We start from the raw sequence: 115,343 nt of genomic DNA, 5'->3' as shown, positions 1-115,343 counted from the left end.
TAATAAGAGGAAGAGTAAACTGTAATACATCCTGCCCGCCTTTTTGTTTTTGAAAGACAGATAACTTCCCAGATGGTTCTAAAATAGCGTATTCTACATCCCGGATATCTCCAACTCCTTGTTCCCTTAATTGCATCATTAAATCATCTATATTATAACGTTGCTTTCTCATCTTCTTTTCATCAATCTTTCCCGCATTTACAAGAATAGCCGGCTCACCTTCTATTAAATGCCGAAATCGTTGATACTTTAACGAAATAACTGACAAAATAATTTGTATACACATAAGAAAAGTCATCGGAACTAATTGGTGCCAAAGTGATTTATCGGTATTTTCAATTGCGACTACTGCCATTTCACCAAGCATAATGAATACGACTAAATCTAATACACTTAGCTCTCCAATTTCGCGTTTACCCATAAGACGAAAAATAATTAAGATGATGATATACAAAAGCATCGTCCGGCCAATGATTGATACCCATTCCATTTCTACATCTCCTTTTTACGTATAGACTCCCCTATAAAAAAGAAAATAGTCTAACTTAGGCAAAAGGAAAATATGCTTGTATTAAAAAGGGGGAATGTATAAATGGATGGAACGAAAAAATTATCAACTGCAATCGGCTTCGGTATCGTTATCCTATTAATTCTCGCAACAGTTACTAGCATGATTATGGCTCTTTTATTAAAATTTACAGATATGAATGAAGGAACATTAGCTGTTACTATTTTTATACTAGCACTTTTATCTATGCTTATATCCGGGTTTACTGCCGGCAAAAAAGCACAAGGGAAAGGTTGGCTAGTAGGCTTCACAACAGGACTTACATTCACTATACTTGTTTTTCTAGTTAACTATTTAGGTTTCTCTCAAACTTTATCGAACTCACAGTTACTTTACCAATTAGCATTAATGGGTGCGAGTACACTTGGTGGCATTTTCGGTGTAAATATGTCCAAACAAAATAACTAAAAAAAGCCCTGCACATTTCATGCAGGGCCTTCCTCATTAGTTTTTCACAACTTCACGAATCGCATTACGATCGAAAGTTAAGTGTGAACCACCAGATTTAATAACGATTTTCGTCTCATCTACTGATTCGATTGTACCGTGTAAGCCACCGATTGTTACGATAGCATCACCTTTTTTTAACTCACTTTGCATTTGAGCAACTGCTTTTTGACGTTTTTGTTGCGGGCGAATTAATAAGAAATAGAAAATCGCAAACATCGCAACGATCATAACGATATTCATCATACCTGGATTCATCTTTTGTTCCTCCTTTTAAATTATGTATTAGAAGTTTTTAGCATTCGGTTTATTAAAGCCATACTGTTCAAAGAATTCTTCGCGGAAATCGCCAAGACGGTCTTCACGAATAGCTTGTCTCACCTGCTCCATTAAGTTTAACAGAAAATGAAGGTTGTGATAAGACGTTAAACGAATTCCGAACGTTTCATCACATTTCATTAAGTGACGAATGTACGCACGAGAGTAATTTTTACATGTATAGCAATCACAGTTTGGATCAAGCGGACCGAAGTCTCTTGCGAATTTCGCATTTTTGACAACTAGACGGCCTTCACTTGTCATACATGTACCATTTCGAGCGATACGAGTTGGAAGTACGCAGTCAAACATATCGATACCACGAATTGCACCATCGATTAATGAGTCAGGAGAACCTACTCCCATTAAGTAACGTGGCTTATTGTCTGGAAGAAGTGGTGTTGTAAACTCAAGTACACGGTTCATAATATCTTTCGGCTCACCTACAGATAAACCACCTACCGCGTAACCAGGGAAGTCCATTGAAACAAGGTCTTTTGCACTTTGACGGCGAAGCTCTTCGAACTCCCCACCCTGTACAATACCGAATAAACCTTGATCTTGTGGACGTTCATGCGCTTTTAAACAACGCTCTGCCCAGCGGCTTGTACGCTCTACAGACTTCTTCATATATTCAAAAGTAGCTGGGAATGGAGGACATTCATCAAATGCCATCATAATATCTGATCCTAATGCATTTTGAATTTCCATTGCTTTTTCTGGTGATAAGAATAATTTATCTCCATTTAAGTGATTACGGAAGTGAACGCCTTCCTCTTCAATACGACGGAAGTCACTTAAACTGAATACTTGGAAACCACCAGAGTCCGTTAAGATTGCACGATCCCAGTTCATAAATTTATGCAAACCGCCTGCTTCACGAATGATTTCGTGACCTGGACGTAACCATAAATGATACGTATTACTTAAAATAATGCCAGAATCCATTGCTTTTAATTCTTCTGGTGACATTGTCTTAACTGTTGCAAGTGTACCAACTGGCATAAATGTTGGTGTATCAAATGAACCGTGCGGCGTATGTACACGTCCTAAACGGGCACCTGTTTGTTTACAAGTTTTAATAAATTCATAACGAATTGCTGTCATAATTTACTCCTTTTATTTGTTTCCCATTTTAGCGTGAGAGGCAACGAACATTGCATCACCAAAGCTAAAGAAACGATATTTTTCTTTTACTGCTTCATTATAAGCATGAAGTACATTATCTCTGTTTGCAAATGCACTTACAAGCATAATTAATGTTGATTTTGGTAAATGGAAGTTTGTAATTAAACCATCAATTGCTTTAAATTCATAACCTGGGTACATGAAAATGTCTGTCCAACCAGAAGCAGCACAAAGCTTGCCGTCATGATCTGTCGCAATTGTTTCTAACGTACGAGTTGAAGTCGTACCTACCGTAATAATACGTCCACCATTCTCTTTTACACGGTTTAATAATGCCGCCGTCTCTTCAGACATATGGTAATATTCTGCGTGCATATGGTGTTCTTCAATCGTATCAGCAGAAACTGGTCTAAATGTTCCAAGCCCTACGTGAAGTGTAATGAAAGCTAACTCAACGCCTTTTTGTTTTAACTTCTCCAGTAACTCTTCTGTAAAGTGAAGTCCTGCTGTCGGCGCTGCTGCTGAACCGATTTCTTTCGCATATACTGTTTGATAGCGATCGCGATCTTCCAGCGTTTCCTTAATATATGGAGGAAGTGGCATTTCTCCAAGTTCATCTAAAATTTCATAGAAGATGCCGTCATATGAAAATTCAAGCTGACGTCCACCTTGATCTGCAGTTCCTGTGCAAGTTGCTTTTAATTTTCCTTCGCCAAAAGAGATAACAGTTCCTTCTTTTACACGTTTCGCTGGCTTAACAAGCGTCTCCCACTTATCGCCTTCTTCTTGTTTTAAAAGAAGTACTTCAATGTGTGCGCCTGTATCTTCTTTCACACCGTGCAGACGAGCAGGCATTACTTTCGTTTCATTTAAAACTAAGCAATCCCCCTCATGTAAGTAAGAAAGAATGTCCGTAAAATGTTTATGCTCAATATCGCCTGTTTCACGGTCTAACACCATTAATCTTGATGTTTCACGCCCTTCTAATGGGACTTGTGCAATAAGTTCTTCTGGTAAATGAAAATCAAACAGATTAATATCCATAACTATATCCACCTATTTCTTATTTGAATCGATTTATTATATACATAATAAAAGATAATACAATACTTAACACAATACATGTAATGATAGGAAAATAAAAGGTAACGTTTCCTTTTTTCATAAAAATATCGCCTGGAAGTCTTCCAATGAACTTCCAAGCTAAGCCAACAACGATAAGTAAGATCCCTGCTGTAATAAGCAATTTTGGCATCTCCGTCATACTTTTGGCATCTCCATTCCGAAATGCTCATATGCAAGTGGCGTTACAATTCGACCCCTTGGCGTTCGTTGTAAAAAGCCAATTTGTAATAAATACGGCTCATACACATCTTCAATCGTATGAGATTCTTCTCCAATCGTTGCCGAAACCGTTTCTAATCCAACTGGACCACCACGGAACTTCTCAATAATACCAAGCAATAATTTATGGTCAATATGATCTAGACCTAATTTATCTACTTGCAGTAGCTCTAATGCCATTTGTGTAATTTCCATCGTAACCGTTCCGTTACCACGAACTTGTGCAAAATCTCGTACACGTCGTAATAAACGATTCGCAATACGAGGTGTACCACGAGCACGTCTTGCAATTTCTAGTGCGGCTAACGAGTCAATTTCAACTTCGAATACTTCTGCTGTACGTTCAACAATCTCAGAAAGCTGATCTACTGTATAATACTCTAATCTTGAAAGCACACCGAAACGGTCACGAAGCGGCGCTGATAACGCACCTGCACGCGTCGTTGCTCCAACTAATGTAAATGGCGGTAAATCTAAACGTACAGACCTTGCTGACGGTCCTTTTCCAATTACAATATCAAGGCAAAAATCTTCCATCGCAGGATATAGTACTTCTTCAATCGATCTATGCAAACGATGAATTTCATCAATAAATAATACATCCCCTGGTTGAAGCGATGTTAATACAGCTGCTAAATCTCCTGGCCTTTCGATTGCTGGACCTGAAGTTGTTCTAACATTTACGCCCATTTCGTTGGCAATAATATTTGCAAGCGTCGTTTTACCAAGTCCTGGTGGTCCATATAAAAGCACGTGATCTAACGTTTCTTCACGCATTTTCGCCGCTTCAATAAACACTTCTAAATTATGTTTCGCTTTATCTTGGCCAATATACTGACGGAGCGTCTGTGGCCGTAATGAATATTCTAAATCCGCATCTTCATATGCAGATTCCCCTGAAAGGAGACGTTCGTCCATTATACTCACCTCTTACCATTTAGTAAAAGACTAAGTGCCTTTTTAATATACTGATCCGTCGTTAATGATTCTTTTAATAACTCTGGTACAACGCGAGAAACTTCTCGTTCCGCGTATCCAAGTGCGCGCAGAGCTTCCAGCGCCTCATCAAGCTCAGCTGAAGAACCTTTCTTCTCATCAAAACGTTCTTCGTCTGAGAATAAATCAACAAATGCATCTGGTACAACGTCTGCTAGTTTTCCTTTTAAATCTAAAATCATTTGGCGCGCTGTTTTCTTTCCTACGCCCGGGAACTTCACTAAAAACTTCTCGTCCTCATGTTCAATCGCTTGAACGACCTGTCCTGTTTGACCAGAAGCTAATATTGCAAGAGCGCCTTTTGGTCCAATACCAGACACACCTAACAACTTTGTAAATAATAAACGCTCTTCACGTGTTTTAAACCCGTAAAGTGCCATAATATCTTCTCTCACATAATGATATGTATAGACACGGATTTCTTGCTTACTTCTTTGAAATACATACGGATTCGGTGTGAAAATTTGATAACCAATTCCATTATGATCAATTACGACATATTCCGGTCCTACATACTCCACGTAACCTGTAACATATTCAAACAAAATACAATCTCTCCCTCTTAAATCATGTATTCCATTTTAACATATTTAATGATAGAAAAGCGAGACTGCCCCAACAAATGTTCTCTATTTGAAACTTCTGTTATTTTCCTACGAAAGCTTTCAATCCAATCGGAAAAGATATGCTAATTGATGAGATCGCAAAACAAATTTTAGATAAAAATAAATAAGAAAAAAGCAGCTCACCATGAGCTGCTTTCTTTCCTATTCTGTACTGCGTATTGCTTCATTTTTTCGATTGTCTTCACGAATCCTTCTTTTGACTTAATACGAATACCACGCTTCAACTTCGCCCGTTCATAACTCTCTAGCTTTTTCATATCAATTTGAAAAAAGGAATGAATCGCATTATCGCTTTTCGGTACACCTTTGAAAATTTGTAATATCCCTTCCTCTGACACTCCAAAATAACCGCTCGTTTTTAATAACGGAGAAATATCGTCAACTTTCTTTTGTAATACGATTTGTACATCATCACGATCAACGAGCTGCCATTCTTTATACTGCTGTAAAAACTTTTCTAAGTCTGCTACTTTTTCTGTAAAGATTTCCTCACTTACTTCTCCATCAACATACATTCGCTCTAATAAAATTGTAACTTGAGGGTCTTTCTCTGTTACTTCTGGTACTGGCCCTTCCGCCTTCGCATTCGTTCCATAAACGAAACAAAACATCATAACGAAAGCTTGCATCGTAATCAGTATCCATTTCATTTCCGTTCACCTCTTTTAGGCAAGATCATACTTTCATTAGTAGTTTTTCCGGAAATGGGGGTTTTATCCCTAATTCATAGATTACTCTCATTAAGACTTATAGAGTCCAATGATTTCTACCTATTTCGAAACATATTGATTACTTGAAAGCTTTTTATATCTTTATTGGATTGTACCGTCGCTATATAGACTCCAATTAATACGATTGCCATTCCAACTATTTGTTGCCACGTAACAGCTGCTCCATATAGGACAACTGATATACAAGTAGCTACAATAGGAGTTAGATTTAAATACATACTCGCTTTGCTTGCACCTAACTCTTCTACTCCTTTATTAAACACGATATATCCAATTAACGTCCCGCATATGACCATATACAACATTTCTATCCATCCCTGTAAAGAAAACGTCCCAACCTTTCCCCATCCATCTTCATATAGAGAAAGGCCTGCTAAAAACACAGTACCCAATACCGTCATACTCATTGTAGTTAATAAAGGGGAGACACCACTCATAACTTTTTTTCCTGTTAAGCTATATAACACCCCACAGATTAAAGCAGCTATAAATAAAAGATCGCCCTTATTAAATAACAAAGACATAAGTGTATTCATTGAACCGCTCGTAATAACAACTATTACACCGATAAGAGACAACATTAAACTCATTCCGACTTTTATACTCCAAGACTCTTTAAAAAATAATATTGCTCCTAAGGTTACAAAAACGGGCATTGTAGCAATAATAAGCGAGCCATTCAAAGTGGAAGTATAGTTAAGTCCCATAAAGAAAAAAACATTGTAGCCAAAAATACCTGTTAATGATACAAATAACAGCCCTTTCCAATTCTTTAATAACAAACTTGTATTCCACTCAGATTTCATAAAAACTATGCCCATTAAAATACAACCCGCTAAACCAAAACGAATTGTTGCCGCTGTAATCGGTGGAATTTCAGTAATAACATGCTCTGCTGTTGCAAAAGAGCCACCCCAAAATAAAGGAACAAGTAACATAATGACATACATACGATTTATTTTTTTCATTTTTATTACCCCTTTCAAGTAAACAAGTTTAAATGTTTAAACTTGTTTACTTGTTAGTTAAAAAAAATTAATAATTCGATTCTATTGCTTGAAGTAAATCCTTCACCTGTTTTAAAAATTCTCCGGCTATTATAGAATAAAAAATTTCTTTTCCATGTCGATCCGCTACAATTAGTTCTGCTTGCCTTAAAATTTTCAAATGATGCGAAACAGCTGGTCTAGAAATCCCCATTTTATCTGTTATTTGCGTTACATTCATCTGTTTGTTTTCTAATAACAGCATAATAATTTGTTGACGATTCTCATCTCCTAATGCCTGAAATATAGGTGTTACAACCTGAAATTTCTCTAATACAACTTCTGTATTTCTACATTCAAAATTCTCCATATCCTATTCATCCCAACCTTATATATATAAAAAACATGTAATATATTACCATTAAATAGTAACTCTTTCATTCGCAGTTGTAAATAACTTTATTTTCAGACTCTTTTTCGATAAAAAAAGGAAGATTGGATTCCTCCACTCTTCCCATTACATTCATATAAAATGAAAGACGCCTGCAAAGCAGGCGTCTTGATGCGTTTACGGCGAGAGACCAGGCGACCACATTCGCGTGTTTAGCACTTAAGCATATCTCTCGTCTTACGTAAATTAGCTCATCGCTTTGCTAATATAACATTAATAAAAATAAAAAACAAGATATTTTTTATTATCTTTGTTTTGTATTTATTCTATATATATTTTCTATTCAATAAAAATGGTTTTATATGGAATTAAAAGATTTAAAATGCAATAATTGATTAATCGAATTTTAAAATAGAATTGGAGAAAAGTTATTATGAACAAAATACTACAACTAACCTTACTTATTACATCTCTATTCATCTTATCAAGTTGCTCAAATGATTCAATAAAAGATGACATTTACGAAAACGATTCATATCTTAATACCAATCCCATTAATGATGAAGACAACGAAGATGATGATTCCGTTAATAACACCTCTTCTGAATATGATATTGATATTTCCAGTGAAAATAATAATTCAGAATACAATACTAAATCTTCCTCAAGTAACGGTTGTCCAGAGTTTCTAAATAGCGATGAATGTAAAGAGTATAACAAATGGGATTCCTATTATAAAAACAATCCTGATAAAATAAAAGAAGATGGTGAAAAAATGCTAGAAGAAGCACTCTATAGATAAAGTATATAGAGTTCAAATGTATACTATAGTCAAAAGCAATAAAGAGGAAGGGCTACCCTTCCTCTTTTGTTTTGCTATCGCACTGTACCAGTTAAACCGTAACGAATATCTCGGAACATATTCACTATGTCACGATTAAAATCGTTTGTAACTGTACCGTTACGCAAGCGTGTACTCATTGCATCGACACGAGTAAACATGTCATTTCTTACAGAAACATATACGTTTCTGTTTCCAACTTCATTTGCAACAGCTTGACGAATTTCGTTCGCCATCGCCGTTTCATTTGTCACCGTATTACGTGGTTTTACTGCAATCGCTACATCGTTTCCATATACAACTGTAGACACGCGGTCCACGTTATTCATACGTTTCACACGATTCGTAATTCTTTCTGCAGTTTTACCATCATTGTTAATGTATGAATTGTTCATTGTAATATTACGTGTTGGATGCGGATTAGCAATTTGACCGTTGTAATTTACATCACGGTAATAGTTGTATCCTGTATCGTTACGACCATTTCTATATGTTACATAGTCTGTATAACGATCGTTACGCGTCACATTATCACGATACTGGTGAGTATCATTATAAGATGTACGCTCGTAATTGTAGTTACGTCCATCCATTGCATTGTTTTTTGGTGTACCACATGCAGCTAATGCACTAGTAACTAACAAAGAAGCAGCAATCACTTTTACTTTCGTATTCAATAGAAAAACCCCCTCTGTTAGAATGAACTTCTCTTCTGAAAAGCTCCCTCTTATGATGAGTAACAGAGCAGGTTTTTACACTGTTAATATTTCACTGGGAATTTTCTAACATTTGATATAGCTCTTCCGTTTTCAGAACGACTTTACATACAAAAAAGGTGGGAATAATCATCCCACCTTTTTTTAAACTTCTTCTTCATCCTCTTCTTCTGAAACTGGCTCCCCAAATACATTTGGTGGATCTGGTTGATAATACATCGTTCCTGGCTGTGGTGCATATGCTGATTGAGTTGGTTGATAATATAAAGGATTCGCGTATTGCGGCCCTCCAGGTTGTGGACTATATAGCCTACTCTCTCCACCGCATCCACAATCTTCCTCTCCTTGCACAAGCGGCGGCATATTATTATCCATCGGCATCATATTTGGATTTGGCATAGACGTATACTGTGGTCCAAACGGCGCTCCTTGCTGATACGGCATACCATAGTATGGATTTTGTTGTTGATAATACGGATTCGGCGGCATCACATTCGGTGGTTGATTATTATCCATGATCGGCATCATATTTGGCATTTGATTGTTATCCATGATTGGCATCATATTCGGCATTTGATTGTTATCCATGATTGGCATCATATTTGGCATTTGGTTGTTATCCATGATCGGCATCATGTTCGGCATTTGGTTGTTATCCATGATCGGCATTATGTTTGGTATTGGGTTATTATCCATGATTGGCATTATATTTGGTGGTTGATTGTTATCCATGATTGGCATTATATTTGGTGGTTGATTGTTATCCATGATTGGCATTATATTTGGTGGTTGATTATTATCCAACATTGGCATTATGTTTGGCACTTGAATATTTGGCGGTATTACTTGCGGAATAACTACATTTTCTTTCGATACATTTGGTGACACTATATTTCCTACATTTTCTTTCTTCACTTGCGGCGATACTATATTTCCTACATTTTCTTTCTTCACTTGCGGTGACACTATGTTTCCTATATTTTCTTTCTTTACTTGCGGTGATACTATGTTTCCTACATTTTCTTTCTTTACTTGTGGTGATACTATATTTCCTACATTTTCTTTCTTCACTTGCGGTGATACTATATTCCCTACATTTTCTTTCTTTACTTGCGGTGACACTATGTTTCCTACATTTTCTTTCTTTACTTGCGGTGACACTATATTATCTTTTTTCGTTTGCGGAGAAATGATGTTATTAGGTTTCATTTTATTAATTTGAGGAGCAATTAACTCGCTTCCCTTTTTAATTACATCTGAAATTTTATATTCTTTTTTCGTTTTTATTGGTGGTTGCGGCGGTTGCGGTAACACATTTACCGAAAACTTCGTATTTTCTTTTTCCGCTGGTTTTTGTTTTTCTATAACAGGTGGTTTTTGAATAACAGACGGTTTTTCTTTTTGAATTGGCTGTTCTTTTTGCACCTCTTTTTGCGGTTTCACCTGTATTTCTTTTTGCGGCTTCACTTGTATTTCCTTCTGTGGTTTTACCTGTACTTCTTTTTGTGGTTTCACTTGCATTTCCTTCTGTGGTTTTACTTGCACTTCTTTTTGTGTTTGTTGCATGGCAGGCTCTTGTGTAATTGGTGCTGATTGATACGTAACTTCTTCCTCGTCTTCTATTCCAAGCGGCGTTGGCGTTGCTGCAAATTCTTTTTGTTGCACTTCTTTTACGTATTGTTTTGGAGGTGCTGAACCTGCTCCAGCATGCTGTTTTACGTGTACACTGTTTGATGGTACTTTAATTTTCATACCTGGCATAATTAAATCTGGATTGCTAAGTTGTGTATTTGTTTTTTTCAACGTATCAAAATCCACTCCGTACTTTTTCGCAATTTTCCAAAGGGTATCCCCTTTTTGCACGATATGAATTTTCAAATTTTCCCCCTCCTGTATAACTTATCTATAAGTAACAAATCTCATGAAGTAACCCTTTCTAAATAACGTTAACCTCTTTTCACTTGTATCACTTCTTCGATTTTCAATATCATTAGAAGCGGAATAAGTATAAGATAATCGCAATGATTTCTTCAAAACAATGTATGCCCATTTTGTTCTCGTTATGATTATATGTACGAAAAAAAGCAACGGGAATCCGCTGCTTTACACACGCTCTAACATACGATTTAATGCAAGAACTGCCTCTTCAGTCACTTGTTTATCTACGCTAATAACGTTAATTTCTTCTCCTTTTTCTATCGTTTCAAGTGCCCATAATAAGTGCGGTAGGTCAATTCGGTTCATCGTTAAACACGGACACATAAACGGATTAAGTGAAACAATTTCTTTATCTGGATGTTGTTGAATAATTCGGTTCACTAAATTCATTTCTGTACCAATCGCCCATTTACTTCCGGATGGAGCCGCTTCAATCATATCAATAATGTATTTCGTTGAACCTGCATAATCCGAAGCAGCTACAACTTCGTAGCAACATTCTGGATGTACAATAATGTTCATGTCCGGCTGATTTTTCCGTACGTTCTCAATGTTTTTCACTGTAAAATTTTGATGAACAGAACAATGTCCTTTCCATAAAATCACTTGAATTTCTTCTATATCTCCCTCGTACTCTAATGAATCTGTATACGGATCCCATACTGCCATTTTATCTAACGGGATACCTAAGTTGTACGCTGTATTTCTTCCTAAATGTTGGTCCGGTAAAAAGACGAGACGCTCTTTTTGTGTAAACGCCCAAGATACCATTTGTTTTGCATTAGAAGAAGTTACTGTCGCTCCGCCATTACGACCGCAAAACGCTTTAATTGCAGCTGTAGAGTTTACATACGTTAACGGAATCATCGTATCTCCAAATAATTTTGTGAGCTCTTTCCACGCTCTTTCTGTTTGTTCAATATCTGCCATATCTGCCATCGAACAACCTGCACGCATATCTGGTAAGATAACGATTTGATCGTCTGTCGTTAACATATCTGCTGTTTCTGCCATAAAGTGTACACCGCAAAATACAATATATTTCGCCTTTTTATTGCTCGCTGCAACTTGCGCAAGCTGAAGTGAATCTCCTGCTGCATCAGAAAATTGTACCACTTCATCTTTTTGGTAATGATGGCCTGGAATAAATAGTGTTTCCCCCATTTTTTCTTTAATTTCACGAACCAGCTTTTCCATATCTTCTGTTGACATCGTGTAATAACGCTCTGGTAACATCGTTTCAATCGGTTGTACTTTTTCTAAAATACTCATATTCCTTTCTCCCCCTCTAAGCCACTTTCCTTACGCCTCAATATTGAAACTAATATCAAGTGCTTTCACTGAATGTGTTAACGATCCAAGTGAAATATAATCTACCCCTGTTTTTCCGTATTTCGATAAATCTTCAATTGTAATGCCTCCTGATGCTTCCGTAACGATGGCACTTGGTACAATCTTTGAAAACTCCCGAATCTCATCTGGCGTACGGTTATCAAACATAATAATATCTGCACCAGCAGCTACAGCTTCTCTCACTTGCTCCTCTGTTTCTGTTTCCACTTCTACTTTCACCATATGCCCTACTTTTTCTTTCACCGATGTAACAGCTTTCGTAATAGAACCAGCAAAAGCAATATGATTATCTTTGATCATGACACCGTCATATAGGCCGAAGCGGTGATTAAATCCGCCTCCGCACACGACTGCATACTTATCAAACATGCGTAGCCCTGGCATCGTTTTTCGCGTATCACAAATGCGTGTATGGCTGCTATCTAAGGCACGAACAGCCTCGTATGTCATTGTCGCTATCCCGCTCATACGCTGGATAACGTTTAATATAACGCGCTCTGCCGTTAATAACGATGCGATTGGTCCTTGGACAGTTGCAATTATTTCGCCTTTTTCTACAAGATCTCCATCTTTTTTATGAAGCTCCACTTCAATTCTCTCATCAATTAATTTAAACCCTTCTTCAATGACTAAACGTCCCGCAAAGACCCCTGTATCCTTTGCAAGAAACGTTCCTTTTGAAAGTAAATTATCTGGAAAAATAAGCTGAGATGTTACATCTCTTTCTCCTATATCTTCTAGAAAAAATCGATTTAATGCTTCTTTAACCTTTATCGTATTCATAAAGCCCCTCTTCCCCTCATTACACAAGTTGTAGTTTTCTTTTCACTCGAACGATTTCTTTTTTCACGCTATTTCTATGTGGATAATCACTTCGATAATGGCCACCAATGCTTTCTTCTCTTTGCAAAGCTGATACGACGATAAGCTCACAAACTGTTAACATATTCATAATCGTTATCTCTTCATTTGTAAGGGCATCATGTTGCAATATCATATTGCGAACACCGTATTTACTAAGCCATCTCTTTGCATAAGATAAACTTTGTTCTGTTCGCACAATCCCAACGTATTTCATCATACATTCTTGTATTTCTTCTTTCGTCGGCAAATGATTCAGAACGATAAATTTCTTTTCCTTCTCAGCGAAGTTATTCAATCTGTCTTTTGTCGCTTTCGTTAAAATATGTTGTCCTATTCTTTTTCCAAACACAAGACCTTCTAATAATGAATTACTCGCTAATCTATTGGCTCCATGAACACCGTTACAAGCTACTTCACCAACCGCATATAAATGTGGAATGGACGTCTCTCCATCACAGTTTGTTTTCACGCCGCCCATATGGAAATGAGCACCAGGTACGACCGGAATGCGTTTTTCATTTATATGAACACCATTCTTTTTACACAATGATGATACAGTTGGAAAACGTTCTTCAAAATTTTGGATAGACTCAATGTTCAAATACACTTTTTCACCCGACAAAAGCTGTTCATGAATCGCTCTTGCCACTACATCACGCGGAGCGAGATCGTGGTCTGGGTGTATATCCATCATAAAACGCTGCCCTTTTCCATTTATAAGGACAGCCCCTTCACCGCGGACCGCTTCAGAGACGAGGCCACAGCATCGCCCGCCCGCATATAACATTGTTGGATGGAATTGTACAAATTCTAAATCTACAAGCTCCCCACCCGCGCGGTACACCATCGCAAGTCCATCACCCGTAATTGTTTTGTCATTAGAAGTAAAGGCATATAAACCACCAATCCCGCCTGAGGCTAACACCGTATAATCTGCATCGTAACGCTCCAACTTCCCTTCACTATCTCGCGTTAAAACTCCAGCACATTTTTCGTTTTCTATAATAAAATCAAGCACCATTTCCTGTTCCACTACCTTAACGTACGGAACTACTTCTTGAATGAAATGCTCTAATAAATTCTTTCCTGTTGCATCGCCACCTGCATGTAAAATACGACGCTTCCGATGTGCACCTTCTTTTCCAAGGTGAGGGCCCGTTTCATCTCCATCAAATTTCATTCCATTTTCAATGAGATGATTCATTTCTTTCGGCCCTTCTTCAACTAAATAACGAACCGCATCTTCATTGTTATAATGACATCCTGCTACTAACGTATCTTCAAAATGATCATTTGGATTGTCATATGTAGCTATCGCTGCGGCAATTCCACCTTGCGCTAAATATGTATTATTATTACGATTCGTTTCCTTTGTGATAATAATCACATTCTTTTCGTGACAAATCTCTTTTGCAACACGAAGTGCCGCAACGCCACTTCCAATAATTAAGACATCTGCACTTGGCATAATTGTTGCCTCCTACTTTACACTTTTCAACTGTCTTGACACCTATATTTACATAGTTTTAAAATAATGACAAGAGTTTTTTTATAATTCTTATTTTCACTACCATTTAAAAAATAAAAGAAATGTAACTCTTACTAGAGAGAGGAACTTACATGATGATATATCTTGATTATGCAGCTACTACACCTATGAGCGTGGAAGCATTACAAACATATATGAAAGCAGCATCGCAATACTTCGGAAATGAACAAAGTTTACACGATATTGGAGGAACGGCCTCTTCTTTATTACAAGTTTGTAGAAAAACATTTGCCGAAATGATTGGCGGAAAGGAACAAGGAGTATTCTTCACGAGCGGTGGGTCAGAATCGAACTACCTTGCGATTCAGTCCCTTCTCAATGCCCAAAATAAGAAGCATATTATTACTACACCTATGGAACATGCATCCATTCGAAGTTATTTTCAATCCTTACAATCAAAAGGGTATACAATTACTGAAATTCCTGTTGATAAAAATGGACTCATTCATTTAATAGATCTAGAAGCAGCTATTACAGAAGATACTGTTCTAGCAAGTATACAGCACGGAAACTCTGAAATCGGAACCGTTCAAAATATCGCAGAGATTGGGGCACTTTTAAAAAAATATAACGTTTTATTTCATTCAGATTGTGTACAAACCTTTGGTAAACTTCCTATTCATGTTTTTGAGATGGGGATTGATAGTCTTTCTGTTTCAGCACATAAAATATACGGACCAAAAGGTGTCGGCGCTTGCTATATCAATCCGCAAGTTCGCTGGACACAAATATTTCCGGGGACTTCTCACGAAAAAGGATTTCGTCCAGGTACAGTGAACGTTCCTGGCATCGCAGCTTTTTTAACAGCTGCTGAGAATATATTGAAAAATCAACAGGAAGAAAGTTTACGTTTTAAAGAGTTACGATCCTACTTTTTAGAGCGATTACAAGCACTTCCTCTAGAAATTGAAGTAGAAGGTCATTCTACTTCTTGTTTACCACATATTATTGGGGTTACAATAAAAGGAATAGAAGGTCAATATACAATGCTAGAATGTAATCGCCGCGGTATTGCCATTTCTACCGGAAGTGCTTGCCAAGTTGGTAAACAAGAACCTTCGAAAACAATGCTTGCAATTGGAAAAACGTATGAAGAGGCAAAACAATATGTCCGCTTCTCTTTCGGACAACAAACAACGAAAGATCAAATTGATACTACTATTCATGCACTACACACAATTGGAAATCAATTTTATAGAGGTGTTAAATCATAATGAAACAAAATGAACAAAAAAAGATTTTAGGTGAAGAAAGACGACAGCTTATCCTTCAGTGGCTTCTCGCTGCAAATGAACCGTTATCCGGGAATGAGCTATCGAAAAAAACGAATGTAAGTAGACAAGTTATCGTGCAAGATATTTCCTTGCTTAAAGCACGAAACGAACCGATCATTGCAACTGCTCAAGGCTATTTATATTTAAAACCACAAGAGAAACAACAAGCTTTCGAACGCGTAATCGTATGCCAACATAAGCCAGCAGAAGTACGTCAAGAACTTACAATGCTTGTTGACCACGGCGTTACAATTAAAGATGTAAAAGTTGAGCATCCTGTATACGGTGACTTAACAGCATCCATCATGGTAAGCAATCGCTTTGATGTAGAGCAATATTTACAAAAAATCGAAAACACAAATGCGTCCTATCTTTCGCAATTAACAGACGGTATTCACTTACATACTATTGAGGCAGATTCAAAAGAAAAGTTAGATGCAGCTTGCGAGGCACTAGATAAAGCAGGATTTCTCGTTTATTAATGTAAAGCACAGAGTTTTTTTATCATTCTCTGTGCTTTTTTAATGATATAATATTGTAATCAATTGTAAAGGAGATCAAAGATGGGAATTGAACTCGTTCACTTTAGCATTGGCAAACCGAAACAAATGAAATATAGCGAAGATAAAGAAATGATTACCGGTATATGTAAAGAACTTACCGAAGAAGCTTTCCTATCAAAAGATGGCTTCCTTGGTGATGATGTAGCTGATTTAAAACACCATGGTGGACCTGATCGCGCCGTTTGCGTGTATCCACACGAGCATTACGCACTATGGGAAGAGGAATTTCAAACAACACTCCCAGCTTCTGCATTTGGCGAAAACATTACCGTAACAAATATGTTAGAGCGTGATGTATGCATCGGAGATACATACAAATTAGGTGAAGCAATCATTCAGGTGACACAAGCAAGAGTACCTTGTAGTACGATTTCAAAACGCCTCGGCATTCCTGGCATACTGCCGCGCATTGTAGCAACTGGATTTACTGGCTACCTATGCCGCGTTCTTCAGGAAGGTACTGTACGTAAAGATTCAAAAATCACATTACTAGAGCGTCAACCGAGTAATGTTTCTGTCTTGTTCTCTAACGAAATTTATTTTCATAATAGAAAAGATAGAGATGGCATCGAAAAGATTCTTGCTGTTCCAGCACTAGCTGACGTTTGGCGTGGTCAATTAGAAGATCGTCTTGCGAAGTTAAAATAAAGAATCCCACCATTTATAGGTGGGATTTTATTGATCTATCACACGGTATAACCTAACTCCCCCTTATAACCAATAAGAAGAATAACTCCCCAGCACCGTAACAGAAAAACCAAGTGCTTCAAGTTCCATCGTTACGCCTGGCAATAATACGTCATCGTATGCTTTATCGACATCGATTAAGAAAAAGTAATTTCCAAGTCCTGTTTTCATCGGGCGCGATTCGATTTTAGATAAGTTTAATTTTCTCCATGCGAAAGCTGATAACACTTGATATAGTGCCCCTGCATAATCAGCAGGTAACGTTATCATAATCGTCGTTTTCTCTCCTCGGTTTTCTCCATTATTTGAGAGTATTGCTTTCTTTTTCTTATGGAGCACTAGGAAACGTGTATGATTATTTTTATGTGTATGAATACTTCGTCTTACGATCGTTAATCCGTATTTTTCTGCAGCCGCTTCATTTGCAATAGCCGCAATTTTTTCTTCAGGATGTTCTTTCACATATTGCGCTGCAGCACTTGTTGATGTCATATCTCGAGCAGTTATCCCTTTTAATTCTTCATTTAAAAACTTATGACATTGTGCAATAGCGTGTGGATGAGAATGCACTGCGTATACTTCTTCCCACACTTCTGCATACTGCGGATGTACAAGTAAATGTTGCTGAATGGGCACTGTAATTTCTCCTACAATAGAAAGTGGTTGCTCATGTACAAGATAATCAACCGTTATATTCACTGAACCTTCTATGGCATTTTCTAGTGGTACCACTGCATAATCTACATTTCCATTTGCAGCTGCATCCATACAATCTGGAATCGTTCGATACGGTACATGCTCTGCTTCCGGAAAAAAACGACTCACCGCCATATTTGTAAATGTTGCTTCTGGTCCTAAATATCCTACTCGAATCATCGTCTTTTCCCCTCTTTTTCATTTTCTTACTGTTATACCATACTTTTTTATATTCTTCTATGTAAATTTCGAATATTAAAAAAGGACTAGCATTTGCTAGTCTAAATGTTTCCTATATTCTCTTTGGGCGAAGAAGAAATAAATAATGCATGCAGCAATGTAGAACAAAATAAATACGCCTACTTTTCTTAATGATCCGTCCATAAAGACCGTATTATGAAACGTATATAACGCAACTGCACTATGCATACTCCCTACTATAATTGGTGCAAAAAATAGCATACACAATTGCCAACGAGAAATTTCCCACACTTCTTCCTTCGTCATTCCAAGTTTAGAAAGTGCACCATACTGCTTTCGGTCCGATGCAATATTATGGAACCATTTAAAATATACGATACTACATGAAGTAAGAAAGAATAATATACTAATGAATGAGCCTACAAATAGAGTAATATCGCCGAACTCTTTCATATTCACATATAACTCCATATTACTTCGAAATGCGTTATTATCATCTTGTTTTATATGTTTCCGTAAAGCTTCATTTAATTTTTTCGTATTTTCTATATTGGGTAATGTGTAGCCTCGATATATCATTTTTTCAGAATCCGGAACCTTATTTGCTATACTGTCAAAATCTTCATCATTCATAACGAAGAACAGACCATTAATGTGCGAAGGATGATGGTTAAATTGAACCTCTTCTTTCTGACCGTTAAATACGAATTGATATGGTTGATTCATTACTTGCAATTGAATCTCTTTTTGATTATATACATTCGAATTATTGTATTTATTATAATAAACGAGTGTCACTGTACCTTTTTTAGGATGATACGTTTTCTGTTTTTGTTTTCTTGCCTCTCGATTGTATTCACTTTGTTTAATGAGTGGCGCTACTTCTGTTTCCCCCTTATTGGTCTGAAAAGATGCATACACTCCAACAAAACTCATAAATTGAAAATCATCATATCCATATTGGTGCAATAATTGTTCAACCGTTCCCTCCGCAAAGACTTCATGGGTAGAAGCACCTTTTTCTATGTAAGAAAATGAGTGCACGCCCCCGCCACGCCACATATCTTGCATACCAGAAAAATATAAGAACACCGTACCTGTTGCTGTAACTACAAACGTCGTTGCCATAGACATCAGAAAGAAAAAGCGACCATTTTCCCTCATTCGATGTGACAATTGATTCACTATAAATAAGTACGGATATGTATACATAATCTTTTTATTTCGTTTTATTATTTCTAATATTTGAGCAGTGCCGTGTGTAAAAGAAAAATAAGTTCCGAAAAAGACAAGTATAGACACAGGGAAAAAATAGAACGCTATCGTTAGTATCGTCGCTTGTAACGCTAACGCATATCCTATACCTAAACAAATAAAGCCAAATATACAAAGCCACATTGATGTTTTCTTCTCTTTTTTATCTGCTCGAAATCCTTTCAATAACCGAATGATTTTTATATTCCATATACGTAAAGCACTTATAAAAGATAACGAAATAAAAACGACCATATATGTAATAAATGTTACACCAATCGCCCTTACGTCAAATATGACAGGGAGTTCTTTCGGAAGCCCCAGCAACATACTAAACATCATAAAGAAGAGCTTTAAAAAGATCATGCCAAGCCCAATGCCAAAAATATTAGCAAATACTCCGATCAACATTTGCTCGGTCATAATTACGCCAATTACGTTAGATTTCGTCGCTCCCATTAACATATATAATCCTAATTCTTTCTTACGTGCCTCTATGAAAATAGAAGTAGAGTACAAAATAAATATGACGAAAAAAGAAATGATAATAACATTACATATGATAAGTCCCCAGCGTACGTTTTGATACCACATCGTCTCCTGCATATACGGATGTACAATGACAGACATGTATGCAAAAGACGCAAATATCGCAAAACAACTACTTAAGAAAAACACTTTATAATTACGCAAATTTCCTTTTATATTTTGTAGCGCTAGTTGCCGAATGTTCATCTATCGTCCTCCTGTAACTTACTACATAGGCAAAAAGCTAGAGGTTTCTCTAGCTTTGCACGTGTTTTAAATATCCTCTTTGCGCGATCATAAAGTAAATCGCAGAAGCTAAAATGTATGCTCCAATTACAAGCGCACCTGATTTCCATAAATCGAGATAAAGCATTTTTCCTAACGTATGAAGAGCAAATCCACTATGAATGGCACCAATTACAATTGGGATAAAGAAGATAACGCCCATTTGTCGAATTGCAATTTTACGAATTTCTTTATCTGTCATACCGATTCTCTTTAACGATTTAAATTGAATACGATCTTGTTCTTTATCGTTAAACCATTTAAAGTATGTCATACTACAAGCGAAGAAGAAGAAGAGTACAGCTACAAAGAAACCGATAAACATTGTAATTGCCCCTGATTCTCTTATATTTTTATAAGCAAGCACTGAGTTGTTTAGTTCCCCTTGTTTATCTGGTGCAATTTCCTTTTTCAAATCTAACACAAGATCTTCCGTACTTTTCCAATCTTCTATATAATAACCGTAATATTTCTTCTTTTCTTCATCTGGTACGAGCTTTGCGTATTTCTCAAAATCTTGATCATTTACAATGAGATATTCACTATCATTAAAAACAGAAAATGAAGTTGGGGCATTTAATTGAACAGATTGCGTTTGTCCGTTAATTTTAATTTCATGCGGTTTCGTACGATCTATCTTCATCATATCGTTCGCCATATCCGTTATGACCATCGTTGCACTACCAGGTGCATTATGAACTTCTCTAACTTGCTCTCTTTTTTGTTTACGTACTTCAGCGTTATATTCTTTTTCTGAAACAATCGCCATTGGCATTTCATGTTCACTGTTAAACATTGTAATTTTTTGAGTTCCAAGAAGTTTTACGTACGTTACTTCTCGCGCTTCTTCAAATCCGTGTTTTTTTATTAATTCTTTTGCTTTTCCTTCTTTGATGACATTATGCGTATGTATTCCCTTTTCCTCATACGAAATAGCATGAGGGGTACTAGTTACTGCCTTATAGCTCATATCTTCAAAGAATACATACAGTGTACCGACTGCTGAAGATACAACCGCCGTAATGATAGAAATTACAAATAGAAAACGAGCATTATCCTTCATTTTATAAATAAGATTGCTAAGTACGAACATATTTGGATATGTATAAAAAGATTTTTTTCGTTTTTGTAACGCCTTTAATACAACTGTACTACCTTGTGTAAACAGCAAATAAGTTCCGCCTATCGTCAGCCCTACAATCGGTAAAAACAGAATGATAAAATTCATAAATGTTACTTGGAAGCTAAGTACATATGCAACAATAATACATCCTATACCAACTATGCATAACCATGTAAATGCAAAAGGCTCTACTTTTTGCTTTCTTGCTTCTCTTAATAAATCAATAATTTGCAAGCGTCCTACTGTCCAAACACTAAACAATGATAGGATTAAAAAGAGAATAAAGTACACACCAGCTGTAATAAGAACTGCTTTACTATTCCATACGAGCGGTAGTGTTTTATCAATTTTTAGTAATACACTCAGTGCTTGGAAAAATAGTTTTGAGCAAAGCATTCCGCCCCCAATACCAACTACAATTGCAATACTACCTAACATCAGTTGCTCTAATATAATCATTCGGCCGAGCTGCGATTTCGTTCCGCCTATTAATGTTAATAGACCAAACTCTTTTTTCCTTGCTCGTAAAAACGTTGAATTTGCATATAAAATAAAGAGTGCTGAGAAGATGACTACAATATAATTCATCGATTCTAACCCTTTTGAAATCATCTCCCTCATACTAATATTACCGCCTACAACATCTGGATGATAAATGAAGGAAGCATACATGAAAAATACGACTATCGATAAACAACTGCTTATAAGAAACGCTTTATAATTACGCCAATTTCCTTTTACATTATTAAGCGCGAGCTGGCGAAAGTTCATGATATTCCCCTCCTAGCATCGCAAGTACGTCCAGAATTTCTTGGAAAAAGGCTTGTTTCGTTCTTCCCTTATGTATTTCTGAGAAAATCTCTCCATCACGTATGAAAAGAATACGTTCGCAATAACTCGCCGCTACTGGATCATGCGTTACCATTGCAATTGTCACTTTCTTTTGTTCATGTAAGTCTTGCAACGCGCTCATTAATGATTTTGCTGACTTAGAATCTAAGTTTCCAGTTGGCTCATCTGCTAAAATTAACGTCGGTTCATGAATGATCGCTCTCGCAGCTGCTGCACGTTGTTGTTGGCCACCTGATACTTCATATACCTTTTTATTTAAAATGCCCTCGATATTTAAAAACTTTGCAATCTCAAGCACTTTTGCATCGATTTCATTTACAGATTTCTTCGCCATTACAAGTGGTAAAATGATATTTTCTTTAATCGATAACGTATCAAGTAAGTTAAAATCTTGGAAAATGAATCCTAAATGTGTACGGCGAAACTCCGCTAATTTTGCAGCACGCATTTGATTAATTTCTTCCCCATTTACAAGCACATGACCTGAAGTTTGCTTATCAATTGTTGCTAATAAATTTAAAAGCGTTGTTTTCCCGCTCCCTGAAGGACCCATAATCCCTACAAATTCGCCTTCTTCTATTTTAAAATTTATATCGTTTAAAGCAGTCGTCGCTACTGAACCTTTTGATTGGTACACCTTCGTTAATCCTTTTACTTCAAGAACACTCATTTCTAATCCCCCTATGTGTTTTCTTCTTACATTTACTATAAGAAAAATAAGAAAAAGAAACGAGTGATTTCCCTTACAAAACGTTTTGTTATCTTACAGTTTTGTCATTTTTCTCATTAATGTATGATATTCTTCATCTTTTGCAAATTGGAACGTGAATGTTGTCCCTTCCCCTTCAGCCGATTGCACATACATACCGTGATGTAAATTATCACAAATTTCCTTCGTAATATATAAACCCATTCCAGTCGCTTCTCTCGTTTTCCGGCCATTTACCCCTGTAAAGAATGGATCAAATATACGCTTTACATCTTGCTCTGGAATACCGATTCCATTGTCCTTAATATGTAATAACACCTTTTGATCTTTCTCTTCAATTTGAAATTGAATTTCCTTTTTCTCTGCTTCCGAAATTTTTGTATACTTAATTGCATTTACAACAATTTGTCCTATAGCAATACTAAGCCATTTTCTATCAGAGGCAACCATACAAATATCTTCCTCAAACATCACTTTCGGAAATACAGACGATTGAATGAAGGACTTTCTATTTTCATTAATAATACCTCTAATAATATCTATCACATTTACTACTTCTACTTTATAATCTTTCACAAACTGCTCTAACCTTGCCATATGTAACGCTAAATCTAAACCATTTAGTATGCGATTATTTTCTTCACGAATACTTTCAACTGTCGCTCTTGCTTCACGATGCTCTTTACCAAACTTCTGTAATAGTAACTCAATAACAGATACCGGTGTTTTCATTTGATGAATCCATTGGTTCATAAATATCATTTGCTGTTGTTCTTTTGCATGTTGTTTATGAACTTCATTCATATATTGCTGTCTTAATAGCGTAAACGATTCAACGACCATCTCTTGCTCTGCCGTATAAGAAGTATCAATAAGTAAGGAATCATGTAATGTATTTCCGCTAGTAACATATTTTTCGATCCTCCTTAAAAATACACTCCGTTTTCGGTAATCGTAAATAAGGTATACAGTAAACACAACTATCCCTAATAAAAGTCCGTATAACCATGTATTCCAATCAATAGATCGCTTTTCTAAAAGACTTTGCAACTGCAAAACGAGCCCAAATAAACAGAGGCTAACAATGTAAGAAAGAATTAAAGAAAAGCGGTCCATGAGGTAATCTTTAACCTTCATGTCCTTCTCCCCACTCTGTAAGAAGCGCATAACCGTATCCACGTTTCGTTACAATTGCATTTTTAATGCCTAGCTCCTCTAGTTTCTTTCTTACACGTTTTACATTTACGGTTAATGTATTATCATCAACAAAAGCTACCTCATCCCAGAGGGCTTCTAACAATTCTTCGCGCGTTACATATTGATCTGCTTGTTTCATTAAACACTCTAATAAGTAAAATTCATTTTTTGTCAGTTCTGTTTGTTGTCCTTGCCACTCAACAACGTGCTGAGATGGGAATAACAACAGTCCATTTACACCTAAACAATCGCTTTCTGCCGCAGAAGCATACTCACCATACCCACGACGAAGTGCACTTTTCACCTTAGCCATTACAATGTCTAAATGGAATGGCTTCGTAATGTAATCATCTCCGCCATTTTCAATTGCCATTACTTGATCCATTTCCCCCGTTCTTGCAGAAACAAAAATAATTGGTGCATTCGATACAGTGCGGATTTGACGACACCAATAGAAACCATCAAAATACGGTAAATTAATATCAAGTAACACGAGATGTGGATTTACTTTTACAAACTCATCTTTTATATGCCGCAAATCACTCGCTCTAAATGACTGATAGCCATACCTTTCTAAATGTTCCTCTAATATCCCCGCGATTTTCTCATCATCTTCTACGATTAATATTTTATACATGTTCACTTTCTCCCCATAAAAAGTTCTTATAAAACCACTTCTTTTTCTATTATAAATTGAAAATTTAATTAGTGGGGATTTTCCCCTGTATAAATCAGACTTTTACGATATAAAGTGAACCTTTAATCAGTGGGGGGTTTTTCTTCCCTCCACCTAACTTCTTTGCTTTCGCTACATTTTGAGATAGGGGTCTTACTGCCCATTAAAGTGAGATAAAAAAAGACTGCCGTATTTCGGCAGTCTTAGTCGATAAATTCAAATTCATATTCAAGAATTTTTACAATATCTCCGTCTTTTGCGCCACGTGCACGAAGCGCTTCATCAATACCCATTCCGCGCATTTGGCGAGCGAAACGACGTACAGATTCATCACGTGAGAAGTCTGTCATCTTGAATGTTTTCTCGATATCATAACCAGAGATAACAAACGTGCCATCACTTTCACGTGTAATGTCAAATTTAACACCTTCAGTCTCAAGTTTGTACATTACACTTGTATCAGACTCATCCGCTACTTCATGTATTGGGAATTCAGGTGTTGTTTCTAATAAGTTCGCTACTTCAAATAGTAAATCACGAACACCTTGTTTCGTTACAGCTGAGATTGGGAAGATTTTTACTTCGTCTCCCACTTTCTCTTTAAATGCTTGTAAGTTTTCTTCTGCATCTGGCATATCCATTTTGTTTGCAACAACAACTTGTGGACGCTCCGTTAGGCGAAGATTGTATTCTTTTAATTCATTATTAATCGTTACGTAATCTTCATATGGATCACGGCCTTCTAAACCAGACATATCAATTACATGCACGATTACACGTGTACGCTCAATATGACGCAGGAATTGATGACCAAGTCCGACGCCAGCATGTGCGCCTTCAATTAGTCCAGGAAGGTCAGCCATAACGAAGCTGCGGTTATCACCAGTTTCAACAACACCAAGATTTGGAACGATTGTTGTGAAGTGATACTCTGCAATTTTCGGACGTGCTGATGATACGACAGATAATAATGTAGATTTACCTACACTTGGGAATCCAACAAGTCCAACGTCTGCTAGTACTTTAAGTTCTAGAATGACATCACGCTCTTGACCTGGTTCCCCGTTCTCAGCGATTTCTGGCGCTGGGTTCGTTGGAGTAGCAAAACGTGAGTTACCACGACCACCACGGCCACCTCTTGCAATAACAGCTGATTGTCCATGTGTTACTAAATCCGCAAGAATTTGGCCTGTTTTTTCATCTTTTACTACCGTTCCAGGTGGAACTTTAACGATTAAATCTTCAGCTTTACGACCGTGCTGCCCTTTACTCATTCCGTGCTGACCGCGATCAGCTTTGAAATGACGTTGGTAGCGGAAATCCATTAATGTACGTAAGCCTTCTTCAACAACGAAAACAACATCTGCACCTTTACCACCGTCGCCACCTGCTGGACCACCTTTTGGAACATACTTCTCACGACGATACGCAACCATTCCGTTACCACCGTCGCCGCCTTTTACATATATCTTGACCTGATCTACAAACATTATTTCACCACACTTTTTTCAATTGGTTGTAATATAACTGAGACTTCTTCGTCTCTTACTGTATAAGAAATGGAATACCATTTATTGTTTTGGTTCGCAAGCCAATTCTGTAGTTCTTCTACACTCGTTAGCTTACCACGAAAATCAAAAAAGAAACGAGCATTCTCCGCGTCACATTCAATTGTGATACAAACATAATTTTCAACATATACGTCTAAACTATGCTGAAGCATTGAGAAAAATTGATTCGTCCATGTACATACAGTCTCATCTAAGTGAGATAAGTTATGTAAATTCCCTAATACTTCGTACTCCAATAAGCACGGCTGCTGTTTCCAATTATATGTTAAAATCCACTCTGAAAATAAAGGCATTGATAGCCCCATCAGATTGGATTCTTGTCTCGCTTCTTGGACAAAACGATCGATGAGACTATGAATTTCTTCCACTTTTCCAAGGGAAAGGTTTCCTTTCACCATCTGCATACGATTGAGCCAATCATGTCTTGAATGGCGCAATGCATCTATAATTGTCCATTTTTTATTCATTTAGATACTCCTTAATATAGAAAAACTCTAACCTGCACTCAGGTTAGAGTTTTCCGTGAGTTCTTATGCTTCTTGAGCAACAGGATATACGCTCACTTGTTTGCGGTCACGGCCAAGACGCTCGAAGCGTACTACGCCGTCAACTTTCGCGTATAAAGTGTCATCGCCACCACGACCAACGTTAACACCTGGATAAATTTTTGTACCGCGTTGACGGTAAAGAATTGAACCACCTGTAACCGTTTGACCATCTGCGCGTTTAGCACCAAGACGTTTTGACTGAGAGTCACGACCGTTCTTTGTACTACCTACACCTTTCTTAGATGCGAAAAACTGAAGATCTAATCTTAACATACGTTACACCTCCTGCACTTTTTCTATTAAACGGATATACTTTCCGTAATCAAGTTCGATCGTCTTAAGCGAAACAACCAATCCTTCTAAAAGTATCTGTGCTTTTTCTGCTGTATGAACGTCTAAATCATTAGGCAATTCATACGTTAAGAATCCACCATCACTTCCGAGTTCAATAGTTGCCTGCACATTACAAAGTTCTTCCACAGCATTTATGGAACCAAACACAACCGCTGTAGTTCCAGCACAGACAAGATCTTGTCCATGTGGCGCATAATCGGCATGTCCAGTCATTTTAAATGATTGGATACTTCCTAATTTCGTGCGACTTATCGTAATTTTAATCATGTTAACCAGAATTAAGCGTTGATAGCTTCAACAACTAGCTTAGTGTAAGGTTGACGATGACCTTGTTTCTTACGATTGTTCTTTTTCGCTTTGTATTTGAAAACGATGATTTTCTTAGCGCGACCGTGTTTTTCAACTTTCGCAGTAACTGTTGCACCTTCTACAACTGGGCTACCAACTTTCACGTTTTCGCCACCAACGAAAAGAACTTTGTCAAAAGTAACAGTTTCACCAGCTTCAACATCTAATTTTTCAATGTAGATTTCTTGACCAGCTTCAACTTTGATTTGTTTTCCACCTGTTTCGATAATTGCGTACATACTTGCACCTCCTCTTAATTACTAAGACTCGCCAAAAACGAGGTAGACATAAATGCCTTTAAGGAACCTGTCTTGTGCGGTTGTAGCATATAGCCGTTTAGGTGCTATAAACTATAACATAAAGATGTTATCATGAATCATAGACTATTGTCAATGAAAGTTCTAATAACTATTTTTTCCGTTCTATAATTTCTTTTTTACTTCCAAAACGGATAATAGCGTACTTTTCGATCATATCATCTTTGAAATAAATTTCAAATGGAATATTTTTTTGTAATTCTTTTTGCAAAAATTGTTTTTGTAATTCTTTAGGTGCAGAGATTAATACTGCCTCATCTTCTATATTGCCATATGAAATTAGCTCTCTCTCTAGCTCATACGCAATCGTTTCATACGACATGACATAGCCTGTCGCTTTGCACGGTGCACACTCTTCAAGTAATACGTCGCGTAAAGAATGTTTTTTACGTTTACGTGTCATCTCTAAAATCCCTAACTCTGTGAACCCGAGCACTCTTGTATATGTTCGATCATTTTGCATAGCAGCGATGAGACATTCTCTTATCTTTTCTTTATCTTCTCTTCTTTTCATATTAATAAAGTCAATTAATATCATACCACCAATATCACGGAGTCTTAATTGACGCGCTATCTCTTCAGCTGCTACTTCATTTGTACGAAGGACTGTATCTTGTAAATTCTGTTTTCCAGTAAACTTACCCGTATTCACATCAATTACAGTCATCGTCTCCATTTGTTCCACAATTAAATAAGCACCATTTGGGAGCCAAACAATTTTTTGAAGTGCTTTCTCAATCTCACGCTCTATGCCAAAATGGTTAAACATTGAAGACTTTTCATTATAAAAAGATATTTTTTCTTTACCGACTTTTTCTTCTAATTCTTTTACTATACTTCTTGTATCTACAACTACTTTTTCAATCGTTTCAATTGGATTCTCTTGAAATACACGATCTAAAAAGGTTGCTGGTCGATGGACTAGTAACGGTGCCTTTCCTTGGCCCTCTTTTCTTTTTAACTCTTCATATAACTGCTGTAACCTTTGCATTTCAGCTTGTATTTCTTCAATTTCTCCTTTTTCAGAAGCTGAGCGGAAAATATAACCTCCTTTCCCTTCTACTTCAATTTGGAGTAATTGTTGCCTTCTTTTATTGTTTTTTATTTTCCGAGAAACCGCACGCATTTCATCATATGGCATATAAACGACATATTTCCCGGTAAATTCTATATTTGCTGTCAATTTTGGCCCTTTCGTATCAATTGCCTCTTTTACAACTTGTACGAGCACCGCTTGTCCTTCATGTATATGATAAGAAGATGGTACATCATCGTACGAAAGATAAGCATGTTTTTCTAAACCTATATTTACAAAAGCTGCATTCATTCCAGCAATCGTTCTTACGATACGTCCAACATAAATATGCCCAACAATTTCTTGTTCTTCATTTCGTTTCCATAAAAACTCAACAATTTTCTTCTTCTCTTCAATTGCAACGCGTTTTTCCGATCCAGCGTAGTTCATATATAACGTTTTCAAAATACTTTCCTCACTTTATAATCTTCTTTGCTTTTACAATAATAAAAGGTTAGTGCTAACGTCAACACTAACCGATTAATTCTTCAACAGATGAAGTTGTTCGTTTTTCAGTAAAATACGCATAAAGCAATTCATTTTCATCCAATGTGTAATGTTCTTTATATTTTCCGCGGACGATAATAGAATGCTTATAGCCTCTACGAAATTTTGTGAATATCTTATATAAATGATCTTCTGATTGCACCTCAATCGGTGCAATCTTTTCAATTCCTCTTTTGTTCCCATAATAACGTTCTAATAAAAAACGCATAAAGGCATACCGTCTTTGCTTCCATTCTTGATATAACGACACCGCTAAAAATATGAGTAGTACCCACATCATAATATTGTTACTATTCCAAAGTAACTGCCCTCCTAGTATGACACTAAAAAAAACACATGATAATTTCATCATCTTTTCATGTGCTTGTAAATAAGGAAAACGATATGATAGTACGTTAAACAATACTTTTCCACCATCAAGAGGCCAAATAGGTAGTAAATTAAACGCTAAAATAATTATATTATTCCACATAAAGAAATAATATAATTCCGAATGAAGCCAACCAGCTTCAAACAACATATAGCCTACCGCCATCATCCAAAGATGTTGAATAGGTCCTGCAATTACAACAACTAGTTCCTCTTTCAATGATTTATTCCCATGTTCCTCAAGCTCAGCCACACCACCAAACGGCAAAAGTTGAATCTTCTTAATACGCCAATTATAGTGTGCCGCTGCAAAAGCATGCCCAAGTTCATGGATGAGAACGATACAAAATAACAGTAGTAACTCTTTAAAACGTGCCGTGAAAATACCAATGACAATAATAACCCAAAACAACGGATGTACTGAAATCTTTGTTAAAACATCTCTATATTTAATCAAATGAAATCACCTGAATCGGATCAATAAATTTTTCGTCCTTTTTTATTGCGAAATAAAACTTACCATTTTTATTATTCGCATCATTATTCACTGTTCCAATTTTTTGTTTCTTTGAAACATAATCATATAATTTCACTGACATATCATTTAAATTTGCATACCATGACTCCGTACCATCTGCATGCTGAATTTGAACTGTATTACCAAGTTCCTCTTTCTTGCCCGCAAAAACTACTAGCCCTTCATTCACTGACTCAACAGTTGCATTTGTAGCTGTTTGTACAAATACACCTTGGCCATTTTTTTGAAACCCTTGCATCACCTTTCCGGAAGCAGGAATGGCATAATCTTTTTGCTGAATCGTTTCTTCTTTTTTCTCATTAGGCGAATAGAACACGAGCGGTTTTCCAAACTGTTTTTCGTACCATTTCGCTACAGTAGCAAACTGAAACTCTTCTTTCATCACTTTTTCTGTAACAGCTTTAGCACCGTCGAAAGAAGCTGGTGCATTCTTATATAAAATAGCGACAGAAAGAACTAATATTGCTGATAACAATACTTTGAAGAAAAACACTTCTTTTCGAAATAAAGGATGAATTTCCTTTTCTCCATCTTCAATAAAGACTGTTTCACTATCAAAATTCCCTCCAGCAAAATACTGCTCTTCCTCCATCCTTTCTTGCTCTGCCTTCCTCTTCGCAATCCGTTTTTTAATTTCTTCTACACGTCTATTCTTCATACTGTCTCCTTTCTTTCGTTAAGCTAATGTACATAGAAACAGTTGTATACAGTTTGTACATATGTATGAGCTAGGTATGGAAGATATTCGTGTGAAGAAAAAAGAAAGCACTCCGCAAATATGCGAAGTGCTTTTAACGGATTCCAAAGAAGTTTTTCACCTTTGTAAATACCGATACCTTTTCTTGTTCAAATGCTTGTAATGGGACATTCTCACCCAACAAACGTCTTGCAATATTACGATAAGCTAACGCTGCTTTTCCGCTCGGTTGCAACGCTACAGGCTCACCTGTATTTGTAGCACGAATAACTTCATCATCATCTTCGACAACACCAAGAAGCTCGATTGACAATGTACGTACGATTTCATCAACATCTAACATATCCTGTTCATGAAGCATATGACTACGCACACGATTAATAACAAGTTTCGGTGGTTCAATATCCTCTTTTTCTAAAAGCCCGATAATACGATCCGCATCGCGCATTGAGGATACTTCTGGCGTCGTAACAACAATTGCTTTATCCGCACCAGCTACCGCGTTTTTAAATCCCTGCTCAATCCCCGCAGGACAATCAATTAATATGTAATCATAATCTTGACGTAATACTTGTATTAATTCATCCATTTGTTCAGGTGTTACCGCTGATTTATCACTCGTTTGTGCTGCAGGTAATAAATAAAGATCATCAAAACGTTTATCTTTAATAAGAGCCTGAGGTAAACGGCAACGCCCTTCAACGACATCAACAAGATCAAATACAATACGATTTTCCAGCCCCATTACTACGTCTAAGTTTCGAAGACCGATATCTGTGTCAATTAAGCACACTTTCTTTCCAGATAACGCTAGGGCTGTCCCAATGTTCGCAGACGTTGTAGTTTTACCTACACCGCCTTTTCCAGATGTAATTACTATTGCCTCTCCCACAGCTATACAATTCCCCTTTCTAACTTTGTTAAATTAGGTCTAAGATGAGTGAGAAGTTGCAGTCGATCGACAACAATGTGATTGTTCTCATTAATATACGCACATTCTGCCGCCTCCGCTCCGTCTTCTTTCTCTTCCGGAGCCCGCATTGCCACATCACTAATTCGAAGTTGCATCGGGTTCATAACAGATGCAGCGATTACAGCATCTGAATCCCCATAATACCCCGCATGTGCAATTCCTCTTAATGATCCTACGACAAAAATATTCCCCCCAGCGATAACCGTTCCGCCTGGATTAACATCACCAATTAACAATAAATTTCCTTTTACATGTAAAACTTGTCCAGAGCGAACAATTTTGGAAATAGGGACGATTTCTGTTTCTTCTTTCCAAGCTATTGCTTCCTCTTTCGTTATAACATCACTTTCAATCGAATCCACAACGAGATTCTTTTTATTACGAATTAACGTACGAATCTCTTCTTGTTGGACTTCTGTTAAATAACGGTTTCCTACTTTCACATGCACTTCAATTAAAGAGCGTCCATCACCATCATAGTAATGTGTAGAAAGCTTTTCATCCAATTCCTTCAATAATTCAGAGAATGAACAACAATCATCTAAATGAAGGGTTATTCCGTCTTTTGTCCCTTTTATTGTTACATTTTGTTGCTTTTTTTCTTCCACTAAAGTTCACCCCACCGATTCAATTCGACATAAAATTAGAAAATCCTTTTTTCTTTTTCTTCCATCGCTTTTGAAAGACGCACTAAATATCGTCTCAGTGGGAAACAAACTATCAATAAGAAAATTGCATTTAGCAATAAAGTAGACAGGAGACGATCTGTGAAAAAGACATACGCCGACATATGAGTACGTCCTAACAAAGTTAAAAATCCATACACATAATACTCTAATGCTACTATGCTAGCTAGTACGATAGAAGTAACAATAAATAAATTCAATTGTAGTACCTTCATCACACTATAAACTAAATAAACTAAAATCGGATACGCAAAAATATATATACCAACAAGTTCCGTGTATACGGTATCAAATAAGAAACCAAATAATAGTCCGTAATAAATCCCTTGGACCGGACTATAGTACACAGTAATAAAACATAACACAATGATAAAGAAATGAGGTGATGCTATACTGTCTTTCCAAAAAACCTCTGTTGGAACAATAGTAGCAAACATATTTTCAAATAAAAAAGCAAAAAGGAGCAAAAGAGGAAGAGCTGCTCTTTTTAAAATCTTCATCATCTCTTCTCCCCCTCCTATTCTAATGGCGCTGAAGGCGTTTCACGTTTCGCAACTACAACATGCTCTACGTCATTTAAATCAGCGGCTGGCTTTACATAAGCTGTTTTTGTTAAACCATATGGATCCGGCTGAACATCAACGATGGTTCCAATTACAAGACCTTTCGGGAAAATATCACCAAGTCCAGATGTTACAACTAGTTGATCGGTCTTTACATTTGCATCAGAGCCAATCTTTGTGAACAGAAGTAAGTGTTTTTCTTTGTCGTACCCTTCAATCAATCCAAAGATTTTCTCATCACCTTGTACGATAGCAGAAACACGATTTGTTCGGCTCATAGAACTTAACAATTCTACTGATGATGTAAACTGAGATACACTTTTCACTCGTCCAACTAAACCTTGTGGAGTTAATACAGCCATATCTTTTTTAATTCCTTGCTGTGCCCCTTTATCAAGTCCAACTAAATCGTACCATTTATCTGGATTACGAGAAACAACAGTCGCTGGAATTTCAGTATAACCGCTATTTAACTTATCTTTACCCGTTAACTCTTGTAGTTTCTTTTTATCATCTTCTAATTGTTTTACTTTCCCTGATAGACCTGCATAATTGTCTAATTTTGCTTTTAATTCTTTATTCTCTTCATACGTGCGCTTTACATCCTCTACATTTTCGAAGAATCCAGCTACGTATTTCGCTGGCTTTTGGAATACACGTTCTACAACACCGACAGTGTCTTTAACAAACTGCTCTGGCCATGTTAAACTGTTCCGTTCTTTCAATGAGATTCCAATCAATGCCACGAGAAGAATAATACTAACTAACAAAACAATTAATCTTTTGTTTAAGAAAAACTGTGGCACGTTCACACCCTCTTAATTTCATTGATTTTTATTTTGCAATATTATCGAGCAGCAGTTTTGAAAAGATCGATATTGTCTAATGCTTTACCCGTTCCAATTGCTACGCAATCTAATGGGTCTTCTGCAACAAGAACTGGCATATTTGTTTCTTCACTAATTACTTTATCTAAATTACGTAGTAATGCTCCGCCACCTGTTAATACGATACCACGGTCCATAATATCTGCCGCTAATTCAGGTGGAGTTTTCTCTAACGTATTTTTAACAGATTCTACAATGGCATCTACTGTATCTTTTAATGCATCTGCAATTTCTTCTGGTTGAATTAGTACTGTTTTTGGTAAACCACTTACTAAATCACGACCGCGAATTTCCATAGGCTCGATACCTTCTGGCTCGCCTGCAGAACCGATTTCTAATTTTAATGCTTCAGCTGTTCTTTCACCGATCATTAAGTTGTAGCTTTTCTTAATGTACTGAATGATTGAATCATCCATATCATCACCAGCAACACGAACTGATTGACTTGTTACAATACCACCTAAAGAAATGATTGCAACTTCTGTTGTACCGCCACCGATATCAACAACCATGCTACCAGTTGGTTCCCAAACAGGTAAGTTTGCACCAATTGCTGCTGCAAATGGTTCTTCGATAGGATAAGCATCACGAGCACCAGCTTGACGAGTCGCATCAATTACTGCACGTCTTTCTACAGCTGTAATACCAGATGGTACACATACCATTACATAAGGCTTACGTGAGAAGAATCCATTTGATTTTTGAGCTTGTTGAATGTAATATTTCATCATTGTTGCTGTTGTTTCGTAATCAGCAATTACACCGTCTTTCATCGGGCGAAGTGCCACAACGTTTCCTGGTGTACGACCAATCATTTGTTTTGCATCGCTACCTACAGCAACGATTTGTTTCGTATCAGTTTGTAACGCTACTACTGAAGGTTCACGTAAAACTACACCTTTTCCCTTTACATATACAAGCGTGTTCGCAGTTCCTAAGTCTATTCCAAGATCGCGAGTAAAGCCACCAAATCCAAACATATTATTTATCTTCCTTTCTTGTTTTCACGGACTCATTTTTTCTTACTTTATATTATAAAAACAGTACGTTTTTTATATCTTTATCCTTTTTGTAGATAATTTTCTACAAAAAACTCATAAATCACATTATAAAACAAAATAAGTAAAAAGCATAGTCTTAAATATGACCTTTTTCCTTTAAACTCACGAATTTATGGTCACCTATTATAATATGATCGAGCACTTCAATTCCGATAATTCGGCCGCATTCTACTAAGCGTTTTGTTACTTCAATATCTTCTCGGCTCGGCGCGGGATCTCCTGAGGGATGGTTATGAAGACATATGATAGAGGCTGCTGCACGGCGAAACGCTTCTTTAAAAACTTCCCTTGGATGTACAATTGATGAGTTTAAACTTCCAATAAAAATCGTCTGCCTATGTATAACTTGATTCTTTGTGTTCAAATATAGACATACAAAATGCTCCTGCTGCAGGAAGCGCATTTCTTCCATCATATATGTGGCGCAATCTTCCGGGCTTCGAATGCTGTATCTATTTTGATATTCTAAACGCACCATTCTTCTACCGAGTTCAAAAGCAGCTATAAGCTGAGTTGCCTTCGCAACCCCGACACCATGTATACTGACAAGCTCTTCTAACGTTGCATCTTTCAACATACGTAAACCATCAAAATGATGTAAAATTTTATCTGATAACTTCAAAACTGTTTCTTCTTTAGAACCTGTTCTGAGTAACACTGCAAGAAGCTCCCGATTGGATAAACTTCCAGCCCCTTCTAACAATAAACGCTCCCGTGGCTGTTCTTCTTTGACAACATCACGAATACCGTTCATTTCTCCACCCCTTTATTTGTTCTCTCAAAGAAAATCCCATGCAATTTTACGCATGGGTTACATCAATATTAAATTGTTTTAATTCCCGAACAAGACGTGAAATTGGTAACCCAACTACACTATAGTAGTCTCCTTGAATATGTTGAACAAAAATAGATCCTTTACCTTGAATCCCATAACTTCCTGCTTTATCCAAAGGCTCTTTCGATGCAATGTATGCATCAATTTCCTCTTCTGTTAATTCCCAAAACGTAACTTCTGTACGCTCGTAAAAAGTGACTGTTTTGTCCTTTGCTATAATTGCAACACCAGTATACACTTCATGTGTTTTCCCTGATAATAATTGCAACATTTCTTTCGCCTCAGCCTCATTAGATGGCTTTCCAAGAATACGCGACTCATATGTAACAATTGTGTCTGCACCTAACACAATATGATCACTGTTATTTTCTGCTACCGCAGATGCTTTTTGCAGGGCAAGGGACATAACAATATCAGAAGGCGATGAATACGCACCAATCGTTTCTTCTACTTCACTTACAACAATTTCAAATGGCACACCCGCTAGCTCAAGCAATTCCTTCCTGCGAGGTGATCCTGAAGCTAAAATAATTTTTTTCATATTTTCTCCTTCCTTTCTCACATGAAGCAGAATCATTTATATCAATCGTATCAAAGGAATAGTTTGTCCACAAATAAAAGAAATATTATTTTCTCTAAACAAAATAATACTTCCTTACTAAAACACGATTATATTCCTGTCATAGAGAAAGCACTTTACTCTAAATTCAAAAGAAAAGAAAGAAGCATCTACACTTCTTCCTTCGTCATTTCATTATCCTATTATTTCACCTTTTGTGAAACAATTTTTTCGTATGAAAGTATACCATCAATGATAACTTGATTTAATTTCGCTAAAGATTCCTTATCACCTTTTCCGTCCTTCACTGTTTGCACAGCTACTGACGTGTACATATACAATTTCTTCGCTTCTTCCTGCTTCATACTTTTCCCTTCTTTTTCAATCGCTTTCCACTCTTTTTCGATTGCACTTATATCTTTTGCATTACTTTTTTCACTAGCTTGTACGCTAGAAGCATATTTTGCTAAATGAGTATATAATGGCTGTACTTTTGTTAAAAACGCCCCAACTTCTTTATCATCTTTAAGTAACGCTTTATCTGTTATATCCCAGTCCTTTTTCAATACGGAGACATTATCATTTTTATACTGCGTCATTAATTGGTTTATGCCTTGTTCATCGCTAGCAATACCAACAACTAATGCATACTTATCACCGCTCGGTTTTAAGGCTGCTACACCTCCATTACCTTTCCACTCTTCAAGAGCGGCCTGTCCCTTTTCTTCAGAAGAATAGATTCCTCCTTGAACAAAAAATAATTTCATTGGATCTAATGACGTTCCTGTCTGTGCTTTTGTCTTTTCCTCTTTTGGTGCTGGTGTTTGTTCTACCGTTCCGCCCACCTTTGATTCTTCCTTTCGCATCTGCTTCGAAGCTGTTACTTCGCTTCCTCCTGTCGCACCTTGTCCTTTCAGTAACTGTAGCATCCCCATCCCAAACGCCGTACCAATAATAATTGCAGTTGCAACGATTGCAATTAACGTATTGCTCCACTTCTTTCGATTTTTTTCCGTAGACGCTACTTTCGATTTTTGAAACGGAACAACGTTTTTTGGCCTTTCACTTTCTACTACCATCCAGTCAAATTCATCTTTCTTCTTCTCCTCATACTTCGCTTCTGTTCCATTCACTTTCACTGAGATCGTTCGTGATTGCTTGTCCATACACTCACACCTCACCTCTTATCGTTGTCCGCATCATATCATATTCATTTCACAAAAAAACGAGATATTTGTCAGAGGAATTCGCCAAATAACCCTATATATTTATCTTATATGTATGCATTTGACTTCATTTGTAGAACAAAAAAACTAGATAGCAAAGACTATCTAGTTTTTTTCGCGAATATATTTTCGAACTTCCGAAATGAAATAAAGAGAACCTGTTATGATAAAAACATCATTTTCTCCAAGCATTTCAACCTTCGTATCAATTGCCTCTTTCCAATTTTCAAAAACTAATTTTGACCCTTCCTTTGCATACGATGCAAGTTTGTCAGCAGAAATAGCACGATCAAAGGCGAATGTTGTAAAAATAATTTCATCGGCGATGCTTTCTAATTGACCTACCATATTGTGCAATTGTTTATCACCAAGGGCAGTAAATAAAACTATTACATTTTTATCTTTGTAATGTGATTCTACCGTTTTCACAAGACTTTCAATACCTTCTGGGTTATGAGCACCATCTATAATAATATCCGGATTACTTTGCAGTTTTTCAAAGCGCCCCACCCAATACGCTTCCTGTAATCCCGTTCTTATTTCTTCTTCCTCAATTAAAAATGATAAGTATGTTTTTACATACATGACTGCCATAAGCGCAAGTGCTGCGTTTCCTACTTGATGGCTGCCTTTCATTGAAATTCGCACATCTTCAAAAGAGGCGAAAGGACAAGTGAAATCGAAATGTTCTCCATCTTCGCTAGACTGTTTATGTAACGATGTAAAATGGTTGCCCATCTCGTATACATTTGCATGATTTTCCTTTGCAACTTTTTGAATGACTTGCAGCGCTTCCTCATCTTGCACACCAGTAATAACCGGAACACCAGACTTAATAATTCCCGCCTTTTCATATGCAATTTCTCCTAATGTATTACCTAAAATATGCATATGATCGTGACCGATATTCGTAATAATCGTGAGAACTGGATGAATCACATTCGTAGAATCAAAGCGCCCTCCAAGCCCTGTTTCAAATAAAACAACATCACAGAAATTAACTTTACCGAAGTAACAAATTGCCATAACAGTAATAATTTCAAACTCAGTCGCTTCCCCTAAATCCGTCTCATCTAGTTTTTCAACGACTGGCTTTACCATCTTTACAAGTTCAGTAATCTCTTCATCTGCAATTGGTGTTCCATTCACACTAATACGCTCGTTAAATGTTTCAATATAAGGGGAGGTAAATGTTCCTACCTTATATTTTGCATTTTCTAACATGTAGCGCATATATGTTAACGTTGAACCTTTTCCATTTGTACCAGCAAGGTGAACACATTTTATGTGACGCTCTGGATTTCCGAGCTCTTCTAGCATCCATCTCATTCTTTCTAATCCCGGTTTAATACCAAATTTCAACCGGCTATGAATCCAGCCTATCGCTTCTTCGTATGTATGTATCACGTATGCTTTCCCCTTTCAAAAGACAACCTTCATATTCCTATTATACGCAAAGAAAAGAGACTCACCAATATAGTGAGCCTCTAAAAAATATTTTACTTTTCAAGATCTGCTAGACGTTGGCGAACTGCTTCGCGTTTTTCTAGGTAATCTTGCTCTTTCGCACGCTCTCCTTCAATAACTGCTGCAGGAGCTTTCGCTACGAAACCTTGGTTTGAAAGTTTCTTCTGTACACGTTCTACTTCTTTATCGAACTTCTCAAGTTCTTTCTCAAGACGCGCTCTCTCTTCATCAAGATTGATAAGATCAGCTAACGGTAAGAATAACTCTGCACCTGTTACGATTGCAGTCATCGCTTTTTCTGGCGCTTGTAAATCCGTTTGAATTGTTAACTCGCTTGGGTTACAGAAACGCTCAATGTAAGAGCTATTTTTCGTAAGCTGAGCAAGTACAGCCTCATCTTTTGCTTTAATTTGCATTTGAACTTTTTTGCTCATTGGCGTATTAACTTCTGCACGGATGTTACGAACAGAACGAATGATATCAACTAGAAGGTGCATTTCTGCTGCAGCTTCTGCATCTTGTAAATCTTCGCGTACTGTTGGCCACGCTGCTACTGTAATAGATTCGCCTTCGTGCGGTAAATGTTGCCAAATCTTCTCTGTTACGAATGGCATGAATGGGTGTAATAGACGCATTGTTTGATCTAATACGTAAGCTAAAATAGAACGAGTTGTTTTCTTAGCTGCTTCATCTTCACCGTATAGAGGAAGTTTCGCCATTTCAATGTACCAGTCACAGAAATCATCCCAGATGAAGTTGTATAATGAGCGACCAGCTTCACCGAACTCATATTTATCCATGTTACGTGTTACGCTTTCGATTGTTTCATTTAAGCGAGTTAAAATCCACTTATCTGCAACTGATTTTTCACCAGTTAAATCGATTTCTTCATATTTCATGTCATCCATGTTCATTAATACGAAACGTGATGCATTCCAAATTTTATTAATGAAGTTCCAAGTAGATTCTACTTTCTCCATGCTGAAACGTAAGTCTTGACCTGGTGCACTTCCCGTTGATAAGAAGAAACGCATTGCATCTGCACCGTACTTCTCGATAACTTCCATTGGGTCAATACCGTTACCAAGAGATTTACTCATTTTACGTCCTTGCTCATCACGAACTAAACCGTGAATTAATACATCTTTAAATGGACGCTCGCCTGTAAACTCTAAACCTTGGAAAATCATACGAGATACCCAGAAGAAGATGATGTCATAACCCGTTACTAGTGCATCAGTTGAATAGTAACGTTTGAAGTCCGCTGCATCTTCATTTGGCCAACCAAGTGTTGAGAATGGCCATAACGCTGAACTGAACCATGTATCAAGTACGTCGTTATCTTGATTCCAATTTTCAATATCTGCTGGCGCTTCTGTACCTACGTATACTTCACCAGTTTCTTTATGATACCAAGCTGGAATGCGGTGTCCCCACCATAATTGACGAGAAATACACCAGTCGTGAATGTTTTCCATCCAACGTAAATATGTGTTTTCGAAACGATCTGGTACGAACGTTACTTTCTCTTCTTCTTTTTGCTGAAGCGCTACTGCCTTCTCAGCAAGTGGAGCCATTTTTACGAACCATTGTGTTGATAAGTAAGGCTCAACAACTGCACCACTACGCTCACTATGGCCTACTGAATGCATATGAGGCTCGATTTCTACTAATACGCCCGCTTCTTGTAAATCTTTCACTAACGCTTTACGACACTCGAAACGATCCATGCCGTTATACTTACCAGCTTTTTCGTTCATCGTTCCATCTTCGTTCATTACTAAGATACGTGGTAAGTCATGACGGTTACCTACTTCAAAGTCATTCGGGTCATGAGCTGGCGTAATTTTTACAACACCTGTTCCGAAATCTTTTTCTACGTACTCATCAGCAATAATCGGAATCTCACGGCCTACGATTGGAAGTGTAACTGTTTTTCCGATTAAATGCTTGTAACGATCATCTTCTGGATGAACCGCTACCGCTGTATCACCAAGCATCGTTTCTGGACGAGTTGTTGCAAGACGAATGTGACCAGATCCATCTGTTAACGGATAGTTCATATGGTAGAATGCACCTTGAACTTCTTTATGAATTACTTCGATATCAGAAAGAGCTGTGCGTGTTGCCGGGTCCCAGTTGATAATATATTCACCGCGGTAAATTAAGCCTTTTTCGTATAATTGAACGAATACTTTATTAACCGCATCAGATAAACCTTCGTCTAATGTGAAACGTTCGCGAGAATAGTCTAGTCCTAAACCAACTTTCCCCCATTGTTGACGAATGTGAGAAGCGTATTCTTCTTTCCATTCCCAAGCCTTTTCAAGGAATTTCTCACGGCCAAGATCGTAACGTGAAATACCTTCTTCACGAAGTTTCCCTTCTACTTTCGCTTGTGTTGCGATACCCGCATGATCCATTCCTGGAAGCCACAATACATCGTAACCTTGCATACGCTTCGTACGAGTTAAAATATCTTGAAGAGTTGTATCCCAAGCATGACCTAAGTGTAACTTACCAGTTACGTTCGGAGGTGGAATTACAATTGTATACGGTTGTTTCTTCTCGTCTCCTGTTGCTTCAAAATATTTGCCTTCTAGCCACCACTGATAAAGGCCTTCTTCAACGGACATATGATCATATTTAGTTGGTAAATTCTTTTCCGTGTTTGACATTATTTTCCCTCCTTAAAATAAAAAATGCCCCTCATCCAAAAAAAGGACGAGGGACATCGCGGTACCACCTTTATTTACAAACAAATTCAGGAATTTGCTTATACTCTTAATTTGATAACGGACAAATCCGTCTTTTCCTAATGAGAACTACTCCGTTCAGAAAAGATGCTCCAGGGCTACCTTCTAACATAACTATCTAGAGAATCTCCCAGCTAATGATTCTCCTCTCTGAAGACGTTTCTTGTTATACTCTTCCCCTTCAAGGCATTTATATGATTGTTAATTATTATATACAATAGTGTAAAAAACGAAACCTTATTCGTCAAGATAAATTTAAGACTACAGCTTTTTGAGTAAAAAAAGAAGATAAGTAGCATCCCCTACTTATCTTCTTTATCCGTTCCCTTGCTGGGCAGCTTGTAATTGTGAAAGAAAATATTCTATATTACTAACGAGCCAATGCGCTTGTTGCAAACTCTTTACTCCGAGAAGTTCATTTTCCTCATTACGCCGCTCTCTTCTTTTCTTATAAGACTGGATTTGCCGAATAAATTGCGATGGATACGTCATATACGCAAACATGAGTAGTTGTTCTTCTTTCGTAAAAGGGAAGTTTTTTTGATACATTTGATACCATTCAAACCGATCACTTCGCGCAATTGGATATGTGTTTAACGACCGAGAATAAAACCCTACAATATCTTGCACAGGTGTTGCAAACTTCGATTTTTCTAAACTAATAAAATAGCCATTCCGTTCATAATCAAATAAAAAATGATTAAGCGATACGTTACCATGTACAAAAGTAATGCGCGTTGTTTCTTTTTCTTTCATCGCATCGTTCCACTCATTTAATTGCTTCGTTGCAAACTCACGCGCTCTCATTACATGATGATAGTACGTACAATACTGCAATTCAAACGGAGACATATACCACTTCGCTTCCGATTCTACAAGAAACTCTTCTAACATCTCTCCATCATTTTCCCAGCGATTGGATATATTTGTATAATGTTTTTCTAAATCCTCTTCTGTATACGTTTCTTCTTTTACCGTTTTTTGGTGCAACGTTCCGAGAGTCTGAAACATTTTATGGTATTGATCATTATCCTCGCCGTTGCCTTCCGCACGCTCTAACCAAGGCATTAAATAATAATTATACGTACCATCACTTAAAATATAATTTCCGTCCGTCGCATGGTATATAGGTACATAATTTGAAAAACCTTTCTCCTTCAAATATTGAATATGATGCAAAAAATTATTCCGCTCTAACTTCCTGCCTTCTATTTTCTTGAGCGCATATGGACCTTGATTCGTATAAATTTTCGTCACACTTCCGTGCTCTTCCATATGCTGCGTATCCAATCTATATTGCCTTACAATGGGTTCATAACGATTTCGTAATTCCATATCCATACGAATAACCCTTTCTATTCAAAACATAGCCTTTAGAAAAATAAGTGAGTGAAAACACTCACTTATTTCGCTTTTGCTCTTGAAACAGGAATATAAATAATTTGTCCTGTAGTTAAATATATATCTTCTGTTTGATTGACACGGTATAAGTTTTGTACAGATGTTTCATAACGTTCTGCAACAGATTCGATCGTATCTCCTTCTTGCACAAAATACATTCGTAACTTTGTAAATTCTTCTTCCGGTTCTTTCGTAAATAATTTTGTTAAATAAAGCGCATTTTCATCCCGCTGTGAATACGTTTCCTCTTCTTGTACTTCTTGTTTTTTCGCTTGTTCTTTCTTAAAATCTTTTCTTCCGAACAATTCAAATTGCGGCGTTGTTTCTTTCTCCTCTTCACGCTCTACAAATTCATGTTCTTCTATTTCCTCTTCTTCTACTTCCTGCTCTTTTCTTTCTTCTAGTTGGAACGGTTCAAATGCGTAATCTTCCCACTCATCTGATTCCTTATAGGCTGGCTCTTCGACTTGTGGCGTTGGTCTAGTTTCATGCTCTTGCGCAGAATCATCCTCTAACTCAGCATACGCGGTTTCTTCCTCTTCATCCTCAATTCTTTCTTCATCACATAAACCTGTAATAGATATATCCGCTAATAATTGTAAGCAACCATTTTCCTTTAGTTCATAATCAAATTCCTCGATAGATACATATAATTCTTCAATTACTTTCACACGGTTTCTTGGGATTGATATTTCAAGCGGGAAGGAATGAACAAGTTCATTAACCCCATCTTCTCTTGTTTCTACATAATCAATGGACTTCGCTGGCGATAGATCTCTTAATGAATAAGCTGAATCATCTTTTCGTGCAACATACTCTCCCGTTAAATCTAATTGCCCTCTCACAATTACCTCATGATCAAGCTCTTCTATCTCAACGTCTGGATCTAACGAAATTGACAAAAGTTCTTCGACTTCCTGTCCTTTTTGGAACCAAACAGATTCTTTTAATGAAAAACGTAATGAATGATCTGTTGCCACTTCTTTTCCCCCTCCCAAACTATATGTCATTACAGATTTATGTACGGAAAGCTGACTTTATGAATAAAAAAAATCGCCCCCCCTTACGGAGAGCGATTTTCTTTATTCAATTAAGCTTTTAATTTTGACATTGCAATTTCAGCCGCTGCAATTGTCGCCTCAATATCTGCATCACTATGTGCTGTCGATAAGAATAAACCTTCAAATTGGGATGGCGGTAAAAATACACCTTGTTCTACCATTTCACGATAGTAAGCCGCAAAGAACTCTAAGTTTGAAGATTTTGCTGCGTCGTAATTAATAACTGGTTCATCTGTAAAGAAGATACCAATCATAGAACCCGCACGATTGATATGATGCGGAATGCCATGTTTTTCAGCCGCTTTACGTAAGCCAGCTTCTAGCATTTCAGCTTTACGCTCAAATTCTACATACGATTCTGGCGTTAACTGTACTAACGTTTCATAACCTGCCGCCATTGCTAGTGGGTTACCTGATAAAGTACCTGCTTGATAAATCGGTCCGCTCGGTGCAACTTGGCGCATAATTTCTGCTTTACCACCGTATGCTCCTACCGGTAATCCACCACCGATTACTTTACCTAAACAAGTTAAATCAGGTGTTACACCGTAATAACCTTGTCCACAATTATAAGCAACACGGAATCCTGTCATTACTTCATCAAAAATAAGCAATGCACCATTTTGCTCTGTTACTTCACGAAGACCTTCTAAAAATCCTGGTTGCGGAGGAACAACCCCCATATTCCCTGCTACTGGTTCTACAATGACACAAGCAATATCATCACCGAATTGTTCGAAAGCGTATTTCACACTTTCTAAATCGTTATACGCTACTGTAATCGTATTTTTCGCTACACCTTCTGGTACACCAGGGCTATCTGGTAAACCTAGCGTTGCTACACCAGAACCCGCTTTAATTAATAACGAGTCACCATGACCGTGATAACAACCGATAAATTTCAAAATTTTGTTACGGCCTGTATAACCACGAGCTAAACGTAGCGCACTCATTGTCGCTTCTGTTCCAGAGTTAACCATACGCACAATCTCAATTGATGGAACACGCTCAATAACAAGTTTTGCTAATTTATTTTCAATTTCCGTTGGAGCACCGAAGCTCGTACCTTTTTCAGCAACAGCTTTTAAAGCCTCAACAACACGATCATTTGCATGACCATGAATTAATGGACCCCATGATAATACGTAATCGATGTATTCATTTCCATCGATATCATATACTTTAGAGCCTTTTCCACGCTCCATAAACAACGGATTCATACCGACAGACTTAAAGGCACGAACTGGGCTATTTACGCCACCAGGCATTAAATCTTGAGCCTCTTCAAACGCTGCAATCGACTTATCAAACTTTTTCATTATTTAGCGCCTCCTTCTTGTAACCATCTTGCTGCATCTTTCGCATGATACGTAATAATTAAATCTGCTCCTGCGCGTTTCATACTAATTAATTTTTCAAGTACAACTTCTTTTTCATTAATCCACCCATTTTGCGCTGCCGCTTTAATCATTGAATATTCACCGCTTACGTTATAAGCAACGACTGGTAAGTTAAAGTTATTTTTCACATCACGAACGATATCTAAGTAAGAAAGAGCTGGCTTTACAATTAAGAAATCTGCCCCTTCCATTACATCTGATTCTGCTTCACGGAATGCTTCCATGCGGTTCGCTGGGTCCATTTGATATGTTTTACGATCACCAAATTGCGGTGCACCGTGCGCAGCATCACGGAATGGTCCGTAAAATGCTGATGAATATTTCACAGCGTATGACATAACTGGTACATGTCCAAAACCATTTTCATCTAATGCGTGGCGAATTGCTGTTACGAATCCGTCCATCATGTTTGATGGCGCAATAATGTCCGCCCCTGCTTTCGCTTGACTTACAGCTGTTTTTGCAAGAACTGCAAGAGACTCGTCATTTAAAATAATACCATCTTCAATTACACCGCAATGACCATGGCTTGTGAATTGACATAAACATGTATCCGCAACTACTACTAGATCAGGGAATTCACCTTTAATTTGCTGAATCGCACGTTGCACAATTCCATGATCACAATATGCTGATGATCCAACTTCATCTTTTTCAGCAGGTAAACCAAATACAATAACAGAACGAATACCTAAATCAACAACTTCTTGCATTTCAGCTTGCAATAAATCTAAAGATATTTGATATACGCCTGGCATAGAAGGCACTTCATTACGAACATTTTCTCCTTCTAATACAAAAATAGGGTAAATAAAATCTTCCGTATGTAAAAACGTTTCACGCACAAGCGCACGCATGCCCCTGCTTTGTCTTAAGCGACGATGACGATTAAATTGTAAAGAGTTCATAGATTTCTATCCCCATTCTTTTATTTTATAGATTCACAAACACATTGTATTAATGCTTCTACAGTGTACTCTTTCGGCATAATAATATGCGGAAAATAAAGGCTCGCCTCTTTTTCCGTAATAGGCCCTATACAAGCAATTGTACATTTTTTTGTCCATTCTCTCCAGTTTGTACCCTCAAGTAAACGAACAAAACTAGTAACAGTGGAAGGGCTCGTAAATGTAATAATGTCTACTTTCCCTACTTCTAACGCTTCTATAAGCTCTTGCTTTTTCTCTACATTCTCTTTCGTACCATATACGATAAGCTCATCTAGAGAAACACCCATTTCACGAAGCGCAACTGGAATTACGTCTCTTGCTAAATTCCCTTTCGGAAATAAAATGCATTCGTTTCCACTTAGTCTTTTTACAAACTCTTCTGCAAATACTTCTGCAACAAATGAAGTTGGAACGAAGTCCACTTCATAGCCTCGCTTTTCTAACTCTAACTTTGTTTTCACGCCTACTGCAGCAATTTTAGTCGTTACAGGTAGCTTCTGTCTCAAACGATCTAGAAAAAAAGCTACCCCATTTTTACTCGTAAAAATAACCCAGTCATACGAATGTAACTGCCCTGCTATATGTTGAATTTGCCTATGAGACATACCTTCCATACGCAAAAGCGGAATTTCCAATGGAATTCCGCTCTTTTCTTTCACCGCTACACTCATTTGTTTTGCTTGATGCTGGGCACGCGTAACCAATACCGTTTTGCCAGCGAGAGCATTCATACTTATTGTTGCCCCTTATTTGCAGCAAGAATAAGTTCTTTTGCACCTTGTTTTATTAAACGGTCCGCAGCCTCTAATCCTACTTTCTCTGGATCAGTTCCTACTACTGTCTCTTTCAATAAAACAGAACCGTCCATAGACCCGACAAGAGCTGTTAATTCGATTGCATCGTTTTCTGTAAGAGTTGCATATCCTGCGATCGGCACTTGGCATCCACCTTCAAGTTTATGAAGAAATACGCGTTCTGCTGCCACTGTTTTTTCTGTTACTCCATCATTCATATGAGCTAACAACTGCAGTAAATCTTTATCATCCTCACGACACTCAATCGCTAATGCACCTTGTCCTACAGCAGGTACACATAACGTCTCATCTAAATGTTCTGTAATAACTTCATTATCCCAGCCCATTCTTTGTAATCCCGCTGTCGCTAAAATAATTGCATCGTAATCTTCTTCTTTTAATTTGCGTAAACGTGTATCGATATTTCCGCGAATCCACTTCACTTGTAAGTCTGGTCTCGCAGCGAGTAGTTGTGCACTACGTCTTAAACTACTCGTACCTAAAATAGCGCCTTCTGCTAACTCTTTAAACGACGCTCCGTTTTTTGAGATAAAAGCATCACGAGGGTCAACACGCTTTGGTGTACAACCAATCATTAATCCCTCTGGAAGTACGGCCGGCATATCTTTCATACTATGTACAGCCATATCAATTTCTTTCGTAAGTAGCGCATGTTCAATCTCTTTCACAAACAAGCCTTTGCCACCTACTTTTGAAAGAGTAACATCTAAAATAACATCGCCTTTTGTGACGATTTCTTTCACTTCAAATTCATATGGTAAACCTAGCGCTTTTAACTGATCAATAAACCAATTTGTTTGCGTTAATGCTAATTTACTCTTTCGTGACCCTACAATAATTTTGCGCATAATTTTCTCTCCTCATTATAAATACCAAAAGTGGAAGTTGGATAAACTGCTTAATAGAAAAATATTAATTAGCATTACGAGAAATGCTCCGATGTTCCACTGCACGATTTTCTTCCCTTGCAACACATCTGCCGCTCGTAAATATAGGCCAGCACAATATACAAATAGAACGACAAAAGACCCGATTACTTTCGTATCATACCAATGGAAATTGTCCAATTTTGTATATCCCCATATGCATCCTAATAAAATAGCTAGTAAGAAAAATGGAACAGAAAATAAATTTAATCCGTAAGACATCGATTCTAGCTTCGGTAAATTCCCTAACCTTCTTAATCTCGCATTCCATTTTTTCTTTTTTAATAGGCGATATTGCAATAAATACATAATAGAAAAAATGAACGATACAGTAAAAGTTGCATAAGAAATAATAGCCATACCGACATGTACATATACAAGCTCCGAAACTAATTGCTCTGCAAGTACCGGCGACATCTTTCCAAGCGGCGTAAAAATAGAAAAAGCGCTTACGCCAAATGCAACAACATTTGTAAAAAAGACTAAAAAATCGATTCTCATAAATCGATTAATGACTAACGACATCGTAATCAATAGCCAAACATAAAAATAAATGCCTGATAATAAGGTTAAAAGAGGATTCGTTTCTGAATCTGTAGCTCTAAGCAACATAAAAATAGAATGCAGAACCCATACAATCGAAAGTAACCAAAAAGCAAATCGGTTCGCCTTTCGGTTACTTTGGAAATAATCTATAAAATATAAACTAATGCTACAAGCATATAAAATAATTGCAATATGATAAATAATACTGTTATTTAAAAAACTCATCCGATCATCCTTCCAAATTATAAAGATGGAACGGATGGTGTCCACGCTCTTTTATGTTCTACTTCTTCCGCACGACTCTCTACGTCTTCCATTTCTAAATCGAAAATCTTTGCAAATAACGCTAATTTTTCGTCTGCTCCCTCTTCAGCAGCTATTTCTTTCGCTACTAAAATTGGGTCTTTTAATAATTGATTAATAATACTTTTCGTATGCTTACTAATTACTTTTCTCTCACGATCACTAAGAGTTGGTATTTTTCGTTCCAGACTTTCCATCGTTTCACTTTGAATAGCAAGTGCCTTATCACGAAGAGCTGATATTAACGGAACGACACCAAGTGTACTTAACCACGTTTTAAATAAAACAATTTCCTCTTCAATCATAAATTGAATTTTCTCTGCTTCTTTCAAACGCTCAGCACGGTTCGCTTCTACTACTCCTTGCAAATCATCAATGTCATACAAGAAAGAACCTTCTAGCTCATCAATTGCTGGATCAATATCACGCGGCACTGCAATATCAACCATAAATAATGGACGACCAGAGCGCATTTTCTCTACCTTTGTCATCATCTCTTTCGTAATGACATAATCCGATGCACCAGTTGAACTAATTAAAATATCAGCTTCTAATAATGCACATTGTAATTCACTTAAAGGTTTTGCGTGTCCCATATATTTCTCAGCCATTATTTCTGCTTTTGAAAGCGTTCTATTCATGACTGTTACTTTACGAGCACCACTTCCATATAAGTTTTGCAGTGCAAGTTCACCCATTTTACCAGCTCCGAGAATAAGTACGTGACAATCTGTTAACTCGCCGAATATTTTTTTCCCAAGCTCAACAGCAGCATAACTAACAGACATCGCACTTTCACCAATTGTCGTTTCTGAGTGAGCACGTTTCGCTAATGTAATGACTTGCTTAAACAATTCATTAAAAATTGTCCCTGTTGCTTTTACTTGCTGCGCTTCTAAAAAGCTATCTTTTATTTGACCTAAAATTTGCGTCTCTCCAACTACCATAGAATCTAAACCGCACGTTACGCGGAATAAATGATCGATTGCACCATCTTGTTCAAAAATAGTTAAATATGGTGCGACTTCTTCTATTTCAAGCTGAAACCAATCAGCTAAAAACTTCTTAATATAATACCGTCCCGTGTGTAATTGATCGACAACAGCGTAAATCTCAGTGCGATTACAAGTTGATACAATGACATTCTCTAACACGCTCTTTTGCTTTTGTAATGTCGTCATTGCTTGCTCTAGTTCTGTTGCCTGAAATGTGAGTTTCTCACGAAATTCTACAGGGGCTGTTCGATAATTTACACTAACAACAAGAATATGCACGCAGCATGTCCCCCTTCACCCGTTTTATCACTTTATCTACTATCATAATACAACTTTCCTCTTATGAATCTGACAATCGTGTGAACAACCGATTATTTTTTTATTTATTCTCCATATGTAAGAAAGGAGATTCAGTAAAATGAATAAAAACTTTCTACTTTATAATGATTATAAAATAATAACTCTATTTGTACGTTACCAAAAAAAGTCCTCATAATCAAGTGATGGAAACTATTCCATATGAATTATAACATCATCTTTCCTATCTTCTTTCATCATGAAGGAAAATATGTATGATTGTTCCAAATTGTAGCACAAACTTTCTCAATACAATGTATTTGACATTGTATTTCTTTTCCGTTATATTGGTTTTACAAAATTAAATTGTGCACAACTTAATAAGAAAGGAGTTATGTATGGTAAATAATTCTTTACATCTAGATAACCAACTTTGTTTTTCTATTTACGCCTGTTCTAGAGAGGTTACACGCTTTTACCGACCGTATTTAGAAGAAATGGGCATTACGTATCCACAGTATATTACTTTACTCGTACTATGGGAGCAAGATGGACTAACAGTAAAAGAAATTGGAGAACGTCTATTTTTAGATTCAGGTACGTTAACACCTATGCTAAAACGAATGGAATCATTAAACCTTGTAAAACGCGTTCGTTCCAAAGAAGATGAGCGAAAAGTATGTATTGAATTAACAGAACAAGGTAAAGATTTACAAGACAAGGCTTGTTCATTACCGACAACAATGGCTACAAATTTAGGAATTACAGAACAAGAATATCGTTCTTTATTAATTCAATTAAATAAACTAATTGAAACAATGAAAACAATTAATGATAGAAAAGGGGAATAAACATGGATAAATTATATACTGCTTCAGTAACTGCTACAGGTGGAAGAAACGGAAAAGTAGTTTCAGATGATGGCATATTAAATCTTGATGTAAAAATGCCGAAAGCACTAGGTGGTGCAGGCGGAGAGGCAACAAATCCAGAACAACTATTTGCTGCTGGTTATGCTGCTTGTTTTGATAGTGCGTTACAACTTGTCATTCGTACAAAACGTGTGAAAGTAGAAAGCACAGAAGTAACTGCTCACGTTTCTATCGGAAAAGATACAGACGGTGGTTTCGGCCTATCCGCTGTGCTTGATGTACATGTTGCCGGCGTCTCACATAGCGAAGCACAAGAACTTGTAGAAGCCGCTCACGGTGTATGCCCTTACTCTAAAGCAACAAGAGGAAATATTGAGGTTACATTAAACGTACGCTAAAAAAATTAGTAAAACAAAAAACGCGCGACATTCGTCACGCGTTTTTTGTTTTTGTAAATTTATGAATTGCTTTCCATGCTTCTTCTTTTCCAAGTCCTGTTTCAGAAGAGAATAGAACGACTTCATCGCCACTTTCAATATCAAGCGTTTCTTTAACAACTTTTAAATGCTTTTGCCATTTCCCTTTCGGAATTTTATCGGCTTTCGTTGCAATAATAATTGTTGGGATGTCATAATGCTTTAAGAAATCATACATCATTACATCATCATTTGTTGGTTTGTGACGTAAATCAACTACTAGTACAGCTGCGTCTAATTGCTCACGTGTTGTAAAGTACGTCTCAATCATTTTACCCCAAGCTGCGCGCTCCGTTTTAGATACTTTCGCATATCCGTAACCTGGAACATCCACAAAGTGCATCATCTCATTAATTAAGAAGAAGTTTAATGTTTGTGTTTTCCCTGGTTTAGAAGAAATACGCACTAACTTTTTACGATTTAAAATTTTATTAATAAATGAAGACTTCCCGACATTGGAACGACCCGCTAATGCGATTTCTGGTAAGTCACCGTCTGGATATTGTTCTGGTTTAACAGCACTAATTACAATGTCTGCTTTTGTTACTTTCATTGTTTCACTCCTACTAATGCGTGCTCCAATACTTCATCTAAATGAGATGCAAGCACAAACGTAAGGTTTTCTTTTACGCTCTCTGGAATATCATCTAAATCTTTCTCATTTTCCGCCGGTAAAATAATCTTTGTTAAACCTGCGCGGTGAGCACTTAATGTTTTTTCTTTTAAACCACCAATCGGTAATACACGACCACGAAGTGTAATTTCACCTGTCATCCCCACTTCTTTACTTACAGGAATACCTGTTAGTGCAGAAATAAGTGCTGTTGCCATCGTAATACCTGCTGACGGTCCATCTTTTGGAACTGCTCCTTCTGGAACATGAATATGAATATCATTTTTCTCATGGAAATCAGGATCAATCTGAAGCTCTTCTGCACGAGAACGAATATAGCTAAACGCTGCTTGTGCGGATTCTTTCATAACATCCCCAAGTTTCCCTGTTAAAATTAATTTCCCTTTACCTGGCGCTACGGACACTTCGATCGCCAGTGTATCGCCACCTGCTGCTGTATACGCTAAACCTGTCGCCATACCAACTTGGTCTGTTTTTTCAGCTTGCCCATAACGGAATATGTGCTTACCAAGTAAATCAACAACATTTTTCTCTGTTACTACAATACGCTTGCGTTCTGCTGTAACGATAATCTTTGCTGCTTTACGACAAACTTTTGCAATTTGGCGCTCTAGTGTACGAACACCAGCCTCACGTGTATAATAGCGAATCATTTCAAGAAGCGCTTCATCACGTACTTGTAAATTACCTTTTCGTAAGCCATGCTCTTTTAATTGTTTCGGCAATAAATGTTCACGAGCAATATGAACTTTTTCAAGTTCTGTATACCCAGCAATCGAAATAATTTCCATACGATCAAGTAATGGGCCTGGAATACTGGAAAGTGTATTTGCAGTTGCTACAAACATAACCTTGGATAAATCATATGGTTCTTCAATGTAATGATCACTGAAGTTATGGTTTTGTTCTGGATCTAACACTTCAAGTAATGCGGCTGATGGATCTCCACGGAAATCGTTAGACATTTTATCAATCTCATCTAATAAAAAGACTGGATTAACTGATTTCGCCTTTTTCATACCTTGAATAATGCGTCCTGGCATTGCTCCAACGTACGTACGGCGGTGACCACGAATTTCAGATTCATCACGTACACCACCAAGGGATACACGGACAAAATTACGATTTAATGATGTTGCAATGGAACGCGCTAACGAAGTTTTTCCGACCCCAGGAGGTCCTACTAAACAAAGGATAGGTCCTTTTAATGAATTTGTTAACTTCTGTACCGCTAAATATTCAAGTACGCGCTCTTTCACTTTCTCAAGACCGTAATGATCTTTGTTTAAAATCTCTTCAGAATGAGCAAGATCAATTATATCCTCTGTTGCTTCTGTCCACGGAAGCGCTAATAACCAATCGATATAATTTCGAATTACACCGCTCTCCGCAGAACTGGCTGGTAACTTTTCATAACGATCTAATTCTTTCAGCGCAGCCTTCATTGTTTCTTCAGGCATTCCTGACTGTTCAATTTTCTCACGAAGTTCTTCAACTTCCCCGCCCTTACCTTCTTTATCGCCAAGTTCAGTTTGAATCGCCTTCATTTGCTCACGTAAGAAATATTCTTTTTGCGTGCGCTCCATTGAACGTTTCACTTTTTGTCCAATTTTCTTTTCTAAACTAAGTAATTCTTGTTCATCTTGAATAATTGAAATAAGTGTATGTAATCGTTCTTTCACAGATATAATCTCTAAAATCTCTTGTTTCTGCTTCGTTTTAATTGGCAAGTGAGAAGCAGTTAAATCAGCTAATCTTCCTGGCTCTTCTACATCAGCTACCGTTGCAAATGTTTCATTTGAAACTTTTTTCGAAACTTTAATATATTGTTCAAAATGCTCCAGTAATGTACGCATAAGGGCTTTCTCTTCTAAATCAGCTTCCACTTCTTCCGTTATCGTTTTAATAGAAACTTGCACTACATTTTCTTCTTCGATAAACTCTACTACTTCTGCTCTATGTAAACCTTCTACAAGGACACGAAGCGTACCGTTAGGCAATTTTAACATTTGCTTCACTTTCGCCACTGTACCTACACTATATATGTCATCTTCTTTCGGATCATCGATATTCATTTCTTTTTGCATTGCTAAAAAGATGATATTTTCATCCATTGCCGCCTGCTCTAGTGCTTGTATCGATTTATCACGTCCTACATCAAGATGCAGAACCATCGTTGGATATACGAGAACGCCTCTTAATGGTAGGAGGGGCACGATTCTTTCATTCGTATTCATACTAGACATAGCACCTCCATAATAAATTAAACTCCTGTTCAACTATTTTATATTACAATACATCTAGATGCAATTGCAGAGATTCTCCGCAACTGTAAATCCCTCGTTTTTTCTCCCTTATAAAAGAAAAAAGACTCCGCTTAAGCATACAAACTTAAACGAAGTCTGGCAAATACTATTATCGTTCATTCTCACATTGATTGTGCATCTGTTTCGTCTATCGTAGTATGTACATCAAGCTCTCGATGTATATTTTCCTGTATAAACGTTAGCTCAAATACTTCCTTCAGCTTCCGAACAGGAATAATTTCAATTCCTTTTATTGTATACAAAAATGGTTGCATGTTTTCAGCAGGAATGATAACTTTCTTAGCTCCTGCCTTTTTCGCAGCTTTTATTTTTGCGTACACACCACCGATAGGTTTCACTTCCCCGTGTATACTTATCTCACCAGTCATCGCTACCTCATTATTCACATACGTATGATGCACTGCTGAATACACGCCTGTTGCCATAGCAATTCCCGCCGAAGGCCCATCAATCGGGATACCACCTGGAAAATTAATATGTATATCGTACCCTTCTGGCAACACATCTAGAGATCGAAGTACTGTTAATACATTATCTACAGAACCTTTCGCCATACTTTTACGACGAATGGATTTCGTTTGACTACCAATACTTTCCTCTTCAACAATTCCGGTAACATTTACCGATCCTTTATCTTTCGCCTTGATTGCTGTTACTTCAATTTCTAATAACGCGCCTGTATTTGGTCCGTATACAGCAAGTCCATTTACAAGACCGATTCTCGGAATAGGGTAAATGCGTTTTTCATACTTCGGTGTGAGCTGACTAGAGTGAACAACCCACTCTATATCTTCATCTTTAATGAAAGGACGTTCTTCATTTATTGCCATTCCAGCAGAAATTTGTACAAGATTAATCGCTTCTCGCCCATTTCTCGCATACATCCCAATCATTTCAATACCATTTTCACCGATTTGCATTTCCACTTTGTCAGCCGCATTCTTCGCTACTTTTTGAATTTCTTCTGTATCTAACTCACGGAAGAACACTTCTAAACAGCGCGACCGAATAGCAGGAGGTATCTCATCTGGCGAACGTGTCGTCGCCCCAACTAAGCGAAAATCGGCTGGTAAACCTTTTTGAAAAATATCATGTATATACGTTGGAATCATCGTATTTTCTTCACTATAGTATGCACTTTCCAAAAACACTTTTCGATCTTCTAGCACCTTTAACATTTTGTTCATTTGAATCGGATGTAGTTCACCTATCTCATCAATAAACAAAATACCACCGTGAGCATCTGTTACCGCACCTTTTTTCGGTTGCGGAATACCTGCTTGCCCCATCGCACCAGCACCTTGATAAATTGGATCATGCACCGAACCGATTAAAGGGTCTGCAATACCACGTTCATCAAACCGAGCTGTCGTCGCATCCAGTTCAATAAATGTTGCATTTGTGCGAAATGGAGATTTTGGATTTCGTTTTGCTTCTTCTAATACAAGACGTGCTGCCGCTGTCTTTCCTACACCTGGTGGACCATATATAATCACATGTTGCGGGTTTGGACCACAAAGAGCCGCTTTTAACGACTTAATCCCGTCCTCTTGCCCCACAATATCTAAAAAGGATGTAGGACGCACCTTTTCCGCAAGCGGCTCTGTTAAAGAAATCTCACGCATTTTACGAAGCTGTTCTAATTCTTTTTTTGATTCTCGATCAATTGAAACTTTTTGTGTTCGCTGATTTCGAAGTAAATGCCAAAAATACAATCCGACAATTACACCAAAAACAAGTTGAACAAGTAAAAATATATTTGTCCAGCTCATCATTTATTTCCTCCCGCAATGTTTTATCTCTTAGTATTTCCGCGGAGGAACATAGCTAAACATAAAGAAAAACAGCAATTATAAAAATTGCTGTTTCCCCTTCGCATTATGCAGATGTTTTTGTATCAAGTACAGTACCGTCTTGTAACACCAATTTTGGCGCTGCATTATCAGCTACTGTTTCTTTTGTAAGAATACACTTCTCGATATCTTTGCGAGATGGTAGCTCGAACATTACCTCAAGCATTAAGCCTTCAATAATAGAACGAAGTCCACGAGCACCTGTTTTACGTTCAATTGCTTTTTTCGCAATCTCAATTAGTGCACCTTCTTCAAACTCTAACTCAACATCGTCAAGCTCCAATAGTTTTTGGAATTGCTTAACAAGTGCATTTTTCGGTTTCGTTAAAATATCAACAAGAGCATCTTCATCAAGCGGCTCTAGGTTCGCAATAACTGGAAGACGACCGATAAACTCTGGAATTAAACCAAATCTTAAAAGGTCCTCTGGTAATACGTGAGATAAAACATGCTTCTCATTTACATCAGCATTTTTCTTCTCAGAACCAAATCCAATTACTTTTTCACCAAGACGACGTTTAATAATTGGCTCGATGCCATCAAACGCTCCACCACAGATGAATAAGATATTCGTTGTATCAATTTGAATAAACTCTTGATGCGGATGCTTACGGCCACCTTGAGGTGGAACGCTTGCTACAGTACCTTCTAAAATTTTCAGAAGTGCCTGCTGCACACCTTCACCAGATACATCACGTGTAATTGATGGATTTTCGGACTTACGTGCCACTTTATCAATCTCATCAATATAAATGATTCCTTTTTCCGCTTTCTCTACATCATAATCAGCTGCTTGGATTAATTTAAGTAAGATGTTTTCTACATCTTCCCCAACGTACCCAGCTTCCGTTAAAGATGTTGCGTCCGCGATTGCAAATGGAACATTTAAAATACGCGCTAACGTTTGTGCCAGTAATGTTTTACCACTACCTGTTGGCCCGATAAGTGCGATATTACTCTTCGCTAATTCTACATCATCAATTTTGCTGTTAGAATTAATGCGTTTGTAATGGTTATATACCGCTACCGCTAGTGCTTTTTTCGCGTTATCTTGTCCGATGACATACTCATCTAAGATTTCACGAATTTCTACCGGTTTCGGTACATCTTTGAATTCTACTTCTTCGTCTTTCGCAAGCTCCTCTTGTACAATTTCAGTACAAAGTTCGATACACTCGTCACAAATGTAAACACCTGGACCTGCAACTAACTTTCGAACTTGCGTTTGTGTTTTACCACAGAAAGAACATTTTAATTGCCCTTTTTCATCATTAAATTTAAACATATTTTCACACCCCTTACAAAGTGCTAACCTCTTGCCTTCGTATGTACACGATAAATGTATCGTATGTAAATACATATTATGTCACTACGTGGCGAGAAATACAAATAATATGACTAGTTATGTACAAATAAAAAATTTTTAAAACTTTTGAAATATGTATATTCGACTCATTAAGGAAGTTTTCCTTCTTCATCGAAAAGTTTTATAAATATATTTCTATATTTATAAAACAAGGCACGATTAAAATCGCGCCTTGTTATTTTATTATGCAGCGTTTTCTACTAAGAAGTCTACAGCTTTACGAACTTTAAGATCTTCAGCTAAAGCTTCTACGCTTCCAAGAGCTTGCTTGATAGCGTCTACTGGCATACCGTACATTTCAGCCATTTTTTCAACTTCTGCAGTTACTTCTTCTTCAGTAACTTCGATGTTTTCAGCTTCAATGATAGCTTCAAGAACAAGGTTGATTCTTACGCGTTTTTGAGCGTCTTCTTTCATTTGCTCTTTTAACTTGTCAGCATCAGTACCTGTGAATTGGTAGTAAAGCTCAAGGTTCATACCTTGTTGGCTTAAACGTTGCTCGAATTCACGAACCATACGATCTAACTCAGTGTCGATCATAGCTTCTGGAATGTCGATTTCAGCGTTAGCAGCAGCTAATTCTACTACTTCGTCACGTACTTTGTGCTCAGCTTCGTGCTTTTTGCCTTCTTCTAAGTTTGTGCGAAGTTTTGCTTTTAATTCATCAAGAGTTGCAACCGCTTCGTCAGCTTCTTTAGCGAACTCGTCATTTAACTCAGGAAGTTCTTTTGTTTTGATTTCGTGAACTGTTACTTTGAATGTTGCTGGTTTGCCAGCTAATTCAGCAGCATGGTACTCTTCTGGGAATGATACTTCAACGTCTTTAGACTCACCAGATTGAAGACCAATTAATTGCTCTTCGAAACCTGGGATGAATGTACCAGAACCGATTGCTAGAGAGTAGTTTTCGCCTTTTCCGCCTTCAAATGCTTCGCCATCAACGAAACCTTCGAAGTCGATTACAGCTGTATCACCGTTTTCAACAGTTCCTTCTTCTTTAACAACTAGCTCAGCTTGACGCTCTTGTAAAGATTTTAATTCGTTCTCTACATCTTCGTCAGTTACAGTTGTTTCAACTTTTTCTACTGCTAAACCTTTGTACTCACCTAATTTAACTTCAGGTTTCACTGTAACTTTTGCAGTGAAGATAAGGTTAGCATTTTTTTCGAACTTCTCGATGTCGATTTCAGGATGAGCAACTGGGAAGATACCAGCTTCATCGATTGCTTCACCGTATGCTTTTGGTAAGATGATATCTAAAGCATCTTGGTATAAAGATTCAACACCAAAGCGTTGTTCGAATAACGGACGAGGCATTTTTCCTTTACGGAAACCTGGTACGTTGATTGTTTTTACTACTTTTTTGAACGCAGCGTCGATAGAGTTGTTTACTTCTTTAGCATCAACTTCGATTGTTAAAACGCCTACGTTACCTTCTAATTTTTCCCATTTTGCAGCCATTTATTCTTTCCCTCCAACTATAATAATGTATGCACATACCTCTATAGATTAAGATCTTCATTATCTCTTTTTTGAAATAACAAAAGTACAAATAATCCTCTAGCAAAAGCTTTCAGATATAATGTTCCAATCTACTAATTGCCTAAAAGACAACTACGGTATATTTTGTTCGAGAATAATATGAAACATATTAAGTAAGAGAATTGCACTTCTCTTCTCTTACAAACAGGCAGATTTCTGCCTTTTGCAACCCTTACATTATAACATAGAATATGCTCGTTTCAAGAACCGAACGATTCTTTTTCATAATTATACGGGCAAATATCCTTCTCTTTCAACACGTAATAACCATTGATAGGCAATATGAAACTCTTCTAATTCAATATTATACGCTGTCATAAGCTCTTCTTCATCAATAGTCAACCCGAAACGCTTTCTACCAATTCTCTCTAAAACAGCAGCCCAAATCTCCACTTTATCCATTAATAGAGCGAATGGGAAAACGCTAATTTGCAATTCTTTCCAATATGTAACCATCGCATCAAATATATCAGGATAATTTTGCTCTAATCGACTTGATAATCTATGTATAATGTTATCGGATTGCTCCTCATTATGACCTGTAAATGCTGGAATTACCTTGATCGTATTCCCAAACTTTTCTACCTCTATCTCTTCTTCTATTTGATTTTCTATCATTTTATATAAAATAGAAGTTTTCAAATAAGGGTGCTGTTTTTCGTCTATTAAAAATTTCTTTAAAATAGGTAATGCAAGATCCAAATCTTTTAACGAAAGTTGCTGAATCGCTCTTAGCTTTTGCCCAAAGCTTTCTCCAAATATTTCATTAGTAAATTCATCTAACTCAAAATTCGAATCAACTCGTGATGTATCTACTTCATTTAACATACCTTCTGCAAATAAAGCGAGCTGCGCTAATTTTTCCTTTTGCTCAGGCATTACATCTTTCGTTTGCAAAACTTTTTCAACAGTTTCAATAACACCTTCATAATCATTTGTTTGAACTAAAATTGTCACATACGTTTCAAGAATATCACCAAATAAGACCGCTCCTGTTTCCAGTAACTGTTCACATTTCTCTTTCGCTTCTTCCATATGTTTTAATTCTAACAAACAAATAACCGAAGCTAGTTCCGTTTGTTCCGTTTCTGCATTATACTGACGTAATATTTCAAAGCAGCGCAATGCATCTTCGAATTTCCGCTCTTTCAGCGCTAAAAAACCTTCATCAATATAGCGCTCTGATAGTTGCGGAAACAATACGACCGTATTTTCTTTTTTATCCATACGTCCGCCTCTTTTTCTAGATTTTAATTATCTTTAAAGTAAATATATCAAATGAGTAATGAGAACACAACATCCCGAAACCCTTTGTTTGAAATATAGAAATATTTAATTTTTACATTTCAATACAAGTGAATTCCTACTCAAAATTAAAAATATGCAAATAAAAACCCTCAGCAATTCAAGCAGAGGATTCATCATTAATGGAAAGCTTTTATAATAGTGGGGTATATAACAAGGGTAATAATTTGGAGAACAATAATTGCCATAACAATCATGCTAAAGTAGAAGATTGGTTTACTTCGCTTCATTAAAAACATAATGATGAGCATCGTACAAGCAAACAAACTTAAGAAGAACAAACTCGTTGTCGAACTAAGTATACCACTTGGGACAAAGAACAATAACACAACACTACAAGTACCTATAATTCCAAATAACCATTCCATTCATTCACTCATTCCCTTTCCCTCTCATGGTAGTTTCCTCTACGCGATTAAATGTTTTACAACATCAACTACATACGTTAATTTCTCATACGCTACAAATCCAAAAGCAACTGTTAAACCCGTTACGATTAATCCCTTCATTATTTCTTCCTCCTCGTTTTATCGTTGTTATCTTCATTATAGAGGATTAGCAATTTGTTACCATCGAACTACCTTACAGTTACCTTACAGAATTGTAAGATTTCAAATGCACAAGTAAATTTAGCAGAGCAATTTAAAGAAATGAACGAAATCGCCTTTAACTGGCTCGTTGATACGAAGAAACAATATAATGTGAAAGATTATGGTTTTGTATTTGAGAAGTTTATTAATAACTAAACAGAAAACCTTGTTATCAAAAGATAACAAGGTTTTTTCAGCGTCCCAGGAGAATTTCGAGCTCCCACTCCGCCCATTTCCGTACTATTTTATATATTTTGATCGCAGTCTTAATATATCTTCCTCTTCTCGAATACCTGCCGATCCTTTCCTCACATTTTTTACGATAGTCCAATCCGGGTTGGTTTCATCACCGATGTTCTGTACTGTAAAGTTGCCATCACCATATTTTCGGTGACCTTCTGCCAATTTCTCCGTTAAATCGTTCTCATTTGATCTCGCCATCTTTGCGCCATCTCCCTTTTTTATACAACCTTCTTAAACTGTCTAACCAATCACAGGTCTAGTCAATTGGAGATTCTCGTTTTCCGCTTCTATTCATTGTAACACACTAACGGGGATAAGTTTCGATAACGGTTGCTCAATCGTACTAGAATGGTAAAAAGTTATAACATTCTAAGTGAAAATTAGGACAATACGATGTACGACGTGTTATAGAAGGTATTGATCCCGATACTGGCGAAAAACTTTCATGGTGGGAACGCACTGGTGCTGATTTCATGGTTTTTGCGGGACTTACGCCTGTTGGTAAGGGAATAAAAGTAGTCAAAGGTGCAAAAAAAGTTTCCAATGCAATAGGTGCAGCAGCCACACTAGAAAAACAACGGAAAACTTTAAAAGCTAATAGCTTAGCAGGTAAAGAATACGAAATAAAAATGTTCGAGGTTATAAAACAACAAAAACCTAAATCTGAATTGAATGAACAAATAACCGTACAAACAAAATCGGGCGTACGCACTCGTATAGATATAGGAGGCAAGGACGCAAATGGTAAGATTGACTTAGTAGAGTTAAAATCTTCACCTACTGCACCTCTTACTAAAAATCAGAAAAAAGCCTTCCCTGAAATTGCAGAATCAGGTGCAATAGTTAAAAGTAGGAACAAACCACCATTTGAAATTACTAACAGGGAGAATGAATGCAATTAGTTACATAATTGAAAATAAAATCGTTACACAAATGTTGAGAAATATTGAAATTCAATTTCCATCAAATTCTATTCTTGCTATCATTATTTATAAGAATATTCAAAAAGGGAGGGGATTTTATGGACGTTCTAATAAAGGGGAATACACAAATTTCAAAACTACTTAACGAATGGTACAAAGAAATACGTTCACGTAATATAGATAATGCCCATTGTTTAAAAGAAGAAATTAATTCTATTATTCACAATAACGAAGCAGACTCAAACTTGTTACTCTACTATCACCTGTTAGATTTCGGCTATAAATATTTAGTGGATAATTTAAGTATTTCAAAAAATAGCTTTGATAAAATTGAATCCTTTGATATTCCCACAGATAACTTTTTATCTTACTACTACCATTTTTATAAGGCTATTCATTCTAACGCAGTCGGTAATTATAACCTTGCTAAAGAACAGTATGATAAAGCAGAACTTTTACTTAAACACATTCCTGATGAACTTGAAAAAGCGGAATTTCATTACAACTTAGCAACATATCATTATCATATTTATCAAGCACTTTTAGCCATTAAGCATGGTACAAAAGCTAGGGACATATTTTCTAAACATGAAAGCTATGAATTAAAAACAGCTTATTGTGATAATTTATTAGGATTAGCTTGTACGCATTTAAAAGAATTTGAACTAGCTGAAGAATACTTTGTTACTGCAATGAACACATTCCAAAAGCAAAAAAATGAGAAAGCAATCTTACTAGTTCGTCATAATTTAGGCTTAATGTATGCGAGTCAAAATCTTTCTAGTTCGGCAATTCGATACCTTTCAGAAGTAGTTGAAAAGAAACCTCATCATTATAAAGCTATTTTTGTTAAGGCAAAGGAACATGTTAAGCTAGGTGAAAAAGAAATTGCATGTCAACTCATTGAAAAAGGTTTAACTATCTGCAATGAATTAGGGAATCAAGAATATCAATACCGTTTTGCAATTCTGAGAGAACTAAATAAAAAAGCTGCTGCTGACAAATTAGAAAAAGCAGTACTGGCAGGAATGGACTACTTTAGAAACGAAAGATTATGGGAATATGTTCAAGAATACACGGAAGCACTAGCGGTCCAATTTCATAGCGAAGGAAACTTTGAACAAGGAAGTAAATATTTCTACTTAAGTTATGAAGCTAAGAAAGAAATTTTTAATAAGGAGGCGTTAAAGTGAAAAAAGTATTATTAGGAATGCTATTGATTACACTTGTAACGATAGGCACGCATACTTCAGTTAACACTCAAACAGCTATTAATATTATACAAGGTTTAGCTGATGGTGATACAGGTTGATTTATTAAAGACGCAGGACGCTTACCTACTCTTATGGTGGCGTTCTTTTTTATCTAACTTTAACGAAAGGGTTGAACTACAAAAATGTTTAATGGATTATCGTTAGAGACAATAAGCAAACTTCCACCTGCTTTCACTACAATTATAGCACCTTACTTATACCAGCTGTATTATATAGTGTTAATCAACTTGTAATAGCGGCAACAACTAAGGAAATTGACAAATTGTATTTAAATAAAGTCACACAAGTAAAATTAAACTTTTGAAATATAATTTTATCTACACTGTTAGGTGCTATTTTATATCTATTTGCTACTGTGTTTTTTACTTTGGAGTATATGATAACCTTAATAAAACTTGGAGTAACAGCGAAAAAGTTTGGTACATCGGAGGAACTTTAATTATTAGTGTTATTCTATTAGTTGTACTATATTTTCTGTTTTTGTTTTCTCTGCATAAAAACAAGAAGTTTAATATTATTCTTAAGGTTTTAGTTTCCCTTCAAATCATAAGTAGTGTAATAACGCACAATTATCTCGAGCACTTTGTCGATTGTTAGATTGAACATATAACGATTTTCTGCAATCTCTTTCTTCCGCGGATCACTTTTTAATCTATCGCTAAAAACATTCGTTAAATCTTCGCTAATCGTTAAAGAATCACGTCTTTTTGACATAAAAAAATAAGCCCCCTAACTCGTTAGCGACCGCACATTGTACGATTCAACTTACGAATTAGAAGGCTTATATATTGCGGATTTTGACGTCACCGCAAAAGGTTTTTTTAGCGTCCCAGGAGAGATTCGAACTCCCGACCGACGGCTTAGAAGGCCGTTGCTCTATCCTGCTGAGCTACTGGGACATGGAGCGGGTGAAGAGAATCGAACTCTCGACCAGAGCTTGGAAGGCTCTTGTTTTACCACTAAACTACACCCGCATATGTTATTTTATTTTCAATCGTTAGCGCTGTTGCCCTATCGACAATATTTATTATATGTATAACCATACATAAAGTCAACACCTTTTTTAAAAGAGGATAATTTTTCTTATCCTCTTTTAAAAACTGCTTGTTCAACTAGCTGTCCGTCTAGTGTTTCAAAACGAACTTCCATTTGATTTTCATCCATTTCTAATAAAGCAAATGTTTTTTCTACACGCTGACGCGGTAATAAAATACTGCCTGGATTAATAAATAAAACGCCGTCGATTAATTCCGCACCTAATACGTGAGAGTGTCCGAAGCATGCAACTTGCGCCCCTACCTCTTCAGCACGGTACGCTAATGTTTGTACCGTCATTTTCACGTTATGACGATGTCCGTGCACAACTATGAAACGAACACCATCTACATCAGTTACAATTTCGTCTTGAAAGTTAGCATAATCACAATTCCCTTTTACAACATGGAAACCTTGCAACTCTTCATGAGCAGGCGTTAGCTCTGAATCACCGCAATGAATCATGATATCTACTTTCCCTTCATACTTCTCTTTTAACTGCTGTAATTCCTTCACAGAGCTATGACTATCGCTTACGATTAAAGCTTTCATCAATATCTCTCCCTTATTCTCCTAAAAACCATTCAGGGATTTTTTCTTCTAGCTTACGTAGAGCACGTCCGCGGTGACTAATAGCATTTTTCTCATCTGAACTTAGTTCGGCCATCGCTTTTTTATATTCTTCCACATAAAAAATCGGATCATATCCGAAGCCATTTTCCCCGCGGCGTTGTTCTAAAATAAACCCTTCGCACGTCCCATTTACAATGACAGGCTTTTTATCCCCTTCAGGGAAAGCCACTGCTAATGCACAGTAGAAACGAGCTTTACGCTTTTCAAACGCTACGTCATTTAATTCTTGTAAAACTTTATCAATATTTGCTTGATCATCTTTCGGCTCTCCAGCAAAACGTGCTGAATACACACCTGGTTTCCCGTTTAAAGCATCTACAATAAGACCTGAATCATCCGCAATTACAATTGCATTCAATTGTCTACTCAAACTGTCCGCTTTTAAGATTGCATTTTCTTCAAATGTTTCACCAGTTTCTTCGACTTCTTCAATATGAGGAAAATCGTGTAATGATTTCACTTCTAAATCAAATCGCTCAAATAACTCAGCAAATTCACGTACTTTCCCCATATTTTTTGTCGCTACAACAACTTGTTTCATACTTTCCACCTCTACTCTATATGAGATACGATGTCACCTAACGCTTCTTTTTGCATGTCAATCAGTTGGAAAATGCCTTGTTCTGCAGCATCAAGTAATTCATTTAACTGCGCTCTACTAAACGTCGCTTCTTCTCCAGTTCCTTGCACTTCAACGAACTGACCTTTTCCAGTCATAATTACGTTCATATCAACGTCTGCTTTAGAATCTTCTGCATAGTTTAAATCTAAAACAACACCTTGTTCTTCAACAATTCCTACTGACGTTGCTGCTAAATAATCTTTTACTGGAATTTTAGATACTTTTTCTGCTTGTAGTAATTTCTCAAACGCTAATACCATTGCTACATATGCACCTGTAATAGAAGCTGTTCTCGTTCCACCATCCGCTTGAATAACATCACAATCAATCCAAACCGTTCTCTCACCAAGCGCTTCTAAGTCAACTACCGCACGTAATGCTCGTCCAATTAAGCGCTGGATTTCCATTGTACGTCCTGTTACTTTCCCTTTACTTGACTCCCTAATTGTACGTTGTTCTGTCGCACGTGGAATCATCGCGTATTCAGCTGTTACCCAGCCCTTTCCTTCTCCACGCATAAAAGGCGGGACACGCTCTTCAATTGTCGCTGAGCAAATTACCTTAGTATCCCCAACCTCAATTAATACTGATCCTTCTGGATGTTTTAAGTAATTCGTATGAATATGTATATGGCGTAATTCTGTTTTCTCTCTACCATCTACTCGCATAACAATAACCTCCTCATAACTACTTGTTAGTATAGCCAAATTTAAATGTATGATATGTATACAATAAAAGAAGGGGAACCCAAAAAGCAATTCCCCTTTCTTACTTAAGTATATCAAATTATTGGCGATTAAAAACTACCTGTATTCACGTTTTCTGGACGATCTACAGGTTTTATTAACTTTCCGCCCTTTTCATCTATAAGATTCGCTTTACCATTTACTTCAATAGAAACGCTTTTCACGCCTTTCTTTTCTGTTAAAGATAAAACTAATGACTTCAATACGTAATTTGAAATCATATTTTTATCTGGGTTTATAAATATATTTTCATTAAAGTTTAATGTAAGATTTCCATCTTGTAATTTCGGATTCGTAATGAGCTTAACTCCTGGATTGAAATCGTTCAGAAGAGATTGATGAATCGGTCCTTTTACAAGTTCATCTACAATTGCTGCATAATCATTTTCTTTTCCTTCTACAACGCGGCGTGTTACTGGTACGTAGTATTGCTGTTTATTATTATTTTGTGCCATAAAATAAAGTGTTACTGGTTTTGTATTTGTTACATCCGCTACTTGCTCATCATCGAAGTTAATACCGTTCGCACGGCTCACCCCTTCACCAAGCGGTGTACCACCAACAGGCATCTTCGCTAATTTTTCACCATTTATTTGGAACTGCACTTGTTTTATTTCTTTAAATTGCGTCAACGTCCATGCAATAGATTCAACGATTTGACGTTCTTCCTCTTTTGCATAGTTTTTCATTTCTTTAGAAAAATCAATGACTGCCGTCCCATCTTTTTTCAAGTTTAGGGTCATCGATGTATTCGCCGGAATGACTGCACGGAACCCATTCGGTAACAAATTCGTTACCGGTCCATCTTTCACAAGGTACTCTAACGTTTGCTGAATAACCTCATTTGCTTTCGGAGTAGGTATAGCTAACGTTTGCGGTACAACATAGCCATTTTTATCAACAAGGTATAGTTCTCTATTCACCGTTTGTCCTTGCTTATCTTTCTTAGATACTTCTTTCTTTCCACCCTCTGTATACGTAACTTGTTTTGGCGGATCAATTTGCTCCGTTGCTTTCTCTTGATTTATAAAGCCACACCCTGTTAGTAAAACAGCGCTCACAGTAGCACCAACAACCCATTTAAAAGTGGATTTAGGCATGCCATTCCCCCCTAAAATCTAAGTTTGTACTATTATGTATACGAGCTGTTTCATGTTTTAGAACAAGCTGTGCTCCCTATAAACAAAAAAACTCCTGATTTCTCAGGAGTTCACTTATATGAATTCTATTATTATTCTTTTTCTAAATAAATATGTTTCACATTTTCAATCGGTTGACCGAACCATTTTGATGCAATTTCTTTAAATAGACCTATTTTCCCTGTTGTTAAGAAGAGATGATCACTTTGTTCCTCTCCCTCATTCAACATTTTACTATGGTATAAAATGGTACTTACTTCACGCGCCGTTTCATCACCAGAACTAATGAGTTGCACTTTATCTCCCATTACTTGTTTAATAACAGGACCTAAAATTGGATAATGTGTACAACCTAAAATAAGCGTATCAATATCAGTGTTTTTCAGCGGTTGCAACGTTTCTCTTACAACTTCATACGCCATTTCACTTTCGAAATTACCGCTCTCTACAAGCTCAACAAAAGGTGGACACGCTAAACTTTCTACCATAACACGATTATTAATAGACTTTAACGCTTCCTCGTATGCACCACTTTTCACCGTTCCAATCGTTCCAATAATCCCAACATGATACGTGTTTGTCATTTTTAAAGCTGTACGTGATCCTGGGTGAATAACTCCTACCACTGGAATTGGTAATTGTTTCTGCATCTCTTCTAATACAACTGCAGTTGCTGTATTACATGCAATAACTAACATTTTGATATTTAAATCTAGTAAATGCTCCGTCATTTCCCACGTAAATTGACGCACTTCTTCTCGAGAACGTGGACCATAAGGGCAACGTGCTGTATCCCCTAAATATATAATGCGCTCTTTCGGCAACTGACGAATTAATTCCTTCGCCACTGTTAAACCGCCAACTCCTGAATCGATAACACCGATTGCTCTATTCAACTTCATCACCCGTTTTCTCATTCATCATCTTATTTTATCATTATATTTTTCACACTTTAAGTTCGCTCACTTAAACTGCTTCTATATGAAAATTTTCATTTGTACCTGTATAGACTAGGACCTTTTTTATTTTGCTCCTTTTTTTCATAATTTGCAAGACAGAAAAATAACCGACCTTCTATATGAAAGTCGGTTTCTTCTATAATAAAGTACATCTTTAATGCTCCATCTTTTTTTGGAAAGAAGACATTCCTATTAATAAGAAGAAATGGGCAGAAATTAACATGACGATTAAAATAAAATTGAAACGATAACTATTTGTAGATTCCATAATTTTGCTCGCAACAGCTGGTCCAAATGCCATACCGAAAAAGTTAATTAAATTATATAAGCCAAGACCGACTCCAACTTTAGCTGCATGTAATGTTTTCGGTATAAATGTGTTCAATGATACTTGAATGGCAGAATAACTCATAAATGTCAAAATAATCGCCAATACAATAACGACTATACTTCCATTCGGAATAAACCCTAAAATTAAAAAGCCAACAATCATAATGACAGACGCTACATAAATCATATTCACATTTCCAAACGAAGGGACAATCTTTCCAGTAATAAAACTAGACACAATACCAAAGAGTGATGCAACAAATAATACAATTCCGATAACAAACGGAGACAATCCGTGCTCTCTTCCTAACAGTAATGGCAACAATAATAAATTAGCACATAACGCCACATTAATTATAAATCCGACTGTTATTAAACGAAGAAATGCTTTGTTCGAAAACAACTCAATATCGATAAATGGATGCTCCGCTTTCTTCATACGAACCGTGAATAAAAATAAAGAAATTATCGATAACACAAATAGCCAACTATTCGTATTGACACCTAATAAAACAGTCGTAATGAATGCAAATAGTAACGCCGCTCCAATGTAATCAAAATGAAACGCTTCATCCGTGTGCCGTGCTTCTTCTGGCATAAATTTTATAAGCAAGAAAATCCCCACTACTGAAATAACCATAAATAAAAATAAATATGGCCACCCTAGTGTATTTGTAATAGCCCCGCCAACTAAAGGGCCAATACCTACTGCTAATGCAATAGAAGAACTAATCATCGCTAACGCACCAGGCTTCTTATGAGGAACAACTAATTTCGCCACTGCAATCATACTAAGCGCAATAAACGCTGCACCCCCGCTCGCTTGCACTAATCTTGCAAGAATGGTAATCACATAAGATTGATTCATAAATCCAATAATAGAACCCACTACAAATATGATAATCGAAATAATTAATAGTTTTTTTACACTGTAACGATCAGCAAGCTTCCCATATATCATTGAACCAATACCGACAACTAAAGAATAACCTACTACAACCCAACTTACTTTCGATTGACTAATAGATAAATCATGAGCAATATCCTCTAACGCAACATTAAATAAAACCGCATTCATCGGTCCTAATAAAACGATAAAACATAATGTGAAAACAAACCATTTTGAATGATTACTTATATCTTCCCCCATGTGTAACACCTCTCCTGATTGTAGTAATTGAAAACGAAAAATGAAGTTGTTTAGCTCTTCTATTATCACTAGACAACTTCATCAAATGTATACATTTATCGCGCGACAAATTGAATTCGAAACGAAACATGTACGTTGTTCGATATTCATGGAACTATCATAGTTTCAGCATTACAATTTGTCAACGAAAAATATACAAAGTAAACTAATTTAGTTTTTTTAGTTTACTTTGTTCAAAAATTGTTATACACTAATTTCGAATCCGATATAAGGAGGACTGACATGGTTATTCAGATTTGCAATTTTTAACTTAATAAAATAATGAACTTATATATAGAAGAAACATTATAGGAGGATTATGATGAAGAAAAAAATGTTAGTTGTATTAACGAGCGTTGAAAAATATCCAAATTTAAATCGAGCTACTGGCCTTTGGCTTGGTGAGGCTGTTCATTTCGTTAAAAAAGTTGAAGAAGCTGGTTACGAAGTAGATTATGTTAGCCCACAAGGTGGTTATACACCGATTGATCCGCATAGTTTAGCAATGGCGGAGAGCATCGATTGGGAATGGTATCAAAAGAAAGAATTTATGAATCGCCTCGGTTCTACACTGAAACCGAGTGAGGTGAATCCGGAAGACTATGCTGTTATTTATTACGCAGGTGGTCACGGTGTGATTTGGGACTTCCCTGAAAATAAAGAACTCCAAATGATTAGCCGTAGCATTTATGAAAATGGCGGAATTGTTTCCTCTGTTTGTCACGGAGCTGCTGGTTTATTTCATATTACATTAAGTAATGGGGAACGTTTAATTAGCGGTAAAAAAGTAACAGGATTCTCAAATGAAGAGGAAAAACTAGCTGAATTAGATCAATTCGTTCCATTTTTAACAGAAGATGAACTTATTAAAAATGGAGGACTTTACGAAAAAGCTACACAGCCTTGGGAAGCTTTCGCCGTAGAAGATAACCGTGTTATCACTGGTCAAAACCCAGCTTCAGGTGGTCCAGTAGCTGAATTAGTATTACAACACTTAAAAAAGAACATGTAATAAAAAAAGCAGATTTTCCATTCATATAGGAAAATCTGCTTTTTTACGAAATCATTTGCAAAATAGCCATAACTTCTTTTTCAATTTCAGAATCATCAATCGCTTCTATATACTCCGGTTTAAACAGTTGATACTTCTTTAGTTGATAAAAATCAAGTATCGCTTTCTTTAACGTAATATCGTACTGAATACAAAAAGAATGATCTATAATACGTCTTAACATCACATCATCTTGCACCATAAATAATTGTGCGTTCATCTTATTAAAGTAGCCTTGTTCCATACCCGCTTCAAAAAACATTTGCAAATTATGATTACGATTTTGTTGTGCAGCGACTAACTGATCAGATAAGTGCGGATATGCCTCTTTCAAATCTTGTAAAAAGACATCTGAAATATACGTCACACATTTTAAAGAGTGAATAAACGTCTTTTGGAAACGTTCTGCAAAAGACATACTTTCATCTTGATTATCCGCATCCCCTTCAAGAAGGTAGTTCATAAAATCTTCTACCACAGCTTCAATAATCTCATCTTTTGAAGAAAAACGTTTATATAAAGTAGCTTTACTAATATCCATATACTTCGCAATTTCATCTATTTTCAATTGACTAAAACTCGTTTTTCTAATAACGGGCTTTATTTTATTAATATAAGTATTTGCACACGCAACTTTTCTCATTAAAAGAGCCTCCCCTTTTGTCCATACAAAATAGTATAGCAAATTCACGATTAATTATAAATGAAGTCACTATACTCAATACATCTTTTTAGTTTAAAGAGTCATTTATGCTATAGAAAAAATGCCCGCTACCTTTATGAGTAACGAGCACTTTTTCTATACTTTATTTATAACTCTTCTTATAGCTTTCCCTATTTCCATACTAGACTGCGGATTTTGCCCTGTAATTAAACGCCCATCTACTACGACGTGCGGCGTAAAATTTGGAGCAACATAAAACAAAGCCCCTTCTTCTTTCAATTTACTTTCTAACAAAAACGGCACTCGCTTTTCTAAATGTACAGCTTTTTCCTCATCATTTGTATAACCTGTTATATGCTTACCCGCACTAAAAAACGAGCCGTCCTTATTTTTCACACCGACTAAAGAACTTACTCCGTGACACACAGCCGCTACAATTCGGTTGTTGTTGTACATATTCACAATTAAATTTGCAACATATGGATTACCTGGAAAATCTACAATCGCCCCGTGTCCACCACCAAATAAAACTGCATCATAATCCGAAAAATGAACCGTTGAGATCGACTTCGTATTTTGCAATAAAGAAGCGACATGCTTAAATTCACGAGGTATCCCGTTCGGAATAGAAACTCTATCAATCGGCACTCTACCGCCCTGTATCGACACAATATCAACATCGAACTTAGCTTTTTTAAACAAATTATAAGGAGCTGCGAGCTCTTCCAGCCACAAACCAGTCGGGTGTCCATCCATATCATGAGCGCTTGTTGAAACTAACAATACCCTTTTCAACATATCCCCTCCTTACTACCTATTTATGTATGGAGTGTTCTTATCATTCATATAGCAAGCGAAAAAACGAGAACAACTAGCTGACCTTTTTTATAAAAGTCGGCTTATTGTTCTCGTTTGAATTCTTTCATACAAAGATGTTCACAACCTGATAACTTTATCTCCAGCGCCACGCAATCATGTTATACTCCATATGAATAGCAGGTATATCAATCCCTAAATACCGCTGAGCATCCTCCTCAAAAATAGCCCAATTTTCTTCATATAAAAATTCAGGGTCTATGCTTTCAAAATCAAATATACTATCTTCGTCTACCATCTCACGAAAATATTTTTGGAAAGGTTTACTATTCTCGAATAAACGAATTGTTCCATACATCCATGGCATGTCTCCAAAAACATCTTTAATTTCACCTATCTCCATACCCTTAAAATACAACTTCATATGTGCACCTTCTTATTTATAAATGACAAAAATACCTATCCTGCATACCTCATCATGTTCTAAAACAGTTATTTTAACATTTCTTCCTGAAACATATCTTCCCTCTCCAAGTCTGAGATACCTTTTTAAATTCAAAATATACGCAAAAAAATAGCCGACTCTTTATATAAGTCGGCTTTCTTTTTATAACTCGAGCTCTCCCATGCGAAGAAGCTCAACAACTGCTTGTGAACGTCCTTTAACCCCTAGCTTTTGCATTGCGTTTGAGATGTGTAGTGATTGCAAACAGAAATCACATTTCTTCCTACTCTTCTCACCAAAAAACCCACATAACAAATTGTGATTTTTTTATTTTATTGAACTATCGAGTCCCGTTATCTAAATAACTTTTCTTTTGCATTAAACCCTATTGCTGAAATAACTATCTTTAAGGGTAAACATAAAGTTATTAATAAAATTCCCAAAATCGACACATGAAATTACGCACTTGAAGTAATCCGTTCCATCAGGTTTGCTGTCTTCAAAAGTGATTTGCAGACTTTCATCAATATGAACTCTCGAATGTGCTAAAGCATTTCTTACCCTTCTACAAATATAATTGCCGTCAGGTCTTCTTTTTCTGCTAGCAATTACATTGAACTTTGATATATCAACAAACGAATAATCCCCATCATTAAAATCTTTTTCTTTTGTGTATACAAATAATAAATAAGATGCCATGAGTAAAACACTAGGGTTAAGTAAATTAATATTCTCATTTTTTTTTAGAAATTCTCTAAGTAATTCATTCACTTTCTTATTCTGATTTTCTGGTTTCAAACATTCTTGTATCCATAATAAACTTATATTACCCTGGACGATTAAGTTCCAATCCGCTAATTTACCTTCTTCATTAATTTGCATAACCAGCCCTCCATTTTCCTAATTTTAAAATTCTAGTTCTAAATATAAGTAGTGCCCTTGTTTCAACAATTCTTATTTTAACTCAAATGTAAATTATGGTAAATTGACTTTTCTTAATTACCCTGCCTGTTACCTCAATAAATCAATATCCAACAATAACAGAACCAAAAAATTAAACAAGTGATGTATCCATATTAATTATTAAATACTGTATCCTTTAATAACTTCATTTGTTTGAGCTACAAAACAACACTCTTCAGGATAGACCAAGATAGAATGATGATAGCTATTCTTGTTAAAAGAATGACTTTTTAGCACGTTCCCATTCTCATGTATAGCCGCGACTATCGTTTCCAAATTATTTGATACTACCCATAGGTAAATGTTCTTATTCGGAATCCATATTACCCTCGATTCAAACGCTTTTGGAAGAGGGCTATACCTCCACAAGACTTCACCTTGATAATTGTAACTTTTTACTTCTGTTTTTGTGACAACCACTAAGCTACTCGATCCCAATGTCATAGATTGAATACTTTCTTGTTCTTTAACTTCAAGGGTTTTCTCTAAATTCATGTTATAGAACGATACCAATCTTGTTCCTATTCGCAATACCAAATTATGTTCCGGTGTTTCATAAGCTTCATAAATAGCCGCCGAAAACTTTAATTCTATTTTACTATTTCGATTTTCCAATTCATATTTTTTCTTGTCTGTTCTTTTTAATCTGAAGTTAGGTAGACTTACATCGTTTAATCCTGCGCCGAACACATTCCGTTTTTCACTTTCGACATCGGATTCAGATATCTTTAGTCTCCACTTTCCTTTGCCGTTGATCTCGAACATACCAGAAACAGACTTCTCCCCTCTATCAGAAGCAAAATGAACAATAGCCCTGTCCTCGGAAATAAAATCTAGATTAAATCCATGAGCATCTACTTTGAATTTATCAAGTTGCTGACCATCTTTTGAATAGGTAACAATATGCCCAGGAAGATAAGTAATTTCCGCTTCTGAAGGTATACTTGTGAACAAAACCTCTCCATCTAAAGATAAAAATAGCGATCACATAGATGAATATATATGGTTTTCCCAAATAATATTTCCACCAAGGTCATAGCACACTAATTTATGACTCAAACGGTCTTTTTCTCTTTGTTTATCAGATAAATTTACCAATTCATTGATTGACTTCCGCGGTCCTTCCTCAACCACATAGACCCTTTGGTTTTTCATGTCAATAACCCGATTACCAAACCACTCTTTTTTATTCTTTATCTCCCATCCCCCCGTAAACTGCTTAGTCGCAGCAATCTCAGGTGCCACCTCACTTTGAACAACAACCTTGTCTACATCCTTAAAGGTTTTAGCCTCAAAATGTTGCCATTGGTGATTTTCAGGAGCTAGCCAAAAATACCCTTGATTATGAACCCCTCCATCAAAAAATACATTTCGACCAAATAAAATGAATAGTTCCATTCCAGGATGCCCTTCTGAACCTGTTATGAGGTTACCGGTATCTTTGTATAGTTCATACAATCTATTATCTTCACATACAACTAAATATTTTTCTTGATTAGGAATCAATTGAATAGTGGAAGCTTGTTTTGGTAACTGTGCTCCATAAATAAATTTCCCATCCCTGTTTAACCAGAAGGTTTCTCCAGATTTAAAAGAGACAACCAATTTATTCTCTATCCAACAGATATACCTACCTTCATTTTTAAATGCATTAATCCATTTGAGCCTCCCACTACTATCCCAGGCAGAAACTCGCCCCTTCTCTTCTAAAATGAACACCATGTCAGTTTTGTAATCATGCGCAAAACCAGCGAATGGCGAATTAAAACTCATTCTCTCAAATCCCATAGTAAATTGAGCTGCTAATTGTTTAGCGGACATACTTATTGCTTCTTCTTCACTTTTTGGCGGTGCAGATAATTCATGTTGAAGCTCTTCTTGTTTCTGTTGTAATTCTTTTTCTTTCAGTTCAGAAATAGCAATTCTCGCTTTCAAATTACCATTATTGTCCAATCGATACAATCTATCCATACTCGAGACAAAAATATCCGTTGAATCTGCTGACACCTCAAGTAAATAAGGCATAAAACTAAGCTCACCAAACATCGTAGAGAATACTTCTTTAAAAGCAATGCCCCATTTTAAATCTCCATTAAAGTCAAAACAATAGAGTTTACCTGGACCGTCATATGTTTCCCGTGTTCCCACTAACCAAAAATCGTTACCTATGGCAAATCTAAAAGGCTGCCATTGAAATTCATATACAATAGCTCGTTGATTCTTATAATGTACAAAAGCAACCTTTTCTTTATCGTGAAGTAGAACACCCATATGATTTACAGCAACAGGATGCATTTTTTCTAATGGCGTTTCTTTTAAATTGATTTGTTGTACTTGCTCTTTAGTAATCATTTCAATAGTTCCTGCCGCTTCGACAACAAGTAAATCTTGATTATGATAAAGATGACGAAATTTCCTACGAGACCTGATTTCAAAATTTATTAATTTAGGATTTTTCTTGGCTACAGAAAAGAACGAATCCCATGTTTGCTTGCTATCCGTTTGTAATAGAATCGTTGATATTGGTCGAATTGTATCCTTATCAATAAAATCGTAATATTTATTTTGTTTAACATTACCTAAATGACGCTCTGAATTCATCATTGGACCATTATTAGACTCCTTAACAGCCGGATTAGAAAATAACTTCTTGATTGTATTGAATATCCCCATAATTATCCCTCTCTGAATAGAATTAATTTATTTTCTCAAAGTATCTCTCTTAACAAATACATTTCTCTAATTAGATACTAACATAAATATATATAACTAAAGCACCCTAATTTCCAGGGTACTTTTGATATGAATCACCTATACCGTTAAAGAATACATATCTTTTAAAGATTAAATAGAAAGAAAAATTGCCGACTTTTATGTAAAAGTCGGCTGCTTTCTTATAGTTCATCCCTCCCATATGAACAAACTCAACTACTGCTTATAAGCGCCTTCTAATCCTAATATTTGAGCTGTTTAGTTTTTACAGATACTAAGAGGAACATCTCCTAAATGCGATATTCATAGCTAACCTGCATAATATCATCCCCTAATATGTCCGTTAAAGAGTTCTTATTTTTAATTGATGAACTCAATCCTGGAGATGAACTATATTCACTAAAAGAATATCGGAAATCCGCAACCATTTCGAGATCCATATCAAAGCGGACCCTTTCTTGCAATTCCTTATAGTCTGATTTAGAAAAATTAATAGGACTTTTTCCATAAAAATAGACAAATTGATAATAGTGTGTACCTTCCAATTTTGATTGATGATTTTCTATTTCCCTTTTCACTAATATACCCATACAAGAAATCTCTCCATTATATTTATCCTTCATACAAACTGGATAAGATTCTAAAAGTGTATCTTCTTCAAGATTTATATCATTCAAAATATACATTTTTCATATCCCCCTTTATTCCATATCATTAAAAAATATGCAAGGAAAATGAATATATAACTACTTGTACAATATTATTTTCTAATACAAAAATTAAGAAGGAATATGTATAATATCCCTTCTTATAATGGACTTTCAAAAGTGTATGTAATATCTATCGCTCCATCTTGATGAATACTTATTTTTTGAATTAACGCTTGAAATACATGAATCAAATCTTGCTCTTGCTTTTGTAACTGCTCAAAAGCTTGTTTTATCGTTTGAATATCAATTTGAACATGATTACCATTTTGTATTACCAGTAACTCATGATTCGCTTTGGTTATTTCCGCTTCAAGATCGTTCCGTTTTTGTTCAAACTCTCCTTTATTAATAAGTTCTTCTAAGTACAAATCTAGCAGTGCTTTTTTCTTTTGCTGATTTGTACTCACAAGCTGTTGCAACTTCTTTATATTTTTCTCTTGCCCCTTTTCAACATTACTTTGAAGTCTTAAAGAAACAGACTCTCCTTTTCCCACTAATAAATTTATAATGAACTGACGAAAATGCCCATATTGAATTGGCACATGATTTACACAACCATGTTTTCCTGCCCGACGATATTGAGAACACTTTAAATATTTCCATTCTGTTCGCTCCCCACTTTTCTTTTTCAAATGAGACTGTACAATTACCATATTAGAACCACAAACCGCGCATTTTGCTAGATTGCGAAATTCATTCCAAGCTGTGATTTTCGTTTTATTTGTTTTATTTTTTTTTCGATTCGCTTGATTCCATATCTCTTCTTCCACAATCTTTGGGTGATGGTTAGGAAAAACAAACCATTTTTCTTTTGGGTTCCGGATTTGTTTTTTCTTACCGCCAACTTTTACTGAAGTATATTGGTTTAAAATAAAAGTTCCTTTATAAATTGCACTTTGAAGGATTCTTTGAACCGATGTCATTTGCCAGTTCTTTTTAGTTTTCGACTTTATACCCAATCGATTTAATTCATTTGTTATCTTTTTATATCCCAAACCTTCGCAATACCATTTATACATCATTTTGACAACTTGCGCTTCCTCCTCATTAATCACCAATTTTTGCTCTTCACGATTATACCCATATGGAATTTTCCCGATATGCTCCCCGCGACGAACTTTTACCGCCAATGCTGCCGTAATACTAGAAGAAAGCGTTCTACTGTATTGAGCCGAAAACAAAGACCAAAGTTCAAATGCCATATCGTTTTTGCCAGCCTTTATAGAATCGTAGCCTTCTTCAACAGAAATAATTCGAACATGATGAGCTAAAAATACTTCGCGAATTTCTAACGAATCCTTCAAATCCCTCGCTAAACGGGAAATAGATTTAAAAACAACCATATTAATTTCTTTTGCTTTTGCCTTTTTTAACAGTAATTGAATAGATGGTCTGTCTACAAATAAAGTTCCACTTACCCCTTCATCTTTAAAAACACGTTTCTCATCCCAATTGAATCCATTTCGTTCTAACCAGTTCCGGCAGATATCTATTTGGTTTTCGACAGATGAAACTTGTTCATCTCGGTCAGTTGACACACGAACATATACTGCGTAAGACTCCACTGCTTTCACCTTCCCATCTCCGAACCACTAGACTACCGAATTTCATATGAAAAATTTTTATCCTTTTATAAAAGATATGACATTCTGCTGTTTTTTCATTACTAATATTAAAACAGCTTGTTTTAATATTAGTATGTCTTTAACAAGGTATAAAATTCATTTCAGTAAAAACATTTCATGGAAATGAATTTATAAAAAATAAAAAAACATTGCGAGATTTTTTTTGTACCACAAGTGCCCTTATTTACTACATAGAAGAACCTTAAATCACGCGTTTAGGAATTGAGAACAAAAGACGGGATAGCGTCAAATCATATATTTTAATATTAAGAAAAACAAAAAAATATATCACCTATGGAATTATTCGATAAATTTTTGGGGAACAAAAAGAAAATCAAAACTCTTTCGGAAAAATAAATCGGTTCAAAAAACAGTAAAGAACATTCTTTACCGAGCTCAATCAAAAGCAAAAAAACCCCAATCATAAGTAGAAAACCTATTGGTTTTCTACTTATGATTGGGGTTTTATCCATATAAAGGTAAAACATAAGAAATTGTCTCCAAAAGTTCATTTTTAACGACCTTTTGGGACAACCTCTTTTTATCATTATCGCGAGAAGCTCACCACTTCAACGTTAGAAAGTAGCAAGGGACCTACTTACTAAAACTTGAACACTCGTTTGAACCATGTATCTTTTTCTTTACTCGTTATGACCATTGTCGCTATTTTACCTAACATATCTGTTAATCCGCTTTCAAATTCTATCGTTTCATCATCTGTATCTGTATAAGCATGAACAAATTCATGAATTAACGTTCCAGTATATGCTTCAACACTTTTCAATTGGCTTCTTTTTATGATAATGGTACGGTCCGATTTATCCCATAATCCTAACGCATCTGATCCAGTAAAGCTATCAGGTCTCATGGTTTCAGAAATCTTGATTTCCTTTACAGGTTTTATATTTTTCGGAAACCATCCTTGAATCACATGTTTTAACTCATAAATTTCCTTTTCTTTTTTACTTAAGTCTTTTTCATCTACAAATTTAAATTCAAAACTATCATTCCAATGCACTGAATAGTAATCCAAATTCACGATTTCATTTCCAGAAATATCTTTTGCTTTGGATAATTTGAGTGCAAGCGTTTCTGGTATGGTAACAATTCTATGCCCTTCATCTTTCGCATAATTGATATATTTACTGCCCCCGATTAAGTCATCCGAGGTTAAAAACAATATTTTTTCTTTCGAGTTTAAAATCTTACATGCGTGCAGTTGCACATCTATCCATTGCAGCTCATCATGAGAGTTACCTTTTTGAATTTTTTCAAGATCGCTTACCAATTTTTCCGCAAATACAGATCCAGTACATGCCAGTAAGATGGATTTCATTCGATCCGAATACGCACTTCTTCCTACATTTGTTCTTTCTCTGTTTAACGATTTTAAAAGTTTTTTAGTTGGTGAAGTAATATTGTAGGAAAACAGCAAATTTTCTTCCTCAGCTACGCAGAGTCCATTCACATAAATGCGAGATTCCTTATTATCCACTTTTTCGAGTAAAGCGCCATATTTTGTTTCTTCAATCACTTGTTCTCCTGAATATAACAAGAAAAAATCTTTCGCTTTTTCAATATCTGAATCTTGCAGCCCTCCTAAAATAAATTCGGTCCCAACCATATTGCAATTCGAAGGTTCTTGAACGATTGCATGCAATGTCGTAATATCCGCAAATCCTTCTTTTGATAACTTTTTAATTGTAATGTCATTATACTTAGATTTTATCAATACATGTATGTTTCTTCTATCAAAGGTTGCCAAAGCGTCTTTCAATCCGACTCCAAATTTTCCAATTACTTTTTCAACACGGCTCATTTTTTCTTTATTTTCGTTTTGTGTTAAATGATTATGTTTTAGCCCTCTTCCATAATCTTTAATATGCCATTTTCCATCATCATCTTTCCATATAATAGGTTCTTTTGTTTCACTTAAATTCGATTCATCCAATGCATTCGCGATGATTTCCCTTAATGCATGTGCTACAGTCCAATGTTCCAAAACTTTTTCAATGTTTAAGTCGAATTTCTTCATCCTTGTACACCTTTTCCTTTTTGACATGATTCGTTCTTATTATTTGTTTCTTTATTTTATATTTCATATTTTATAATAATAGAGTTTCTTATACAAAGTTAAGACCATAACACTCAAAAATAAAAAGATGTAGTAACCTACAAAAGAATTAATTTATACGCTGATCAAATTGTCTTCACATAGAAATTATGTATAAAAATGACTATTCAATTAACTCCTCTTTCCATATATGTTATATACTAATAATATAAAATTAAAAATATTCAATTAGAAAGGGAGTGTTTGCATTGAAACACGGCAAACTATTTTATTTCACCAATCCGCATCCCGATCTGCCTATGGATGAACGATATGTTGCGGAGACTGATACAGGTATCAAAGAATCTTTTGTACATAAAAATGATGCATTACTGTTTTTATTTGACCACGGAGTACGTTCTTATCAATCTTTCACAAAAGAAATCTCTGCATATAAAAACTTAAAAAACATTCCTATTTACGAATTATGGCATTTAGAAAATAGAATAGGCTATGTACTCTTCGGATTTGAATCCTATATAGATTCGGAAGGAAATACAAACAAACGAAAATCTTATATATGGCGATTCGTCGGGCATGGACGTAGTTGTTTTGCGCCCACTCGTGAAGAACTGACTCAAAAGATATTAGACGAGATTCATAAACATGTGGCAGATCCCGAAGAACGTGGTTACAACATATACCCTTATTACACGCGTTATTATCGAGAAGGCGGTGCAAAATGCATAATTTCGTAGCTTTTGATTTTGAGACTGCTAACCATCATCGTCATAGCATTTGTGCTGTTGGTATGGTCTTTGTCGAAAATGGAGAAATCATTGATACCCTCTATGAATTAATTAATCCAGAAGAAGATTTTGACTATTATAATATCGCTATTCACGGAATTACACCAAGTGATGTAAAAGACGCCCTCACATTTCCAGAATTTTATGAAGCGTATAAAAAAAGATTTGAAAACAAATTATTAGTCGCTCATTATCTTCCTTTTGATGGATACGCACTCCGGGATAGTTTAAGACGGTATGAACTTCCATCTGTTTATAACAACTTACTTTGTACATACCAACTATCAAAAAAATTAATAACCGGAGAAAAGAGCTATACCTTAAAATACCTTTGCAAACATTTTAGCATTGAATTAAATAACCATCATAATGCTTTGGAAGATGCAAGGGCTTGTGCTCAACTCATGTTACAACTATCTCATAAATATGATCTACCAAATATAGAAGAAATTTATTCCAAAACACACATTAGAACTGGCGAAATCTCTGGTAACACCTATAGATCTTCATTAGTTCAATCTCAATCCTACTCCTCTTTAAATTTAAAAGATATTAACGTAGCAACAGAAGTATCTGAAGATCATCCTTTTTATCAAAAACATATCGTATTTACAGGCAAATTAAATGCGTATACTCGTATAGAAGCCGCACAGTTAATTGCTAATAAAGGTGGCATTCCACAAAACGGTATTAACAAAAACACTAACTATATTATCATCGGAGATTTCGACAACGTGATGATAAAAGGAAATAAATCTTCTAAATTAGAGAAAGCAGAAAAATTGATTGCACAGGGGAAGGAGCTTGAAATTATTAGCGAAGAAGAATTTATGAGAATGTTGTAGTTGAATAAGTTGACACTAAAAATGATATAAAAATCTAATACTTTCATATAAAATAATAATCATACAACAAGATATACATCATGAAGCACAGAAGAAAGGAGAATTTTCATGGCGAAAAATGGAGAACCTGGAAAAGGACGTATTGGCGCAGTAAAAGGGCGTAGCCAATTACAAGGTCCAAACGGAAATTGGATTAAGCGTGACAGCGCAACCGGACGATTCCTTGACCAAAAAACAAGTAGTACAACACCTTTCAAAGGTGTTAGAAAAGAAAAGTAACCAAACTAAAAATAAACAGCTATCGTAGGAGATAGCTGTTTATTTTTCTTACCATTACATTTATTATAACTAATATATAGATTATTAAATGGTAAATCAAATTTACAGTAAGGAGTGTTACTAATGATGACCGACGCAGAAAGATATCATTCTTTTAACAGCGTAAAACAAAGTACCAACGTTTTAGTATCCCAATGGCAAAAAAGGTGGTTAACTGGTTTTAAATATGATGCATCAACAATCGAATTTTTTCCTCCGAAGCCATTTATAAATCTAAGCTCAATGCAACAAGCTGCATTACTTAAAAATATTAGATATGTTCATCACGCTGTACTCGCATCTGTTTTTCAAATGACTCCAGAAAATAAAAAAGTGCCATTCGATGTAGTAGATAACTTGATTTTAGAACAACTAAATCATTATAACCGTAAATTAGGGTTATGTATTTATGCAAGTGCATTATTATACTGTCTCTTACGTGAAGAATTCGCACTTGATAATAAACATTTAAAGTACGTACAAGGTTTTGCACGGACTAAACCTTCTAAAAATTATAAGTTACCTTCAACAGGCGAAGGTTCAGACTTGATGCACACATTACATGCATTTGTTTTATATCAAAATTCTGTCATCGATACCTCTACTATACAACTGGAGAAATATTTAGATTTCTCCCTTAAGCCTCCTTTTGTTTTAGGAGAGCAAGGATACAAGGAAGAAACATTTACATATCATGGATTTAAAGAGTATCCTCAAACCCCACTAAAATACGCAAAAACTTTGCTAAAGAAGTAGGAATGACATACAAAGAATGGATTACACATCATCAAACGCAAGCCAAAATATTTTCACAAGTAAAAGTTCATTAATAATAACACCTTCCTTATATAAGGAAGGTATTATTAACATGTTAATATAATCTATATCATAATAGTGTTTTGAAAAAAATAAGCTCTTATTATAAATGTTACATAACATATTCTTCTTACTTATTTCAAGAGTCACTACTAAACCTCAAATATACACCGGATTAATTCACCCCAAAACCGTAACCCAAAAATATAATTCATCTTTCTACCGAGAATCAAAAATCAGAATATTCTTTATTTAAAACCAAAAAGACAAACCTTACATCTCATAAGGTCTCGTCCCACTTTTTCAAAAAACTACTCGGTATTAAGTTAGTAATGGTATACCATTACTAACTTAATACCGAGTAAACGTTTTTCTTGGCATAACTCCTTCACCTTTTTGCCGAGAAAAATATTTTCTTTGAAACTAGCATATTTCTAAATGACAACATATAGCACGTCCATATTTGTGATATTAAAAAGCAATAAAAAGAAACTCAAATTTCCGAGTTACTTTTTATTGCTCTAAATTTATTTTTAAAATATATTCTGTTTTCCCATTTTGATCTATTATAATTTTATCAATTAAATACACCAAAAGTTGACGAACTCGTTTCATATCTTTTTGTAAATTTGTAAATTCTATTCGAAATGCTTGTAACACATTTTTTTGTAACATACCTTGGTTAGAATCGACGTCTTCAATATGCTTCATTTCTGCTTCTTTTTTTGCGATTAACTCCTCTGTCCCCCTGATTTCGTGCAACAAATGCAAACGATAATCCAACATTACATCCAACAAAGGATCTATTTTCGGATCAACTTCCACCAATTTCTTCTTTTGATTATATAATTCGTCTATTTCACGTTCCGCATCCTTAATCCAAACTAGACAATTATCCACCTGTTTTTTCAAACGCTGGATTTCTTTTTTTATTTGTTTTATGTCTTTTTCTAAAATTTGTTCCATTTCATACATCAGTTCTGTTTGAGATTTAGAAATGACTTTATCCGTAACCTCTTTTATAACACTATCAAAAACCAGTGCATGTAGCTCATCTGTTGAGAACCAAACTTTACATAATTTATTCGAACACATATATTTCTTGATTCCATACTTCTTGCCATTTTTCCCTCTAGTTTCTTGATTCTTTGGAAGCAAGGGAGCATCACAACTTTTACAATAAATTAAGTCCCGTAGAACATACTCTGTTTTTAATTGTTTGGGAGGTAATTCCTTGTTTCTTTTTTTCTCAAACATTTGAAAAGTAGCTAACCATTCTTCCTTGGTCATAATAGGTGGAATCTCTTCACATTTTGCCATTTTCCATTTGGATAAGTCTTCAATACTATTCCCAGATCCAGGTTTTAGTCTTCCGAATGTAACATACCCTGCATAAATTGGATTGGTCAAAATGTGCTTTACTCGTTCCTTTTTCCAATGGATTGTATTTGTTTTCGCCTTTTGCTCATTTAATATTTTGGCGATATCCGCAAACCCTTCGCCATTTTGATATAACTGATATATCTTTAACACAATTTCTTTTTCATCTTCTAGAATAAAGAAATTCTTGGTATTTTCATCCTGTACATATCCAAATGGTACAGGTCCTCCCATCCATTGACCATAGTCTGTTCTTTGTCCATACGCATCTTTCGTACGTGCACTGATTCGCTCTACTTCATAACGAGTTCCACCCTCTCGAATTAATTGTGTAATAATATCACGCTCTGTATACAATTCTCCCGTACTCGTCAATATGACATCTGTTTTCGCTTCTTTCATTATTACTCGTATTTGTACATGTTCAATCTCTGATCGCGCAAGGCGGTCATCTGCATACGTAATCACAAAATCATATTTCCCCTGTTCTACGTCTCGTAATAACGCCATGATTTGGGGACGCTTGATTAACTTCTTTTTAAATGCCGATTCTCCAGGGTCTACATATTCTTTCACAATTTCACAATCATAGTTTTTTATAAATTCATATACATGATGTCTTTGTGCATCGATTGTTTGACGATCAGATGAAACCCTCGCATAAAAAGCTCCTTTTTTTCCTTTTTCTAAAACATCACGAATTGTCTTCACATGTATGCACCTCTTGATAATGTAAAAATGGATGTTTAAAAATAATTTCATAACCGTGTCTATCTACAATTACAGTAAAAATCAAATCTTGAAATAACTCCATAACCTTATAATCTGGTAAGGAATCTAACATCAGTTGTTTATGGACATTAGACTCCAAATCCTTTACTACACCAGGCACCTTTTTTAATACATTTAGTTTTAATTCCAATTCTTCTTTTATTTGTTTGTGTTCCTGAAAATGTTGATAAGAACCAAGTAATTCTTTGTGTAACTTTTCATTTTTCTTTTCCGTTAACCATCTTTGTACTTTTGTGTGCACTGTCTTTTTCTTTTGATCTAAACGCTGACTATGCCCTTGTATCATTCGTTCTATTTCTTTTACATTTTGTCTATAGTAACGCTGAAACAAGCCATCAAATTCTTTCTCTCGTAAATTAAGAAAAAAACATTTCATTTTTTCAAATGTTTTTTGTTCGATATATTCCTTATCAATATACAAACGATGTTCTTTGCATCGATATCCTATTAAAAATGTATTTCCTCTCCGTTTAACCACTCCCTCTAATTGTTTTTTACAATAAGAACATTGCAGGAGTCCTTCTATACGATACAGAATATCTTCTTTAGCAATTTCCTTTTTCATTTTCGTAGAACCACGCTTATTTACTATTTGATTTAGTTTTTCTTGCGCAGCTTCCCATTGGTGCGGTTCAATCGGCATTGTGCCTTCTAGCTGATGTTCTTGTTGAACTCCCTTCAATCGAATACTATATACACCCATATAAAAGGAATTTTCTAATGTACGTCTAATATCTTGTAGTTCCCAAGGAAGTCCTTTTCGTTTCTTAAAACCTTTTCCATCTAAACGATCTTTTATTTGTTGCAAAGATGTGCATGTATCGTTCAAAAATTCATTAAAAATAAACATAACTATATCCATTTCATCTTTTACGATTTCAATTTCTTTTTTCTTTTTATTATTTTGGAAACCATATGGCAGCCGACTCACTGCTTTTCCTGCATCAAATTTACTCTGACGCATAGCATCAAACCGTTTATTAATTTGTTCACCTTCATGTTGTGCGAAGCCAGCCATAATCACTTCTAGATAGCGATTCATCGGCGTGTATTCCATTACCGGTTCTCCAACAGTCGTAAAATGAACTTTTATCTGTTTCTCCTGAAGAAGTTCATAAATTTCCATATACTCGATTACATTTCTTGCTAACCGGTCTCTCTTATACAAAATTAAATGTTCAATTTCATCATTTCGAATTGCTTCCAACAACTTTCGTAAACCCGGTCGCTGATTCATATGTATAATTCTAGCCGATACATATGGATCTTCATATTCATAGTCCAGCTTCATATAATGATCTCTGCAATACGCCTTTGCATAATATTTCTGCATTCGAACGGAGTGTTCTTGTTTTTTAGATGAACTACGGTAATATGCGACTGTTTTCTTCAATACAACCAGCCCTTCCATCATGTTGTGCTTACAATGTATGCACGTCATCCTTGTCCATAGAATCATTTTGTTTCATTACTTCTACTAAAAGTTCCACATATAGTTGAAACCATTTTTGTGCAGCTTCAGGATCATGAATATACGAAATCGATCTGAGTTGAAGCTTCTTTTGTACAGCCATTAAAATCATCACCTTTCAAAACAAATTGCATAGGAGGAATTACAATTGATTACGCAATTAGGACAAACCATTCGTAATTTAAGAAAGCAAAAGGGAATTTCTCTTCAAAATTTCGCTGAGCAAATTGAAGTCTCTCCGGGATATTTAAGTAACCTTGAAACACAAAAAACAGATACCATTTCTTTAACGTTACTCGCAAAATTGAATGAGGAATTTGATTTATTTCCTTCCCTGAATCACACAACTTCTCCTCATCATGAATTACATTTCCGACTAGATCGGGTATGCGAACTACTGAAAACGCTACATGATACCAATCCCGAGTTAGCAAATTATTTTATTTCTCATATTGAACAAGGATTGATATTATACCAAAAGGAATAGTTGCTTAGTGGTTATTATTACCAATTAAGAACTAGTTATTCATTTTTATAAAATTAATTTACAAAAATGAATAAAGTACCCTGAAAAAGAGAGCCTATTTTCCCAAAACGGCTCTTTTTTCCATATCTTCTAATAACTCTTTTATTACTTTATTATAAAGACGATTTACCTGTGTAGATTTTTCATCTGTTCGTTGATAAATATACTCGTCTCCTTTCTTTATTATCCCCAGATGTTTATCTTCTTTTGGAAATACAAGATTGCAAAAATCTTGATATATTTGCAATCCCTTCTCTCCTTTTAATGAATATGTACGATCAGGAAAGAGTCTTTTAAATTGAGCTCTTAATAGCCCTTGAAATGCTTTTTCATCCAAACCCTGAATCCTATTTTCATCTATGTTGCTCAGTGGTTGTCTGTTTTCAATCACTGCGTCCAACGTACTCACTTTTTGTTGCAATAAATCATATTCTTCTACCACTTGTTCATACACATCTTTCATCCATTGATTCTGCTTTTGCAATGCTGATATCTCTTCACACATAATATTTACCACATCATATAAAAAATGAATGTCCCCATTCGTTATACTCGCCCTTCCTTCCAAATACTCAACTTCTCCTTCATTTTTTTTATGAAATAAAACTTGTACTTGTTGTTTTACATCATTTATATCTTGAATAAGATGCTGATATTCCTGCAAAATTTGACGTAACCCTGGACGTTTCTTATCGATAAACTCAAATAAATCTTCCTCGCGAATACTCCATCCCTCCTTCCGATTCTCTGATGGAACTGCTGCAATTTCTAACTTCCGAAGCCAATCCGTAAATGTTTTATAACTTACCTTTATATAGTTTTCTTCTAAAATCTTCATCGCTTCTTGAACATTAATCCACCTTGTCATATTCCACCTCACCTCATATCTCTAATAATTTTATGAATGTCATATAACAGATATAACTACACAAAAGTAATATTAAAAATAAAAAAATAGGATTTAGCTCTCCCTCAAGCTAAATCCTATTTACATAATCACACTATTGTTATCTCGTTAATTTTGATTCGTTCTTTCTTAAATCCATAATTTTTTTATAAATGATACCCGCTTCGTTTTCTGTGTGAATATCAAAACTCCAGTACATTTCAGATTTTAACTCGTCTTCATTTATTTCTATTTCATGTACTAAATTTCCAACTACCTCTAAGACATCCTCATTCCACAATTCTTCTTTTAATGTTTGATTTAACACCAATTGAGCTACATCCATTGCCTGAAATATAACATCTAATCCATATCCCATCCTACTTACTCCCATTACAATGTACCCGATTGCTTCTGTATCTTTCAAAAACTCCACTCCTTCCACTATTTCATTTTCATAAAAGTCATTTATAAAAAGTCTGTTTTCTTCCCCAACTGCATATATTTTTAAAGATAAAATATTTGTTTAAGAACTAATTAAGGGAGGTATTTACTTGTTACAACATCTCGGGCAAACCATCCGAACATTACGAAAACACAAAGGGATTACACTAAATGACCTTGCAGCAACATTACATGTTTCACCAGGCTACCTCAGTAATTTAGAAACAATGAAAACCGATACTGTTTCACTTACATTTCTAGAACAAATACAAGAAGAACTGAACCTGTTCCCTGCTCTCACCCAGGAAACAGATTCTCCAAACCATGAACTTGATTTTCGTTTACAACGATTATGCCAAGTATTACAAAAAACTCATGATGAAAATCCAGAGTTAGCGGATTACTTTATTGCTCATGTTGAAAAAGGTTTGGAACTTTATCAACCCAAATAAACACCCTACTCTCATTATGAACAACTTGTCTACCTATTATTCATTATTATGAATTATTTTTATAAATATGAATAAATTCTCGAAAATAGGAGAACCTTTATAAAAAGAGGTTCTCTTTTTTCTAATTAAGGAGATGAATCAATATGAAAGAAGAATTACTAAAAGTAGCTAATGACTACCTCGAATGGGTACATGTTCAACTTGAAAGTGATGTTAACTTTATCGGGGATGATTACATTGACACAATAGAAGATATGTTACTAGAAGAAGGGATTTTATATACCCAAAACGATATGACACAAACCATTAAAAGTATTATTTCAAAACTCCAAGATAAATATGGCGTTAATAATATTTTTTATGGTGCCCCGGAACATACTGTTATTGAAAACGGTCGATATGTAACCCTTTATAATCAGTTAATAATCAAAAATCCCAAACACAAAGAATAAACATTAAATATATGCTATGTTCTTTCAATGTACTTTTTTCGAATTATTGCTTTAAAATAAAAAAGGATGGCTGTTAACAGCCATCTTCTTTTTATTTACTGATTAATTAAGTTATTTAACACCGGCGTCGTATGAACATAACGTACTGTAAATAACGGATCTAAACGATATTGGAATGTTGTTACAAATCGACCAGTTTAAACTAATTGTTGTACAACTTCTTAAATCTCTTAACTATTTTCATCAAAAGACAGCAAATTTGAAATTCATAATTATCATTAAAAGCTGGAAACAGTTTATACCTATATTTTACTCCATAGACAAATTGTCCTCTACTTACATATAGAATAATCCAAACATTTTATACACAGAAAACAAAAATACAGATACCATACCATATAAAATAACAACCTTAGGTGCATTACATCTATTTAAAATCGCAACACCTAATAATGTAATCAGTAGCGGAATGAATAAAATCATCGCTACTCGCATAGCTAGTTGATCAAAGATAGGTTTTAATATGTCAATGTCAATAATGTCCACAAATTATCTTCCTCTCATGAAATATATTATCATTTTATAATAATTTAGCGTTTTAATTCAATCTATTAATTACTAAATATTAATGAATTCATCTATACAATACCTATTTGCCGTTTCAATTTTTCAACCCTAATTTTGCTACAACAGCAGATACATGTGAATATTTCTCTTTTCTGAAACACAATAATTCTAGTATAATAAATTTAACGAAAGAAAAATTAGAATTTTACAAATCAAAACAAAATATGTACTAACTCTTCTAAATTAAAAAACTTATGTTAATAAAAAAGAAAATTTATTAAAAAGGATGTTGAAATATGACTTCTATAAGTTCTATGCCCTATGCAGTACGAAAAAATGATTCTAACTGGATAAAAGATACCGCTGAAGATATTAAAAAATTAAGATTAAAACATGGAGACACTCATCCTTATTATGAATTAATTAAAGATAGCTTTTATTGCTATGGTTGCTATAAAAAATGGATAAAAGAAAATCATACTGAACCCTTTGATTATGCCCTACCTAAATTAACACATTATATATATGAAAACGGAAATAAAACCCACTTCAAACTCCGTCGCAAATCACAAGAGAAAAATCATGATCATCTCAAAGGCTGCTATTTTAATGATCCATCAGATTATTACAAAGAACTATCTGATTCTTTCGACCATATCGAAATTGCTGAAAAACAAACTGCCCGCCTCATCATATTAAATCGGATGAATCAAATATTAAAAACTGAAATTAGATCTTCCACAAAAGGTTTAGGAAAAACAATTAAACCTAAAGCTTCACACCTACAAACATTCGGTGCTCTGCAAGACATTTACAATCGCTACGGGGAAAGTTGGAGAGAATTACCTGTTATAACCGAAGATAATGAAACTAAAAAAATCGAAAATTTATTGCTATCTCCCGATGAAGCAATTGACTCATCTAAACAATACCCAAACAAAATCGCAATTGTATATGGAACAATACAAAGAGTTGAGGCTCGTAATAACGGTGGTTATATCAACATTGTATTTAAACAAGGCTCAAATAAATCCGATCGTCCATTTCGCTTGTCAGTATCACCTTATCATATTTATAATGAAACAGATTTACAATGCCTAGAAAATAGAAAAATCGGATGTTACGGGCGTTTAAAACATAATCAGGGCTTTTCACAAATAGAGTTATTTTCTTTACATCATCAAATTGTATTTTTAGATTTACAAAAAAGTGAACCTTGTCCTTTTAGAACACCCAGTATTAATATTGATCGAATTCAGAAACTACTTACACGTACAATGGAATTTCATCATAGTAAACTTCATTCATATCACCCTGGAATGTTTACTTTTCACAGACAAGCTCAATCGGATTTCAAGAAAATAAAACAAACAGTTCAAGAAACCCAACAAAAACAACAACTGCTTTTTCAGGAAAAAGAAATGAAAACCCAAGAGAAAAACAGTATGTCCGTCCTTCATAACACATTATTAATTGACACAGCAAATATAAAAAAGCAACTTCGCATTACAAAATCCAAAATCAAAGAAACAGAAAAACAATTCAGCAATAAATTCCGTAAATGGACTCGATTTATTTATGCTGGATCTGAATCAAAAGAAATACAAGAATTAAAATCTAAACAAAACAACTTAACAATACAACTAGATTCCTTTACCAAACAAAAACAAAATATCGAAGCTAATATTACGAACTTAGAAGATACTATATCTAGTATAAGCTCTTCTATAACAGCCTTAGAAAAAAAACATGCTTCTGCATTAAATAATTTCAAAAAGATTAAACGTGGAGTCGAGATAGAAAAACAATGGAAAACACATATTGAGCAAGATTTTTGTTTTCTTTATTATCAAGAAAATAAAAATCTTTGGAGTGCTATTCAGATACAACAAAATCCACAACCGGAAGCAGATCTTACCTTCACATGCAAATTTCTATACAACAATCCAGATCACACAAATCGTATTCGTCCTGAAGAAATATTACCTATTGTATTTGATACACCTTCATACGATTTAATGATTTACAAAGTAATACAGAAGAAACTACATCAAAAATTAAATCGCTCACCACTAAAAGGGCATCAGCCCCTTCATAAGTAAAAGATTTTCAAACCAAACATAAAAAACGAGAAACCCTGTGACATACATGTTTCTCGTTTTTTTATTAAATAATAATTCTACTTACCAACTGATATCCTCTAGCTGATCACCAACCATCTTCTTCTTTGTATTTATCTATTTTTTCCTTCTTGTAAATATTGATCAGCTTCTCACTTGAAACAACCTTGCCCGATGATTAAATTTCCCTTCCTTGTCTAACGTTTAAAAATCACAATAGATTTATCCACCAATTCACTCCAACCATTTGAAAGATACTTTTCAATAATAAAACTGGTTGCTTCTTTCTAAAAAAAATTGACTTACAATACAATCAATATAGCGCTTCCTTCTTTTTTATACATCCAGTATGCTGATATCTTTTTACCTAATTTTTGTTCTAAACTTAGAGGATAAGTTACCACTTCCTCCATTTCGTATACAATTCAACCATCCTAATTAAAACATCCATCCTTCAAATATTGTTTTCAAATTATGAAAGTATAAAATAAGCGAATTAAAAATTGATTTTTCTGATTTTTATTGAGAAATATTTTATTTGAATTTCACATATTAACATTTATAGGAAGAAGATGTTAATATTTAGAGGCGGAATTATTTAAAATATTCTAATAATAAAAGAGGAGAATGTTAAATGATAATTAGAAAAAATAGTCGTTTCGCTCTTATATTAATATTAGCTTTAGGTACATTTTTCAGTATTTTTGGAGTAAGTAAATTTTCGCTAGCTGATACAAGTGATGAAACTGTCAATTTTACTTTCCAATGGAATAGTGCTTGGGATTATACAAACGCTCGTAGAAAAGATAATACTTCCTCAATGTATATGCGTGTGAATTCTAGCAATTCCGCAGGTTCTTTCAATGTTTGGGCGGAAGCAGATGCCAATGTGTGGAGTGGGGGAAGAGATTGGAAAAACGCTTCTGGGGATGGTAAACATGAAGGTGCTGTACAACCAGGGCGTACATATCTCTTCATAAATAATGCAGTTGAGACTTATGGTAAACAAGTTCCTGTCCGTTTTGGTGGGTATTCAAGAGAGAATAACTCATATAATGTTGATTGGAGCCCTGATAGCGTTAGACCAAAAGGATCTTATACTGAATATTAAGTAAAAATTAAATCATAGTAATATTTTCAAATAATACCGCGCTCTTTAAAATTTTTTTGCTACATGTAAAAGTTGTATGATTCTTAATAAGAATCATACAACTTTTTTTGTCAGAGGATTACGATAAACATTGTAAATTGATAGACTAAAATAACTATTACTGACAAAAGGATTAATTAATTATTTCACTATAAAACAACTTTCACCAGTGTAATCCTTTATCAGAAAACAGTTGAAAAAATTATTACAATTATTAATACCATAAAAATTTAAGGGAAATCGGATATAAAAAACTATTATAATAAAAGATGGACTTCTTTTCCCTTTCCAAAAAGAATGACACGTTTTCTTGTGTAATATCACTAGGTTATTTTATCCATAAAATTGATTGGAGGTAATCAAAATCAAATTAGTAAGATATTTAATTTTATTATGTATTTCCGCAACAACCTTATTCTTGTTAACTGCCTGTCAAAAAGAAATTAAAGAACCCATTATCATTATTGATGATGCAACGAGTCAAAAAGAAAATTTAAGGAGAATTGAATTAAAAAATAAAAATAACAATGCCATTTTCAATCAGGTATTTTTTGAAAGTAAAGATGGAAAAACATTTTACGATAAGCAAATAGATGTAAACGACATTCGTATAAAACAAAACATATCAAATAAAAAAATTCAACCGGGTGTATTACCAGAACAAAATTATATTTTTTTATCAGGTTTTAGTAATAAAAACAAGCCCAATTATTTATTAGGACGAATCGAACAGGAAGATGGGAAAGTTATACAATGGAAACAAGAAATTAAGTATATGAAAAAAAATGGCACTAAAGATGTTTATCAGTATGAAATTCAAATGCCTAAATTTGAGGGCAAACAAGCCTATATTTCTTTTCGCTATATATGGCTAAATACAAATAACAAATGTTATGGTGTGGCAGATCAATTATTCACATTACAAAAAATTAAATCTGGTAATATTTTGGAGGATGTCCAACAATGAGTTATTTTTTAACACGACTTTTCAAAGGTAAAATATTATGGATCACATTATTCATGATGTTAATTATTAGTTTTATACAATATATATTTACCTTTATAACAACTAAGGGATTTAATAGTACGCACTCAATAGTTATATCCCCATATTTGTCTAATATTCTATATTTTAATAGATTTCCATTTTACAGTGAACTGTATCTCATTGTATTACCTATAGCAGCTGCAGTTACTTTTTCAGGAATGTACCGAATGGATCGAAATAATGGTTTTTTATATTCAGTTTTAATCAAGATGGGAACTCAACGTTACTTTTTATCATTGTATTCAATTAATTTTATTATTTCGTTTTTAATTATAGCTATTCCACTGCTCTTTAATTTTTATTTATATTTAATGACATACCCAGCGGTTGCTCCAAATCCAATAATAAATTATACGTCGGCTACTATCTCTCCAACCGCTCAATTTCATACCGTTTATTATGGGCACCCCAACATATATTTTCTTATGTATGTATTTTTAAACGGGATGTATGGCGCAATTTGTTCAAGTTTAGCACTAGCTGTCTCCTTTTTCATCAAAAGAGTATATTTTGTTTATGTAGTTCCTTTTATTTTACATATCTTTTGGTTAACAATTGGACAATCATTTATTAATCCAAAAGAATACTTAATTAAAGATCTTGGCTTTTTTGAACTTCAAAACTTCTTAATTGTCTTAATTATTATTTGGATTTTATCCTTATGTGTTTATGTTTGGGGGAGTAAAAAGCATGTTCTTTTATAATTCGATAAAAGAAACTATACAAACAAAATACAAATCATTATTAGTTATTTTGGCATTGAGTATACTTACAATATACCTCTTAACAAAAGATACTGTACACAATCAAATGAGCAGTCTAGAGGTACTTTTCAAATTACTATCTGTTCATCATTTATCAATGATTTTCATTCCATTAATAATTATTTTTGCTGTATATACCATGTCGGGATTTTTTAATATTTACGTTATCCACCGAATGAATAATACGTTAAAACTGGTAAGCATATATTATCTAAAAGTAATCATATTTACAATGATAATTGGCGGGGTTATTATTTTTCAGAGTAGTTTAACTGCCTATGTAATTTCCTCAGGTACAGAAAAAATTAACTTTTTTAGGTTTGTACCATTTCAGATGTTTTCTATTATTTTCATAGGGGTAGTGGCTGCTTTTTTACAACTTCTATTACCAAACATTCTGGTAATAATTATTTTAATATGTACAATAACAGTAGATGCGTTACTATTAAACGGCTACTTATTTATACATACCTTTTTCCAAAATCCAGCCAACGGCATAGGCATAATAGCCTTACGTGTAGGTATATTCTTTTTCATATATGCCCTTAGCATATTCATTATTGAGAAAAAGAATTATATCTCTTCGGAAGAAGAGAAAGAGGTGCATTAATAAATGATATTATACTATTTATTAAAAAGAGACTTGTATTTACGCTTTAGAGATACCATGAAAATGTCTACTTTTCTAATCCTTTTATACACTGCTATTGTTTTTTATTGTACATGGAATCAACTTACCGCCATGAATGAGCGACATGTTTCTCTAAGTATTAATTTTTATAAAATATTTTCAGGTGTAGATTTTATTAATCTAGCTCACTTTTATAAAGAAGGTCGTCTAACATTCCCTTTTTACTGGCTCTTCTTTCAGTTGATTCCTTTATTGGCACTAGGACATTTTACTCATTCAGATATACAAAAAAACGGTGTATATTTGCTTCCTCGTGTTAGAAAAAAATCTTTGTTATGGTCAAGTAAAATGATCTCATTATTCGTTTATACGTTCGTACTTTGGATTGTTATGTATGTTATTTGGTTCACATTGTATTTTTCACTTATAAATGTATTAGGTTCCTCCTCTATGTCAAATAATCTATTTCTTAGTAATATATTGTACACCATGGCAATTCAAATAATTATTAGCTATATACTATGTTTAATTTATGAACTGTTTACACTCTATATGCCTAGTATTATTGCTTTGAGCTGCTTAGTAACCTACTTAGTAGGCTCTGTATTTATTCATAGCCATTATCTGTTAGGATCTTTTGTAATGCCAGGACGTTGGTATTTTGTGGATCATAGTCCAATCCAACTAACAGCCAGTCATTCTCACTCCATTCAATATAATGAGTTTTTCTTAGTTTCATTCATTACATTTATTTTGATACTAATAGTAAGCTTTTTGAGTTTTAAAAAATTAGATGTGATAGGAGATTAAAATATGCCAGAATTTATCCGATGCGAAAATATGGTGAAGAAATTAAAAGGCAATTTTGTTTTAAATAATATAAGCTTTTCAGTAAAAAAAGGCGAAGTGTTAGTTTTAAAAGGACATAACGGATCAGGAAAAACGATGATTTTACGGGCAATAGCTGGATTACTTCATTTAAATTCAGGTGAAGTTTACGTAGATAACAAAAAAATTGGTAAAGATATTCAATTCCCAGAGGATATGGGAATATTGATTGAATATCCAAGTTTTATCCCCGGGTACTCTGGATTTCAAAATTTAAAATTTCTAGCATCTATTAATAAAAAGGTCACAGATGAAGCAATTTTAAGCACAATTGATACAGTAGGTCTAAACAAATTAGATAAGAGGAAATATAAAAGATACTCGTTAGGCATGAAACAACGTTTGGGAATTGCACAAGCCTTAATGGAAAAACCCAAATTACTATTATTAGATGAACCTACTAACGCCCTAGACAGTAAAGGAATACAACTTGTTTTAGAACTCTTGAAAAATGAAAAAGAAAAAGGAACAACCATTATTTTAGCTAGTCACGATGAAACAATATTAAGTAATCCTATCATCGATCGTATTATTTGTGTTAGCGAAGGAAGGTTGGTTGATGAAGAATGAAAAAAATATACTTTATTTTAGGAATAACCTTCACACTACTATTCCTTGTTTTTAGTATACTGCAATACAGGACTGTAAACGCAAATAATAACATGTATACAATCCAAAAAGATAATTTTCCATCCAATCGTACTTTTCAAGATTTGCAAGGAATTAAATATCATGTACTTCAGCCATTGAAGCCAATCAAATATTTTGATCCTTATAATGGTAGAGAGACTGTTACTCTTATTTTACCTTTAGACATTACGAATACAACAGACCAAACAATTGATATATTAAGCAACAGTGCTATAGAAAACACCCTATTTTACGCAAAATTAGGTGACTTCTATAATTTAATCCCATACTCCATGGAACTTCCCGATAAATACAAATTCGATTCTGTAATCCCCCCTGGGAAAACAGTTCGTGGTTATATAGGAACCAAATATTTCTTAGGAGATGATCCTAATAGAGCATACAAATCGTTCACAATTAATTACAGCAAGGTATCATTTATTTACTTTTCTAAAGGAAAAAACGGAAAATATCATGAATTAGAAATTCCAATTAACTAAAAAACGACACCTACTGGAGAGCACCTCGACTCCAATTTGGTAGTATTTACCAATTACCGTAGAACAAAGAAAAAAGGAGAATCTCTTCCTATAGAGTTTCTCTTTTTTAATTTGTTAAGCTTGGAAAATCATCGTCATCTGGACCTCTCCCCCAATGAGACAGCTCTTTTTCAATTTCGGACTGCAACATACTTATTAAAACCGTTTTATAATCCATCATTTTCAATATATATTGCCACTGCGATTCAATGTCATACAATTCATAAAATATCGTTAAATCCAACAACCACTTCACCTTATGTAACTGATCATGCTTTAAGCGAGCAGGATTGCTCTTGTTTAATACCGCTCTCTCATATAAACGATATTTTAATATATCTGAAATACCTAACCGTCTTACTTTATCAACTAAGGGTACACACTTTAATTCATAAGCCTTATTCGCTATTTCCAATGGAATTTCCGGATGAAGTAAATACCGTTCCAAATCTTGATTTTTTACGCCTACTCTTTTTGCAATTTCCTTTATGCTTGTTCCTTGATCTAACAATGTAGAAATTAAAGCCGATTTCCCCATCCAATCACTTCTAGAATTATGAAACATATTTTGTAACAGCTGCACCATCTGTTCTGTTCTATTCGAAAAAGGCTTGACGATACAATCGACAACACTTATTCCTGCTTCTTTATACGCCTCGTAGGCTACATATCCTGATAGTAAATAATATCTTTTATGATTTGGATCTTTCTCCAAAACTAGGTATTTTGACAGATTTTCACCATTCCATATGCAACGTACCATCCTTTTCTTAACCGTTTCAGAAATACTTTCTGTGTATATCGGTACAATTTGTTTTAGTCGAACAGTCATAAGCCTGGTTAAAAAAATCTAATAAAAACTATTAAAATAGTTTAGTTAGAAGTTTTCATCGTTTTCACGACGTGCGCTCACAGGATTCCGCACTAGGGGACAGCTCTCGCTCCACCGACAAGGGATGTTGCTTCTTCTACTTACTAAGAAGGATTCCTCGACCTCGGGTGTTACCCGACCCTGTAAAAGATATCTTGCACCTTCTTCACTACGTTCCAGCACAAGAGGTTTTTTATTTTTTTATCGTTTGATACACGTGTTGTTTATGATGAAACCATTGATGGAATTTCGCTTTTCGTTTTTTGAGTATATTTGTAATCCGTTTTCGAACTGTACTCCAACGTGCCCATTCGTTTTGTTTTTTCCATGATTTTGTTTGCTGTTTCGTTAATATATCTTGTAATTTTTTTGGAATTCTTTCTTTCATTCCCATGCCACGACGACCAATGGTAAGTGCTGCTGATTCATGAACAGATATTCGATATTTTTGTTGATATTTTAGTCTTCCGGAAATCGATGTGAACGCAGGTTTTACTTTGATAAACTCCACACCGTATCGTTCACACAAACGTTCTAACGTAGATAAGATTTTTCGATAACAGAAAGAATGACTCATACGTCTAAACTTCGCACTAATACTTTTATCTTGAATGAATTTCAAATCTTCGACAATAAGACCTGTACCGTCTTCCACACATTTTCTCACTAACTTATGGCAAAGTTCATAAATTAAATTTTCTCGTTTGTCAGATGGATAGTCTTGTAATCCACCTTCTCCTAACCATTCAAATGATTTGGGATTTCCGTCCTTCTTAACATGACAAATAGCCAACCCGTCTGGATTTGTATCTAAACCACGATATCCATTCACAGGAAAAGTAACAAGTGGCGCAGGTTGTTCTGTAATCGAAATATGAACCCGATATTTTCCGTTTCGCTTTAAAATTTCAACCGCATATGCATCACCAGAAGCTAACGCTTGACGCATCAATGCAGGGTAATTTCGTCCGTTATATTGACCTGTTTTTTTCGATTTTTTTGATGCAATATATAAAGAAAAGCGTACTTTTTGATATAACGTTTTCTTTCCTTTTTGGAATGGATTACTTGTTGTCATCTCTAAGAAAAAAGAACCATTCTCTTCGATGACACGAAGATTAGGATTCCCTTTTTTGCTTTTATCACCACGTGAAGAAAAACGTCCATTTCGTAACTCTTGCCATTGTTCTTTTGTAATTAAACCTTTAGTACGTTTTTCAAAGTTTTCACGCCCGCCAAATATGACTTCATCATACGTATCATGTTTCACATGTTGTTCATAATGATCCATTTTCAAAATTTGTTTTTCTAATTTGTTTTGTAATCCTAATATCCGTTTTGAATTTGGATTTATATCTGGAATACAAAGTAGTTTTTCTAGTTTTGTGCTTGTTTTCTCAAAACGGGATTTCCATAATTCGAAATACTCTATCATTAATGCTTTTCTAGATTTGATTAATTGAACGGCTTCCGCTACGGCATCTTTTGCTACACGAATATTAGTATTTGTTTTTGCAGAAAGAATTTTTTCAAGAGAACCGACTGCCATTCCTTCTTGTAATCTTTTATATGCATAACGAATCATAAATGAATATTTATAACTTTCTGTATCAATAATGAATTGATCTTGTGCTGATAAATCAACCAAACAAGCAGGAATCGTCGTTTTCATCTTGTTTTCCTCCTTTCCTAACCGTACACCCTTTTTTCTATATTATGCCAAATGTTATTAGGATATGCAACTAATCTGTACATTACTAGTTTTTATATATTTTTATTAAAAAATAATATATTTTTTGAAGCTGTTGTAACCTCCCTCTCATGCTCTCTTCCTTCTTTCTATGTAAGTTATTTCTTTAATGTATGAAGAGATAATTTTGTCTCATGTCTGTATAACACAAACAAAAAATTCATTTTAATAAAATTTTTTTATATAAATGAATATTTTTATTAAATCTGGAAAGTATGATAGATAGGAAAAATCCTTATTACTTTAGGAGGCTCTTTAATGAAACTTCTCACATTAAACACCGGCATACGAAACACACAATATTCAGATGTTGAATCCCTTCTTAAATTTTTTGAAGGGGCTAAAAACTACGGCATTCTTTTTTACACAGCTGATTTAAAAAGCTTACCCTTGAATGAACCTTTCCATATATACCATTATTCAAGAAAAGGTAGCGGTGGATATCAATTGGCTTTTCCTATTCCAAGCGCTTTGTATCACTCGCTAAAAATTAATCATTATTCTCTAAAATGGTTAAATGTCTTTTATCAATTATATTATCAAGATACACCCCCTCCACCTTGGCAATGGAAATACTGGGATACTTATATAGGTGAAAATTACGTATGGATTTATAAAACTGAATGATCATATCTACTACTTTATCTTTTTCAACGAAATAAAAAACTCCTAATTAACTAGGAGTTTTTTTGGTCTTGCTGTTTTATAAAATACATTTCTAATGCTTCAAGAAACGCTTTTTCAATTTTCAACGTACCGTACATTTCATTGCCTAGTTTAAGTGGAGATGGTTTTGTTGTCATGGAGCATCACCTCATCACCACTATATGCGATAATATTTTACGGACTACCCTATTTTCTACATTCCTTTCTGAAAATTTTATATGAAAATAAGAAATTGTATAAATTAAAAGTTTAATATTTACACCATGTAACTTGTAAATTACTATTACGTTAACTAATATAAGGAGTTATATGGTTTTTCCAAACTGTTTTTACAATACTTAGTGGTTCATTTGTATCTTTTCCCCCAAACATATTCATTTGCATTTTTAAAGCTAATTCATTCTTTTCATTTACTTCGCATACAATGCTTTCATTATAGCTGTTATCCAAAGGAGACACAGACAGACGTCCATAAGCCATTTTTATGCTTGTAGTAGCAAAATCATTTGATAACCAAATCTTTAATCCACTCTTCACATTTCCATCTACATACAATTTATAAATACACTTCGCTTCTCCATTTTCCACGGTAAAATCAAAATTTAAGTTACTTTGTTTCATTTGTGAAAACAGCTCTTTAAAGATCGTATTCATTTCTTGAAAACTTTCATTAATAAATTTTTCCTTTTCTAAATCAGTAATGCGTTTTAGACTCGGTATATCAAAATCTGAAAAATCAATGCTTGGCTTTTCAACTATACCCTTAAGAGGGGTTAATTTTGGTTTTTTCCCCAAAGGTTTTTTCTCATATAACGGTACTCCCTCGATACGATAATGTAATTCTTTAAATGCCCTCTCAAAATTAGCATCATCCGAAAAGTTAATGGCATACCATCCATCCAAATGGAATGGAACCACTGATTCAAAATTGCCAGCATGTCTTACAATTAATATTAATTTATTCGGATTTTTCATCAATAATGGCATTGTTAATAGCGTTTCAAACCCAACTCCACCTTGTAATGCTTCCGCTTTCTTTTTATAGTTTTCAGTTAACACAATGACCGTATAGTCATTATCACGTACATTTGAAACCATCATTGCATTTAAATTTACTGTTTGAGATTGAGTTTCTAACATATCAAAACTCGCATCTACCCCGTTGTCTCTTAATAAACCAACTAAATCCATAACCCACTGTTGATGCTCTGGACTATCCCAGCTATAACTAATAAAAACACTTTTAGTATCTTCTTGCATTGTAATTCCCCCTAGACAATTATGTTATCGATATTTTAATAAACGATTTAAATACGTAGTTAATTCACCCTGACTACATTTTATATTATATCAAATGTTAGTTTTTACGTTGCATATAGCTCATCCATCTTACTCCTAAACTACTAAAAGCGTTTAGCTTAGGTTCAGTCACCTTCTTGTCAAATCAAAGCCAAAAGCAATTTCTTGGTATGAAAAACAAGGGTTTGTAAAAACAAATTTAGAAACCTATGATGGACTAACACATATGAGACTTCCGTTCCCTAATAAACTTACGGTTGAAAAAGGAATCTTTTAAAAGTTCTAATACTATCAGACATACTCATATATTTAACAATCGTTAGATAATTGGAGGGATGATAGTGGTACGCAGACGCTTGAAAGCGAATGGTGAAACAACGAAAGAACTTATAAAAGAATTAAATGACCCCAATCGTTTTTCACGTGCATCCAAACTATATAAAGATGCTCTTGAATTTGGAAAAAGAAGAAAAAAAGAAAATGAAACTAGGAATTAACCCTGAGTTTCATTTTCTTTTTTTTAGTTAAATAACTTATTGTAACATACATGTTTCTCGTTTTTTATTAAATAAGCATTCCACTTACCAACCATCTTGCCCCTTATATTTATCAGCTTTTTCACGATTTTCAAATTCTTGTTCTTTAGCCCATTCTGCTTTTTCTGTTTTTCCTTCTCGTACGTATTGATCAGCTTCTCGACTAAAACGATCAGCCCGATGATTAAACATCTCTTCTTTATCTTTAAAAAAACCCATAACATTACCTCCCTATTTAATTTATCCTTCGATATATGTACTCCAAAAAATTCACCTATGTTATTAATTGTTAACCTTGTTACTTGAAGAATAAACAATCCTGCAAAAACACTTACTTAACGCTCCTTTTTACCTATTATTACCATAAAGGAAAATAAAATTCAATTTTTACAATTGAATCATTCTACAAAATATAACAATTCAAAAGGAGAAGATTCCGCTCCCTTTGAAAATACACTGTTTATCTAATTTTGTAGCCTTGGAAAATCATCATCTGTGGTATACTTCCCCACTGGGATAATTGCATTTCAATTTTCGACTGAAACTGATTCATTAACACCTTCTTATAGTTCATCATTTCCAGCATATGCTCCCACTGTAGCTCTATATCGTAAAGCTCATCAAATCTAGTGGAGTTTAACAACCATTTTATTTTCTCTAACTTTTCATACGTTAATCTTTCTGATCCCCTTTTATTTAAAAACGCTTTTTCAATTTTCAACGTAAAGGACATTTCATTGCCTAGTTTAAGTGAGGATGTTTTTATTTTTATAAAGCAACACCCTATCACCACTATATGTAAGGATTGACTCTGGACGGACTATTCCATTTATTTTAGAGATTAATATGGTAATGGTTCACCAGGTCTCTTTACATACTACAACATATAGTTAAACCTCCCGGAAAACACCACATATCGTATCGAAGAACAAATATTCGTACTAAGTATTGATATTTATATTAAATTTATAGTATAATAACTCCGTTAGCAATTCTACCAAAAATTTCTTTATTTTTTACATAAATATACTACTGTCACTGTCACTCTGCTATTTCTATTACATACTATTATTTGGAGGAATTTTATGAAGTTAAACGATTATTTTAAAAAATTTGTTGCAAACATTTCCTTAAATCCCACCCGTATTAATCGCGTAGAAAGTGCTTTATCTCATTGGGGAAAAAACTTCAAAGAAGACGAAGAGATAGAAGATCTATTTCTCGATTTTTATTCACAAGGATCCTATAGTACAAATACTGGGATTAAGCCAAAAAACGATGATGAATTCGACGTTGATGCTATATTACTCCTTGAACTGGATGAAGAAAATGAACCTCAAGATATCCTTAAATGGATTGCCTCACGAATTAAAAGCCATAAAGAATTTGAAAAAAGTGTTAAAACAAAAGACCGATGTGTACGAATTGATTATGCTGGAGACTTCCATGTAGATATCGTTCCTGCATTGCCATGTGAAGGCGTCATAAAAATTCCTTCTAAAAAAGAAAACGAATGGTGCAAAACAAACCCTAAAGGATTTACTAATTGGTGCAATGCTATTAATAGCAAAACCGATAGCTATTTTGAAAAAGTAGTAAAAATCATGAAACATTGGCGCGATGATAACGTCGGAAAAGATACAGCACCTAAATCCATTTTAATGACAACTTTAATCGGTAACGCCTTTGTGAAAAAAAATTCTATTGCTGAAACTCTAGTAGAAACACTAGACGTTTTAATCGATGATTTGAACGAACTTATAGAAGAAGATGATGGTGACGTATTTGTTAAAAATCCTTCTCTCGAAGATGAGAATTTGGCTAGAAATTGGGATCAAACAAAAGCAGAGCGTTTCTTGAAAAAAGTGCAAAAGCTTAAAGAAAACTGTCAAGACGCTATGGATGAAAAGAATAAAGAAGACAGTATAGAAAAGTGGCAAGACATTTTTGGAAAATCCTATTTCCCTTCTGAATTAGGGGAAGCAAAAGATATGGCAAATAGAATTAATAATGGTTTAATAAAAGTAGCACCTACTGGTTTATTAAATCAAGAACAAGGTACAAAAATTCGTGAACATCGTTTTTATGGTGAATAAATGAAGCGTATAAAAACAATCAATCTTGGATTACAAAATTTAGCGATTCAAAAAAAGTTCCCTTCACTTAAACTTTATAAAAAAAACCATCAAGATATTTTTTGGTTAGGAGAATTAGAATCATCTCCCCACGCAGTAAAATATACGGTTAAAATTAGCTATACTCCGTATAAACCAAAAGTTTTCATTATGGAGCCACAAATCTTAAAAAGTGCTCCTCATCGTTATTCGGATCAATCTTTATGCCTATATCACCCAAACGATAAGAGTTATCGTCCTAATTTATTAATTGCAGATACTCTTATCCCTTGGACCTGTGAGTGGCTTTTTTTCTATAATATTTGGTTAGAAGAGGGTATTTGGTGGGGAAAAGAAGCCCCTCATAGCCCCATCCCCTGTTAAGAAAGGACGTAATACATGTTAAATTGGGATCATTACAAAAAAGGTTCTTGGCAAACCAAAGAGCCGAATACTTTTAAAATTTTATCAATTGATGGCGGTGGAATGAAAGGCGTTATTCCTTCTCAATACCTCAAAAAAATTGAACATATAATAGGAGAGCCTATTCATCAACACTTCGATTTATTAACAGGTACTTCGACTGGAGGTATCATTTGTCTCGGTTTAGCATCTGGAATGAGCGCTGAACAAATTGCAAATCTTTATATCCAGGAAGGAAATCAAATTTTCGGTACAAAAAAAGCAAAGGGATATTTGATAAATGCTTCATATTCAAACCACCCATTAAAAAAACTATTAATAGAAAAGTTTGCTGATAAGAAGATTTTAGATGCTAATACAATGCTCTGCATCCCATCAATTGAACATCACAAAGCAGAACCAAAAGTATTTAAAACTCCTCACCACTCAGATTATATCAGAGATGGCGAACGTTATATGTGGGAGGTTGGACTAGCAACTTCTGCTGCTCCATCCTATTTCCCTGCTGCCAATATTGGAGAAGGCGAATGTAAAATAGATGGGGGACTCTGGGCTAATAATCCCGTATTAGTCGGTATTGCTGAAGCTAAGAAATTAGGATATTCGTTAGATCAAATCAAAGTATTATCTTTAGGAACAGGCGATTGTTTATATAATGCTCCAAATAAAATCGCGGAAGCTGGTGGGCTATTGTCATGGAAGAAAAATTTGGTTGAGCTCACGTTTCAAGCACAATCAAAAGGGGCTGAACATACGGCAAAATACCTCATTGGTGAAAACTTAATCCGTTTAAATCCTGTTCTCACTCGACCGATTCCATTAGATTCTACAAAAAAAGAAGATATTGCTGATATGATACGAGAAGTAAATCATCTATTTGACAGAACCTTTATTACAAGAGGCGTAAAAAAAATGTTCTTCGAAACAAATTCAATACCTGTGTAAATAATAAAGGAGATCTTCATACACAATTGTTCCTTTATATGAATGTCTTGTTCAAATCTAATTTCATCAATTGAAGTTGTTTTTTATCCCACGTAAACTATCAAAAAGAAACAGGTGAACCTTTTGTCTACAGAGAAAAAAATTAAAGTTATTCGCATGTCTAACCATGGATTTGATATTAAACCCTATCACCAAAATACAACTTTGGACTTTTTAAACGTGACAATAACTGATTTAAATCAAAGTATTACAATCTCTTCTGAACAAGCAAAATACAATAAAAATAATAAAATAGTCGGTTGTTTTTGTTTCCTTGATAAATTTGATGAATCTCAATTAGACACTGGGGGTAACTTATCTTTTAGAATCGAAAACAAGCGAAATATAGGCTACTTACCAGCCGATGAAATCGTATTTGTTAGAAACACCCTAAATAATAAAATTGCAGATCGATTTGTATACGGATTTGAAACAGATACGATACATCCTATCACCCAAAAACCCATTACCGAAAGATTCGGAGGATTCACCTATGAATTTGTAAAAATGCCACTATGGTTAGCAATACAAAGATTAAATGAACACATCAAGAATAAAAATGGTATGGCTCCAGACGAGGTTATATCCGAGTTCTATTTAACAGAAGAACAAGTTAAAAATAAGTTAATCCTTAAAGAAGAATAATTTGTTCCGATGATTATATAAGTAAGATCCTTATAAAAAATCGCTCTTGAACCGAATATGGATATTTACGAAAATAGACCGTCATTTGTATGGTCTATTTTTTTAGAGGATTGACAAATCAAAGATGTAAATTACAAAAGAATAGCGAGAGGGTGATAAATATGATTTTTAAATTCAGAAAATATATTTCTTGGCATAATAACTCTCAAGAAAACTATCTTATGGTTTATAGTGACAATCCCTTAGATAAAAAATATTTTTCTTTTGATGACCATCCATCCACCATAATGCAATCTACAGGACTTTTTGATCAAAAAGAAAGAGAAATTTATGAATCAGATATCGTTGAAATCAATAATAAGATCTATGGAGTGAAGTGGGATACGGGTAATGCACAATTTTCTTTAATCCGAAAAGGAGAACTCCATCGAAATATAAAAGAGCTGGTTAATACTTGCTTTGTTGTTGGGAATTCATATGAAAATATTGAGTTACTAGAGAAATTATAAAATAAAAAAGTCAATAAACGCAAAAAACCTTCGTAGACACGAAGGCTTTTTTATGGCGGTCAGATCAACCGACCCCCAAATTGATATGTAAGTTCCAAGCAGTCAGATCAACCGACTCCCTGTTTTTTTTGGCTAAGTAGAATTTACCATCTTTTTTATTTCAAGTCAAGAAAAAATTAACAGGAGATCATCGGGCGATCAGTTTTCCGATCCCCCTACTCCTTTTACAGGACCTGTATATCTAGTATATACTTACTTATGTAAAATATTCCTTCTTTTAAAAAGTCCATCAAGCCCCTGTTGCTTCATCATCCTGTCTTGGATCATCAATCCAATCCCTTTTCTTTTTAGTAATTGGAATCTTCTTAAATCCCCAGTTTCTAAAATCTTGATCCGGGCTTGGGCTATAAATTTTTGTCTTTATCGCTTTAAAAATTTTATTTTCTGTTCCATAATTTTTTATACATTTAGGCTTTGCTTCTACAATTCCTTTTCGAACCCGACCGATTGGATTACAAACCAGATCAGCAATTTCTAAACCTGATTGGTATAAAGGATCGCCTTTTTTTGCAAGTATAAACCCTTTTATTTTTTCTCTATACTTCTGAAAATCTAAATGCATTGTTCCATTGTTGAATACTTCAAAGAAAGCTTTTTGAATCAAAAGATTCTCATAATCATCTCTAGATTCTAATACAATCCGTGCATTTTCTACATCTGTTTGACTCAAAAATGAATAAAACGTTTCAAGGATATGTATAAATGCAACAACGTATGGATCCTTGTGTGCTAGAAAATATTGTTTTAGTTTCACTTTATCAATTGTTACCGATATGATTTTAAAATCTAGGTTACCTAAGAAATTAGGCATATTGTTATAAAAATCCGCACGCTGTTCTTTTTTAAACTTCGCAAAATCACCTCGCCCCCTAGAAATTTCATCTAAATGTAACATTACATCTTGTGTTCCAAAACATTGCATTTTTACTCGATTAAGCCGATTACGTAATTCACTTGTTCTACCATTTTGATCAACAGCATACTTGTTTTCAAAAATCACACCTGTTAAAGTAAATGGCTGAGTGCTACTTTGAGCAATTCCCGTTTCATCAATAAATAAAATATACTTTTTTTGCTTGCTTACCAAACTACCTTCCCCCTGAAATGATTTCTAGTATTACCATAATCATACCACATAAAAATAACAATTATAAAAATACTTACACCATTAAAAAAAGGAGTTTTTCTTGTAAAAAAAAGCTTCTCTGATTGCTTAAGTAATAATTCCATCTTCTGTTTTATAAAATAGATTTCATCTATTTGCAATCACTACACATCACGTTTGAGATGTGGTTACGAACTGTCTTTTCACTGATAAAAAGTTCACCTGCAATTTCCTTCGTTGTTTTATCTTGAACCAGTAATTCAAATACTTCTCTCTCTCTCTTTGTGAGTAAAGGTTTAGATTGATACGCTTTTTCCTTCAACTGGTATAACCCTCCTTGCTTAAGCCAGAGCTGTGTATGTGTAAGTTGGGTGTTTATTTAGTCAAGATATTGTATGAACGAAATGTGCGGGTGGTGAATGAAAATGGGCTTTATTTCACATGTTATTTTAGACTTTTATACAGTGCAGACACTCCTTGCATCCACTCACTTTTCAGTACGCCATATTTGTTCTAGTAAAATGCTAACAACGGTACCTACGAACAAACCATTTCCAAATATATATTGTATAACAGACGGTAAGGACTGGAGCGCTCCAGACGGTAGAAACATAACGCCGCTGCCAAATAATACTGCAACGCCTAAAATTGTTACATTCCTTTCATTAAGCTCCACTTGTTTTATATTATTGAATCCAATTCCAATTAGCTGTACGAATGAAGCCATTAAAACCGCAGATGCGACGGCCGATGGTAAAGATGCTAAATAACGAATAATACTTGGGAACATCGACATTACGACTAGTAACATACATGCTAGTAAGAACGATCGTATATATTTTTGTTTTGTTAAACGTATAAATCCTGCCGTTGCTGGTAACGGCACGACACCTACAGTTGAAAATACGGAAGAGATGATATGTGAAATCCCTCCAACCCATGTTCCATCTTTCAACTGTTTTTGTTCAATAGTCGCTTTATGAATAGTTGCTTGATTAATCGCTATAATAGCTGCCACTGTATTTGAAACTAAAATACATACCATAACGAAACTCGATACAGCCATACCTGTATTCCATTTTGGAAGTCCCCAAGCAAATATTTGCGGAAGTTGCACAAAATGAGTTACTTGAGCTGGAATCGTCACTTTTCCTGCAATGAGAAAAAGAATCCATCCACTAATTAATCCTATTAAAACTGCATAACTTTTGACAAAACCTTTTCCAAAATTAGATAGTATAATAACGAACAGAAATATACTAAAAGCGATCATTGCTGTAAATCCATCGATTTGAGAAACAGTAGCAGTAATTCCTAGCATTCCTTTTAAAAATACACCGCTTAATTGTAAGCATAATAAAAGTAAAAACGTCCCTGTCACAAGCGGCGTAAACAAAAATAAAATACGTCCTATAAAACCAGTTACCCCTAACCCTATTAAAATAACACCGGAAATTATCATTCCTAATTCTAAAATTTGCAATGTACTATGTAATTGATCTTGTCCGGCCGTTGCGTAAGCAAGTACGGTAAATACTCCAACCCAAGATCCAGCTGGCCCATCCGCAATTGGCAGCCTATGCCCAATCCACCCTTGTAAAAAAGATGATATACCAACTACAAAAAATGTACGCTGCATTAAATAAAATATGTCTTCCGTCGTAAGATGAAATAATCCGCCAACGACAATTGGTAATGCGATTGAATTCGCTAATAAAAATATAAACCATTGCAAAGTTCCCATAATATGATTTTGATTATGTTGATTGTCCAAATTTTTCATCCTTCCTAGTAACCTATAAGAAATATATTTCAAACATAAAAAAGAAGAGTTCTATACTCACAATTAGAACCCTCCTCAAAACATTTAAACGATTCTTTTACACAAGATTATTAAATTTAACCTCACTTAAACTTCCAACAACAATATTTCCTTTATGCACGACTAAATGCTTCTCTGTTTGACGCGCTACTGCTTCAGCGACGCATGTTGCATTCGTCAAAACAAAACTCGCTTCATCTCCTACATTCGGCCAAGCTCGCTTCCCTTCACTGTTTAACGTTTCTTTTCCTCCCGTAATAAAGCGAAGTGCTTTTCCTAACGATCTTTCATCACTCCATCCAAAACGTTCCGCTAATCGATTTGCCTTTTGCAACATATCACCTGTTCCAAACGGTGACCAATGATCTGTAATACTATCATTTCCTAATGAAACTTTCACACCTTTTTTATCTAATAATGGAATTGGGATTACTTGTTTCCCAATTGGTACTGTTGAAGTAATATCAATGTGTAAAGCTGCTAGTCTTTCCGCCACTTCTTCAGCTTCTTTATCTGTAACACCACCAAGTCCAAGCGCATGACTAATCGTTACGCGACCTTGCCATCCCGCTTCTTCTGTTAAACTTGCCAATCTCTTCATCGTAAACGTCCCAAGATTATTCGCATCATGCAGATGAATATCAACGTTCGCATTAAATTCTACTGCGATATCCATAATGGTATGTAATGATTTTTCAATATCATTATCCACTGTAGCCGGATCCACTCCACCGACTAGATGCGCACCCATACGCATAGCATCTTTCACAAGTTGCACAGAATTACTGCGCAATAATCCATGTTGCGGAAAAGCAACAATTCTACCAAAAACCTGTTTTTTATATGTTTCCAACGCCGCTAACGTCGCCTCCAAATTACCAAGTCCAATAATCGGATCAACATTACAATGCGTTCTTATATTCGTTGCACCATTTTGAAGCAATAACGCTAGCATATTTTCCGCCCTATCTTGAGCAGTTGCTAATTGCTTCGGTAAAATTTCCTCTTCTTCATGAAAACGTGTAAAAATACTTTCTGCTGGCATACAAGCTTTCCAAGGACCACTATAATATGTTTTATCAATATGAATATGCATCTCTTCGAAAGCAGGCAAAATTAATAAACGATTGGCATCAAAAATTGATACCCCTTCCTCTTGAATAGCCCCTGTTATCATTTTTTTAATTCTTCCATCTTCAATGAGTAAACTACATAACTCTGTTTCTGTTTGAGAAATTCTACCCTCTTCATATGTATACCCTGATTCAAGCATTACATTAGTCAGCCAATATACTGTCATCTCTATCCCTCCCACCCTTTATTGAAACTCACCTCATGATATAATTTTAATATCAACTGAAAATTAAGACAATTAATACGACTGTTTCCTAAAAAAAATGTAATACAACCTCATAGTCTTCTCATAAATTTCCATATAGAATAGAAGTATATAGCTTGTCATAAAAAGGAGTGGATTGGAAGATGTCAAAAAGGTTATGTAAATCCGAAACTGATAAAATACTATTTGGTATATGCGGTGGTTTAGGAGAATATTTTGATATTAGCTCTACTCTCATTCGCATACTTTGGGTCATTGCAGTTTTATGTTTTGGGACGGGGTTTTTAGTTTATTTTATTTGTTTATTACTTATGCCACGCTCTTACTAATAACATTCTTTCGTATATTTAAGCATAGTGTATACAAAATCCCCTATAGATTTTTCTATAGGGGATTTTTTCATGAAGAATATTTCATCGTTAAATGTAATACCGCCACTTCATCTTCTTCATTCTTATAACTATGTTTCTTATTCGCTTCAAATTGAATCGAGTCGAACTCATTTAATTCGTATACATCGCTTTCTACTTGAATCAATACTTTCCCTTTCATTACCGTTACAAGCTCAATAGCACCTTCATGATGCGCTTCTGGTTCATATATACTATTCGATCGTAAACAAGCACGGTGCATTTCCATCCCCGTTTCTTTCGTATAACGGAACATTGTTTCTAAATGCCATGCTTGTCCTACATCTACTGCAAATCCTTCTCCGCAGCGCGCAACAGCTACAGGTTCTCCAACAACCATCAATCTCGATAAAGGAATTGATAATCCTTTCGTTATTTTCCAAATGACGGCTAACGTCGGATTCGTTTCGCCTCTTTCAATCTTTCCTAACGTTAATTTACTAACTCCTGTTTTTTGAGCTAATTCTTCTAAACTTAATTTTTGCTCATTTCGAATTTGTCTTAATAACTGACCTACTTGCTGAATGACTTCTTTCGTTTGCATATCTTCATGTTCTTTCATCTATAAAACCACCTTAAAATATAAAATAGTTTACTTTTATACAAATAAAGTATATTATACTATACATATTCTTTGAATTTCGAAAGGAGTGCTATACTTCATGCGCGCAATTTTATTAGGTCTTTTATCATCAGCCTTTTTTTCCGCAACCTTTATTATTAATCGAGCGATGAATGTATCTGGAACGAGCTGGGCTTGGACAGCTTCCTTCCGTTTTTTATTTGCTCTCCCTATTTTATTCCTTATCGTTTTATTTCGCAAAAACTTAAGGGGGTTATGGGAAGAATTAAAGAAACATCCATTGGCTTGGATCGGGTGGGGGTCTGTTGCTGGTATTGGTTTCTATTCTTTATTAAGTTTTGCAGCTGTCTTTTCTCCCGCTTGGCTCGTTGCTGGAACTTGGCAAGTTACTATATTAGCAGGTTTACTACTCTCGCCATTATTTTTCGTTAAAATAGAAACAAAATCAGGTACGAAACTTGTACGCGGAAAAATTCCACTTCGTAGTTTATATGTCGCATTATTTATTTTACTTGGTGTAATTTGTATGCAAGCAACTGCAGCAGGTCACATTACAATGACTCAGTTCATTTCAGGATTTTTACCTGTCGTGTTAGCTGCTTTCTTATATCCATTCGGTAACCGAAAAATGATGGAACTTGTTGGCGGGCGTCTTGATACATTCCAACGTGTATTAGGAATGGCAATAGGCAGTCTTCCTATAACAATTTTACTTGGTATATACGGATTT

At 35.2% G+C, this 115,343-nt stretch carries 120 protein-coding genes, 2 tRNA genes, 5 pseudogenes and 2 other annotated features (2 of these 129 only partly in view); of the genes and pseudogenes, 36 read left to right on the top strand and 91 right to left on the bottom strand.

The window, feature by feature from the left end; translation table 11 throughout:
• Positions 1 to 490, bottom strand: partial view of a DUF421 domain-containing protein gene (locus PDK19_RS01575; protein WP_074614887.1) — the 5' portion only. The gene continues 158 nt to the left of window position 1, outside the view; only the first 490 of its 648 coding nucleotides appear in the window; it begins with the start codon at positions 488 to 490; its stop codon lies beyond the left edge, outside the window.
• Between the two features lie 102 nt (positions 491 to 592).
• Here PDK19_RS01575 and PDK19_RS01570 point away from each other — a divergent pair, with 102 nt between their 5' ends.
• Positions 593 to 976, top strand: coding sequence for a TIGR04086 family membrane protein (locus PDK19_RS01570; RefSeq protein WP_014893502.1), 384 nt, complete (start codon positions 593 to 595; stop codon positions 974 to 976).
• A 36-nt stretch (positions 977 to 1,012) separates the two neighbouring features.
• Here PDK19_RS01570 and yajC read toward each other — a convergent pair whose 3' ends face one another.
• From yajC to PDK19_RS01525, 9 genes and pseudogenes are all read right to left on the bottom strand, one after another.
• Positions 1,013 to 1,273, bottom strand: a complete 261-nt coding sequence (gene yajC, locus PDK19_RS01565) for a preprotein translocase subunit YajC (protein WP_001068066.1) — start codon at positions 1,271 to 1,273, stop codon at positions 1,013 to 1,015.
• Positions 1,274 to 1,300: 27 nt separating this feature from the next.
• Positions 1,301 to 2,440 (bottom strand): tRNA guanosine(34) transglycosylase Tgt, encoded by a 1,140-nt coding sequence (gene tgt, locus PDK19_RS01560; RefSeq protein WP_000125362.1) that lies wholly within the window; start codon positions 2,438 to 2,440, stop codon positions 1,301 to 1,303.
• A 12-nt stretch (positions 2,441 to 2,452) separates the two neighbouring features.
• Positions 2,453 to 3,505, bottom strand: a complete 1,053-nt coding sequence (queA, locus tag PDK19_RS01555; RefSeq protein ID WP_270706492.1) for a tRNA preQ1(34) S-adenosylmethionine ribosyltransferase-isomerase QueA — start codon at positions 3,503 to 3,505, stop codon at positions 2,453 to 2,455.
• Positions 3,506 to 3,524: 19 nt separating this feature from the next.
• Positions 3,525 to 3,725, bottom strand: coding sequence for a DUF2905 domain-containing protein (locus PDK19_RS01550; RefSeq protein ID WP_000138160.1), 201 nt, complete (start codon positions 3,723 to 3,725; stop codon positions 3,525 to 3,527).
• Entirely contained in the window at positions 3,722 to 4,723 is a 1,002-nt protein-coding gene (ruvB, locus tag PDK19_RS01545) for a Holliday junction branch migration DNA helicase RuvB (RefSeq protein ID WP_000344461.1), read from the bottom strand. The genes PDK19_RS01550 and ruvB overlap by 4 nt, the downstream gene beginning before the upstream one ends.
• Positions 4,724 to 4,728: 5 nt before the next feature.
• Positions 4,729 to 5,346 carry a Holliday junction DNA helicase RuvA gene (gene ruvA / locus PDK19_RS01540; RefSeq protein ID WP_000464508.1) on the bottom strand — a complete coding sequence of 206 codons (618 nt, stop codon included), beginning with the start codon at positions 5,344 to 5,346 and terminating at the stop codon, positions 4,729 to 4,731.
• A gap of 200 nt (positions 5,347 to 5,546) precedes the next feature.
• The gene (locus PDK19_RS01535; protein WP_000871209.1) at positions 5,547 to 6,077 is read right to left on the bottom strand and encodes a BofC C-terminal domain-containing protein; all 531 of its coding nucleotides are present in this window, start codon (positions 6,075 to 6,077) and stop codon (positions 5,547 to 5,549) included.
• Positions 6,078 to 6,197: 120 nt separating this feature from the next.
• Positions 6,198 to 7,126 (bottom strand): annotated as a pseudogene (locus PDK19_RS01530) (DMT family transporter).
• Between the two features lie 67 nt (positions 7,127 to 7,193).
• On the bottom strand, positions 7,194 to 7,514 hold the full coding sequence (locus tag PDK19_RS01525) for an ArsR/SmtB family transcription factor (protein ID WP_000426920.1): 321 nt from the start codon (positions 7,512 to 7,514) through the stop codon (positions 7,194 to 7,196).
• A 454-nt stretch (positions 7,515 to 7,968) separates the two neighbouring features.
• On the opposite strand from PDK19_RS01525, the gene PDK19_RS01520 reads away from it, so the two are divergent.
• Positions 7,969 to 8,337, top strand: a complete 369-nt coding sequence (locus tag PDK19_RS01520; protein WP_152155033.1) for a hypothetical protein — start codon at positions 7,969 to 7,971, stop codon at positions 8,335 to 8,337.
• A 74-nt stretch (positions 8,338 to 8,411) separates the two neighbouring features.
• On the opposite strand, the gene PDK19_RS01515 is transcribed toward PDK19_RS01520, so the two are convergent.
• The 5 genes and pseudogenes from PDK19_RS01515 to nadB form a co-directional block, all read right to left on the bottom strand.
• A complete protein-coding gene (locus PDK19_RS01515) occupies positions 8,412 to 9,053 on the bottom strand; it encodes a YhcN/YlaJ family sporulation lipoprotein (RefSeq protein ID WP_001093542.1) in 642 nt (213 codons plus the stop codon).
• A gap of 1,760 nt (positions 9,054 to 10,813) precedes the next feature.
• Positions 10,814 to 10,970, bottom strand: a pseudogene (gene safA, locus PDK19_RS27360) (SafA/ExsA family spore coat assembly protein); the annotation flags it as partial.
• Between the two features lie 225 nt (positions 10,971 to 11,195).
• Positions 11,196 to 12,302 carry a quinolinate synthase NadA gene (nadA, locus tag PDK19_RS01505; protein ID WP_208735374.1) on the bottom strand — a complete coding sequence of 369 codons (1,107 nt, stop codon included), beginning with the start codon at positions 12,300 to 12,302 and terminating at the stop codon, positions 11,196 to 11,198.
• 30 nt (positions 12,303 to 12,332) lie between these two features.
• Complete coding sequence (gene nadC, locus PDK19_RS01500; RefSeq protein WP_001092216.1) at positions 12,333 to 13,166, bottom strand: carboxylating nicotinate-nucleotide diphosphorylase; 834 nt, start codon at positions 13,164 to 13,166, stop codon at positions 12,333 to 12,335.
• 19 nt (positions 13,167 to 13,185) lie between these two features.
• A complete protein-coding gene (nadB, locus tag PDK19_RS01495; RefSeq protein ID WP_270706487.1) occupies positions 13,186 to 14,715 on the bottom strand; it encodes an L-aspartate oxidase in 1,530 nt (509 codons plus the stop codon).
• Positions 14,716 to 14,867: 152 nt separating this feature from the next.
• Between nadB and PDK19_RS01490 the strand changes: the two genes are divergently transcribed.
• The 3 genes from PDK19_RS01490 to PDK19_RS01480 all read left to right on the top strand — a co-directional run bounded on the left by PDK19_RS01490 (position 14,868) and on the right by PDK19_RS01480 (position 17,281).
• A complete protein-coding gene (locus PDK19_RS01490) occupies positions 14,868 to 16,010 on the top strand; it encodes an IscS subfamily cysteine desulfurase (protein WP_000973788.1) in 1,143 nt (380 codons plus the stop codon).
• Positions 16,010 to 16,552, top strand: a complete 543-nt coding sequence (locus tag PDK19_RS01485; protein ID WP_000812272.1) for a transcription repressor NadR — start codon at positions 16,010 to 16,012, stop codon at positions 16,550 to 16,552. The genes PDK19_RS01490 and PDK19_RS01485 overlap by 1 nt, the downstream gene beginning before the upstream one ends.
• Positions 16,553 to 16,633: 81 nt before the next feature.
• A complete protein-coding gene (locus tag PDK19_RS01480) occupies positions 16,634 to 17,281 on the top strand; it encodes an MOSC domain-containing protein (RefSeq protein WP_000510687.1) in 648 nt (215 codons plus the stop codon).
• Positions 17,282 to 17,344: 63 nt separating this feature from the next.
• Here PDK19_RS01480 and pheA read toward each other — a convergent pair whose 3' ends face one another.
• The 32 genes from pheA to hemA form a co-directional block, all read right to left on the bottom strand.
• On the bottom strand, positions 17,345 to 18,196 hold the full coding sequence (gene pheA, locus PDK19_RS01475; protein ID WP_000621724.1) for a prephenate dehydratase: 852 nt from the start codon (positions 18,194 to 18,196) through the stop codon (positions 17,345 to 17,347).
• 96 nt (positions 18,197 to 18,292) lie between these two features.
• Complete coding sequence (locus PDK19_RS01470; RefSeq protein ID WP_049113898.1) at positions 18,293 to 20,206, bottom strand: ABC transporter permease; 1,914 nt, start codon at positions 20,204 to 20,206, stop codon at positions 18,293 to 18,295.
• Positions 20,207 to 20,255: 49 nt separating this feature from the next.
• Positions 20,256 to 22,178: an ABC transporter permease gene (locus PDK19_RS01465; RefSeq protein WP_049113900.1), complete on the bottom strand. Its 1,923-nt coding sequence runs from the start codon at positions 22,176 to 22,178 to the stop codon at positions 20,256 to 20,258.
• Positions 22,153 to 22,929 (bottom strand): ABC transporter ATP-binding protein, encoded by a 777-nt coding sequence (locus tag PDK19_RS01460; RefSeq protein WP_000114533.1) that lies wholly within the window; start codon positions 22,927 to 22,929, stop codon positions 22,153 to 22,155. The genes PDK19_RS01465 and PDK19_RS01460 overlap by 26 nt, the downstream gene beginning before the upstream one ends.
• Before the next feature lie 93 nt (positions 22,930 to 23,022).
• Entirely contained in the window at positions 23,023 to 24,105 is a 1,083-nt protein-coding gene (locus tag PDK19_RS01455) for a HAMP domain-containing histidine kinase (RefSeq protein WP_270706485.1), read from the bottom strand.
• Positions 24,095 to 24,802 carry a response regulator transcription factor gene (locus PDK19_RS01450; RefSeq protein WP_000276715.1) on the bottom strand — a complete coding sequence of 236 codons (708 nt, stop codon included), beginning with the start codon at positions 24,800 to 24,802 and terminating at the stop codon, positions 24,095 to 24,097. Before PDK19_RS01450 ends, PDK19_RS01455 begins: the two co-directional genes overlap by 11 nt.
• 242 nt (positions 24,803 to 25,044) lie before the next feature.
• A complete protein-coding gene (obgE, locus tag PDK19_RS01445; RefSeq protein ID WP_000497114.1) occupies positions 25,045 to 26,331 on the bottom strand; it encodes a GTPase ObgE in 1,287 nt (428 codons plus the stop codon).
• Positions 26,331 to 26,879, bottom strand: a complete 549-nt coding sequence (locus PDK19_RS01440; protein WP_001037006.1) for a sporulation initiation phosphotransferase B — start codon at positions 26,877 to 26,879, stop codon at positions 26,331 to 26,333. Before PDK19_RS01440 ends, obgE begins: the two co-directional genes overlap by 1 nt.
• A gap of 63 nt (positions 26,880 to 26,942) precedes the next feature.
• Positions 26,943 to 27,233 (bottom strand): 50S ribosomal protein L27, encoded by a 291-nt coding sequence (gene rpmA, locus PDK19_RS01435; RefSeq protein WP_000944958.1) that lies wholly within the window; start codon positions 27,231 to 27,233, stop codon positions 26,943 to 26,945.
• A gap of 3 nt (positions 27,234 to 27,236) precedes the next feature.
• Positions 27,237 to 27,581 carry a ribosomal-processing cysteine protease Prp gene (locus PDK19_RS01430; protein WP_001993153.1) on the bottom strand — a complete coding sequence of 115 codons (345 nt, stop codon included), beginning with the start codon at positions 27,579 to 27,581 and terminating at the stop codon, positions 27,237 to 27,239.
• Between the two features lie 11 nt (positions 27,582 to 27,592).
• Positions 27,593 to 27,901, bottom strand: coding sequence for a 50S ribosomal protein L21 (gene rplU, locus PDK19_RS01425; protein ID WP_000270908.1), 309 nt, complete (start codon positions 27,899 to 27,901; stop codon positions 27,593 to 27,595).
• A gap of 14 nt (positions 27,902 to 27,915) precedes the next feature.
• Positions 27,916 to 27,993, bottom strand: a sequence feature (ribosomal protein L21 leader region).
• A 77-nt stretch (positions 27,994 to 28,070) separates the two neighbouring features.
• Positions 28,071 to 29,459 carry an Rne/Rng family ribonuclease gene (locus PDK19_RS01420; protein WP_000855435.1) on the bottom strand — a complete coding sequence of 463 codons (1,389 nt, stop codon included), beginning with the start codon at positions 29,457 to 29,459 and terminating at the stop codon, positions 28,071 to 28,073.
• Positions 29,460 to 29,526: 67 nt separating this feature from the next.
• Positions 29,527 to 30,387: a stage IV sporulation intramembrane metalloprotease SpoIVFB gene (spoIVFB, locus tag PDK19_RS01415; RefSeq protein ID WP_000599052.1), complete on the bottom strand. Its 861-nt coding sequence runs from the start codon at positions 30,385 to 30,387 to the stop codon at positions 29,527 to 29,529.
• Positions 30,380 to 31,126, bottom strand: coding sequence for a stage IV sporulation protein SpoIVFA (spoIVFA, locus tag PDK19_RS01410; RefSeq protein ID WP_000797468.1), 747 nt, complete (start codon positions 31,124 to 31,126; stop codon positions 30,380 to 30,382). Before spoIVFA ends, spoIVFB begins: the two co-directional genes overlap by 8 nt.
• Before the next feature lie 133 nt (positions 31,127 to 31,259).
• Positions 31,260 to 32,057, bottom strand: coding sequence for a septum site-determining protein MinD (gene minD, locus PDK19_RS01405; RefSeq protein WP_000503311.1), 798 nt, complete (start codon positions 32,055 to 32,057; stop codon positions 31,260 to 31,262).
• Between the two features lie 2 nt (positions 32,058 to 32,059).
• Entirely contained in the window at positions 32,060 to 32,746 is a 687-nt protein-coding gene (gene minC, locus PDK19_RS01400; RefSeq protein ID WP_000391517.1) for a septum site-determining protein MinC, read from the bottom strand.
• Between the two features lie 35 nt (positions 32,747 to 32,781).
• Positions 32,782 to 33,327 carry a rod shape-determining protein MreD gene (gene mreD, locus PDK19_RS01395; protein WP_000975746.1) on the bottom strand — a complete coding sequence of 182 codons (546 nt, stop codon included), beginning with the start codon at positions 33,325 to 33,327 and terminating at the stop codon, positions 32,782 to 32,784.
• Positions 33,328 to 33,341: 14 nt separating this feature from the next.
• The gene (gene mreC / locus PDK19_RS01390; RefSeq protein WP_001135480.1) at positions 33,342 to 34,193 is read right to left on the bottom strand and encodes a rod shape-determining protein MreC; all 852 of its coding nucleotides are present in this window, start codon (positions 34,191 to 34,193) and stop codon (positions 33,342 to 33,344) included.
• 41 nt (positions 34,194 to 34,234) lie between these two features.
• Positions 34,235 to 35,254 (bottom strand): cell shape-determining protein MreB, encoded by a 1,020-nt coding sequence (gene mreB, locus PDK19_RS01385; RefSeq protein ID WP_000466737.1) that lies wholly within the window; start codon positions 35,252 to 35,254, stop codon positions 34,235 to 34,237.
• 157 nt (positions 35,255 to 35,411) lie between these two features.
• Positions 35,412 to 36,089, bottom strand: coding sequence for a DNA repair protein RadC (gene radC, locus PDK19_RS01380; protein WP_001013385.1), 678 nt, complete (start codon positions 36,087 to 36,089; stop codon positions 35,412 to 35,414).
• A 46-nt stretch (positions 36,090 to 36,135) separates the two neighbouring features.
• Entirely contained in the window at positions 36,136 to 36,711 is a 576-nt protein-coding gene (locus PDK19_RS01375; protein ID WP_000720486.1) for a Maf family protein, read from the bottom strand.
• Positions 36,712 to 36,932: 221 nt separating this feature from the next.
• A complete protein-coding gene (locus PDK19_RS01370; protein ID WP_016718601.1) occupies positions 36,933 to 37,895 on the bottom strand; it encodes a hypothetical protein in 963 nt (320 codons plus the stop codon).
• A gap of 165 nt (positions 37,896 to 38,060) precedes the next feature.
• Positions 38,061 to 39,362 carry a bifunctional folylpolyglutamate synthase/dihydrofolate synthase gene (locus PDK19_RS01365; RefSeq protein ID WP_270706483.1) on the bottom strand — a complete coding sequence of 434 codons (1,302 nt, stop codon included), beginning with the start codon at positions 39,360 to 39,362 and terminating at the stop codon, positions 38,061 to 38,063.
• A 92-nt stretch (positions 39,363 to 39,454) separates the two neighbouring features.
• The gene (locus PDK19_RS01360) at positions 39,455 to 42,100 is read right to left on the bottom strand and encodes a valine--tRNA ligase (protein ID WP_000072228.1); all 2,646 of its coding nucleotides are present in this window, start codon (positions 42,098 to 42,100) and stop codon (positions 39,455 to 39,457) included.
• Positions 42,101 to 42,139: 39 nt separating this feature from the next.
• Positions 42,140 to 42,372: a binding site (T-box leader), on the bottom strand.
• A gap of 121 nt (positions 42,373 to 42,493) precedes the next feature.
• On the bottom strand, positions 42,494 to 43,519 hold the full coding sequence (gene ysxE / locus PDK19_RS01355) for a spore coat protein YsxE (protein ID WP_000367002.1): 1,026 nt from the start codon (positions 43,517 to 43,519) through the stop codon (positions 42,494 to 42,496).
• A gap of 62 nt (positions 43,520 to 43,581) precedes the next feature.
• The gene (gene spoVID, locus PDK19_RS01350; RefSeq protein WP_000179722.1) at positions 43,582 to 44,559 is read right to left on the bottom strand and encodes a stage VI sporulation protein D; all 978 of its coding nucleotides are present in this window, start codon (positions 44,557 to 44,559) and stop codon (positions 43,582 to 43,584) included.
• Between the two features lie 110 nt (positions 44,560 to 44,669).
• Positions 44,670 to 45,959, bottom strand: a complete 1,290-nt coding sequence (hemL, locus tag PDK19_RS01345) for a glutamate-1-semialdehyde 2,1-aminomutase (protein WP_000712926.1) — start codon at positions 45,957 to 45,959, stop codon at positions 44,670 to 44,672.
• Positions 45,959 to 46,948 carry a porphobilinogen synthase gene (hemB, locus tag PDK19_RS01340; protein ID WP_049113907.1) on the bottom strand — a complete coding sequence of 330 codons (990 nt, stop codon included), beginning with the start codon at positions 46,946 to 46,948 and terminating at the stop codon, positions 45,959 to 45,961. The genes hemL and hemB overlap by 1 nt, the downstream gene beginning before the upstream one ends.
• Before the next feature lie 20 nt (positions 46,949 to 46,968).
• Positions 46,969 to 47,721, bottom strand: a complete 753-nt coding sequence (gene hemD, locus PDK19_RS01335; RefSeq protein ID WP_000992368.1) for a uroporphyrinogen-III synthase — start codon at positions 47,719 to 47,721, stop codon at positions 46,969 to 46,971.
• Between the two features lie 2 nt (positions 47,722 to 47,723).
• Positions 47,724 to 48,653: a hydroxymethylbilane synthase gene (gene hemC / locus PDK19_RS01330; RefSeq protein WP_001226411.1), complete on the bottom strand. Its 930-nt coding sequence runs from the start codon at positions 48,651 to 48,653 to the stop codon at positions 47,724 to 47,726.
• Between the two features lie 15 nt (positions 48,654 to 48,668).
• Positions 48,669 to 49,502, bottom strand: a complete 834-nt coding sequence (locus PDK19_RS01325; RefSeq protein WP_000008996.1) for a cytochrome C assembly family protein — start codon at positions 49,500 to 49,502, stop codon at positions 48,669 to 48,671.
• Between the two features lie 17 nt (positions 49,503 to 49,519).
• Positions 49,520 to 50,854, bottom strand: coding sequence for a glutamyl-tRNA reductase (hemA, locus tag PDK19_RS01320; protein WP_000547872.1), 1,335 nt, complete (start codon positions 50,852 to 50,854; stop codon positions 49,520 to 49,522).
• A 416-nt stretch (positions 50,855 to 51,270) separates the two neighbouring features.
• On the opposite strand from hemA, the gene PDK19_RS01315 reads away from it, so the two are divergent.
• Both PDK19_RS01315 and PDK19_RS01310 read left to right on the top strand, forming a co-directional pair.
• On the top strand, positions 51,271 to 51,723 hold the full coding sequence (locus PDK19_RS01315; protein WP_000247913.1) for a MarR family winged helix-turn-helix transcriptional regulator: 453 nt from the start codon (positions 51,271 to 51,273) through the stop codon (positions 51,721 to 51,723).
• A gap of 2 nt (positions 51,724 to 51,725) precedes the next feature.
• On the top strand, positions 51,726 to 52,142 hold the full coding sequence (locus tag PDK19_RS01310) for an organic hydroperoxide resistance protein (RefSeq protein ID WP_000359781.1): 417 nt from the start codon (positions 51,726 to 51,728) through the stop codon (positions 52,140 to 52,142).
• 34 nt (positions 52,143 to 52,176) lie between these two features.
• On the opposite strand, the gene ysxC is transcribed toward PDK19_RS01310, so the two are convergent.
• The 7 genes from ysxC to PDK19_RS01275 all read right to left on the bottom strand — a co-directional run bounded on the left by ysxC (position 52,177) and on the right by PDK19_RS01275 (position 61,615).
• Positions 52,177 to 52,773, bottom strand: a complete 597-nt coding sequence (ysxC, locus tag PDK19_RS01305; RefSeq protein ID WP_000869113.1) for a ribosome biogenesis GTP-binding protein YsxC — start codon at positions 52,771 to 52,773, stop codon at positions 52,177 to 52,179.
• Entirely contained in the window at positions 52,770 to 55,100 is a 2,331-nt protein-coding gene (lon, locus tag PDK19_RS01300) for an endopeptidase La (protein ID WP_270706477.1), read from the bottom strand. The genes ysxC and lon overlap by 4 nt, the downstream gene beginning before the upstream one ends.
• Before the next feature lie 182 nt (positions 55,101 to 55,282).
• On the bottom strand, positions 55,283 to 56,953 hold the full coding sequence (gene lonB / locus PDK19_RS01295) for an ATP-dependent protease LonB (protein ID WP_029141203.1): 1,671 nt from the start codon (positions 56,951 to 56,953) through the stop codon (positions 55,283 to 55,285).
• A gap of 106 nt (positions 56,954 to 57,059) precedes the next feature.
• Complete coding sequence (gene clpX, locus PDK19_RS01290) at positions 57,060 to 58,319, bottom strand: ATP-dependent protease ATP-binding subunit ClpX (RefSeq protein WP_000472282.1); 1,260 nt, start codon at positions 58,317 to 58,319, stop codon at positions 57,060 to 57,062.
• A 264-nt stretch (positions 58,320 to 58,583) separates the two neighbouring features.
• Positions 58,584 to 59,861, bottom strand: coding sequence for a trigger factor (gene tig / locus PDK19_RS01285; protein WP_049113911.1), 1,278 nt, complete (start codon positions 59,859 to 59,861; stop codon positions 58,584 to 58,586).
• A gap of 309 nt (positions 59,862 to 60,170) precedes the next feature.
• The gene (locus tag PDK19_RS01280) at positions 60,171 to 61,169 is read right to left on the bottom strand and encodes a hypothetical protein (RefSeq protein ID WP_000358270.1); all 999 of its coding nucleotides are present in this window, start codon (positions 61,167 to 61,169) and stop codon (positions 60,171 to 60,173) included.
• Between the two features lie 197 nt (positions 61,170 to 61,366).
• On the bottom strand, positions 61,367 to 61,615 hold the full coding sequence (locus PDK19_RS01275; protein WP_001983650.1) for a hypothetical protein: 249 nt from the start codon (positions 61,613 to 61,615) through the stop codon (positions 61,367 to 61,369).
• A gap of 237 nt (positions 61,616 to 61,852) precedes the next feature.
• Here PDK19_RS01275 and PDK19_RS01270 point away from each other — a divergent pair.
• Positions 61,853 to 61,993 (top strand): annotated as a pseudogene (locus PDK19_RS01270) (YvbH-like oligomerization domain-containing protein); the annotation flags it as partial.
• Positions 61,994 to 62,077: 84 nt separating this feature from the next.
• Here PDK19_RS01270 and PDK19_RS01265 read toward each other — a convergent pair.
• A complete protein-coding gene (locus PDK19_RS01265; protein WP_000124456.1) occupies positions 62,078 to 62,278 on the bottom strand; it encodes a hypothetical protein in 201 nt (66 codons plus the stop codon).
• A gap of 185 nt (positions 62,279 to 62,463) precedes the next feature.
• On the opposite strand from PDK19_RS01265, the pseudogene PDK19_RS01260 reads away from it, so the two are divergent.
• The 3 genes and pseudogenes from PDK19_RS01260 to PDK19_RS01250 all read left to right on the top strand — a co-directional run.
• Positions 62,464 to 62,982, top strand: a pseudogene (locus PDK19_RS01260) (pre-toxin TG domain-containing protein); the annotation flags it as partial.
• Positions 62,983 to 63,101: 119 nt separating this feature from the next.
• A complete protein-coding gene (locus tag PDK19_RS01255) occupies positions 63,102 to 64,196 on the top strand; it encodes a response regulator aspartate phosphatase (RefSeq protein ID WP_049113916.1) in 1,095 nt (364 codons plus the stop codon).
• On the top strand, positions 64,193 to 64,315 hold the full coding sequence (locus tag PDK19_RS01250) for a hypothetical protein (RefSeq protein ID WP_000756802.1): 123 nt from the start codon (positions 64,193 to 64,195) through the stop codon (positions 64,313 to 64,315). The genes PDK19_RS01255 and PDK19_RS01250 overlap by 4 nt, the downstream gene beginning before the upstream one ends.
• Positions 64,316 to 64,805: 490 nt before the next feature.
• Here PDK19_RS01250 and PDK19_RS01245 read toward each other — a convergent pair whose 3' ends face one another.
• The 9 genes from PDK19_RS01245 to PDK19_RS01205 form a co-directional block, all read right to left on the bottom strand.
• On the bottom strand, positions 64,806 to 64,991 hold the full coding sequence (locus PDK19_RS01245) for a hypothetical protein (RefSeq protein ID WP_000044632.1): 186 nt from the start codon (positions 64,989 to 64,991) through the stop codon (positions 64,806 to 64,808).
• Between the two features lie 111 nt (positions 64,992 to 65,102).
• Positions 65,103 to 65,176 (bottom strand) — tRNA-Arg (locus PDK19_RS01240).
• Between the two features lies 1 nt (position 65,177).
• Positions 65,178 to 65,251 (bottom strand) — tRNA-Gly (locus PDK19_RS01235).
• Positions 65,252 to 65,360: 109 nt separating this feature from the next.
• Positions 65,361 to 65,864 carry a metallophosphoesterase gene (locus PDK19_RS01230; protein ID WP_000645500.1) on the bottom strand — a complete coding sequence of 168 codons (504 nt, stop codon included), beginning with the start codon at positions 65,862 to 65,864 and terminating at the stop codon, positions 65,361 to 65,363.
• A 13-nt stretch (positions 65,865 to 65,877) separates the two neighbouring features.
• Positions 65,878 to 66,486, bottom strand: coding sequence for an XTP/dITP diphosphatase (locus tag PDK19_RS01225; protein ID WP_000815935.1), 609 nt, complete (start codon positions 66,484 to 66,486; stop codon positions 65,878 to 65,880).
• Positions 66,487 to 66,497: 11 nt separating this feature from the next.
• Positions 66,498 to 67,235 (bottom strand): ribonuclease PH, encoded by a 738-nt coding sequence (gene rph / locus PDK19_RS01220; RefSeq protein ID WP_001261765.1) that lies wholly within the window; start codon positions 67,233 to 67,235, stop codon positions 66,498 to 66,500.
• Between the two features lie 128 nt (positions 67,236 to 67,363).
• Positions 67,364 to 68,413: a spore germination protein GerM gene (gerM, locus tag PDK19_RS01215; protein ID WP_001126762.1), complete on the bottom strand. Its 1,050-nt coding sequence runs from the start codon at positions 68,411 to 68,413 to the stop codon at positions 67,364 to 67,366.
• Positions 68,414 to 68,544: 131 nt separating this feature from the next.
• Positions 68,545 to 69,354, bottom strand: a complete 810-nt coding sequence (racE, locus tag PDK19_RS01210) for a glutamate racemase (RefSeq protein WP_000773996.1) — start codon at positions 69,352 to 69,354, stop codon at positions 68,545 to 68,547.
• 211 nt (positions 69,355 to 69,565) lie between these two features.
• Complete coding sequence (locus PDK19_RS01205; protein ID WP_062822064.1) at positions 69,566 to 70,891, bottom strand: MFS transporter; 1,326 nt, start codon at positions 70,889 to 70,891, stop codon at positions 69,566 to 69,568.
• A gap of 361 nt (positions 70,892 to 71,252) precedes the next feature.
• Here PDK19_RS01205 and PDK19_RS01200 point away from each other — a divergent pair, with 361 nt between their 5' ends.
• On the top strand, positions 71,253 to 71,942 hold the full coding sequence (locus PDK19_RS01200) for a type 1 glutamine amidotransferase domain-containing protein (RefSeq protein WP_000728503.1): 690 nt from the start codon (positions 71,253 to 71,255) through the stop codon (positions 71,940 to 71,942).
• 43 nt (positions 71,943 to 71,985) lie between these two features.
• Here the strand turns inward: PDK19_RS01200 and PDK19_RS01195 are convergent, their stop codons facing one another.
• The 10 genes and pseudogenes from PDK19_RS01195 to PDK19_RS01150 all read right to left on the bottom strand — a co-directional run bounded on the left by PDK19_RS01195 (position 71,986) and on the right by PDK19_RS01150 (position 81,951).
• Positions 71,986 to 72,624 (bottom strand): TetR/AcrR family transcriptional regulator, encoded by a 639-nt coding sequence (locus PDK19_RS01195; RefSeq protein ID WP_001233021.1) that lies wholly within the window; start codon positions 72,622 to 72,624, stop codon positions 71,986 to 71,988.
• Positions 72,625 to 72,780: 156 nt separating this feature from the next.
• A complete protein-coding gene (locus PDK19_RS01190) occupies positions 72,781 to 73,443 on the bottom strand; it encodes a type 1 glutamine amidotransferase domain-containing protein (protein WP_270706473.1) in 663 nt (220 codons plus the stop codon).
• A gap of 154 nt (positions 73,444 to 73,597) precedes the next feature.
• Positions 73,598 to 73,885, bottom strand: coding sequence for a hypothetical protein (locus tag PDK19_RS01185; protein ID WP_000780770.1), 288 nt, complete (start codon positions 73,883 to 73,885; stop codon positions 73,598 to 73,600).
• Between the two features lie 183 nt (positions 73,886 to 74,068).
• Positions 74,069 to 74,158, bottom strand: a pseudogene (gene gerE, locus PDK19_RS01180) (spore germination transcription factor GerE); the annotation flags it as partial.
• A gap of 126 nt (positions 74,159 to 74,284) precedes the next feature.
• Positions 74,285 to 74,788 (bottom strand): hypothetical protein, encoded by a 504-nt coding sequence (locus PDK19_RS01175; protein ID WP_088106402.1) that lies wholly within the window; start codon positions 74,786 to 74,788, stop codon positions 74,285 to 74,287.
• A gap of 201 nt (positions 74,789 to 74,989) precedes the next feature.
• Positions 74,990 to 75,823 (bottom strand): hypothetical protein, encoded by an 834-nt coding sequence (locus PDK19_RS01170; protein WP_258959474.1) that lies wholly within the window; start codon positions 75,821 to 75,823, stop codon positions 74,990 to 74,992.
• Between the two features lie 30 nt (positions 75,824 to 75,853).
• The gene (locus PDK19_RS01165) at positions 75,854 to 77,542 is read right to left on the bottom strand and encodes a hypothetical protein (RefSeq protein ID WP_258959473.1); all 1,689 of its coding nucleotides are present in this window, start codon (positions 77,540 to 77,542) and stop codon (positions 75,854 to 75,856) included.
• 329 nt (positions 77,543 to 77,871) lie between these two features.
• Entirely contained in the window at positions 77,872 to 78,267 is a 396-nt protein-coding gene (locus PDK19_RS01160; RefSeq protein WP_088106401.1) for a hypothetical protein, read from the bottom strand.
• Positions 78,268 to 78,389: 122 nt separating this feature from the next.
• Positions 78,390 to 79,865 carry a recombinase family protein gene (locus PDK19_RS01155; protein ID WP_000648666.1) on the bottom strand — a complete coding sequence of 492 codons (1,476 nt, stop codon included), beginning with the start codon at positions 79,863 to 79,865 and terminating at the stop codon, positions 78,390 to 78,392.
• Between the two features lie 652 nt (positions 79,866 to 80,517).
• The gene (locus PDK19_RS01150; RefSeq protein ID WP_088106399.1) at positions 80,518 to 81,951 is read right to left on the bottom strand and encodes an ATP-binding protein; all 1,434 of its coding nucleotides are present in this window, start codon (positions 81,949 to 81,951) and stop codon (positions 80,518 to 80,520) included.
• Positions 81,952 to 82,229: 278 nt separating this feature from the next.
• On the opposite strand from PDK19_RS01150, the gene PDK19_RS01145 reads away from it, so the two are divergent.
• The 4 genes from PDK19_RS01145 (at position 82,230) to PDK19_RS01130 (ending at position 84,697) form a co-directional block, all read left to right on the top strand.
• The gene (locus tag PDK19_RS01145; protein WP_088106398.1) at positions 82,230 to 82,727 is read left to right on the top strand and encodes a hypothetical protein; all 498 of its coding nucleotides are present in this window, start codon (positions 82,230 to 82,232) and stop codon (positions 82,725 to 82,727) included.
• Positions 82,712 to 83,623 (top strand): exonuclease domain-containing protein, encoded by a 912-nt coding sequence (locus PDK19_RS01140; protein WP_000551413.1) that lies wholly within the window; start codon positions 82,712 to 82,714, stop codon positions 83,621 to 83,623. The genes PDK19_RS01145 and PDK19_RS01140 overlap by 16 nt, the downstream gene beginning before the upstream one ends.
• 108 nt (positions 83,624 to 83,731) lie before the next feature.
• Complete coding sequence (locus PDK19_RS01135; protein ID WP_001097071.1) at positions 83,732 to 83,902, top strand: hypothetical protein; 171 nt, start codon at positions 83,732 to 83,734, stop codon at positions 83,900 to 83,902.
• A 126-nt stretch (positions 83,903 to 84,028) separates the two neighbouring features.
• Positions 84,029 to 84,697 (top strand): hypothetical protein, encoded by a 669-nt coding sequence (locus PDK19_RS01130; protein ID WP_140383337.1) that lies wholly within the window; start codon positions 84,029 to 84,031, stop codon positions 84,695 to 84,697.
• Between the two features lie 573 nt (positions 84,698 to 85,270).
• On the opposite strand, the gene PDK19_RS01125 is transcribed toward PDK19_RS01130, so the two are convergent.
• From PDK19_RS01125 to PDK19_RS01115, 3 genes are read right to left on the bottom strand one after another with little or no spacing between them, the layout of a single operon-like run.
• On the bottom strand, positions 85,271 to 86,848 hold the full coding sequence (locus tag PDK19_RS01125) for a recombinase family protein (protein ID WP_072770216.1): 1,578 nt from the start codon (positions 86,846 to 86,848) through the stop codon (positions 85,271 to 85,273).
• Entirely contained in the window at positions 86,832 to 88,322 is a 1,491-nt protein-coding gene (locus tag PDK19_RS01120; RefSeq protein ID WP_258959472.1) for a recombinase family protein, read from the bottom strand. Before PDK19_RS01120 ends, PDK19_RS01125 begins: the two co-directional genes overlap by 17 nt.
• A gap of 28 nt (positions 88,323 to 88,350) precedes the next feature.
• Positions 88,351 to 88,503, bottom strand: coding sequence for a hypothetical protein (locus PDK19_RS01115; protein ID WP_175879545.1), 153 nt, complete (start codon positions 88,501 to 88,503; stop codon positions 88,351 to 88,353).
• A 45-nt stretch (positions 88,504 to 88,548) separates the two neighbouring features.
• Between PDK19_RS01115 and PDK19_RS01110 the strand changes: the two genes are divergently transcribed.
• Positions 88,549 to 88,887 (top strand): helix-turn-helix domain-containing protein, encoded by a 339-nt coding sequence (locus tag PDK19_RS01110; RefSeq protein ID WP_000632660.1) that lies wholly within the window; start codon positions 88,549 to 88,551, stop codon positions 88,885 to 88,887.
• A 94-nt stretch (positions 88,888 to 88,981) separates the two neighbouring features.
• Here the strand turns inward: PDK19_RS01110 and PDK19_RS01105 are convergent, their stop codons facing one another.
• On the bottom strand, positions 88,982 to 89,794 hold the full coding sequence (locus tag PDK19_RS01105) for a DNA-binding protein (RefSeq protein ID WP_076868776.1): 813 nt from the start codon (positions 89,792 to 89,794) through the stop codon (positions 88,982 to 88,984).
• 139 nt (positions 89,795 to 89,933) lie between these two features.
• The gene (locus tag PDK19_RS01100) at positions 89,934 to 90,248 is read right to left on the bottom strand and encodes a hypothetical protein (protein ID WP_254848097.1); all 315 of its coding nucleotides are present in this window, start codon (positions 90,246 to 90,248) and stop codon (positions 89,934 to 89,936) included.
• Positions 90,249 to 90,366: 118 nt separating this feature from the next.
• Here PDK19_RS01100 and PDK19_RS01095 point away from each other — a divergent pair, with 118 nt between their 5' ends.
• Together PDK19_RS01095 and PDK19_RS01090 are read left to right on the top strand one after the other, a co-directional pair.
• Positions 90,367 to 90,708, top strand: coding sequence for a helix-turn-helix domain-containing protein (locus PDK19_RS01095; RefSeq protein WP_076868778.1), 342 nt, complete (start codon positions 90,367 to 90,369; stop codon positions 90,706 to 90,708).
• Positions 90,709 to 90,851: 143 nt separating this feature from the next.
• Positions 90,852 to 91,160 (top strand): hypothetical protein, encoded by a 309-nt coding sequence (locus PDK19_RS01090; RefSeq protein WP_076868779.1) that lies wholly within the window; start codon positions 90,852 to 90,854, stop codon positions 91,158 to 91,160.
• Between the two features lie 336 nt (positions 91,161 to 91,496).
• Here PDK19_RS01090 and PDK19_RS01085 read toward each other — a convergent pair whose 3' ends face one another.
• The gene (locus PDK19_RS01085; protein WP_000351252.1) at positions 91,497 to 91,706 is read right to left on the bottom strand and encodes a hypothetical protein; all 210 of its coding nucleotides are present in this window, start codon (positions 91,704 to 91,706) and stop codon (positions 91,497 to 91,499) included.
• Positions 91,707 to 92,023: 317 nt separating this feature from the next.
• Between PDK19_RS01085 and PDK19_RS01080 the strand changes: the two genes are divergently transcribed.
• From PDK19_RS01080 to PDK19_RS01050, 8 genes are all read left to right on the top strand, one after another.
• A complete protein-coding gene (locus tag PDK19_RS01080; protein ID WP_076868780.1) occupies positions 92,024 to 93,829 on the top strand; it encodes a hypothetical protein in 1,806 nt (601 codons plus the stop codon).
• 652 nt (positions 93,830 to 94,481) lie between these two features.
• A complete protein-coding gene (locus PDK19_RS01075; protein ID WP_076868781.1) occupies positions 94,482 to 94,958 on the top strand; it encodes a hypothetical protein in 477 nt (158 codons plus the stop codon).
• Between the two features lie 403 nt (positions 94,959 to 95,361).
• Positions 95,362 to 95,964, top strand: a complete 603-nt coding sequence (locus PDK19_RS01070; RefSeq protein WP_076868880.1) for a hypothetical protein — start codon at positions 95,362 to 95,364, stop codon at positions 95,962 to 95,964.
• Positions 95,961 to 96,749, top strand: a complete 789-nt coding sequence (locus PDK19_RS01065; protein ID WP_076868866.1) for a hypothetical protein — start codon at positions 95,961 to 95,963, stop codon at positions 96,747 to 96,749. Before PDK19_RS01070 ends, PDK19_RS01065 begins: the two co-directional genes overlap by 4 nt.
• Entirely contained in the window at positions 96,736 to 97,419 is a 684-nt protein-coding gene (locus PDK19_RS01060; RefSeq protein ID WP_076868867.1) for a hypothetical protein, read from the top strand. The genes PDK19_RS01065 and PDK19_RS01060 overlap by 14 nt, the downstream gene beginning before the upstream one ends.
• A gap of 3 nt (positions 97,420 to 97,422) precedes the next feature.
• Positions 97,423 to 98,250 carry a hypothetical protein gene (locus PDK19_RS27355; protein WP_076868868.1) on the top strand — a complete coding sequence of 276 codons (828 nt, stop codon included), beginning with the start codon at positions 97,423 to 97,425 and terminating at the stop codon, positions 98,248 to 98,250.
• A 3-nt stretch (positions 98,251 to 98,253) separates the two neighbouring features.
• Positions 98,254 to 98,898, top strand: a complete 645-nt coding sequence (locus tag PDK19_RS01055) for an ABC transporter ATP-binding protein (protein ID WP_076868869.1) — start codon at positions 98,254 to 98,256, stop codon at positions 98,896 to 98,898.
• Positions 98,895 to 99,458, top strand: coding sequence for a hypothetical protein (locus tag PDK19_RS01050; protein ID WP_076868870.1), 564 nt, complete (start codon positions 98,895 to 98,897; stop codon positions 99,456 to 99,458). Before PDK19_RS01055 ends, PDK19_RS01050 begins: the two co-directional genes overlap by 4 nt.
• Positions 99,459 to 99,564: 106 nt before the next feature.
• Here the strand turns inward: PDK19_RS01050 and PDK19_RS01045 are convergent, their stop codons facing one another.
• Complete coding sequence (locus PDK19_RS01045) at positions 99,565 to 100,260, bottom strand: helix-turn-helix domain-containing protein (RefSeq protein ID WP_258959471.1); 696 nt, start codon at positions 100,258 to 100,260, stop codon at positions 99,565 to 99,567.
• Positions 100,261 to 100,561: 301 nt separating this feature from the next.
• Positions 100,562 to 102,040, bottom strand: coding sequence for an IS200/IS605 family accessory protein TnpB-related protein (locus PDK19_RS01040; RefSeq protein ID WP_076868872.1), 1,479 nt, complete (start codon positions 102,038 to 102,040; stop codon positions 100,562 to 100,564).
• A 336-nt stretch (positions 102,041 to 102,376) separates the two neighbouring features.
• Between PDK19_RS01040 and PDK19_RS01035 the strand changes: the two genes are divergently transcribed.
• On the top strand, positions 102,377 to 102,745 hold the full coding sequence (locus tag PDK19_RS01035; protein ID WP_076868873.1) for a hypothetical protein: 369 nt from the start codon (positions 102,377 to 102,379) through the stop codon (positions 102,743 to 102,745).
• A 50-nt stretch (positions 102,746 to 102,795) separates the two neighbouring features.
• On the opposite strand, the gene PDK19_RS01030 is transcribed toward PDK19_RS01035, so the two are convergent.
• A complete protein-coding gene (locus PDK19_RS01030; RefSeq protein ID WP_258959470.1) occupies positions 102,796 to 102,921 on the bottom strand; it encodes a hypothetical protein in 126 nt (41 codons plus the stop codon).
• Positions 102,922 to 103,072: 151 nt separating this feature from the next.
• Positions 103,073 to 104,044, bottom strand: a complete 972-nt coding sequence (locus PDK19_RS01025; protein WP_076868874.1) for a toll/interleukin-1 receptor domain-containing protein — start codon at positions 104,042 to 104,044, stop codon at positions 103,073 to 103,075.
• 380 nt (positions 104,045 to 104,424) lie between these two features.
• Here PDK19_RS01025 and PDK19_RS01020 point away from each other — a divergent pair, with 380 nt between their 5' ends.
• Positions 104,425 to 104,580 (top strand): hypothetical protein, encoded by a 156-nt coding sequence (locus PDK19_RS01020; protein ID WP_175879550.1) that lies wholly within the window; start codon positions 104,425 to 104,427, stop codon positions 104,578 to 104,580.
• A gap of 84 nt (positions 104,581 to 104,664) precedes the next feature.
• Here the strand turns inward: PDK19_RS01020 and PDK19_RS01015 are convergent, their stop codons facing one another.
• Positions 104,665 to 104,838, bottom strand: coding sequence for a hypothetical protein (locus PDK19_RS01015; protein ID WP_154644223.1), 174 nt, complete (start codon positions 104,836 to 104,838; stop codon positions 104,665 to 104,667).
• A gap of 241 nt (positions 104,839 to 105,079) precedes the next feature.
• The gene (locus PDK19_RS01010) at positions 105,080 to 105,352 is read right to left on the bottom strand and encodes a hypothetical protein (RefSeq protein ID WP_076868875.1); all 273 of its coding nucleotides are present in this window, start codon (positions 105,350 to 105,352) and stop codon (positions 105,080 to 105,082) included.
• A 352-nt stretch (positions 105,353 to 105,704) separates the two neighbouring features.
• Here PDK19_RS01010 and PDK19_RS01005 point away from each other — a divergent pair, with 352 nt between their 5' ends.
• The 5 genes from PDK19_RS01005 (at position 105,705) to PDK19_RS00985 (ending at position 109,294) form a co-directional block, all read left to right on the top strand.
• The gene (locus PDK19_RS01005) at positions 105,705 to 106,715 is read left to right on the top strand and encodes an SMODS domain-containing nucleotidyltransferase (protein WP_176359595.1); all 1,011 of its coding nucleotides are present in this window, start codon (positions 105,705 to 105,707) and stop codon (positions 106,713 to 106,715) included.
• Positions 106,716 to 107,117, top strand: a complete 402-nt coding sequence (locus PDK19_RS01000) for a hypothetical protein (RefSeq protein ID WP_088106394.1) — start codon at positions 106,716 to 106,718, stop codon at positions 107,115 to 107,117. It abuts the gene before it with no gap.
• Between the two features lie 15 nt (positions 107,118 to 107,132).
• Positions 107,133 to 108,101 carry a CBASS cGAMP-activated phospholipase gene (locus tag PDK19_RS00995; RefSeq protein ID WP_088106393.1) on the top strand — a complete coding sequence of 323 codons (969 nt, stop codon included), beginning with the start codon at positions 107,133 to 107,135 and terminating at the stop codon, positions 108,099 to 108,101.
• Positions 108,102 to 108,224: 123 nt separating this feature from the next.
• On the top strand, positions 108,225 to 108,785 hold the full coding sequence (locus PDK19_RS00990) for a hypothetical protein (protein WP_076868878.1): 561 nt from the start codon (positions 108,225 to 108,227) through the stop codon (positions 108,783 to 108,785).
• A 161-nt stretch (positions 108,786 to 108,946) separates the two neighbouring features.
• Entirely contained in the window at positions 108,947 to 109,294 is a 348-nt protein-coding gene (locus PDK19_RS00985; RefSeq protein ID WP_000576359.1) for a YopX family protein, read from the top strand.
• A 289-nt stretch (positions 109,295 to 109,583) separates the two neighbouring features.
• Here the strand turns inward: PDK19_RS00985 and PDK19_RS00980 are convergent, their stop codons facing one another.
• The 4 genes from PDK19_RS00980 to PDK19_RS00965 all read right to left on the bottom strand — a co-directional run bounded on the left by PDK19_RS00980 (position 109,584) and on the right by PDK19_RS00965 (position 113,581).
• On the bottom strand, positions 109,584 to 110,441 hold the full coding sequence (locus PDK19_RS00980) for a DUF3800 domain-containing protein (RefSeq protein ID WP_088106392.1): 858 nt from the start codon (positions 110,439 to 110,441) through the stop codon (positions 109,584 to 109,586).
• Positions 110,442 to 110,610: 169 nt separating this feature from the next.
• Positions 110,611 to 110,781 (bottom strand): helix-turn-helix domain-containing protein, encoded by a 171-nt coding sequence (locus tag PDK19_RS00975; RefSeq protein ID WP_000659490.1) that lies wholly within the window; start codon positions 110,779 to 110,781, stop codon positions 110,611 to 110,613.
• 165 nt (positions 110,782 to 110,946) lie between these two features.
• On the bottom strand, positions 110,947 to 112,242 hold the full coding sequence (locus tag PDK19_RS00970; RefSeq protein ID WP_014893495.1) for a purine/pyrimidine permease: 1,296 nt from the start codon (positions 112,240 to 112,242) through the stop codon (positions 110,947 to 110,949).
• Positions 112,243 to 112,339: 97 nt separating this feature from the next.
• The gene (locus PDK19_RS00965) at positions 112,340 to 113,581 is read right to left on the bottom strand and encodes an amidohydrolase family protein (protein WP_000219572.1); all 1,242 of its coding nucleotides are present in this window, start codon (positions 113,579 to 113,581) and stop codon (positions 112,340 to 112,342) included.
• Between the two features lie 182 nt (positions 113,582 to 113,763).
• Here PDK19_RS00965 and PDK19_RS00960 point away from each other — a divergent pair, with 182 nt between their 5' ends.
• Entirely contained in the window at positions 113,764 to 113,949 is a 186-nt protein-coding gene (locus tag PDK19_RS00960; protein WP_049111204.1) for a PspC domain-containing protein, read from the top strand.
• Between the two features lie 70 nt (positions 113,950 to 114,019).
• On the opposite strand, the gene PDK19_RS00955 is transcribed toward PDK19_RS00960, so the two are convergent.
• A complete protein-coding gene (locus PDK19_RS00955) occupies positions 114,020 to 114,592 on the bottom strand; it encodes a helix-turn-helix domain-containing protein (RefSeq protein WP_000658050.1) in 573 nt (190 codons plus the stop codon).
• Between the two features lie 100 nt (positions 114,593 to 114,692).
• Between PDK19_RS00955 and PDK19_RS00950 the strand changes: the two genes are divergently transcribed.
• Positions 114,693 to 115,343: the 5' portion of a DMT family transporter gene (locus tag PDK19_RS00950; protein WP_014893494.1), read on the top strand. The gene runs 315 nt beyond the window's last position; only the first 651 of its 966 coding nucleotides appear in the window; the start codon lies at positions 114,693 to 114,695; its stop codon lies off the right edge, out of view.

The sequence above is a fragment of the Bacillus cereus group sp. BcHK124 genome, from assembly GCF_027712065.1.
In the GTDB taxonomy this organism is placed as follows: domain Bacteria; phylum Bacillota; class Bacilli; order Bacillales; family Bacillaceae_G; genus Bacillus_A; species Bacillus_A pacificus.
Note: the sequence above shows the minus strand (reverse complement) of the source record. Positions and strands in the feature narration are given on the sequence as shown.

Bases quoted from the DNA above. Each gene is read 5' to 3' on its own strand.
- PDK19_RS01150 (WP_088106399.1), bottom strand. From the start codon at position 81,951: ATGAAGAAATTCGACTTAAACATTGAAAAAGTTTTGGAACATTGGACT.
- rplU (WP_000270908.1), bottom strand. From the start codon at position 27,901: ATGTACGCAATTATCGAAACAGGTGGAAAACAAATCAAAGTTGAAGCT.
- PDK19_RS01005 (WP_176359595.1), top strand. From the start codon at position 105,705: ATGAAGTTAAACGATTATTTTAAAAAATTTGTTGCAAACATTTCCTTA.
- PDK19_RS27355 (WP_076868868.1), top strand. From the start codon at position 97,423: ATGATATTATACTATTTATTAAAAAGAGACTTGTATTTACGCTTTAGA.
- PDK19_RS01000 (WP_088106394.1), top strand. From the start codon at position 106,716: ATGAAGCGTATAAAAACAATCAATCTTGGATTACAAAATTTAGCGATT.
- PDK19_RS01520 (WP_152155033.1), top strand. From the start codon at position 7,969: ATGAACAAAATACTACAACTAACCTTACTTATTACATCTCTATTCATC.
- PDK19_RS01200 (WP_000728503.1), top strand. From the start codon at position 71,253: ATGAAGAAAAAAATGTTAGTTGTATTAACGAGCGTTGAAAAATATCCA.
- PDK19_RS01550 (WP_000138160.1), bottom strand. From the start codon at position 3,725: ATGACGGAGATGCCAAAATTGCTTATTACAGCAGGGATCTTACTTATC.
- obgE (WP_000497114.1), bottom strand. From the start codon at position 26,331: ATGTTTGTAGATCAGGTCAAGATATATGTAAAAGGCGGCGACGGTGGT.
- radC (WP_001013385.1), bottom strand. From the start codon at position 36,089: ATGAACGGTATTCGTGATGTTGTCAAAGAAGAACAGCCACGGGAGCGT.
- nadC (WP_001092216.1), bottom strand. From the start codon at position 13,166: ATGAATACGATAAAGGTTAAAGAAGCATTAAATCGATTTTTTCTAGAA.
- PDK19_RS01430 (WP_001993153.1), bottom strand. From the start codon at position 27,581: ATGATTAAAATTACGATAAGTCGCACGAAATTAGGAAGTATCCAATCA.
- PDK19_RS01245 (WP_000044632.1), bottom strand. From the start codon at position 64,991: ATGTCAAAAAGACGTGATTCTTTAACGATTAGCGAAGATTTAACGAAT.
- PDK19_RS01310 (WP_000359781.1), top strand. From the start codon at position 51,726: ATGGATAAATTATATACTGCTTCAGTAACTGCTACAGGTGGAAGAAAC.
- yajC (WP_001068066.1), bottom strand. From the start codon at position 1,273: ATGAATCCAGGTATGATGAATATCGTTATGATCGTTGCGATGTTTGCG.
- PDK19_RS01040 (WP_076868872.1), bottom strand. From the start codon at position 102,040: ATGAAAACGACGATTCCTGCTTGTTTGGTTGATTTATCAGCACAAGAT.
- mreD (WP_000975746.1), bottom strand. From the start codon at position 33,327: ATGATGAAGATTTTAAAAAGAGCAGCTCTTCCTCTTTTGCTCCTTTTT.
- PDK19_RS01265 (WP_000124456.1), bottom strand. From the start codon at position 62,278: ATGGCGAGATCAAATGAGAACGATTTAACGGAGAAATTGGCAGAAGGT.
- spoIVFA (WP_000797468.1), bottom strand. From the start codon at position 31,126: ATGAAGAATAGACGTGTAGAAGAAATTAAAAAACGGATTGCGAAGAGG.
- tig (WP_049113911.1), bottom strand. From the start codon at position 59,861: ATGGCTGCAAAATGGGAAAAATTAGAAGGTAACGTAGGCGTTTTAACA.
- PDK19_RS01280 (WP_000358270.1), bottom strand. From the start codon at position 61,169: ATGGATAAAAAAGAAAATACGGTCGTATTGTTTCCGCAACTATCAGAG.
- rpmA (WP_000944958.1), bottom strand. From the start codon at position 27,233: ATGTTAAGATTAGATCTTCAGTTTTTCGCATCTAAGAAAGGTGTAGGT.
- PDK19_RS01480 (WP_000510687.1), top strand. From the start codon at position 16,634: ATGGGAATTGAACTCGTTCACTTTAGCATTGGCAAACCGAAACAAATG.
- PDK19_RS01140 (WP_000551413.1), top strand. From the start codon at position 82,712: ATGCATAATTTCGTAGCTTTTGATTTTGAGACTGCTAACCATCATCGT.
- PDK19_RS01165 (WP_258959473.1), bottom strand. From the start codon at position 77,542: ATGGGGATATTCAATACAATCAAGAAGTTATTTTCTAATCCGGCTGTT.
- PDK19_RS01065 (WP_076868866.1), top strand. From the start codon at position 95,961: ATGAGTTATTTTTTAACACGACTTTTCAAAGGTAAAATATTATGGATC.
- PDK19_RS01050 (WP_076868870.1), top strand. From the start codon at position 98,895: ATGAAAAAAATATACTTTATTTTAGGAATAACCTTCACACTACTATTC.
- queA (WP_270706492.1), bottom strand. From the start codon at position 3,505: ATGGATATTAATCTGTTTGATTTTCATTTACCAGAAGAACTTATTGCA.
- hemL (WP_000712926.1), bottom strand. From the start codon at position 45,959: ATGAAAAAGTTTGATAAGTCGATTGCAGCGTTTGAAGAGGCTCAAGAT.
- PDK19_RS01325 (WP_000008996.1), bottom strand. From the start codon at position 49,502: ATGAGTTTTTTAAATAACAGTATTATTTATCATATTGCAATTATTTTA.
- nadB (WP_270706487.1), bottom strand. From the start codon at position 14,715: ATGCCAAGTGCAGATGTCTTAATTATTGGAAGTGGCGTTGCGGCACTT.
- lonB (WP_029141203.1), bottom strand. From the start codon at position 56,953: ATGAGCTGGACAAATATATTTTTACTTGTTCAACTTGTTTTTGGTGTA.
- PDK19_RS00965 (WP_000219572.1), bottom strand. From the start codon at position 113,581: ATGACAGTATATTGGCTGACTAATGTAATGCTTGAATCAGGGTATACA.
- PDK19_RS01450 (WP_000276715.1), bottom strand. From the start codon at position 24,802: ATGTATAAAATATTAATCGTAGAAGATGATGAGAAAATCGCGGGGATA.
- PDK19_RS01030 (WP_258959470.1), bottom strand. From the start codon at position 102,921: ATGACAACAAAACCATCTCCACTTAAACTAGGCAATGAAATGTACGGT.
- PDK19_RS00960 (WP_049111204.1), top strand. From the start codon at position 113,764: ATGTCAAAAAGGTTATGTAAATCCGAAACTGATAAAATACTATTTGGT.
- PDK19_RS01370 (WP_016718601.1), bottom strand. From the start codon at position 37,895: ATGGACAAGCAATCACGAACGATCTCAGTGAAAGTGAATGGAACAGAA.
- PDK19_RS01275 (WP_001983650.1), bottom strand. From the start codon at position 61,615: ATGGAATGGTTATTTGGAATTATAGGTACTTGTAGTGTTGTGTTATTG.
- PDK19_RS01185 (WP_000780770.1), bottom strand. From the start codon at position 73,885: ATGAAGTTGTATTTTAAGGGTATGGAGATAGGTGAAATTAAAGATGTT.
- PDK19_RS01460 (WP_000114533.1), bottom strand. From the start codon at position 22,929: ATGAGTGTTCTTGAAGTAAAAGGATTAACGAAGGTGTACCAATCAAAA.
- PDK19_RS01130 (WP_140383337.1), top strand. From the start codon at position 84,029: ATGACCGACGCAGAAAGATATCATTCTTTTAACAGCGTAAAACAAAGT.
- PDK19_RS01440 (WP_001037006.1), bottom strand. From the start codon at position 26,879: ATGAATAAAAAATGGACAATTATAGATGCATTGCGCCATTCAAGACAT.
- PDK19_RS01535 (WP_000871209.1), bottom strand. From the start codon at position 6,077: ATGAAATGGATACTGATTACGATGCAAGCTTTCGTTATGATGTTTTGT.
- clpX (WP_000472282.1), bottom strand. From the start codon at position 58,319: ATGTTTAAATTTAATGATGAAAAAGGGCAATTAAAATGTTCTTTCTGT.
- lon (WP_270706477.1), bottom strand. From the start codon at position 55,100: ATGTCTAGTATGAATACGAATGAAAGAATCGTGCCCCTCCTACCATTA.
- PDK19_RS01135 (WP_001097071.1), top strand. From the start codon at position 83,732: ATGGCGAAAAATGGAGAACCTGGAAAAGGACGTATTGGCGCAGTAAAA.
- PDK19_RS01075 (WP_076868781.1), top strand. From the start codon at position 94,482: ATGATAATTAGAAAAAATAGTCGTTTCGCTCTTATATTAATATTAGCT.
- ysxE (WP_000367002.1), bottom strand. From the start codon at position 43,519: ATGGATATGGAATTACGAAATCGTTATGAACCCATTGTAAGGCAATAT.
- PDK19_RS01045 (WP_258959471.1), bottom strand. From the start codon at position 100,260: ATGGTACGTTGCATATGGAATGGTGAAAATCTGTCAAAATACCTAGTT.
- PDK19_RS01230 (WP_000645500.1), bottom strand. From the start codon at position 65,864: ATGAAAGCTTTAATCGTAAGCGATAGTCATAGCTCTGTGAAGGAATTA.
- racE (WP_000773996.1), bottom strand. From the start codon at position 69,354: ATGAAGTTGAATAGAGCAATCGGTGTTATCGATTCAGGAGTTGGCGGT.
- PDK19_RS00955 (WP_000658050.1), bottom strand. From the start codon at position 114,592: ATGAAAGAACATGAAGATATGCAAACGAAAGAAGTCATTCAGCAAGTA.
- PDK19_RS01485 (WP_000812272.1), top strand. From the start codon at position 16,010: ATGAAACAAAATGAACAAAAAAAGATTTTAGGTGAAGAAAGACGACAG.
- PDK19_RS01315 (WP_000247913.1), top strand. From the start codon at position 51,271: ATGGTAAATAATTCTTTACATCTAGATAACCAACTTTGTTTTTCTATT.
- PDK19_RS01525 (WP_000426920.1), bottom strand. From the start codon at position 7,514: ATGGAGAATTTTGAATGTAGAAATACAGAAGTTGTATTAGAGAAATTT.
- PDK19_RS01255 (WP_049113916.1), top strand. From the start codon at position 63,102: ATGGACGTTCTAATAAAGGGGAATACACAAATTTCAAAACTACTTAAC.
- PDK19_RS01025 (WP_076868874.1), bottom strand. From the start codon at position 104,044: ATGCAAGAAGATACTAAAAGTGTTTTTATTAGTTATAGCTGGGATAGT.
- PDK19_RS01490 (WP_000973788.1), top strand. From the start codon at position 14,868: ATGATGATATATCTTGATTATGCAGCTACTACACCTATGAGCGTGGAA.
- PDK19_RS01015 (WP_154644223.1), bottom strand. From the start codon at position 104,838: ATGGGTTTTTTTAAAGATAAAGAAGAGATGTTTAATCATCGGGCTGAT.
- PDK19_RS01010 (WP_076868875.1), bottom strand. From the start codon at position 105,352: ATGTCCTTTACGTTGAAAATTGAAAAAGCGTTTTTAAATAAAAGGGGA.
- PDK19_RS01360 (WP_000072228.1), bottom strand. From the start codon at position 42,100: ATGTCAAACACGGAAAAGAATTTACCAACTAAATATGATCATATGTCC.
- PDK19_RS01375 (WP_000720486.1), bottom strand. From the start codon at position 36,711: ATGAAAAAAATTATTTTAGCTTCAGGATCACCTCGCAGGAAGGAATTG.
- PDK19_RS01055 (WP_076868869.1), top strand. From the start codon at position 98,254: ATGCCAGAATTTATCCGATGCGAAAATATGGTGAAGAAATTAAAAGGC.
- PDK19_RS01570 (WP_014893502.1), top strand. From the start codon at position 593: ATGGATGGAACGAAAAAATTATCAACTGCAATCGGCTTCGGTATCGTT.
- PDK19_RS01470 (WP_049113898.1), bottom strand. From the start codon at position 20,206: ATGAACATTCGGCAACTAGCGCTACAAAATATAAAAGGAAATTTGCGT.
- mreB (WP_000466737.1), bottom strand. From the start codon at position 35,254: ATGTTTGGATTTGGTGGCTTTACTCGCGATCTTGGAATAGACTTAGGA.
- hemD (WP_000992368.1), bottom strand. From the start codon at position 47,721: ATGAATGCTCTCGCTGGCAAAACGGTATTGGTTACGCGTGCCCAGCAT.
- PDK19_RS01205 (WP_062822064.1), bottom strand. From the start codon at position 70,891: ATGGGGGAAGATATAAGTAATCATTCAAAATGGTTTGTTTTCACATTA.
- PDK19_RS01090 (WP_076868779.1), top strand. From the start codon at position 90,852: ATGAAAGAAGAATTACTAAAAGTAGCTAATGACTACCTCGAATGGGTA.
- PDK19_RS01115 (WP_175879545.1), bottom strand. From the start codon at position 88,503: ATGGCTGTACAAAAGAAGCTTCAACTCAGATCGATTTCGTATATTCAT.
- nadA (WP_208735374.1), bottom strand. From the start codon at position 12,302: ATGAGTATTTTAGAAAAAGTACAACCGATTGAAACGATGTTACCAGAG.
- pheA (WP_000621724.1), bottom strand. From the start codon at position 18,196: ATGATTCGAGTAGGATATTTAGGACCAGAAGCAACATTTACAAATATG.
- PDK19_RS01195 (WP_001233021.1), bottom strand. From the start codon at position 72,624: ATGAGAAAAGTTGCGTGTGCAAATACTTATATTAATAAAATAAAGCCC.
- ysxC (WP_000869113.1), bottom strand. From the start codon at position 52,773: ATGAAAGTAACAAAAGCAGACATTGTAATTAGTGCTGTTAAACCAGAA.
- PDK19_RS01160 (WP_088106401.1), bottom strand. From the start codon at position 78,267: ATGTATATTTTGAATGATATAAATCTTGAAGAAGATACACTTTTAGAA.
- tgt (WP_000125362.1), bottom strand. From the start codon at position 2,440: ATGACAGCAATTCGTTATGAATTTATTAAAACTTGTAAACAAACAGGT.
- PDK19_RS01465 (WP_049113900.1), bottom strand. From the start codon at position 22,178: ATGAACTTTCGCCAGCTCGCGCTTAATAATGTAAAAGGAAATTGGCGT.
- PDK19_RS01455 (WP_270706485.1), bottom strand. From the start codon at position 24,105: ATGAAGGTTAAAGATTACCTCATGGACCGCTTTTCTTTAATTCTTTCT.
- PDK19_RS01225 (WP_000815935.1), bottom strand. From the start codon at position 66,486: ATGAAACAAGTTGTTGTAGCGACAAAAAATATGGGGAAAGTACGTGAA.
- PDK19_RS01190 (WP_270706473.1), bottom strand. From the start codon at position 73,443: ATGTTGAAAAGGGTATTGTTAGTTTCAACAAGCGCTCATGATATGGAT.
- PDK19_RS01175 (WP_088106402.1), bottom strand. From the start codon at position 74,788: ATGCAAATTAATGAAGAAGGTAAATTAGCGGATTGGAACTTAATCGTC.
- PDK19_RS00970 (WP_014893495.1), bottom strand. From the start codon at position 112,242: ATGAAAAATTTGGACAATCAACATAATCAAAATCATATTATGGGAACT.
- PDK19_RS00985 (WP_000576359.1), top strand. From the start codon at position 108,947: ATGATTTTTAAATTCAGAAAATATATTTCTTGGCATAATAACTCTCAA.
- PDK19_RS00995 (WP_088106393.1), top strand. From the start codon at position 107,133: ATGTTAAATTGGGATCATTACAAAAAAGGTTCTTGGCAAACCAAAGAG.
- PDK19_RS01035 (WP_076868873.1), top strand. From the start codon at position 102,377: ATGAAACTTCTCACATTAAACACCGGCATACGAAACACACAATATTCA.
- ruvB (WP_000344461.1), bottom strand. From the start codon at position 4,723: ATGGACGAACGTCTCCTTTCAGGGGAATCTGCATATGAAGATGCGGAT.
- PDK19_RS01105 (WP_076868776.1), bottom strand. From the start codon at position 89,794: ATGACAAGGTGGATTAATGTTCAAGAAGCGATGAAGATTTTAGAAGAA.
- hemC (WP_001226411.1), bottom strand. From the start codon at position 48,653: ATGCGCAAAATTATTGTAGGGTCACGAAAGAGTAAATTAGCATTAACG.
- rph (WP_001261765.1), bottom strand. From the start codon at position 67,235: ATGCGAGTAGATGGTAGAGAGAAAACAGAATTACGCCATATACATATT.
- PDK19_RS01060 (WP_076868867.1), top strand. From the start codon at position 96,736: ATGTTCTTTTATAATTCGATAAAAGAAACTATACAAACAAAATACAAA.
- gerM (WP_001126762.1), bottom strand. From the start codon at position 68,413: ATGCCTAAATCCACTTTTAAATGGGTTGTTGGTGCTACTGTGAGCGCT.
- hemB (WP_049113907.1), bottom strand. From the start codon at position 46,948: ATGAACTCTTTACAATTTAATCGTCATCGTCGCTTAAGACAAAGCAGG.
- PDK19_RS01080 (WP_076868780.1), top strand. From the start codon at position 92,024: ATGACTTCTATAAGTTCTATGCCCTATGCAGTACGAAAAAATGATTCT.